The organism is Alteromonas hispanica, from assembly GCF_010500915.1.
Taxonomy (GTDB): domain Bacteria; phylum Pseudomonadota; class Gammaproteobacteria; order Enterobacterales; family Alteromonadaceae; genus Alteromonas; species Alteromonas hispanica.
This window is the reverse complement of record NZ_JAAAWP010000010.1, coordinates 57,672-151,279: the sequence shown is the minus strand read 5'-3', so window position 1 is coordinate 151,279 and position 93,608 is coordinate 57,672. Positions and strand designations below refer to the sequence as shown.

Genomic DNA, 93,608 nt, shown 5'->3' with positions numbered 1-93,608 from the left:
GGGCATTCATGGCGTTTAACCTTCATTTGTTTTTGGCGAAAGATCTGATCACCAAACGTCATGAATGTTCCCTTTATTTTTTATCTTACTGAATTTTAGTCATTATTTGTGGGGATACCTCAGGTTCAAATCCACATTACTGGCTTAGTTTCATCCCATTGATTCTGCCCTTATACCATTCTAAATTAATATAATGGTCGTCATGGCTGCCCCAGTCACCAGAACACACATTTATTATTCGCTTAATGTCATCTAGGAAATTGTTCCAATTATTAGTACAGGTATCCACGATTTCGTCATTCTTTTCAAATTTCTGTTTTGAAAGTTAATATTGACTCAGCCTTTGTCATAGCTGGTCTTCCGGGTGTTAAATGGCGGATTGGTGTTATTCAATCTGCTTTATGATTTTCGAGTTTCATCATATTTGAATTTAAATATAGGCTTGTAAAATTGACAACGTTTTATGTTTACATAATGCTTAGATTTATTAATGAAAGGAAAATCGCAATGACGATAAGAAGAAAAATCACACTATTAGTTACGCTTATTTTATCATTTAGCGTTTATTCAAAAAGCGACAGCGATGAAAAGCAACCCCTGCCAAAAGCATCTAGAGCACAGATCTCTGACTGGATAGCTCAACATGCGGTCGCTTGGGATGAGGATAAAAAATTAGTCATAACAGGAGAGGATTGCCGACTACAAATCAACCGAGACAATACTAGTTCTATAATGAATTTGTCGGGTATATTGTTTCCCGTTGAGATAATAGCCAAACCGAACAGCAAGCACGCTTATGTCCGGGTGCGGTTTAAAGACCGTTATTCTGGTGATTACGGAATGCAAAAAGCGTGTAACGCGCAAAATGATTTTTGTGAGAAAAATATTGGGAAGTGGTCCCCTATATCTTATTTTGACTTTAAGGTAAGTGATGTGGTCAATTACATTGGTATGGATCGTGACCTTAATCACTCAAAGTCTCGGCAACTCGCTAGAGCGATTACGCATTATGCAAAATTATGTAATGCGACGGATTATGAATTTACTTTTTAAATAATAGAGATCTCAACAATGAAATTTTTATATTGTCTGCTCTTATTGGCCACCGTGTCTGGATGCACTACAACAAAGGTTCAAAACGTTCGTTTTGAAAAGGGCCAGTTGCTAAAACATGAATTGAGTGAGCCTGTTTTTGTCTCCAATGAATACAAGCTATCTCTGAGCGATAATTACGTCGATTTAAAAAAGGTTGATATCTACACGGCGAAAGAAATTAAAATTTACGAAAAGGTTCAAAGCACCAACTTAAAAAGAGAGGGTAGTACCGTCACCGACAGTCCCTTCATGGCGATAATTGGTACACCAGGAGCTATTCTTGCTGATATTTTCACTCTCGGAACGGTTGGGTTCACTTCTGATATGTGGGTTAAAGATACCCATGAATGGGAAACGGTAAAGAAAAAGTTAGAAGATGATTATATCGTTGACGAGAGGGCAATCAAGTCATCAAAGGTTTTCCCAGTTAATTCTTCTAGTGTGTCACTCTATATAAATGATAAATACGTTAGATCTATTAACACTGATGCAAGCGGTATAGCACGTTATGACTTCGCGGAGATTTTAAATGCTTCAAATACACACCCCAAACAGTTTATTACTGACAAAGGTGTAAAATTGGAAGCTAGGTTTGAAAACGCAACGGTCTACAGAACGATACCTAATACGAGCATTCCAGAAGCGTATTTTGTTAAGCAATTTAATGTGAGACGGGGAGAGTTAGAGGAACGAAAAGGGCGTTTTGAGAATTGCTCGTTTATTGCAAATAGTAAAAGGGAGTTTTTTGAGTGTTTCTATCAAAAATAATGACAGATACCGTTTTCGACTGGGCCTTTTTTGACCCCATTTATCTCTAAGACTATCTTCGTATAGTTTTTTTCTGAGTTTTCTTCTATTTTGTTTATATTGTCAGGCTAAATAGTGATTGGGTATGTTAATTGTTGTTCCAGCGTTAGTGTCGGCGGTAGCTGTTGTTGCGAGTTTTTTCATTACAAATTCAATCTATATAACTGTCGTTATTGCTTTCTTAGCTACCTTGATGGCAAGTTATTTTCTGTCTAATCTCGACTCAAAATCCGAGTCCTCGAATGAAGCGCATCCAGCTGGCTCTGGGTATCTTGATAGAAACGCATCAAATGGTAACGAAATAAGTGCCGCGTCAAGCAAAATTGCTATAGGCGGCGCGTCAGTCTCTTTCTTTCTCGATAAGTTATCATCAGCGTTTCGCGATCAGGTAAGCAGTATAAGTGAAATGAGCGGAAGACTTCAGAACTTAGAGTCTGGAAGCGCTTCACTTAAAGAGCTTACCAGCCAAGCAGGTGACGCGGTTTCCCTCTCTGACGAGAAGACTCAGCGTGGAAGTAGAAGACTTAAGAAAGCATTAGAACATCAAGAGTTACTTCGTGAACAGATTACTATTTCCTCTCAAACGCTCGTTGAGCTCAAAAGCAGAGCAGAGGGCATCAGCAATATTACTAACACTATTAATCAATTAGCTGACCAAACTAATATGCTTGCACTTAATGCTGCTATAGAGGCGGCTAGGGCTGGTGATCAAGGGCGAGGTTTTGCGGTAGTTGCTGATGAAGTGCGAGAGTTGGCTAAGAAGACGACAGAGGCAACATCTGGTATAGAGCATGTTTTACAAGACGTGAACCAGAGTAGTAAGCAAGCTGTTGAGACTATGAGTAAGGTATCAGAGTCGGGCGAAAGCATGAGCGAACTACTCGTTGAAAGTGAAACATTAATTGCAGAATCAAGCTTGCTTTCTTCTGAGGCAAGAACAGCAATGCTGGCGATGCAAGAAAATGTGTCGAATCTTGCTCAGGATAGTGGCGGTATTGGTGTTTCTATTGAATCATTACAGAACGCTACGAGTAGCCTGGAACATGATTTATCCGAGGTTTCCGAGCAGGCCTTGGCGTTAAGTACTCAGGCCGAAGACATTTTTAGGTTGTTAGAGTCGCTTGATATTGATGATGAGAATAGCCGAGTTCGGGATATCGCTATTAATACTTCAAAGCAAATAGGCAGGCGCTTTGAAAAAGCGATTAGCGATGGAGCAATTAGCGAGAGAGAGCTGTTCGATTTCACCTACACCCCTGTGCCCAATACAAACCCTGAGAAACACACTACAGCGTTTGATAGCTTCACAGACAAAGTACTACCCGAGATTCAAGAGCCAATATTAGATAATAATGACTTTATCATCTATGCCGGGGCTGTAGACGTGAACGGTTACTTCCCAACACATAACATTAAGTTCAGTCAGCCGCTCACTGGTAATTACGATACCGATTTGGCCAATAATAGAACGAAAAGGATCTTTAGCGATAAAACTGGCAGTAGGTGCGGAAGCAATACTGAGTCTTTCCTCCTGCAAACTTATAAAAGGGACACGGGGGAGATAATGCACGACTTATCTGCGCCTATTTATGTAAATGGCAAACATTGGGGCGGCTTTAGAATTGGCTATAAAGCGAAGTAATGCTCTGAATACGATTCAATTCCATGCGTCCTCAGAGTCGTTTGCAGGAAGCCAGCGGTGTTATCGTTGGCTGATTTATATTTAATAAGGCGTATTTCGGCCTTATTACCCTTTTATTTATATGACCATTAACCTACCATAACGCTCATCCTAGAGCGCAATGTAAATACGGTATGCCATCTCTCAAGCCCTACAGTACCTTCGGTCTTTCTACATCCTGCAACACAGTAGTCAGTTTCTCATCAGCAAATGAATTTATAGACGCTTATCGAAAATTCCCTGTTAGCTATATTGTAGGCGGGGGAAGCAACTCTATTTTTCTCGATGATTTTGACGGCGCTCTACTTGTCAATAATATCAAAGGCATTAGTCATTTCGATACCGACTCGCATCACTACATAAGCGCAGGCGCTGGTGAGAACTGGCAAGCGCTGGTTGAGCTGTGCATGCAGAATGGTTGGTATGGCTTCGAAAATTTGGCTTTAATTCCAGGATCTGTGGGTGCTGCGCCTATACAAAATATAGGGGCATATGGGGTAGAAATTAACCGATTTATCGAGTCTGTTATTGTGACTATGATTGACACTGCAGAACAGGTGCGATTAACACCTTCCGACTGCCAGTTTGGCTATAGAGACAGCATATTTAAGCATCAGTTAGCCGGCAAGGCACTTATTACACAGGTGAATTTTGCGCTACCCAAAGATTATCAATTAGTGACTTCTTATGGCGAACTAGCAGTGCTTATATCGCCAACTGCACTTGATATATACAATAAAGTCATCGAGGTAAGAAAAAATAAATTGCCCGACCCAGAAGTACTGGGCAATGCGGGAAGTTTTTTTAAAAATCCAGTTGTGAGTAGCACGCAATTTGCCAAGCTAAAGTCCACTTACACCGACATCCCTGGTTACACAGTAAGCGAAAACGAAACAAAAGTGCCTGCTGCTTGGCTGATAGACTGTATTGGTTTTAAAGGAAAGTCTTACAATGATGTTCGATGTCACCCCACACAGCCTTTGGTACTGACAAATTTAGGTAATGCTTCTGGTGATGACGTGCGTTATATGGCTACTGAAATTATAAATAATGTTAGAAAAACCTTCGATATTGATCTTGAGCCAGAGGTGCGGCTCATTGGAAAACGAGGCTTGGAGGCATTGTAGAACCAACATAGTGTATTGGCTTTTTATAGCAAACGTCGTTTAATGCTAAATGCTGTTACCCACTAGTCATTTATTTTGGAAATAATGCAATAGTGACTGTCAGCGCAGGACCAAAAAAGCGCGGGACCAAAAAAGCACAGTAAAAGTAACGACATTGCAATCATGCGAGAGTTATAAAGGATTGTTCAAATAATGAGACAGGCATCTAAAGTAATAAGAAAACACATTTTAGCCTTATTGTCTGACGGCCACTTTCACTCAGGTGAGACTATTGCTCAACAGGTGGGACTGTCTCGAACTGCCGTGGCGGGCCATATTTCCCAGTTATCCGATTGGGGATTAGATGTATTTAAAGTAAAAGGTAAGGGATACCGTCTTGATCGAGGCTTTGAGATGTTAAGCGCTGACAGCATAAAGAAATACTTAGGCAACACAAAGCGAGCAATGATAGACGTGGAGTCTGTCCTACCCTCTACCAACACCGAGATGAAGAAGCGTATTGCGAATAATCGCGAAGAACTTGCCGATGGCGACGCTATTTTTGCAGAAATTCAAACTGCCGGCAGAGGAAGGCACGGCAGAACCTGGTTGGCGCCGGTAGGAGGGAGCTTAACGTTTTCTATGTATTGGTCGTTTCCCGATGGGTATCAAAGTATGGCTGGCCTGTCTTTATTGGTGGGGTTAGCAGTATGCGATGCCCTTAAAGAGTTCGGTGTTAATGATGCCGAATTAAAGTGGCCAAACGATATCTACCTTCAGGGTAAAAAGTTGGCGGGTGTACTTATTGAAGTAGAGGGGCAGATAGGGGCGACAGCACATTGTGTTATTGGTATCGGTCTTAATGTTTGTGTGCCAGATAATCAGTATGACGTGGGGCAGCCGCACAGCGATTTAGCATCTTTTTTAGGAAAGGTACCAGATAGAAATGAATTAGCGGCGCAGATTATTAAGTCTCTATGGTCGTATTTACCTAAATTTACTCAACAAGGCTTTGGTCCTTTTGTACCTCATTGGGAGGCACTAGATTTGTACGGTGACAGGCGAATTGTGCTGCAAATGGGAGAAAAGCGTTTTTCCGGTATCGACAGAGGCGTAGACGCGAGTGGTGCGCTGTTGGTTGAAACGCAAGACGGAATAACACGCTTTCACGGTGGTGAGGTAAGTCTTCGTGGTAACTGAAACATCGGTGTTATTGGTTGATGTAGGAAACACGCTTATAAAATATGCGTTACTGAGTAATGTGCATGAAGAGCCAAAAGCCAGTGATTCTCTAGAAAATTTATTTTCTTTTGTCGATGTTCAAAAAAATATTACCCATCTTTATATCGCATCAGTAAGAAATCAGGACATGGTTGATGAAATTTCAACCATGTGTGCAGCGAGAAATATTACATTCGTAGAAAAGCAGACAGAAAAAGAGGCCTTTGGAATAAAAAATAGTTACGCCAATGTACAAAAAATGGGCGTAGATAGATGGCTTGCCATGATTTGTGCAGCCGAAAAAACAAAAAAAGCATTTTTTGTTATGGATGTTGGCACAGCAATTACCGTTGATTTTGTTGTTAATGGTCAACATTTAGGCGGTTGGATAGTGCCTGGCTTTAACGTTATGAGAGATGCTTTAGTTGCTTCAACGAAAAAAGTATTCGCAAATGATGAAATTCCGACCAGCTTTGGGGTGGGGACAGACACCGAAGAATGCGTAGCAACGGGGTGTCACGCAGCGGTTTATGGTGTTTATTTGAGCGCCGTTGATTACATATCAAGCAAACAAACCGAATTTGACATTATTTTAGGGGGGGGAGACAAAAAAGTGTTTGCATTCTTAGAATCCGCTGTTAACATTCGTCCCGCTCATTTGGTGGTGCAAGGTCTTGCCCGATACGCCAGAAAAGAACTTGGTGATTTTCTAGCGTAACCTTCTGATAGATTGAGAAATCGGTCAGAAAGAAAAATGAAAATTTTTCAAAAAGACACTTGCACTGAGTAAGTCATTACTCTAGAATGCGCACCCACTTGATGTAGTGCCGACTTAGCTCAGTTGGTAGAGCAACTGACTTGTAATCAGTAGGTCGCCAGTTCGATTCCGGCAGTCGGCACCATCAATTCTGGAGGGGTACCCAAGCGGTCAACGGGAGCAGACTGTAAATCTGCCGGCTCAGCCTTCGCAGGTTCGAATCCTGCCCCCTCCACCACTTTCTTTATGAGGTGGCCAGAGAATTAAGATTTGCGGGCATCGTATAATGGCTATTACCTCAGCCTTCCAAGCTGATGATGTGGGTTCGATTCCCACTGCCCGCTCCAAATCAGTGCTGATATAGCTCAGTTGGTAGAGCGCACCCTTGGTAAGGGTGAGGTCGGCAGTTCAAATCTGCCTATCAGCACCAGTTTTCTCCCCAGCTCATGTTGTAAAAATTCAAAATTTTTTTAATGTAACTTTGCTGGGATAATAGAAATGGCAAAAGAAAAGTTTGAACGTACGAAACCCCATGTAAACGTGGGTACAATCGGCCACGTTGACCACGGTAAAACCACGCTAACTGCAGCTATCACTACTGTTCTTTCAAAGACATACGGTGGTTCAGCTCAAGCATTCGATCAAATCGATAACGCGCCTGAAGAAAAAGCACGTGGTATCACTATCTCTACGTCACACGTAGAATACGATACTCCATCACGTCACTACGCGCACGTTGACTGCCCAGGACACGCTGATTACGTTAAAAACATGATCACTGGTGCTGCTCAGATGGACGGTGCAATCCTAGTAGTTGCTGCGACAGATGGCCCAATGCCTCAAACTCGTGAGCACATCCTACTTGGTCGTCAGGTTGGTATTCCTCACATCATCGTGTTCATGAACAAATGTGACATGGTTGATGACGAAGAGCTTCTTGAGCTAGTAGAAATGGAAGTTCGTGAACTTCTTAGCGAATATGAATTCCCAGGCGATGACCTTCCAGTTATCCAAGGTTCTGCACTTAAAGCGCTTGAAGGCGATGCAGAGTGGGAAAAGAAAATCATCGAACTAGGTGAAGCTCTTGATTCATACATCCCAGAGCCAGAGCGTGCAATCGATAAGCCGTTCATTCTTCCAATCGAAGACGTATTCTCAATCTCAGGTCGTGGTACTGTTGTAACAGGCCGTGTTGAGCAAGGTATCGTTAAAGTAGGTGAAGAAGTAGAAATCGTTGGTATCAAAGATACAACTAAGACGACTTGTACTGGTGTTGAAATGTTCCGTAAGCTTCTAGACGAAGGTCGTGCTGGTGAGAACGTTGGTGTACTACTACGTGGTACTAAGCGTGATGACGTAGAGCGTGGACAAGTACTAGCGAAGCCTGGTTCAATCAACCCACACACTAAGTTCGAAGCAGAAGTATACGTATTGTCTAAAGACGAAGGTGGCCGTCATACTCCATTCTTCAAAGGCTATCGTCCACAGTTCTACTTCCGTACAACTGATGTAACTGGTGCTGTAGAGCTTCCAGAAGGCGTAGAAATGGTAATGCCTGGTGACAACCTTAAATTCAAAGTTGAGCTAATTGCTCCGATTGCGATGGACGAAGGTCTACGTTTCGCAATCCGTGAAGGTGGTCGTACAGTAGGTGCTGGTGTTGTAGCGAAGATCCTAGACTAATCTAGACTTTGCAAACACTGCACAAAAAAGCGCACTTAGGTGCGCTTTTTTTATGCCTGTAAAAAATCTACTATTGAGACAGGCATGTTAATACTACTGATGTACCCCTCAATAGCTCTTAAAGCGGACGCAGCTCTTTGTATCTCTTAAGCTTTTCCTAAAAGCTCCGGTCACTAATAAGACAGTCATATTAGGATCTCGCGGCCGCTAGTAAGACTGTCACATTAGGATTTCAGTAGGAACTCATAGGCACTGACTACATCTACGCTTTGTAAGTTTGTGAACGAAGGTTTTTTGGCGGATCTGAAGCTACATTGAATAAGTGATAGCGTAAAATAGCTGGTAGTGGCACTTGGGGGCTGTGTAGGGGCTATATAGCAGTTCAAAGCTCTCAGTGAGCAAGCACTCTTAAGAAGTAACGATAGGTTTATCCAAGTAAGCGCATAGCGCTTTTTCGTCCATGAACTCGCTGTTGATGTTGGTTGTGGGCGTACTGTTCAAGGTGAACCACTTTCCCCGCAGCATGCTTGAAACAGTGTTCAAACTGGGTAGTTAACGTCAGCCATTTTTCATTCTCGATACCAAGACGCGCTTGAATGTGTGGCGTATTGCTCTCTACTTTGCCGTGTTTAGCTGGATGAATATATCGACTTGTTGTATCCACAAGCTGAAGGTAATCGCTAAGAGTGAAAGGTAAGCCACTTTGCATATCTCGCTGTGGGTTACCAGCAAAAGGCATAAGTCGTTTCGGTGTTTTACCCACCCTCGCAGCACGAATTCGGTATTGAATACTGGTATGGTTTGAGGCTTCAGGCGTTTTCGCCACATTAGCGCGTACCGGGTTTAAATCGACGTAGGCCATACAGGCAGCTAGTGCAGACTCATCCAGTAGCGCCTGGGATTTAAATCTTCCCTCCCAAAAATGTCCTGTACATTCATCCTCTTTATTGGCCGCGCGAGCTATGTACTCATTGAGTGCGCGCATAAACCAACTGATATCATAAAGTCGTGCTCGCCACACGCCTGCCGTATTTTCCACGGTGTCTATCTGTGACTCGCTGAGGCCTTTTCGTGTCATGGGCGAGGCATATTGCTGCGTTAACAAGGTTCCTCTGTACAGCGAATGCCAGCGATCAATAACCTCTTCTGTCGAGAGCGCTATCGCTTTCTCTTTATTCACATGCAGAACGATATGGGTATGGTTACTCATTACCGCGTAAGCACAAACTTCTATCGCAAATACATCACTTAACGCATGAATGCGGTCTTCAACCCACTTGCGGCGGTGTTCGAAGCTTTTTCCGTGCTCTGTTCCACATAAGAATGCGCGGCGAACACAACGAGATACGCAGTGATAATACGGTGTATCTGATAAGCTAATTTGAGACTTTCGGGCTTTAGGCATCGAGCTATTCTGACGTTTAATTGTGCTGATACCAGTTTGGAGTGCTACATCACCTAAAGAAAGTGTATTGAAGTACAGTTTTGTGGGGCTTAGGCTAATAGCGGCTTAGTCGTGACTGTCTTGATAGCGGTCTAGCCATACCTGTCTTGGTAGTGACAGAAATGATCGAGCATTGAAAACATGCCTGTCTCAATAGATAGTCGGAGGACTGTCTACCTAAGTGACTAATTCAATGACAAGTACAAAAAGTACAAGTGTCTGTCTCAACAGGGCAAGTAAAATTGCCTGTCCCAATAAGAAGAAGAGTACGAACTTTTGGCGATAGATGACATTCACCTATCTCCTCAAGGGTATATAAGCGTTTGCTTAGGTATTGTTTATAAAAGCTTTTTCTGGCGTTTTAATGCTCTTTTAGATTGACTATGTTACACACTCTACTATTCTCTTTATTATTGAAAAAAAGCCTTCATTTTTCTACTGTAGGTACAAATGAAAGAATCTTCTGCCTGGTTAAAGATATTATCGAGTCGGCGGCTGGGCGCAAAAGGACGTTATGTTTACCCACAATGCTGTATTTGAGGAAGCCGAGTTTAGCCGGCTAGTTAGGGCCAATAAGCAAGTATTTGTCGATGAATTGCTTGAATATAATGCATCGCTAAAAGCTGACTTTTTGTTGCTTGGTGTCCGAAACGAAAATAGTGTTTCTGTGTTAGTTGGAATTCAACAGCAAACGCTAGTAAGTGATTTATCCGATTATCCATTGCAGGGCTCTCCTTGCGAAGAGGTTTTACAACACGGTGTGTGTGCATTTTCCGACTCTGTACGCAGTCACTTTCCCAGCGATAAGTCACTTCAAAAAATAGCGGCAGAGGCTTATCTCGGCGCAGGACTTTTTAATGAAGAGGGGCGCAACGTAGGTATTTTAGCTGCGATTTTTACGTCCCCAAGGCCTAACATTGAAGAGCACAAACCAGGCTTCAGTGCGAATGCAAAGCTCATTGCCACGCGCTTACAAAAGTACTATCTAGAATTCCGTACTATAAATAACTTATCTTTATTAGATGAAGTAAGTAGTCTCTCGAAAACCGGGGCGTGGGAATATTACCCTGTTGAAGACAAGCTATTTTGGTCCAAGGAAACCTATGCTATTCACGATATTTCATATAAAAAGCCAGTGAGCGTAGATGATGCTTTGTCGTTTTATAGCCAAGAATCAATAGAGTTAGTCGAGCACACCTTTGCTGAGCTGATAAAGCACAACACCTCGTACGATATTGAAGTTCAAATACTTTCGGCCAGCAATGTCAAAAAATGGGTCCGAACATCGGGTAAACACGAACTTGACGAAGAAGGGAATGTGAGGCGCTATTTCGGAGCCTTTGAAGATATCACCGATTATAAGAAAACAATGATCTTGAGCGAGGAGCGGGCTGGAAGAATTCAAAATATTCTCGACAACATTAACGATGCGGTAGTGAGTATTTCTGCAAAAGGCATCATAAAACAATGTAACGACATCACACTTTCCATGTTTGGCTACGCAAAAAACGAGCTTGTCGGGCAGTCTGTAGAAGTACTTATGCCCGAGCCATATGCATCAAACCACTCTCGTTACATGGCAAATTATGAGCGTACAGGGAATGCCAAAATTATAGGTACGGGCAGGCAACTGCCTGCAAAGCGCAAAGATGGCTCAGTATTTCAGATGGAGTTATCGCTTTCTGAAAGTACCGATTTAGGCGAAAAGATTTACATTGGCGTAGTGCGGGATATCAGTGAGCGAATAGCAGCCCAAGATACAATTTATAACCTTGCTTATACCGATAGCGTTACACACTTGCGCAACAGTCAGTGGTTTCAAAAAGAATGCAAAGATTTGATTTTGCGCGCGGCCATTCATCATGAGTATATGCATATTCTTTTGCTTGATATGGACAATATGGCGCAGATAAATACGCGTTTAGGCTATAACAATGCTAATAACGCACTACGTGCTATTGCTGAAAAGTTACTGTTTATTATCGGCCACGACTACCACATTTATAAATTCGCAGGCGACAGCTTTATCGTCCTATCAAAGAAAACCTATAAAAAAGCGGACATTCATCATTTCAATGCCAGCATGATAGAAAATGCGTTAATTAATCCTCGGCACTATGATGTAGACCTTAGCGGCGTGAACGTCTCGATGAGTGCTTCTCTTGGCAGCGCGATATTTGAAGCCAGTAAGCAAAACTATGAACGCATGATCAATGTACTTGAAAATGCGGTGAAGCGGGCTAAAAAATCAGCCCCCTTCGGCCTTTGTCATATTTCAGAAGATGGTATGGAGGAGTTAGATCGCTATTTGGCTATAAAGCTTCATCTGCGGCAAGCTGTGGCTAAGGACGAGCTATTGTTGGCATTGCAACCACAGGTAAATCATAGTGGTGAAACTACGTCGTTCGAAGCCCTGGTACGCTGGCATTCTGCAGAGCTTGGAGTCGTCAGTCCCGCAGACTTTATTTCCATTGCCGAAGAAAGCCATGTTATTTGCGATATCGGTAATTGGGTCATCGATGAAACACTAAACGCCCTCAAACGGTTTATCGCTCGAGGGCTGGATTTGTGCGTTGCTATCAATATCAGCGCAAAACAAATTGTATTGCCCGATTTCGCCTCCTCTTTGATTGCAAGGATCAACTATTACGGCATTCCAAGCCAAATGTTAATTTTAGAGTTAACTGAAACCGCGCTAGTGGTAGATATCGAGACAGTAAAAAACACAATGAACGAATTGGCCAATTATGGTTTTCGCTTTTCTATTGACGACTTTGGCACCGGATATTCTAGCTTAGCTTACTTAAAAGAGTTGCCCATTAGTGAACTTAAGATTGATAAAATATTCATCGACGATATTGATAATAACAGCGCTAAAAAGGGAGCGCCTATTGTTGATGCCATTATTGAAATGGCAAGAGCGCTTAATGTCACATCAATCGCAGAGGGAGTAGAAACGCAAGAGCAGGTTGACTACCTCACGAGTAAGGGCTGTAATCGTTTTCAGGGCTACTATTTCTCAAAACCCCAATTTGTACAACACTGGCATAACAGTGAGCTAGGGTGATAGCGCCTGTGATTGTTATGCCTGTCAGGCTATTTTCGTGCCTGTCACGATAGTGTGATAGTGGTTTCCTGTCTGAATTCGACAGTCTGAATTCGACAGTCTGAATTCGACAATCAAAAATGCCTGTCTGAATTCGACAGTCTAAGTTTGACATTATAGCTCAGTAACTTGAACACCAGTTCATGTATAAGTGATTCTGTTGCGCAATGACCAATTATTGCTAAGGCAGAAAGGTAAAATTTCTTTTAGTTGTTATAATATAACAAATGACAGTTTTACTATTAATTTATGTCAATTGACGCCCACCTCAGCATATTTGTTTAATAGGTCCTTACTATGATTTCACGGCGACAGTTTATTTTGGGTTCTTTAGCGTTTGGAGGGTTGGCGTCAAGTGGCTTTGGCAAAAACCAATTGGGTCAGGCAACAGAAGAGGTAATGTCGATATCAAAAGGCTATGGAAATTTGCTTTCAGACAGCAATGGCTTATTGGATTTACCTAGTGGGTTTTCTTATCGCGTTATCTCTGAATTCGGGAATGCAATGTCTGACGGTTTGAATGTGCCAGACAGAGCAGACGGTATGGGGTGTTTAGCTCTTGACGATAATAGACTAGCGCTCATCCGCAATCACGAGTTACACCCAAAGCATATCGAACAACAGCCTCCATCTATTCAACAGCATTCTCACTCTCTCGCATACGATACTTATAGTAGTGGAGTAGCCTTGCCAGGTGGTACATCAACAATAATTTACAATCTGTCTACTCAACACGTTGAAAGAGAGTTTATGAGTTTGACTGGAACGGTGCGCAACTGTTCCGGCGGAGTTACTCCGTGGGGCACTTGGCTTACTTGTGAAGAGTCGGTTGATAAGCCAAATGGCTTGGTAAATAAAGAGCACGGGTATATTTTCGAGGTTCCAGCGTCGGCAACCTCTATGGTTCAAGCCGTGCCGTTAACAGCAATGGGACGTTTTAATCATGAAGCCGCAAGTGTCGATCCCCGCACCGGCATAGTTTATCTAACAGAAGATAGAGGCGACAGTGTCTTGTATCGCTTTTTACCAAACTCGCCTTCAAATCTCGCTGCTGGCGGTCAATTACAAGCGCTTAAAGTGTCTGGGCGTCCTCAGTTCGACTCTCGAAATTGGAATGCTACCACTATGCCGATAGGAAAGTGGTTAAATATTGAGTGGGTAGATTTAGAACATCCGGAAAGCCCCGAAGATAACCTCCGTATGCAGGCATTTGAAAAGGGCGCCGCGTTATTTGCCAGAGGCGAGGGTATTCATTGGGGAGAAAATGAGCTGTATTTTTGTTGTACTAATGGGGGGAAAATGCAGTTAGGCCAGGTAATGCGTTTAATGCCATCTGTCGATGGGAAAAACGACAGACTACAATTGTTTTTAGAAAGCAAAGATAAAAATTTGTATAACTTTGGCGATAATCTTACCGTGTGCCCCAACGGCCACTTGCTTGTATGTGAAGACCAATATACTGATGTGGTTGATAATCATTTACGCGGCGTAACGCCTAACGGTGAAGTGTATAATTTTGCAAAATTACACGCCCAAACTGAACTGGCTGGTGCCTGTTTCTCTCCCGATGGTCAAACCTTATTTGTTAATCTTTATTCTCCGTCGAAGACATTGGCTATAACGGGGCCTTGGATGATGAGATAAAATCTATTAGCCTAATCGAATGTTTTTGATTTAATCATTATTATTGATTAAGCATAATGTGCCTGTTATTTTAAGAATTAGACATCTTGAGAATTAGCTTTAGGAGAAAACGATGAGCACATTATTTACAAAGTTTACTACTTCAAAGTCACCTACTAACGTTGCGGAAAAAGTCGCGTTCAGTAAAAAAGAATGTAACTACGCTGATAATTATTATGGCGACCAAGTTTGCGTTGAAGTGAAGATTCAAAAGCCTCGCGTAAATCTTCACCTGGGCGTTCAAGCTTAGCAATGAAGTGTAATTCGGGCTGCGACTTGCTGATTTTTGATAGATAAAATCATTTACTCTTTGAGAGAGCATGGTTTAAACACCTCAATGGGTAGGGGGTTTAGACAGCGGTAGTTAAACAGGGAAAATGGGACAGTCGTTTATAGGGGGAACTCCTCATAGCGCGCTGTTGCAGCTCGGACAATACTTATAACCACTGAAGTTAACAGGTTATAGGTACTGTAATGAAATTAGCTATGTTGTTACTGTTAAGTGTTATGTCTTTTAACTCTTTTTCTTCGATTATTTATAACTTTGAAGAAATAGAAATGCGAAATGACAATGATTCATCGCGCTCCGGCTTATTTAGCGGCTTTATTCAATACGAATCAGCTGCCCACGTAAATTCCCTTAGCTTTGAGAAATTCGAGTTTGTCTTTAATTTTGGTGCCGAAACGGTAATGTTAACTGAAAACTATCTCGGTGCGATCTCAATTGTAGATCTCGATGATGGCGTTTTTGGCAATTCAAGCGGCACCAAAGATGAAGGCTTCGAGTTTGTTTTTGAACTGGAAAATTATTGGGTCACGCTTTCTAACGGCTTTTTCGGGCTTGGGAAGAACGACACTTGCTTCGACCTTGAAGACCAAAGTACAAATGACTTTACCGTCTATTGCGCGGGTTCTCTGATTACTGTAACTGGACCTGATAATAACTCCACAAGCGTAAACTCACCAGGCTCGTTTGCTTTATTTGCATTGGCAATCTGTGGCTTAGTCGGTATAAGAGCGCGCAGTTAAAAAACTTTTCCACTAGTCAAACATCGATCGGATTCTTATTCTTATCCTTCTGATAAATAAAATTTTACCTAAGCACTTTCCCCTTGCTTTTCGCCTCTACATTTGTGGGGGCTTTTTTTATCTTTTCTTAGAATGCCTTCCAAAATAGTTATCAAGACAGTCATAAAACGATATTCAGACAGTCATAACAGTTATCAAGACAGTCATAAAATGAAAAAAAGACAGTCACAAAAACTGCTGTTAAAAAAATGTGAAATATATTTTCGTTTGGGGGTAACCCCCCATAGAGACAAAGTGCTTTACGAGAAATACTCATTGTGTACTTGAATAGAGGTGTACTATGAAATTCTTAAGTAAAAAGTCAATAATAGCTGCAGCGGTTTCAGTCGCTCTACCCACTAGCATGGTAAGCGCAAAAACATTCCACGAAACATTAGCCAACAACCTGTCGCAAGCTCCCTTAGAGCTTCATCAAGTGATTGTTACATTCGATAACGAAGGTCCAGCAACAGAAAGCCAGCTTAACGCTATTCATGCGTTGGGAATAACCGGTGGTGTGAGCATGCGTAGTCTGCCTGTTGTGGGCGTATTGGCTACCAAAGCGCAGGTAGAAGCTCTGTATAAGCGTGATGATGTGATCTCGGTTTGGAACAACGACCCGCTGGTATTAGAAAATCACGAGTCTACGCAAATCACTGGCGTCCAAAAACTCCGTGCAGACAGAGATATTCGTTTAAACGGTGTACCAGTATCGGGCAAAGGTATTGGTGTAGTCGTTAACGACTCTGGCGTAGACGGCACACACGGCGACTTGGAGTTTCCAAATCACGTTGTGCAAAACGTACTTGCTCAAGTTAACTTGGCAAGTTTCAGCGGAATTTTACCCATTACTTACCAAGAAGATGTATCGAACACAGACATTCTTGGTGGCCACGGCACTCATGTTGCCGGTACTGTTGGCGGTAATGGCGCGCAAAGTTCAGGTTTACATGCTGGTGTAGCACCGGGAGCCGATATTATTGGTTACGGTTCGGGCGCAGGATTGTTTATCCTCGACACCATTGGTGGTTTCGACTATGCGAAAACGCACCAACACACATACAACATCCGTGTTATTTCAAACTCGTTCGGTAACACTGGTGACGTAGGTACAGATTTCAATCCAGACGATCCAACGAATGTAGTAACCAAAGACCTAGCCGATGCGGGAATTGTCACGGTATTCTCTGCTGGTAACTCTGGGCCAGGCGAATCGACTATTACCGGTAACTTCAAAAAGGCGCCTTGGGTAATTACCGTTGCTGCAGGAAACAAGCAGGGTGAGTTGGCAGACTTTAGCTCACGTGGTGTTGATGGCAAGGGTGACGAGGTTGTTGTAGACGGTGAAGTCTTTACCTGGGAAGACCGCCCGACGGTAACCGCGCCAGGCGTAGACGTTATTTCAGCGCGCGCTTCACTATCTAGTTTAGGAGCACTCAGTGCACAAGCCGATGCCGAATTAATCGAGCCACAACATTTACCTTTCTATACAGTATCAAGCGGCACTTCAATGGCGGCCCCTCATGTTTCGGGTATTGTGGCGCTTATGCTTGAGGCAGACCCTTCTCTTCAGTGGGAAGATGTGAAGTCGATTCTACAAGAAACCGCCACACCTATGGCAGGGCTTGCGCCTTGGGAGGCGGGAGCTGGTTACGTAAATGCGTATGCAGCGGTAAAAGCAGTAATTGATGGGGTGGAAGTATATGGCGACACGGTAAAACAAAACCGTAAATTTAACGCCTTTGCTAACGTATCTGAAGGTGAATCACTTACACTTTCAACCACATATTTACCCGTGGGTGAATCGCCAACAGAAACGTTTGAAGTCGGTCCTGATGTGTCTATGGTTGTGGCCAACGCTTCCATTGAGTCGGCCACGGCGTTTGTACTTGAAGATCCTGAAGGCAATACATACGGCTCTGGTATAGGCTTGCCTGTTTTGGGTTCTTCGGTGGGTACTGCAGCGCCTGGTAAGCCCGGAACATGGAAACTTTACAGCCGTGGTATTGGAAGTATAAGCGGCGTGTCGGTCGACCCTCTTGGTGTAACTAATGGTTTGGGTATTCCTGCGACTAACGACGTTAATATTCGTTTGCTGGTAACGGATGGCTTTACAGGTATTGATGATGCGGTAGGGCACCCCGCGAAACCGTTTATTGAGTATGTTGTATCAAATGAGCTAATGGACGCCAAGAAGCGTGGCTTTAAGCCAAACAAAGTGCTTACTCGCGCCGAATTAGCAGACACGCTAGCGCTTAGTGCCAATGTGCGCCAATCAATTGATGGCAACGCTATCAACTTTGCTGACGTAAGTGCTTCAAATTCCGCAGCGGTCAATTCCGTCACCACTCAAGGCGCAGTGTTGGCAGACCTTGATATGCAGGACCAGCCATTAATGAAGGCAGAGGGTAATTTCTTTGATAGCTCTGCAGCAGTATCACGAGAAGAAATAGCGTACTCGATGGTACAAGCGTTGGGCTTGGAATCTGAAGCACAGAGTTTTTCGGCAGACAAGGTTATTGCCATTGTGCTCGGCGAAGCGGTTGAAGTAGAGGATACCGCTGATATTGCGCCTGAACTGCGAGGCTATGTTCAGCAAGCTCTTGCGGCAGGTTTAATGCAGGTTGAGGTTAAACTTGAGCAAGGCCGCTTTGACTTCCAGCCAACCTTAAAAGCGTTCTTTAACCCTTCAAATAGCGTATCACGCGGTGAAGCAGCGTTTATTGTCACGCAGGTGGCAGAGCGTTAATTCACTCTAATAGGCCGGCTTTGCCGGCCATTCTTATCAGTTCAGCCGAACTACTTAAATTCAGTTTCTTGTAAATGTTGCTTCTGTGGTTTTCGGCTGTTTTTAAGCTCATATCGAGTAACTCTGCAATTTTCTTGCTGGTATTGCCAGCTGCCACTAAGAAGAATACTTCTCGCTCTCGACGAGTTAACACACTCAGTGGCGAAATGTGTTTTTGACACTGGCCGTCATTATTTTTTTCCTCAGTATCGGGGAAACAGATTTTACCGGCTGCCACCTTTTTAATGGCGTCGATAAGACTTTCTCCCGACGACTCTTTTAGAATATAACCTTTAGCGCCTGCATCCCGCATGGCTTCAACGTATTCAACTTCATTGTGCATAGACAAAACAAGTATTTTTGCTGCTGCTCGTTGGGCAAGAATCTTATCAATCGCCACAAGACCACTCATTCGGGGCATAGATATATCCATAAGGATGACATCAGGTGAATGTTTTAGCACTGAAGCAATTAGCTCGACACCATCGTTACACTCATCAATCACACTGATGTGCTCATGTGAATTCAGCATTTGAGATACGCCTTGGCGCATCAGTACGTGATCGTCTGCTATTACAACGTTTATTGTCATATAGGTACCGTTACTGTTGTACGAGTGCCTTTTCCAATGGCCGATATCAGCTCAAGCTGAGCGCTGAATGCTGATGCTCTATCGTTAATACTAGAGAGTCCTATGCCTGGCTCTACTTGTTTTGTGTCGAAACCCTTTCCATTGTCAATAATGTCTAAACGAATGACATTGTGATGATGCCCTAAGGAGAGAGTAACTGTGGATGCGGCGCTGTGTTTTACTGTATTAACAAGGGTTTCCTGTGCAATGCGAAAAAGCAGTATGCTTATGTCTTTGGGTATATCAGCAGGCAAATCAATGTGACTTTCATAAGTAATGGCTTCATCCTCTAAAAGGTTACGGCAAAGCCAATTGAGTGCAGGTTTTAAGCCGAGGTCGTCTAAAATAGTAGGGCTCATTAGGCGTGACAGCTGGCGCACATCGTGCAGGGCCATATCGGCAATGCTGTGCAAAGTAGCTAACTCTGGCGACTGTTGAGACAGCGCCTGTAGTCTTCTGGTTAAGCCTGTCAGCAATTGCCCAATGCCATCGTGAAGCTCGCGAGAAAGCTTTGCTTTCTCTGACTCTTGTTGCGCCCACAAACGCTTAGCAAGCTGTTGCAAAACGGCTTGGTCATCATCAAGCCGCTGTTTCAGCGAGGCCTGTAATGCTTTTATGCTTGCAAGCTCTTGTTCCACATCACTCAATATAAGCCGTCCTGTAATTTTTTGCCTGTGTCTCAGTCAGCTGATTTAACCACTGTGTTGTAAGCTGATACTGGCGCTCTTCACTATTAGGTATAATGGAATAATAAATGTGATTTCGCCAATATGAATCGTGTAATGTAATCTGTTGTTCTAGCGTCTTAAGAGAGCGCTCATCCCCGGCTTGTGCTTTTATATACAGCAAGTCTAGGTAGGGTTGGTAGAGGCTGGGTTTCATTAATGCTGTCGACTTCTTCATTGCTTCGCTGTCTATGTCGAGATTGAAGCGCAGCTGCATATCCAATAAAATTTTAATTTCGGTGATAGTTGGAATGTTAGTAGTGTCGATAAGGGCGTTATACACCTGGCTATTGTCATCTACCGGGCTTTGAGTGTGATGTTGCAGCGACATATCAAGCCATTGATACACCGCATACTGCTCATGACTGTTCTTAGAGATATCGCCGCTTACTTGCTCAAGTACCTGCGCTAAGCAATCCCAGTCGGCTATTTTGAGACAAACCTCGCCTTTCCATAGGTTCACCTCAATATATGCTCGTACGTCGTTATTGTCTTTTGCCAAGCGCTCTGCGTCGTTAATATGTGTGATGGCTTGCAACACGTTGCTGTTGGCAAAGTTCAAAAAGCTATAGAGCAGGTGGTTGTACATGCGCTCCTGATTATTTTCGCCCGTTAAGCTGTTATCTACACTGGTTAGATATTGCTGCGCTCGTCGGTTATCCCCTTTAACTAAGCTGAGCTGTGCCAAATTTTGATAAGTTCGAAGCAAATGTGAGTTGTCGCCATTTCGCTCAAATAATGTCTTCGACTGTTGCCAGTAAATTTCGGCTAACGATAAATCGCCAATAAGAAAGTGCATATATGCCACGTTGCTCATACTCTCAGGTTGGAGTATTTTATCGCCTAGTTGTACGCGCAGATCTAAGCCTCGTTTGTATTGTGCCAACGCCTCTTGATAAAGCCCTTGCTCTTCGTAAAGAAAGCCAAGTGAGTCGTGAACATGCGCCTCTTGTTCAATATCGCCTAAATTTTGTAATAAGCTTAGTGCTTCTTTAAGCGCTTGCTCTGCAACCTCATAGTCGCCCATCATAGATGTGGAAAGTGCTAGGTTGGCAAGTGTTTTTGCCCGTTCAGAAGGCTGACTCTCGGCACTGCGCAGTGCAAGTGCGTCGTTAAAATATTTGGTGGCAGTGTCATTTTCTGCCATACGCATATGTGCAATACCAAACCCATTGAGTACCAAACTTTCGCCGAGTTCGTTATTCACCTTTCTAAATGCAACCAATGCTTGGGTAAGTGTATCGCTGGTGGCCGTTTCTATATCACCGTTTAGAATTTGCAGGCGTGCTAATTCAAACCACAGTTGGCCGTCGTTAGGTCTAAGGGTTAACGCTTCGGTATAGTCAGCCATGGCGTCTGTATCATTACCTGCCCATTGATGAATGTCTGCGCGCATAGCAAGCAACTCTGGTCTGTCAGGGTAGGCGTTTGTTAGTGCGTTTATTGCCTGCTGCGCAAGCGATAAGTCGTCGTAAATTTGCGCGCGAATTAGTTCGCCCTGCAAGCGCCAATACTCATCAAGTTGCGGTAGTTGCATAAGTGTATCAAGCGCCTTTTTCGCCGATGCAAAGTCGCCTCCATCAAGTGCTATATTTGCCAATGCTACCCAACCACCGGGATAGTCTGGTGTTGCTGTAGTAACTGCCTCAGCAGTATTCGCTACACTTAGCATTTCGCCTTTTTGCCACGCGGTATCCAATGCGCTTAAATAACGTAAATCAGGCAGTTCGCGTTTTGTGGCAAGGGCATCGAACAAGTGACTAACTAACGTATTGGCAAATGCTGCTAAATCTTTTGATAGCGTGGCAGCATTTACAGTTGCAGACGTGGTGAATGCAGCTGTGTTTGCCGGCATACGAAGCACACTAGCGTGCAATAGATAAGACTGGCTGCTGGTGGGCGTAGCATCTAGTAGCAGTACTGTGTCGGCACCAAGCAAAGCAGCAAAATCTACCCGCTGCGTATCGTTTTGTGCAGGGTTTAACGCTAAGTTTTTGATTACGTTTGCCGTTTCATCTTTTGGTAACAGCGCAATGTCGGGGTGCGTTGATAATGGGTAGCGCAATAACTCTGAAATGGTATCAAGCAAAGGGAAGTCAGGGTGGGGTAGCACGATCATTTGAAGCGGATGTTCGCTTGCAAGGTCAGCAGGGGGCTTTTTGGACGCTGTCGATACAACATAAAAAGCAATAACAGCCAACATCACAACGCCCGTCGTAGCTAGTACCAAAACGGAATGCGTAAATGCACTACTCTCTTTGAGCAATGTATGCAGGGCGGGTCTGTTTTTCGGGTTTTTAGCGGTTAACTTTTTAAGTACGCTTTTTTGTTGGCCTCGCCATATAAAACCTTGTAAACCTCCGTTTTTATCCACCTGTGCAAATACGTCTTCAAGCACTTTGCCTGCACTGAATAAGTCTGATTGCTCGTTAGCCTTGCCTGTTTGAAGTATTTCGGGGGCAGTATAGTGATGATGGCCGCTGGTTTGCGTGAACATGTCGACGCTTTGCCCTATGCCAAAATCGATAAGCCTTAGGTTATTATCATCGTCGACTAAAATGTTGTCAGGCTTAATATCGCCATGTTTTATGTCTATTGATTGACACGCGGCGATGGCATCGAGTAACTGGTGTTTCCATAAATTGAAATCGTTACGACTTACATTGCTTTGAAGTCGCTGGTAGAGGGGTTCACCCGTTACATACTCCATGGTGAAAAAGGCAGTGTCATCGTCGCAAAAAACGTCATGTACACGAATGATATTGGGGTGTTGAAGCTGTCGCGCAATATTAACTTCGTTTCGCAATACCGTCATTTGGGCCGGGTCGGTGACACTGCCCTCAATGATTTTCAGTGCAACGTCGGTATCAAGTAATTCATCTTTTGCTGAGAATACTAACCCTTGTGCGCCCGAACCAAGCTGCTTCGTTATTCTAAAACGTTGGGCAAGCAGAAACCCTTCCTCATAGTTAGGACCTGTAAAGAGGGCTTCTGTTTTTAGCTGCTCTGTTGTTGACGAGGGAACATCTGGCCTACTCAAAGGCATCTCCACACGGTTCTTATTCATTGCTGTTACAACGACTGGCATGCCATGATTCTGCACGGCATCGTTGTTTATTGTTTTTATTTTAGCCTATAAGTGCCAGTTTATGCTCAATAGTGTGGAATAACAAACGCAGAGATATCAAATTAGCCAACGACCGCGCAAACTCGATGTCGGTTTGAGTGAAGTACCGACGGCTTTCAGTAGAGTCGGCATAAAGCACTCCGACTGTTTTATTTTGTACCAAGATAGGCACGCTTAAAGCGGCTTGAATACCATTTTTTACAACACTGTGCTGAGCGTTAAAGCTATCGTTAGCGACAACGTTGCCGATAGCCAGTACATCGCCTTGTGCAATACTGCTTCGTATTATGGTTCTGCTTCCGGTAAAACCGTCTCCCTCCATCCAAGGCTCGTACCCCACGCCGAGTTCTAATTTATTGGCATTATCAATCAGTATTAGTGAGGCTCGTTCACAACCTAAAGAATGCGTGAGACACTCTCTTGCTATATGAACCAACGCCGAGCTGTCTTTACAATGCTGAAACTGACTTTGATAACGGTGAAGTTGAGACTTTCGCCATTCGCGTTGGCTATCTAGTTTGACTACATTACTGTAATCGATAGGCCGCAACTCGCAGGCCACCGGACCAAGCAACAAACTTTGTTGCTTGTCTAACTTTAGTTTGCGAACGGGTTGGCCTAGTGCGTAGCAACCTGTTGAGCTTGTGTCGTCTAAATATCACGAGTTTTCGCTGTCCGTATTTAAGCGGGCATGAGAGCGAGAAACTTGTGGGTGATTAACTATGATATCAGAGTTCGGTGAGCGACCTACGCTGTAGTCTCGCCCTTCAAACAACACATGTTCTGCAACAGAGCCGTCTTGCTGCTTAATCGCCATTTGCAAAGGCATGATTACACCTACTATAAAACGCGAAGACTAAAGCGTAATGTCTTAAGTTGCGTAAGCAAATCACCTTGAACATTCACCAGGTCACCGCTTGAACGCCACACATTGGGCAATAATGCGCCGTCTGCGCTTTCTACTAGCGTAATCATGTGATCGACAACTACCATAGCAGCAGCGTAATCAACTACTGATAAAGTTTGCGATATGCTATTTAACGTTGAATCAAGCTGTGAAAATAAAGCCGTATCGATGCCTAACTGGTTGTTAGACAGTGTTGACGAAATATCAGCGAGCTTTTCATTGATAACACCCGTTGGCGTACGATTGTCTAACAAAATAATGAAATCTGAAAAGCGACCTGTACTGCCGCGAGCACGGAAGCTACCCGACGACGTTAATGTTGTAATATCTTCAAACTTGCCGTTGTCGTGGGATGTAAAAAGACGAAGCGGTACGTCAGGGTCGTAGTGAATTGCTTTTGTATAAAGCTCAACCATTGCTGGGCCCTCAAAACCGAAACCGGCATCGGCCTTGGGTGATATTGATACCAAAACCGGAAACCCTGACACTGCGCTTGTCAGTGACGATGGCAGCCTGTTTACTACGTTAAGATCTGTTGGGTTGATGAGTTCAGCAGTAATTTCAATACTGTCAGCGTTTAAACCAATGCTATTTTCAAATTCAAGGGTAACGTCAACTTCCATTAAAACACTTAGTGAGAGCTTTGCTTGAACACGATTATCATCAATAGTGAGAGATGCTGGAGTGAATACCTGAGCATTCGCATGTGTTACTAGCAGAAATAAACCCACGAAGGCGGGGGTTATAAGTCTGAATATCATCGCAGTTAACTTCATAGTGATGGCCTCTTTCAGTGCTGTTTAAAAAATAAACTAAAAAAGTGCCATTATCAATTGTGAATAATGGCACCATGTCTATATGACTAATATTACTGGTAATATTGCGTAAATAGACGGCCCGCTAAAACGGCATAATGTGCGCGGGTAATAGTTTCATCTGGATTAAAGCTTGCTTTCACTGTCGGGTTTAAACCAAAAGGGCCTTGCTCAATGTCAAATTGCACATTGATGAATGACAGCGTAAGCGCTAGCTGTACAAAACCTTTCATATTTGCAGGAATGCTGTCTTGGTCTGACAAGACAATCTGCTCACCTTTATAGTCGATAACGATATCAGACTCAGGATTAAAGCTTCTGGCAACGCTCTCAAGCCCTAGCATTTGAACCATTGCGTAAGCCATATCGAGCTTTGTCATAGAACCAAAAGGGTCGGCAGAACCGTTTTTGTCTTGAAGAATAGGGCCTTGTGTGCGTAATTTATCTTTAAGCGCACCGCCATTTACCATAGCTGACTCTATAAATGCTTTGTCGAACCCCGGTAATCTACCAAAATCAGGTTGCTCTTCGTTGGCTAAGTCGCGATATTGTCTCACCGCACCGCCCATTACAGCGTAGCGTGCGAAGTCTTTGCGCTTAAGTCTTGCATCGGGAAAAAAGCCTCGGCTATTTAAACCATCCATAAGGCGTTCGCTTACCGCAAACTCAATTGCATTTTGTTGAGGGTGACCTACTGCATCGTCTAATCCGTCAAAGCCACCACTTTCTTCAAATGAAACCGTTACATTAAAGGTTTCTGGAAGGCCTGGGCCATTGGTTAAACCTAAAGGGTCAGCTTCAATGCCAGAAAGCGAGGTTAAGCCAAAGACATAAACACCCCATGTGCCAGGTTGTGCGGGTGCTGATACGCGCATGGCCGTTGTTAGTACCGGTGTTGATAAATTGCCAAAGTATTCAGTACCGTCTGGCGCTACTAGCACTAGCTTTGTAAGATTGGCAAAGGAGTCTGCCGATGCTTTCACAATCACCTCATCGGTGCCGACTTCGAATGTTGCTACCTCCGGAGTTCCCACAGGCGAATAAAACACGTCGAGATTTTCTGTTCTTTCGCTTGGCGTTACCAAGGCGTTGGCTTTGAACGTTTTGCCCTCTAGGTTATTTACAGTGGCTTTATGCGTATCATCGAAATTTAAAGCCGCGGCTACTGCTGAACGCGCGTTTACATAGCCTGAGCCCACTTCCCAGCGCTCGTAGCCAGGCATGTTTGTTGCTGTTTCTTGCAATATGCGTTTTATAGCAAGATTGTCTAGGTTCGGATTGGCTTCAAGCATGAGTGCAATAATACCGGCAACGTGAGGTGTCGCCATTGATGTACCTGAGATCATGGTATAAAACGGAAGCTGCTCTGTAGGGATAACGCCTACATCGGCATCTCCGCCATTCGCTGCTAAGTTTAATACTGCGCGAGCCGAGATAATATCGACACCGGGTGCTACAACCGTCACATCATTATTGTAAGTCCACTCAGCCCCATCTGGCATGGTGAAATCGCCCGACTCACTCTTAAGGCCGCGAGAAGAAAAGTTTGCTAACCTGCCGAATTTGTCACCGGCACCGACAGAAATGCCCCATGGAATTTGTGCGTAGGGGTTATGCGAGTCTTCACCCGGGCCGCTATTTCCGGCTGCAAATACAGAGATCATGCCGGCCTTATGTGCAGCATAAGTTGCAAGGGATACTGGTCCAAGTGGTTCGTATTTGCCACTTGTACCCCACGAGTTACTAATAACTTTAATTGGGTTGTCGAAGTTATATTGGTTGCTAAGTGCGTAGTCAAAGCCGCCAACGGTATCGAGTAAAAGCACCGCTGCGCCAGATCCATAACCGATGAGGTCAGCGTCAGGAGCTGCACCTACATGTTCGCCATCAGACATGGTTCCCAAGCCTGCGATAGTCGCCGCACAATGTGTACCATGGCCTGAGTTAAGGTCGGTATTGATTTGATTTGAGAGTTTAGGGCCTTGAATTCCGGCAACAGAGAGAACGCCTGCACTAGTGATTGCTTGAACGTTTTCAACAACCTTATTACCAAACGGGAGGTCTTGGTGGGCAGCATCAATACCTGAATCAATAACAAGGACCGTAGAGCCTTTGCCTGTATATTCAACGCCGTTTCGATTTGCGAAATCTTCCCCTTGAACATCTGCAACGCCTGTTATTTGACGAGCGTCTGCGTTGTAAAGTTCCATTTCACGATTTGCAAAAACAGAGCGCACGCCATCAAAGTCGCTTATCGCCTCAATCTGTGACTTAGTTGCCAGCACACCGATAACAGGTAAGTTCTTAAACTGTACACCGTGTGTGATCCCAAGGTTGAGAAGCTGAGTGACTTGAGATTCTGCAAGAGGGGACATTTGGTCGTATGTAACCACTGCCATAACTTGTTCAGTGGGTGAAAGGGCAATAAGTTTATCAGCCATCTGAGAGCCAATATAAGCATCGGCAAAAGTAGACGCAGCAGGACTGGCAAGCATAGCAGCCGTAAGGGTAGATAAAGCGAACTTCTTCATAATCTTCTCCAAGTATTTAGGGGCTGCGGTTATAACTCAGTGCCAATTTCTTAAGGGACGTCAAGATTGTTATGCCATCGCAGCAAGGTACCCCTAGATACTGGCCCTTTATTTTTTAAACGGACATAGGGGTTTCACCCTACTTATGCGTTTTTAGTATCGTTATCTCTAAAAAGTATTGCTCTTGAAAGTATTGTTCTTGAAAGTATGGCTACGAAGTTTGACTTTATTCGTCGTAAAAATGGTCTGAAAAGCTTTTAGGCTGAAGTGGCGTGATGTCTACCGTATTAATTCTATTTTTGGACAGGGGGTTGGCGACATTTAGGATCACATTTGCTAACTTTGCGGTATAACGTTTGTGGTGTTAGCAAAACTGCCGAACACAACACCTAAAAACCGCTCCCGAAAAAAACAGGGGCAAAATACATAAGTATGTTGTGATATCGGATTCTGGGTGTTCATGCCTCAGGCTGAGTTAACAAGAGAGTTTTCCCTACCGCACGGCAATTAATCAAATTTAGCTGTCGTAGCATTGTTCAGATAAGGTAAGTGTAATGAATTTCAATCGCTTGGGTTCTAGTGATTTGCAGGTGTCAGATATTTGCTTAGGTACTATGACTTGGGGCATTCAAAATACGCAAGAAGATGCGGATGCTCAGATGGCTATGGCGCTAGATGCAGGTATTAATTTTATCGATACCGCAGAAATGTATCCGGTACCGCCTAATGAGCAAACATACGGTGATACAGAGCGTATTATTGGTAACTGGATTGCTCGCAATCAAGACAAACGAGACGATATTGTCGTAATGACAAAAATCGCTGGGGCTGGACTCAAATACATTAGAGAAGCTACTCCTATTACAGGTTCTGCGGTAACTACCGCATTAGAGGACTCTTTAACACGCCTGCACACCGATTACATTGATGTTTACCAGCTACACTGGCCGAATAGAGTTACCCCACATTTTGGCAAGCACTGGCCAGACGGCGCAGATCCTACACGCATTGACCGCGAGAAAGAAATTGAGGGAATGCGAGATATTTTACGCGGCATCAAAGCCGCTATAGACGCAGGGAAAATTCGTCATTGGGGACTATCTGATGATACTCCTTGGGGGATTCACACATTTTTACGATTGTGTGAACAAGAAAACGTGCCGTTACCAGTGTCTATTCAAAACGAGTTTAGTTTATTGCACGCAAAAGATTGGCCCTATTTAATCGAAATGTGTGAGTGCGAAAATATTGCCTATTTACCTTGGTCGCCACTGGCTACTGGCATGTTAAGCGGCAAGTATCAAAACGGAGCCCGTCCAGAGGGTTCACGCTGGACATTGGCGCAGCGCATGGGGCTGTTTAGAGATCAAGCGCCAGCTCAGGCAGCTACTGCACAATACATGCAGGTGGCAGAAAAGGCAGGTATTACACCTTCACAACTAGCACTAGCATGGTGCCGACAGGTACCCGGAGTTACCTCCACTATTATTGGTGCTACAACATTAGATCAGCTATCGGAAAATATCGCTGCGTTTGACCTTACTTTAAGTAAAGACACTCTAAGTGATATTCATGGCATTTTAAAATCTTATCCACTGGGCTTTTAATTTTTATCGTCTAGTTTTGAGAATATCGAAATAGGACATAGAGTTAAGGCAAAGAGCCAGGAGATAAAGTTAGCCTACAAGGCCAGAGCCCAGAAGCTCTGGCTTTTACTTTACTTGCCCTGGCGTGAACTTTGCCATAAACCCAGATTCAATTTTTAATCTAACGCCTAATCTAACGTCTCATCCAAACCCTAAAATAGCTGCACTAATTTCAATGTTTGCTAACGATAGGCTTTTGGCTCCTCTCTTTTAAATTCAAATTCTGTAATACCTGAAGCATTGTTGAGCCGATACTTTGCTTTGTCGTTAATGCATTAAATCTCACCCTTACAAAAGCAATGCTTTGCAAAAACTCATAAGCCAATGAACCTATGTGCCGTCATTTATGTGTAACAAGCACGTCATACTATGGAAGTATTCGTATCTTTCTATTTATAGTGAAAAAAGTAATTTTTTATGACCGTACTTGAGTCTGCAATTCACGATGAACGTCCACTAGAAAATAAGCCGCAATGGTTACGTTGGATAGTACTTACTTTGCTTGTATACGTTATGTTGCTTGCAGTAAGTATGATTGGAAGTGGTTTTCAGTATGCAACCGGCGATCAAGCTCGCGAGTTATTTAATTTTGCATCGAACCCTATTATGGGTCTCATTATTGGCATGGTTAGTACTGCGCTTATTCAGTCATCAAGTACAGTTACCTCAATTATTGTGGGCATGGTGGCGGGTGGTTTGCCTATTACCATAGCCATACCCATGATGATGGGAGCTAATATTGGTACCAGCATTACTAACACCCTGGTTAGCCTTGGGCACGTTAGGCAAAAAGAAGAGTTTCAGCGCGCGTTTAATGCAGCAACTATACACGACTTTTTCAATGTTCTATCGGTGCTTATATTCCTGCCTTTAGAAATGGCGTTTGGGGTTTTAGAGTTTCTTAGCGGCCAGCTCGTCGCACTAATTCATACCGGCGAAGCGATGGGTTTAGGCGGCGTTAATCCCATAAAAGCCGTAACAAAGCCAGTAACAGAGCTTGTTTCTGAATCTCTACAGTTTTTGCCCTCTGTGTATCCGGGAGTGGCGAAGATTTTTATCGGAATTCTACTCATAGTGGCGTCTATTACCTATATGGGCAAAATTATGAAGTCGCTTATGGTAGGAAAAGCGAAGGCGTTATTGCATAAAAGCATAGGGCAGGGCCCCTTATCTGGTATTGCGTCGGGAGCTATTGTCACCGTGTTAGTTCAATCGTCATCAACGACTACCTCGCTTATGGTTCCTCTAGTTGGTGCTGGCGTGTTAAAAGCACGAGATATTTATCCATTTACTCTTGGTGCGAACGTGGGAACTTGCATTACCGCACTTATTGCTGCACTAGGTGTAGTAGGGGTAAACAGTGGTTTCGCATTGCAAATTGCGCTGGTGCATCTCATTTATAATGTATTAGGGGTTACTCTCATTTACGGAATTCGTTTTTTACGGGATATTCCCATAAATTTGTCCTATCAATTATCGGTACTTGCATCGGAACAAAAGCTCTATGGCGCAGCTTATGTGGGCGGCCTGTTTTTCATTATTCCGCTTGGCATTATTTTCACCTCTATGTGAATTTAACGCGAATAAGGTCGAGTACTCTGCTTTTTGCCTAACGCAATATGATCTAATAAATAGCAAAGCGAGTCGTCCTACTCGATGCAGAGTGTGTTTATTCTTCATTTAATCCGTCGTTTTACACTTTGAACGAAATCAGATAGTTACTCTTTATTTCTATTCTGTGCTGCATAGAAATAACAAACGATTTTCCAGCTAATTACAGCTGAAAATGTAAATGCTCTCGGTACTTGAGTGATAAGACTTTGGTCGCAACAGCTATGATTTGTCGAGTATTTTGCCTATTTTTAACCCACAATTGCTTTGTTGAATTTATGTTAACCGAAAGTTAACTCGGTGAATGATTCAAACTCAATTTTATAATCTCTGTGCTTTCACCATCGAACACAGGGTAATCAAGATAAAAATGATAGTGAACACTAAGAATAATTTTGGAGAACCACATGCTTAATCGTGTAGCTGCGTCTTGCGCACTTATTTTGATAAATAGTCCTGTTTACGCTTTTGATTTTAGTTTCAAGGGTATGATTAAACCTGAAGTGGTTACGTCTAGCCAAGGCGTAGCAAGTTATGGCGGTGCCTACAGCCAAGTGGCACCCACACATGCGCTGAGAACGGATATCTTCGGTGGTGCGCCAGCTACGGAACAGCAAACAAACTTCTTGGAGTCAGAGTCAACATCTTTCCAAGCTGCTCAATCACGATTCTCATTAAATATGAATCATGAAAAAATAAGATCGGTACTGGAGTTTGATTTTATTGATGGTGAGGATGGGTTTACCAATCAAACTGCAATTCAGGCGCAAGAGCCTCGTCTCCGCCTAGCAACGCTTTACTACGATATGGATGAAAACTGGACTTTCTTCGGTGGGCAGAAATGGAGTACCGCAGCTGGTATTAAGTCGAGTGGTAGCTACAACTGGATTGGTAATGCCTACCGCGCAGGTAACTCAGGGTTCTTAGCAGTAGAAGTAGGGGCAACCTATAAAAACGACGGTTTAATGGTAACCGGCGCATTAACAGGAAAGGGCAGAAACGCCACCGCAGGTGGTATTAATGCTAACGAACTTGGCCGCATGCCTGGTTTGGCTTTGGATGTGAATTACAGCTTTTCTGGTCATAAAATTGGTGCAGCAGGTCATTTTGCAGAGCTTAACTTTGAAGACGAAGCTGGGTTTACTGCCGGTGAAAACCAAGATGCCACGCTAATGAAAGTTTATACCACGCTAAACTTCGGTGCAGTCAGCATAAATGCTGAATATTACACAGGTGATGCGCTGAATAATCAAAACGCTCTTGGTGTTGCTCCTTCATCGGGCTTGAACGGTGCAGGTGAAGTTCGCGAAAGCTTTGGTGAAAGCGGCTTCTTCACATACCTTACTTGGAAAGTGAATACAGATTCTACTATCAAGGTAGGTTACGCCAGTGCTTCTGTAGACTCTAGCGACCGTAACCGCTTGTCACTAACAGACCTAAATGAAAACACTACAGCCTATATAAACTATGGCCACAAGTTAATGGACGGTTTGACTGGGTTTGTGCAATTTACTCATTTCAATACCGAATACGGCGGCGATTTTGAGGACTTCTCAACGGTAGTAGGCCGTGCAGGTGTTGTCTTTAAATTTTAATGCCTGAGCGAGAAAATACGCTAAATTAGCCCGCCATTGTGTAACGCAATGGTGGGTGTACTTTTAGGGAATGCTTAAAAAGACAGGCATTTTTAAACATTATTTTAAACGTTAATGTGACTGTCTTAATAGCGGCCCTTGATGTGACTGTCTTAATAGTAGTCTTGCTGTCTGAAATTATGACTGTCTCGATAGAATTGAATTGGCACTTTTAAAGACAGGCACTCTAAAAGATTATTGTGACTGTCTTAATATGTAATTCGTGACTGTCTTAATATGTAATTCGTATTGAGACAGGCAGATTTAAGTAAGAAACAGCCTTAAGCGTTGAGCTATAAGGTTTTTTGTGGATGATTCTTCGATAACAACTACCAGTAAGACCAATGTCTCATTTTTCTTTACTCATTAATGGCTAGAGTATTTCAACGAAATCGAGAATTTAACATTATAAATAATGGAGGCAATCTATGACTGCCAGCAAGACTTACCCTGTACCTGAAAATATCCTTCAATCTACGCATCTTACTGCCGCTCAGTATGATGACATGTACAAGAAGTCGATAGACGATCCAGAATCATTTTGGGCGGAGCATGCTGCACTACTGGAGTGGTACGAGGCGCCAACCAAAATTAAGAATACCGCTTTCGGTAAAAATGATGTGTCTATCAAATGGTTTGAAGACGGCTCATTGAATGCCAGCTACAACTGTATCGATAGACACCTAGAAAAGAATGCAACAAAAGTGGCTTTTCATTGGGAGGGGGATTCACCCGAAGACAGCCTTGACGTAACTTATCAACAGGTGCATTACGAGGTATGTAAACTGGCTAACGCACTAAAAGGAATGGGCGTTGAGAAAGGCGATCGTGTAGCGATTTACATGCCTATGGTGCCTGAAGCCGCATACGCTATGTTAGCTTGTGCTCGCATTGGCGCAGTCCACTCGGTTATCTTCGGCGGCTTCTCGCCTAACGCTATTGCGGATCGCATTAATGATAGCGCGGCTAAAGTTGTGATTACCGCCGATGAAGGACGCAGAGCAGGGCGCAGTATTCCGCTTAAAGCGAACGTAGATAAAGCGTTGGCAAATGGTGCCTGTCCATCTATTACTAATGTTATCGTTCATAAGCTAACCGGCGGTGATGTTGAGTGGAATAGTGCTCTCGATGTGTGGTGGCATGAGGTCATCGATAGTTGTTCAGCACAATGCGAACCGGAAGTGATGAATGCTGAAGATCCTCTTTTCATACTGTATACATCAGGCTCTACTGGCACGCCAAAAGGGGTAGTGCATACGACAGGTGGCTACTTGCTGTACTCAGCCATGACATTCAAATACGCCTTTGACTACAAAGAAGACGATATTTATTGGTGTACTGCAGATGTGGGCTGGATAACCGGTCATAGCTACATGGTTTATGGGCCTATGATTAACGCGGCGTCGCAAGTATTCTTTGAAGGTGTACCTACCTACCCAGACGTTAAGCGTATAGCCCAAGTGGTAGAAAAATATAAGGTGAACAGCCTGTACACTGCGCCTACGGCAATACGTGCATTAATGGCACATGGCGATACACCAGCCGAAGGCTGTGACCTATCGTCGCTTCGCCTGTTAGGCACGGTTGGTGAGCCGATAAACCCAGAGGCATGGGAGTGGTACCACCGCGTGATAGGACAAAACCGTTGCCCAATTATTGATACTTGGTGGCAAACGGAAACCGGCGGACATATGATCATGCCGCTACCGGGGGCAACAGAACTTAAGCCGGGCTCTGCAACGCGTCCTTTCTTTGGCGTAGCGCCTGCATTGTTTGATGCCGACGGAAACGAGCTTGAGGGTGCCGCAGAAGGTAACCTAGTCATTAAAGACAGCTGGCCAAGCCAGGCCAGAACCGTTTATGGCGATCACCAGCGCTTTATCAATACCTATTTTAGTGCGTATACCGGTGTGTATTTCACAGGTGATGGTGCACGACGCGATGAGGACGGTTGCTACTGGATAACAGGCCGTGTGGACGACGTGCTTAATGTTTCTGGGCACCGTTTAGGCACCGCCGAGATTGAGAGTGCGCTGGTGGCCCATAGTAAAGTTGCCGAAGCGGCGGTGGTTGGCTATCCTCATGACATCAAAGGTCAGGGCATTTATGTTTACGTAAGTCCTAATGAGGGTGTAGAGGTAGATGAGGCACTGACTAAAGAGCTCAAAGCTTGGGTACGTCAAGAGTTAAGCCCCATTGCAACGCCTGATATTATTCAATGGTCTACTGGGCTTCCTAAAACACGTTCAGGCAAAATAATGCGTCGTATATTACGTAAAATAGCGGCTAATGAACACGAGCAACTCGGTGATACATCAACATTGGCGGATCCGTCTGTTGTTGATACACTCATAGAGGAGCGACTTAATAGATAATCAAGGAAAATGACAATGGTAACGCTTTTAATCGCAGATGATCACCCGCTGTATCGCGATGCATTAAGAGGCGCCTTATCGTTGTCGCTGCCCTCTTTAACACTCAAAGAGGCAGGCGACTTAACGTCAACGGTCGATATGCTTAATCAAGAAGATATCGACCTGTTATTACTCGATTTACACATGCCCGGCAGTAACGATCTGTTCGGGCTTCTTCATATACGCAAGCTTTACCCAGATATTCCCGTTGCTGTGGTATCAGGTACAGAAGACACCTCGTTGATTTCAAAAATCATTGGTGTTGGAGCATCTGGCTTTATTCCGAAAACTGCCAGCGCCCAAGACATTGGCAACGCCGTTGAGGCAATACTCGATGGCGATATATGGTTGCCCGAGGGATTAAGCGACAGTGTTGATGATGTTGATGAAGCGTTTTCAGAACTGGCTGATAAAGTGGCTTCTTTAACGCCCTCTCAATACAAAGTGTTGTGCTACATGAGAGATGGGTTACTAAACAAGCAAATAGGCTATAACTTAGATATTGCTGAGGCAACGGTAAAGGCGCATGTTACCGCCATATTCAAAAAGCTGGGTATTAACAACCGCACACAAGCCGTACTTATCGCGTCTCAGCTAGAATTAGAGCCGCCGTCTCGTTAAGTCAGCCAGCATTGGAGCAGCCTCACTAAATCAAAAGCCCGACTTTAAAAGGTTACCGCTTGATTGAGATAGGGAAAGGCAGGCTGTAGCATTGCTTAGGTTATAGCTCTTTTTTAGTCTGTTTCGAGTCTTGCTCATCTGGTGATACTTGCTCTGGCGTATTTTTCATCCTTGTAAGGCGAGGCACAAAAGTTTCTAACGCCATTCTACTTTCTTCATTTAAAAGCGGGTTATCGATATTAATTGTGGTGCGTCCCTCCATTAAGGCAAGGCTTTCCTGGTAACCTTCTTGGCTCAATAATAGCTGCTGAAAACTACCGGTTTCTATTAGCTGCAGTAAACCATCGGTGATGCGTTTGGCCAAGAGTTGATTATCACTACGAACGAAAAAAAACACAGGGCTTGGATAAGCAATAACGAGGTTGTTTTCTAATTGCAAGCCTCGACTGAGTTCAAGGTTGCTCATCTCTTCTTTCACTTCCATCACGCTGCGCGGAAACATGTCGGCGAAGCCATCGGCGACCATTTTAAACGAAGCACGATAGTTAGTTTCAAGTACCGGTATTTGTGCATGACGAAAAATATCTGTATCGGGCCAATCATAGCCCAGTGCAGCTCTAAAATTGCGTAATGTGTCTATGTCGATGTTCTTCGAAAAGCGTGTATCGTCACCGGCAATCAACAGCACTCTCTTGCCGTAAAGACCTGCCATAATGGGAATACGAATAGGCTGAAAGTAGGCCTCTCTGTCCTTAGAGGTAACGCTCCAAGTGACATCGAGCATGTCGTGTTCCAAGCTTCTTAATTGGCGCTGTTGAGGGCTCTCTTGTTCGCTAATAATAAACTCAAAAGTGCCGTATTCTTTTTCAGTCACCGTTAAGGCGTTAAAAAGCAACTGCTTTGCATAGCTGTAAATGGCGTCCCGGCCGGGATGAATGTTGGGCAGCCTTACTTGGGTGTGAACTCGTGGTATGTCGCTCTCATCTGAGTTCTGGCGAGCAGAAACATCTGAAAGTGCAGTGATAAAAGATAAGAGCGAAAAAACAATAAGTGCCTTTCCTGGCAATCGCATACCCATTTACTCATTTCAAAAGTTAGTCTTTACCTGTGAGAAGATAGTCATACTCTGGGTCGACAATGAAATGCCCCGACATGCCCTCACGGCCTAAAAGCATGGAGTAGGTCATCTCTGAGCGGTCTGTTAACGTCAGTTGGATTCTCCATTGAAACCCATCCATGATGATATCTGTTAATATAACATAGCGCTTTTCTCGGGTTGCGGTGGAACTTTTTACCTTTTTTTTGCCAAATACTTCTGCTTCTCTTCTTACTACCGTGTCGACATTGTAAATATCAGGGTGAATGTCAAAGCGGATCCACAGCGTTTCATCACGAGTAAACTCTTCTATATTGTCGACATGAAGAGAGGAAGTGGCTGCTCCTGTATCTACGCGAACATTCAGCTCGGAAATAGCAAGTTGAGGCAAATCGCACACTTCAACTGCACCAATAAGTTTTTTATTTTTCATTTTTTTTACTCAACAAGTGGCTCGTCTGTAGGTAATAAATTGTCTTGGTAAAGTTCAACGTGTTCTGCTACTTCATTAGGCTGTGAAAAATACGCTATGTGATAAATTGCCTCTCCCTCTTGCGTGAGAGGTATGTTTTGCTTGCCTATTACGACACCCTCGGTCGGGCTAATAATGCTGCCGATAATGTTGCCAAAAGGGTCGGCAATAGCCGCAAGTTTATCCCCTTTTACAACATGGTCGCCTAATTGTGCAAGATGGGTTACAAAACCGCTTTCAGCTGCACGCACCCAGCCGCTTTGTTGAGCAATAAACCGATTTATACTGTGGCCTTTACTGCGACTTTTATTCAGCATACCAAGGTGTCTCATGGTATTGATAATACCTTTCACGCCGGCCCTGATAGAAAACTCATCGTAGCGAAGTGCTTGGCCTGCCTCATAAAGCAAAATCTTAACGCCACTTGTGCTTGCGGCCTCTCTTAGCGAGCCTTCGCGAATTTCAGCGTTAAGTAACACGGGAACGCCAAAGGCTTTTGCCATCTCAAGCACGTCTGCGTCGTCTAAATCTGCGCGAATTTGCGGCAGGTTGCTTCGGTGTATTGCACCGGTGTGAAGGTCTATTCCAACGTCACACTTGCTCACTACCTCGTTAAAAAAAAGATTTGCGAGCCTTCCCGCTAATGAGCCTTTTTTGCTTCCGGGAAAGCTGCGGTTTAAGTCTCTTCTATCAGGCAAGTAACGTGACTGATTTAATACGCCATAGACGTTCACCATAGGCACTGCGATAAGGGTTCCGCGCAATTTCTCAATTGCCTTCGAGCGTATCAAACGCCCAACAATCTCTATGCCGTTTAGCTCGTCACCGTGAACGGCAGCGCTAACGAACATAACCGGCCCTGGGCGTTTGCCTCTTTTTACATAGACTGGAATACTCATATTGGTAGCCGTGTATAACGGCGGCATTTCCAAGTCTATTTTCTTGGTTTCTCCTGGGGCGATATCGTGCCCCCCAATCGTCAAAACATTACTTACCACTAAGGTTTTTCCTTCACAAATGGCATTTCAGCCTTCATTAACGATGAACGTTGCTATGTATTAACCTTTACCACGAGTTTTTGTTTTGTGTGGCTCAGCGCTTTTTTCAATAAACTCAATAATCATAGCTGCTACATCTTTATTGGTGGCTTTTTCTATGCCCTCTAATCCAGGAGAAGAGTTAACTTCCATAACAACGGGGCCATTGTTAGAACGCAAAATATCTACGCCGCAACAATTTAACCCCATGGTTTTTGCTGCATCTATTGCTGTTTTACGTTCAGCTGGGCTCAATCTCACTAGGCTAGCTTGTCCGCCACGGTGTAAATTAGAGCGAAACTCGCCCGCTGCAGCCTGACGTTTCATTGCCGCGACAACTTTTCCGCCTACCACCAGGCAGCGAATATCACTTCCTCCGGCTTCTTTTATAAATTCTTGAACCAGAATGCTGGCGTTAAGCCCCATAAAAGCTTCAATTATAGATTCAGCGGCATTGTGAGTTTCTGCCAAAACCACGCCTATACCCTGCGTACCCTCAAGTAACTTAATAACAACAGGCGCTCCTCCCACGGTTTTTATCACATCATCTATTTTATCTGGATGATGGGCAAAACCTGTTCGTGGCATTCCAACCCCTTTACGAGAAAGCAATTGAAGAGAGCGTAGCTTGTCACGAGAGCGGCTGATTGCCACTGATTCATTAACACTGTATGTGCCCATCATTTCAAATTGACGCACTACTGAGGTGCCGTAAAAGCTTACCGACGCACCAATGCGTGGAATAACGGCGTCGTAGTAGGGAAGCTTTTTACCTTTATATCGAACAGAGGGTCTTGCGCTGGTGATATCCATGTAACAGTGCATGGTATCGATAACATCCACTTCATGACCTCTAGCTTTTCCTGCCTCAACAAGACGTGAAGTAGAGTAAAGTCGCGGGTTTCTTGACAGTATTGCAATGCGCATAGGTTTATTAGCCTTGATAAAATAAAGAGTTCAGCTTTCGAATTGACACTACCGTTACATGTGAGCGATAAATGCGCAAGCTGTTTAGGGCGCGCATACTAATTGAGTCTGTAAGGTCTGTCTTACAAATTTTTCTTATGGTGTCGATTGTTTTTATTTTATGAAGACTGTGGTTTTTGGCAGTAGCATATCGACTCTTCTCCTTAGAATACGGGCTATTGGTGGCCTTGCAAAGATGTCATAGCGCTTTCGTGCTAATGTGAGCATATAGCAACAATGAGAGCGCTAAGCGCTACGAAGGAATACATGTGGAGTACACTGGAGTGATGATTCAATGGTGGGACAATTTTCTGCAATGGGCAACGCAATATCAATCTAATATCGTGTTTAGCGTTTTGGTACTGCTCGTTTATTTGGTTATGTCAAAAAAGCTGCTGCCGAAAATTGAAAACGACATTGCGAAATCGAAGCTTAAGTCTCACAGTGCATTGAAAGGACTATTTGCTGCTAAAGTAATAGCGGCAACAGTGTCTCTTTGTTTGCTATTGCTTGCTTGGGGAATAGACTTTTCAGGCCTTCTTGTCTTATCCACATCTATTATAACGGTTACAGGGGTAGCGCTGTTTGCCAGTTGGTCGTTAATCAGCAATATAACAGCCTACTTTATATTGCTTACGAATGTATCTTACAGACGAGGCAATTACTTACGCATTATCGATGGTGATAATTTTGTTGAGGGGTTTATTGCCGACATCGGGCCATTCAGTACTCGCCTGGTTACGCTTGAACGTGAAACCATTATGTATCCTAACAACCTCATTCTCACTCGGCCTGTTATGTTAAACCCCAAAGTAAAATGGGACAGCATAGGTAAAGTGGTTGCCAAAACGAATGCCATGTTAGAGGCTAATTCGACTGAGGCTAATTCGACAGAGACTAATTCGACCGCTAAGGAAAAAACACGCCCAGCTACCCATGCCGCTAGCAATGCCAGTAATCATGCTGCAGGCCAGGCCGCAGAGCAGGCCCAATCAAATGAGGAGCGGTAGTAGACAGCACTTGTATTCGTCTATTTAATCAGTATCTCTATGCAGTTCTAATCGCTACTGCCTTCATTTGCATCTACGTTTTTTGCCTCGCGAATGTAGCGCGTCATGCTTTGCAATAACGCTCTTAATTTTGCCGGCTTCAGCGGCTTCGCTAAAAAGTTTACTCCCTGCTCTTTGCATTGCACCACAAGACTTTCATCAGGCGTTGCGGTAATCAGAGCGGCGGGTACAACAACGTTTAATTTGGTTCTAATAGTATCAATAAGAGCAAGCCCGTTTTTGTCATCTTCATGGCTTAGCTGGTAATCCATTAGTAATATTTGAGGCTTAACTGACTCGGCAAGAGACAACGCATCATCCCAATTATTAGCCAGATAAACCTTAACGCCCCATTTCTCAAGCAAGGTGCTAAGTGCGTCTAAATTTTCACGTTGATCGTCCACACACAGCACCTGCATACCGCTAAAGGTTGTATTTTTTGGTTTATTACTAATAGCTGAGGTGGCTTTAGGGGCAGCTTTATTGAGCGAGAACATAAAGCTACTGCCCTTACCTAAGTGTGAACGCACCTGTATTTTGGTGTCGAGCTGTAAACTCAAGCGTCTTACCACACCAAGGCCCAGGCCTAAACCGTGTTCCTTACTTTCATTGGCGCGGAAAAAGTCGCCAAATATGGTGTCTAGTTTGTCGCTAGAAATACCGATGCCTGTATCTAAAATCTTAAAATATACAGTGTCGTTAACCGATTTGACCACAAATAAAACTCTTCCTTTTTCGGTGTATTTCACCGCATTTGACAACAAGTTTTGCAGTATTCTGTACAAGTATGTTTTGTCAGCCCGCACCCAACAAGGTCTAATAATGGCTTTTAGCTCTAAACCTTTGTCTTTAGCCCGCATCGCCATTTCATCTACCAGGGGAGTAAGCAGGGCGCTCACATCAACAGACTCGATGTCGGGTTTCATTTCGCCCTGATCTAACCGTGCTATGTCTAGCAACGTACCTATCAAAGCCTCGCTAGACGAGACGCTGTGACTTAGCTTTTTGATAATGGCATGAGTTTGCTCAGATAAGTCTTGCTCTTCCAATGCGCTAACGTATAGCTTAGCGGCATTAAGAGGTTGTAAAACATCGTGGCTGGCAAGAGCAAGGAAACGAGTTTTACTGGCGTTGGCATCTTCTGCTGCTTTGCGGGCTCTTATCAGCTCTTTTTCGGCCCCCGAACGTTTTTCGATTTCAAGGCGAAGTTCAGCATTAATTGAATGCACTTCTTCTGTGCGCTTTTTTATTCTCGCTTCAAGGTCAATATTAGACTCTTCTAGCGCCTGCTGAATTTCTACGTGCCCGGTGATATCGTTAAAGCTAGTTACAAAGCCACCGCCAGGCAGAGGGTTGCCCACCATCTCTATTACCCGCCCGTCCTTACGCTGGCGCGTAAAGCGATGAGGCATGCCCGAACGCAAGTGTTCTAGACGCTTTTCCACCTCGGATTCAACGTCAAAAGTGCCAAACTCTCCCTGTGAGGCGTTATAGCGAATAAGCCTTTCAATAGGAACGCCAACGGCAAGTAAATCATCGGGGTAGGGGTACAGATTAGAGTAGCGTTTGTTCCATGCCACTAAGTTTAAATGCTTATCGACAACGCTGATCCCTTGATCCATATTTTCAAGCGAGGTTAAAAGGGCCGTCATGTTAAATTGCATGGCCTGAGTGGTGTCATCAAAGAAGTTGATAATTTCAGTGAAGTCCATCTTTTTGCCGCGCAGCGCACTATCGAGTAAAACCTTTGCACTTGATGCGCCGATAACCCCCCCTAGCGCACGCTCGCAAAACGACAAGAAGTTCTCGTTCGGCGTGTCTTGTTCGTTAAGTTCGCAGTGATTTAACTGCTGATATTGCTCAACGAGCTGTATACATCTGCCCGCTCCCATAAAAGTAGAGAGTAAGGTGGTTAAATCTGCCACTTTTACGTTGGTAGCCTGAGATTTCACCGTATTGTTAGCAGACATAGTAGGCGATACAAAGGCTTCTGCTTGAATGCGATCGATAAGGCGCTGTGGTGCAAACCACGAAAACAGTATGTACATAAGGGAATTGGCAGCAAGGCTTATCATGGCGCCTTGGCTGATAAGTTCGTTTTGTTCTAAACGCGAGACTTGCTCGCTGACAATTGGCAGAACTAGCCATAGTACCCAAATGATAAGCCCTACCATCAGACCAGCATAAACCCCATGAGCGTGAGCGCGCTTCCAGTAAAGCCCGCCTACGATGGCGGGTAGCAATTGAATAACCAATGAAAATGCAATAAGACCAATAGAGTGCAGCGAACGACTGCTCGTCATTTGCTGGTGGTACAAAAAAGCCATCAGCAGAATAGAGGCAATCACAATGCGACGTATTAATTTTATTCGGCGAGAAATATCCCGCTTTCTACCTGAGTCTTCGGTAAATGCGAGTATGCGAGGTAAAATAACGTCATTGGTGAGCATAGTACTTAGTGTAAGCGTGGCCACGATGATCATGGCGGTAGCTGCAGAAAGCCCTCCTACAAATACGATAACTTGCAGTAGCGCAGACTCTGAGAACATGGCTAAAGAGAGTACATAAGAGTCTGGCTCTACACTGGTACCCGCAAAAATAGCTTTCCCTGCAATAGCGATAACAGGAATAACCGCAGAAATGATGATCAGATAAAGCGGAAACAGCCAACGCGCTGTGCGCAAGTGAGACAAGCTAAGATTATCAATAATTGCTACGTGGAATTGTCTGGGCAAACATACAATGGCCGCGGCGGCCATAATGGTTTGTGCAATGAAAGTAAACGAGCTGAATTGCGACATCGCAGCTTCGTTCAAAAAACTTTCAAAAAATGGTCCGCTTTGGGTGTTTTTCCATGCGCTGTACCCTACAAACGCCACCAATACCAGTGCCAGTAGTTTTACTGATGACTCAAAAGCGATGGCAAGCATCAGCCCGCGGCGATATTCGGTGACGTCGGTCTGACGGGTACCAAAATAGATAGCAAACACGGCTATAAAAGCAGTAGCAGCAATAATGATAACATCGTTTTTGGGCTGCTGTGTTAGCAGTTGAAACGTTGATCCAACGGCTTTTAATTGTAGTGCTATGTAGGGAATAGTAGCGAGTAAAGCAATAATGGTAACAAGTAAGGCCACGGTTTGACGTTTGCCGTAGCGCGATGCAATGAAGTCAGAAATGGTAGTTATATGCTGCTTTTTACTCACAAGGGTAAGCTTATAAATAAACTTATACCCAATGACGTACACCAAAATTGGTCCCAACATAATAGGCAGGTAAATCCAGGTGTCTCTACTTGCCTGTCCTACCATGCCAAAAAATGTCCATGCTGTGCAGTAAATAGCAAGAGCAAGAGAGTAAACCGCAGGATGTGAGGTTAGTGCACGTGCTGTAGGCGAGTTTTTTTCACCCCAACTCGCGAGGGAGAAAAGTAAGAAAAGATAAAGTACTGCCAGTGTAACCCAACCAAAAACCATAGTGCTTCCGTTAACCTTATTTTTACAACTCTGTGTCTATTATACCTATTGAGACCATCGTCTACCTACGACCATGGTCTCATTTTTAAATTTAACACGCAGGTCTAAAGTGATATCCAACCTCCTAAAAGCTTGGCTTTGCTGCATGATGGGTTTGCATTTAACAGTGTGAAATTTGAAGCGGCAACCACACAAAAGCTGAGCGTTAGGAAAATGTAAAAAAACAACAACCGATTAACCTGACGTGGGGACGGACAAATGGCATTTAGAAATGATGATGACAAAAAAGCATATTGGAAGGAGAACTTAGCGCTCCTTTTCAAACTTTTAGTCATTTGGTTTGCAGTGTCGTTTGGTGCGGGCATTTTATTTGCCGACGCATTAAACAACATCCAATTCTTTGGTTTCAAACTGGGCTTCTGGTTTGCACAACAAGGTTCCATTTTAGTATTTGTTGCTCTTATTTTTGTCTATATGGCCAAAATGAACGCGATGGATAAACGCTATGGCGTAGACGAGGAGTAAAACAATGGATCTTCAAACACTCACCTTTATTATTGTTGGCGCAACATTTGCGCTTTACATCGCAATTGCCATTTGGGCAAGAGCAGGTTCAACGAACGACTTTTACGTAGCAGGTGGCGGCGTTCCTCCCGTGCTTAACGGTATGGCAACTGCTGCCGACTGGATGTCCGCTGCATCCTTTATATCCATGGCAGGTCTAATATCTTTCATGGGTTACGATGGTGCTGTTTACTTAATGGGCTGGACTGGCGGATACGTACTGCTTGCACTTTGCCTAGCACCTTACCTGCGTAAATTCGGTAAATTTACTGTACCCGATTTCATTGGTGACCGCTACTATTCGCAAACCGCTCGAACCGTGGCAGTTTTCTGCGCCATCTTCGTGTGCTTTACTTATGTTGCCGGCCAAATGCGTGGCGTAGGCGTTGTGTTTAGCCGCTTCCTTGAAGTAGATATTGTTACCGGCGTTGTAATTGGGATGGTTATCGTATTCTTCTATACCGTTCTTGGCGGTATGAAAGGGATTACATACACTCAGGTTGCACAGTTCTGCGTAATGGTATTTGCGTATGTTGTTCCAGCAGTATTTATCTCAATTATGGTAACGGGTCACATCTTACCGCAGACCGGATTCGGTGCCACATTAGCTGATGGATCGGGCATGCATCTTCTGCAAAAACTCGACAACCTCTCCACCGACTTAGGCTTCCACGAGTACACCACAGGTACCAAAAGTACCATAGACGTATTCTTCATTACATTTGCGCTTATGGTGGGTACGGCAGGTCTACCTCACGTTATCGTTCGCTTCTTTACTGTGCCTAAGGTTCATGATGCTCGTAAATCAGCAGGTTATGCGTTAGCGTTTATTGCGATTGTTTATACCACTGCTCCGGCATTGGCTGCTTTCGCTCGCGTTAACATGATTGAAACCATTAATGGGCCTGAGCTTACCGGTACAAGTTACGCAGAAGCACCATCGTGGATTAAAAACTGGGAGCAAACTGGGCTTATCGAGTTTAATGATAAGAACGGCGATGGTGTCATGTTTTATTCTGGTGACGAGCGTAACGAGATGAAAGTAGACCGCGATATCATGGTACTTGCTAACCCTGAAATTGCGAATCTTCCAGCGTGGGTAATTGCCCTAGTAGCTGCCGGTGGTGTTGCCGCTGCGTTGTCTACATCGGCAGGTCTATTGCTGGTAATCTCTACATCGGTGTCGCATGACCTATTGAAACGAAACTTTGCGCCTAATATTACCGATAAAGCGGAGCTGTTCTATGCTCGACTCGCTGCGGGGGTTGCCATAGTGATTGCTGGTTACTTTGGTATTAACCCGCCCGGATTTGTTGCGCAGGTGGTCGCCTTTGCCTTCGGCTTAGCTGCATCAAGCTTCTTCCCTGCGATTATTATGGGTATCTTTAGTAAACGTATGAATGATAAAGGCGCTGTGGCGGGTATGCTTGCGGGTATTGCTTTCACCGCTGCCTACATCATTTACTTCAAGTTTGTTAACCCAGCGGCGAATGTTCCAGCAAACTGGTGGTTTGGTATCTCACCTGAAGGTATTGGTACATTGGGTATGATGGTTAACTTCTTGGTGGCATTCCTAGTCTTTAAAGTGACAGACGATGCGCCAGAAGAAATCCAAGAGTTGGTTGAGAGTATTCGCTATCCTAAGGGAGCGGGTGAAGCCTCTGCACACTAAGTATTAATAGGTAATACAGGTAACACCTTGCGATGCTTGCAGATGGCAAGTATCGCAAGGAAACCAACAATAAAAGAAAGCCAGCCTTCTAGCATTATTTAGTTGGTTGGTTTTTTGTTTTAGTAAGACCCTAACGCCGTTGCTGCTTTTTTTACGAAACAACGTCGTAGCTACTTTTTTCAAAAGAATATGCAGCCTTAAAGGAATAGTGAGGATTTTGTAATGACAGCAATAGCGAAACAGGTTGAAGACTTTCTATCTTCATCGGCCCCATTTGACATGTTGAACGAAGCGCAGCGCAGCGACCTCATTCGCAATGCCGATCTATTGTATGTGACAAAAGACAACGCCGGGCAATTTGGTGCGAAAGAGTCACGTCTGTATCTTATTCAAAGTGGACAATTCTCAGTAGAGGATGGCGAGGGTGCAGCGCGACATTTAAGTGAGGGAGATTATTTCAATTATACCGCTATTTTGGATAACCAGACTTACCCGCTTTCGGTCACCGTAGATAGCCCAGGTTTAATTTACAGTTTCGCAGCAAGAGACGTAACGGGTTTACTAGACCTTGTAGAAGTAAGTAGTTTTTTTAACGGCTTACGCAATAATGCGTTACAAAACCATGCAATCGCAGACTCTAACTCTATGTGGTTATACAAATCGTTAACCGATGTAGTGAGTAAGGCTCCGGTGGCGGCACATTGCGATACCACTATTGTGGAAGCGGCAAAACTCATGACCCAAGAAAAGGTGTCTTCGCTGCTTGTCACTGAAAACGAAAAACTAATAGGTATAGTCACCGACAGAGATTTGCGCTCACGTGTAGTGGCAGAAGCGTTTGATACTCATAGAGCGGTGAAAGATATTATGACCGCCGCGCCTGCGCAAATTGGAAGTAATAGAACGCTGTTCGATGCTATGTCGCTCATGACAGAGAAGAATATTCACCACTTGCCGGTAATCGATCACTTATCGCAATCACCGATGGGTATGATAACGGCAAGTGACATTATTCGACATCAGCGCGGTAACGTCCTCTTTATTATTGGTGAATTAACGAAAGCTAACAGCCTTTACGAACTTATTCGGCTTTCTTGGCAATTACCCCACTATTTTGCCGCTCATGCTAAACGGGCTGGCGATTATGATATTGCGGGTAAGATTTTGTCGCAGGCGACAGATGTCATGACGAGGAAACTGATTGGCTTTTTTCAGCAGGACAACGGCAAAGCACCAATGATGTTCGCATGGCTAGTTTATGGTTCGCAGGCAAGGGAAGATCAAACAACAGGTTCTGATCAAGACAGTGGGTTACTTTTAGCCTCAAAACCTAACGAAAAACAAGCCGCTTACTTTGCTGAAATGACAGATTACGTATGTAAAGGTTTAGCAAAGTGTGGAATTAAACTTTGCGACGGTAACATTATGGCTAGCAACCCCAAGTTGCGACTGGCGTTAGATGATGCAGTAAGCGAGGCACAACAATGGGTTAATTCACCCACGAAAGAAGCCATAATGCACTTTAATATATTTCTAGATGTGCGCTGCGCCGCAGGCGATGCCAGCCTATTTAAAGAGTTACAAAAAAGGCGCGCTCCATTATTACAGCAAAAAATGTTCTTAGCGGCTCTTGCTCGCGCCAGTAACGAAGTATCTGTGCCCTTATCCATGTTTCAAAAGTTTAGCTATGAAAAAGGACGCAAGCAAAAAGACACTATTGATTTAAAAACACGGGCCGTCGCGTTGATAAATAATATTGCTCGAATCTATGCATTGGCTGATGGAATTACCTTACCTAACACAGTTACTCGCCTTGAGAGTTTATCTGAGAAGTCGGAGCTTTCTTCAAAAGACGCAGCAAATTTAAAAGACATATGGATATTTTTGAATCGACTTCGCTGGCGCCACCAGTTGGAAAACAAGGTTACGGATAATCTAGTGTCGGTAAGTACATTGTCTTCAATACAAAAGCATCAGTTAAAAGCCGGTTTTAAAGCCATAGAACGTGCCAATGAGGCTATGGTAATGAAGTTTTCCGGCGGGGTGGGTTAGCATGGTAATGAATTGGCTAAAGACCCGGCTATTTGGCAAAAAGGGATTGTCGTTTAAGAAACAACTATCTAATTTGTATGTCCATAACACAGAATTGTTGGCGATAGACTTAGAGCTTACCTCCCTTGATACGCAAACAACCAGTATTACATCGATCGGCTGGGCAAAGGGTAAAGGATGCCAATTGCCACTCAACGCCTGCGAGTATTATGTTATCGATACGCCAGCGGAACTTGGGCAAAGCCCAGTCATCCACGGATTAACTCAGGATATTTTACAAGAGGGGGTGTCATTACAACATGCGATTTCAAAAGTCTTGCCACTTTTAGAAACGTCAGTATTGGTATTTCACAATGCGAGCTTAGATTTAGCTGCGCTGAATAGGGCGTTTGTAGAACTATCGCTGCCCGCTATCGATGTTGTGTATATCGATACTTTAAAGCTAGCGGTGTACCAATTGAATAAACAGCATCAAGTACTGCCAAATAACAGCGCAACGTTAAGTGTATGTCGACAGCGGTTAGATTTGCCCAGTTGTCCAGAGCACAACGCGCTTGATGATGCGATGGCTACCCTGCAGCTGTTTTTTGCTCAAATTGAACAGTTTGGACTTACCCAACAAAGTGCACTTTTGCAGTTACACCATACCAAAGCGCTAGGGCACTATAGGCTTGGTAATGAGGCTGGAACAAGACTGTAGCCGAACTCTAGCCTGAACTCTAGACTGGAATCTAGATTGGATAATAGGAAGTGTGCTTGCTCGAGGAAGGATCGGCTTAAAACAATGAAGATTTAAAGGAGGGAAGCGTGCAATTATACCAATATTCGACGTTTGGTGGCCTTAACAGGCGATTCGTTTCCTGTGATAGTAAACCCTTCAGCTTTCACACAATTACGGCCCGATGTTTTGGCCATATAAAGGTGTTTATCAGCTTCTAACATCACGTACTCGATGGTTTTATCATCGTCAGCTTGTTTGGTTGAGAGACCGGCACTTAAAGTAACTCGCTCAAATTCAGATGCAGCGTGTTTAATGTTGAGATCATACACTGTTTCTAACAGGCGCTTGGTAACCTCGACGGCACCTTGCGTGTCTGTATTCGGCAAAATAACCAGAAACTCTTCACCACCAATGCGCACTAATTTATCCATAGGCCGCAGAAGTGAGCTACTAATACACTGACTCACCTTCCATAAACAACTGTCGCCATCTAAGTGACCATACATGTCATTAAATAGTTTGAAGTGGTCAATATCAAAAATGACAAGCGAAAGAGGGGTGATGTTTCTCAGACCGTCTCGCACCAAACGCGGAAGATAGTCATCAAGGTAGTGCCTGTTGTATGCGCCCGTTAACTTATCAATGTAGATTAGTTTTTCTAGTAAATCGTTGCGCATTTTATTTTTTAAATGCGATTTAACACGGTTTTGTAGGGTACAGGCGTTAACAGGCTTTACAACAAAATCAACACACCCAGAGTTCCAGCACTTAGACTCCTCCTCTTCTGTAGACGAAGAGGTAACGAAAATGATTGGAATGCCTTCACATTGAGGTTTTTTTCGTAAGAGTGCGGTAGTCTCATGCCCGTCTAGCTCTGGCATAGAAACGTCCATCAGAATAAGGTCTGGTTTTTTGAAACGGCAGTATTCAATTGCATCTCTGCCAGAGGAAACAGACTCACAGGCCACAATGTCTTGCAGCAGTGTTTCTAGCACTAGTCGACTACTTGCATCGTCGTCAACTATAAGCACACTGCAATCAGACAGTGTTCTGTTATCCACCTGTTCTATGTACACGCCAAACCCTCAAAGACTATAACGCCTAGCTGGCGTATTAGTAACACAGTACACCTGCTGAACAGAAAAGTGCATTCAACATAAGTTTAACATTGGCCATTTACACTAAATATTTATGCGTGAAGGCAATTGACGGCATTCGGAAACGTGGGGGAGTATTTTAGAGCAAGAGTTGCGTGAACGGGGCTAGATAACCAAAGCGAAAACTAAAAAACCACCGCATTTATGTCCTAATGTTTGGGAATAAAGCGGTGGTTTTATTTGATGTTCTAACTATCACTTTTATGTGTGAAGCGATATTACTCTTATAACGCAGCTGCTACTTCAGCAGGTAGTAATACAGCGTCGATAACGTGAATTACACCGTTCTCAGCCATTACGTCAGCTTTGATAACGTTTGCGTTATTGATTTTTACTTTACCCATAGCAGCAGTAACCGATACATCGCTACCTTCAACTGTAGTTGCAGATGACAAAGTAACTACATCTTCAGCTTTTACCTTACCCGCTACTACATGGTAAGTAAGAATTTGTACTAGGGTGTCTTTATTCTCTGGCTTCAAAAGCATGTCTAGCGTACCTGCAGGAAGCGCAGCAAATGCCTCATCTGTTGGTGCAAACACAGTAAACGGGCCGTCGCCTTTCAATGTATCTACCAGGCCGCCTGCTTTCACAGCCGCAACTAGCGTTGAGAACATTGGGTTACTCGCAGCAGTGTCTACGATGTCCTTGTGGTCGCCCATTTTATGATGACCTGCAAAAACCGAAGAACTCACTACCATTATCACTAAAGCACTTAAAAACTTACGCATGATTTATTTCCTTAAAGTTTAAAATTATGAACGTTAGATTTACTACTTGTTTACAAATCTGATTTCGCTAGTGATTACGGTACTTTTGTCTAAAGTGATGATTAACTTTATGTAATACGCTCTTCTCTTAGACGAAAAACCTTTAAATGAAAGGGCTGTAGGCGATCGAATATATTTTATCAACCTTCCATAAAAAGCCGCTGGTGTACGCAGCGCTAGAATTAATGAGATGTAAAGCAATAATCGCAGTTCAAGGTCTATACTAAAGTATCGAGTATTTTCTTGGAGTAAGAGATATGTTCACTCGACGTGTATTACTCGCCGCCTGCGCGCTTCTAGCTGCATGCCAGAGCGTTACCTCTACAAGCTCGGTAAAAACTGAAAGCTTGCTAAGAGATGATTTATTCCCAAGCCACCAACTCTTTACTATTGAGACAGAGCAAGACGTTTTCTATCTTGGAAAAGAGGCGAAGCGGTTTGCAGAGCGCGCCATACTGGATGAAACCGCGAATGTTACTACCAAAAAGGCCAAAGATGTTCGAGGCTTTGTCAGTGCCATCCTCGACTATTCTGATAATGGCATTGCATATCGCAATAATGCAAACACGGTAGCAAATACAACATTTAGCAACCGAGCGGCAAATTGTCTTTCACTATCTATAATGACGTTTGCACTCGCCGAGCATGTTGGCCTAAAAGCGACATTATACGAAGTTGATATTCCCGAGTACTGGACTAGGAGGGATGGTTTTAGCTTGCTCAATGGTCACGTGAACTTGCGGGTAAGTGCATCAGATAATCCCTCGTCTATTGTATTAGGTAGTACCTGGGCGGATGTAGACTTTGATCCTCAGGCTATTCGCAGTCGCTTTCCTCGCGTGCCTGTATCTAAACAAAGTGTATTGGCCATGTTTTACAACAATAAAGGTGCCGACGCTCTGGTTGCAAATAGTTATACTCGGGCCTACAAGTATTTTAAAGCCGCTACCGAAGTTGCACCTCAACTTCAGCAAAGCTGGACAAACTTAGGGGTGCTTTACAGAATGAAAGGCGAATTGAAACTTGCCGAGAATGTTTATCAGCACGCGCTTTCGTTAGATTCGGAGAACTTAACTGTTTGGGAAAATCTCGCGATCTTGTATCGGCACCAGAACAGGCATGAGGAGTCGAAGCAGTTGCTTGCAAGTGTGGAAACAAAACGTAAAACCAATCCGTTTTATCACTTTATTCTAGGCGAACAGTCTTTCGAAGACGGAGAGTTTGCAAAGGCCTTAGCTCATTATCAACGGGCAGTGCGATTGGATAGAAAAAATCATGAAATTCTTTTTGGGTTAGCTAAGGCCTATTACGAACTTGGAGATATCAGCAATGCTCAGCGCTATTTGCAAGGCGCGGTTAATTTTTCCCCCGATAAGTACAGCGCACAGCATTATTCTTCAAAGTTAGCTGCATTAGCACACAATGAGCGTTAGCAGCCTTATTCTTAGAAACATAACTAGAAAGACAGGCATAGAAAGCGACTTATTAAGACAGGCAAGTTAACGAGACAGGCATAAAAAGGGACTTATTAAGACAGGGCTTAAGGCTTAACGAGACAGGCATAAAAAGGGACTTATTAAGACAGGGCTTAAGGCTTAACGAGACAGGCATAAAAAGCGACTTATTAGGCTTATCGAGACAGGCATAATAGGGCTAAGTAAGACAGTCACAAAAAGGGACTTATTAAGACAGGCATAAAAAGGGTTTAACGATACATGCATAAAAAGCGACTTATTAAGACAGGCATAAAAAGTAGGGAGCTAAGTAAGACAGGCACTAAAAAACAGGTAAAAAAAAGCCACGGACGAGCCGTGGCATAAAGGTAACACTACAAAAGGAACTTCACTTAAATCACGCCTAGTTCACGAAGGCGCTCTTGCAGGTATGAGCCTGCGGTATGACGTTCTGAAAGAACAACATCTGGGCGAGGGTGTAAGAACAAAGGCAGCGAAATACGCGACTTCGTCATGTCTGCACCATCTGGATTTACAACCCTGTGAGTAGTCGATGGGAAGTAGTGACCGGATGCTTCTTGAAGCATGTCGCCAATATTCACAATCAAACTACCAAAGTCACACGGTACATCTAACCAGCTACCGTCTTTAGCCTGAACCTGAAGACCAGGCTCGTTAGCTGCTGGCAAAATAGTAATTAAGTTAATGTCTTCATGAGCAGCAGCGCGGATAGCATCCACTTCTTCATCGCCACTTAGAGGCGGGTAATGAAGAACACGCAATAAGGTTTGATCTGAATCTTTGATCATATTACCTAAAGGCTGGCTATATTTATCACTGACTTCACTTGGCGAGTGCGCTTCTATCCAACCCAATAATTCTGTGGCAAGCGTATTCGCTTCTTCATAATATTGAGAGATCTGAGGACGTAAAGACTCAGGACATTGTCCCCAAGGGTAATAGTGATAATACTCTTTGATATCTTTTTTCGTGAAGCCCTTAGCTACCTCAGAAACGCTCTGAGGGAAAAATCCGTCTTGCTTACCCTTGTTGTAAAGGTAATCGTTCTTCTCTTCACTGTTGAAGAAATCCTGCCAATTGTCATAAATACCTTGAACTAAAGACTGCTTGATAGGGTGATTTTTCAATACACCAAACCCAGTCTCACGCAACGATTTAACAAATTCTTCTTGCGCGTTTTCAGCTTGGTAGTCAACAGCAACTAATTGCATAATGTTTTCCCGTATATTTAGATTGCGGCATTATAAAGGTAGACGGGCTACAGAAAAAAGTCGCTGATATTGATTTACATCAACGTCAGCGAAGAATGCGCGTAATTTACATAAACCTGACCATTTAGTCTAGTAAAAAACTGACTAAATGGTCTGTTTAAATAAAATTTAACTGAGAGAGAGGAAAAAGCCCGCTAGTGCGGCACTCATTAAGTTTGATAAGGTTGCAGCAATAACCGCTTTTAATCCCAGTCGTGCAATTTCTTTTCTGCGAGTTGGTGCCATAGCGCCAATTCCGCCCATCAAAATCGCGATAGAAGAGAAGTTTGCAAAACCACATAGTGCAAAGGTGATAATGGCCTGAGAAGCTTCGGACAATTGATCTTGGTTTTCTAAGAAATTGAGATAGGCAACAAATTCATTCACTACCATCTTTTGACCAATAAAACTGCCCGCAAGTTGTGCTTCTTCCCATGGAACGCCGATTGCCCATGCAAGTGGTTGAAGAACAAACCCCAGGATCCCTTCAAACGTGACGTTTTCATAACCGAACAAACCTGCGCTCCAGCCAATGAGACCGTTGAACATGGCAATGAGGGCTATGAAAGCGAGTAGCATTGCACCTACGTTAAGCGCAAGTTGCATGCCTGATGCTGCGCCACTAGCGGCAGCATCAAATACATTGGCATAGCCCGCGTCGTCTGCGTCTACGTCATGTAAATCTTCGTTTGGCTTACTTGTTTCAGGCAAGATGATTTTTGCCATCAACAAGCCGCCAGGCGCAGCCATAAAGCTGGCCGCTAAAAGGTATTTAAGCTCTACCCCCATTCCGGCGTAGCCGGCCATAACAGAACCAGCAATTGATGCTAAACCACCCACCATGATGGCGAATAGTTCAGAGCTGGTCATATGGGGTATAAAAGGGCGCACGACTAAAGGCGCTTCAGTTTGGCCTACGAAAATGTTGGCAGCTGAAGACATAGATTCGGGTCGGCTGGTGCCCAAGGCTTTTTGAAGAAAGCCACCGATCACTTTAATAATGATGCCCATTACCTTTAAATGATAAAGCACCGCGATAAGCGCGGAAAAGAAAACGATGACGGGAAGTACGTTGAACGCAAATATGAATCCTAACGATTTATTGCCAATAGGGCCAAATAGAAAGTCAATTCCCTGCTGGCTGTAGCCAATAATATTGGCCACAAACTGCGTCGCTTTATACAGAAATTGCTTACCGGGTTCAGAATACAGGACAAACGCACCAACAGCAGCTTGTATAGCAAATGCTCCACCAACAGTGCGCCAGTTAATACTGCGCCTTGCCGACGACATCGCTAATGCAATACCTATGAGGAGCGCAACGCCCAGTAAACCTACCATAAATTATTTCCCTTAAAGAAGCGCTTGCTGAATGTGTGATTTGATCACATCTAATGCAATTTGATTTTTTCCACCCTGCGTTACCACTACGTCGGCAGTAAAGCGGCTAGGCTCTATAAACTGGTGATACATTGGCTTAACAGTCTCTTCGTACTGTTTTGCTACAGACTCTATCGATCTACCGCGCTCTTTTAAATCGCGCATCATTCTTCGCATTAGGCAAATATCGAGGGGAGTATCGATAAATATTTTCACATCGTATAACGGCAGCAAATCGGTGCGTGCTAACAACATGATGCCTTCAAGTATAATAACCGGCGCAGGGTTTAGGCGCTCTGTTTCAGGCAAACGAGTATGCGTTTTATAACAATAATGCGGATAGTCTATGGGCTGACCTTCTCTTAACGCCTGTAAATGAGCTTTTAGAAGCTCATGTTCAAATGCATTGGGATGGTCGTAGTTGTTTTGCTCTCTCTGCTCCATGGGCAGATGATCTTGCGCGCGATAGTAATGGTCTTCGCGCAAAACCTGTACAGGACGGCCTTGTGCGCTGAATCCGTTAAATAAATTTTTTGTAAAAAGAGACTTTCCAGAGCCTGAAGCTCCAGAAATGGCAATAATTAATGGCGATTGCATAGTACTAAAAAGCTGATTTTGTTGGTGCAAAGATACGCGCTTAGCCCTCGCGAATCAATGATATATTCACGCAGCCTAGTATTTTGGATCGGTCTTTGCTTCCGTTTTAGTGAAAAGTACACCTATTTTTCAAGGTATTGCGGTTCGTTAATGCAAACCTGTCAAAGTTATCCAGTTGGTCAATAAATTAGTTCTTTTAACCTTGCTTGTATGAAATTCAGCCAAGTGATTTCCCAAACAGCGTCACGCCATGCTTTCTTTCCAATACAGTTTTTACGCAGCGACGCAAAACTCAATTTCCAATTATCTCTATATCATCAAGTTGTATTTTGGGTAACGCGTAGGAGTGCTGTTTTGAACGCGACCCTTCTCCCTGGGCTCTAGGGGGATAATACGTCTCTTTCTCTTCATTAAAACCTGTGAATACATCGTCGAGCGCGGCGCGTATTTCACTAAGCGTTTTATCTAAATTAGCGTTGAAGTCGGGTCTTTTTCGCTTTGTATGGCCCAATTCAATGAGACGACCAAAGCTTCGGTTCGCTAATGCAATGAGTTCATTGGGTACGTCTTTGTGCACGGGCAATGGATGCCCCGGGTTCTCTATACAAAATCTGACTAGTGCGGTGTAAAAACACAATGGTTTGTTTTGTAACGTCACCGCTTTATCGGTAACGCCATTTGATATGGTTTTATCCTGAAGGTTAATAATAAGCTTCGGTGTTGGAGGAAGCGCGTCTTGCACTTGCTGCGCTTTTTGCTTGGCTGTTTTTCGCGTATTGAGCGCGAATACGGGTACTAAACACAGAGCGGCTAGTAATGCTATCCAGCTAAATGCAAGTGCATGAGAAACAGGTTTACTCACGATTTCGATTTCTATCTCTTGTTCAGCATTTTTTAACAGAGTTGTATAGCTGCGAGGGTAGCGTGCTTTGTCGAGTTCTTCGCTAGTGTAAGTCACGCTTTGAATTGCGTTGACTAAAACAGGGTAACCTTCTTCCATGAGTTTAGCGTTTAGGGTATTGATATATCGAAAAATAGCGTAGCTATTCACCGGCGTGTTTAATGTTTGATTCCCCACATCTAAAAAAGCACTATCGAGACTTATTCTTCGCTCTACTTTGTCTATTGCCTCGTGTAACGACGCTTGATATGCGAATAATTGACTTACCAAGGAAATGCCTTGCAATACAGTAATCAGTAAAAGCGCGTTAACTACAATCCTTGGCGTTGATTTAAATGAAAATCGTTTAGCAATATCAGTAGAGGTGATGGTTTTCACGGATTTGCTGTTCATGGGCATCCTTCCTCTAACTCTATATTTTTATAATAAGGCCTGGGGTGTGCCATAGCGATGTCATGAATTACGGTTTGCATAGCGCAAAACAGGTCAGTGTTTTGAGACTGCATTTTTAGATACCACTGCATACCGCTTACCTGAAGCATTAGCGGAGTAATGTAATTTTTAGACAACCTGCTTTCGTCGTCTTTAGCCCAATAAGACGAAATGATATCAACCTCGCCAGCAAGCAGTGCGCGTCTGAGCTCTTGGTGTGAGCTATAGTAAGCAATGTCTACATTGTTATCGCTTAAACTTAAACGCTGCAATACGGTCTTCGGCACTATATGACCAGAGCGGCTGCTTGGGTAATCAAGCAGACCAATGGTTTTACCCAGCAAATACTCTTTTTCAAGCTTTGGCTTTTCACGTAAGGATATAAAATAAGCGCCGTAGTCTGGGTGCGACGCTACAGGCGTTAGCCCGTATATTTCGTCAGCTGCAAAAGCGTCTACTACGTTCTTTTTGACCAGCGCTAAGTCGACAACCCCATGATTGATATATCTGAAGGTGTCGTAATCGCTCTGACCAATAATGACTCTTACTTCGCCATATTGCCGTTTTATGACAGTATTGTTACAGATTTTCTCGGTTGCCAGTTGTGCGATGCGGCTATCTGTTAAATAGACTGAGAAACGATCTGCATTTCCCGAAAGTGGTGTGTTGCAGGATAAATATTGACCAGTTTGTGGAGGGATGTCATTGTAGGCAGGGCTATATGAAAAATAGTTAACCGTACCGCAAGCAAACGCTGCAATAATAAATAATAACCACTTTCCTGATGCAATAATTCTGAAATTCGTCAAAAAAACGACCAAATGAATTAACGATTTATAAAGCGATTTCATCAGTTAAGGTTATTTATTGCAATAGGTAAGTTTATTTTATTATGTCATCTGTATGAAAAGCAATGTGTTTTTATAGATAAACCTGATTTTTGATAAACGCTGTTTATTAGTTGGGTGTGTGCCAAAAATATGAGCGGTAAGTGACAAAAACTGAAAACAACAATAATAAGTAAATTAACCTGACCGTTTGGTCAAGTTAAATGTGTTGCCAAGTTACTTATCACAACGACTGCAGCTAAATAAAAATGCAAAGTTGTAATAAAATTGACATGAACCTCGAAGAGAATCTGAATGGTTCTTAGCATTACGTCAGGTGGTAGGCAAAATAATTTAAATAGTCTGCCCCGAAAGAATTGTAAACAATAGGGAAACACACATGAACTTTAAAACCAAACTCAGTCGCGTTGCGATTGCGGTTGCAGTAACTGCGGGATTATCTTCTGCAGCAATGGCTCAGGTAACTACGTCAGCAATGACTGGTCAAATTGTCGGACCTCAAGGTAGCCCAGCAGCAGGTACTCAGATCACAATTATTCACACACCTTCGGGCTCTACAAAAACCGTAACAGTAAATGAGTCTGGCCAATTCAACGCGAAAGGCCTGCGCGTTGGTGGACCTTACACGGTAATGATTGACTCTGATAAGTTCGAAGACAAAACCATTACTGACCTATATGTCGACTTAGGCGAAGAGTTGCCAATTAACGTAGCACTTTCAGCACAAGGTCAAGACATTGAAAGAATCTCAGTGACTGGTTCGCAAATCTCAAGTGTCTATTTCGGTAAAAGTAGCCCAGCAGCAAACTTCGATTTATCTGACCTACAGAAAGTTCCTGCTATCAACCGTAACATCAACGACGTAATTCGTGTTGACCCACGCTTATACGTTGACGAAGGTGGATCTGACGGCATTCAGTGTGCAGGTAAAAACCCTCGTTTCAACAGTTTAACTGTTGATGGTGTTCGTCAAAACGATTTGTTTGGTTTGAACGGCAATGGCTACCCTACAGAAAGGCAACCTTTCCCATTCGATTCAATTCAAGGTGTAACGGTAGAACTAGCTCCATTTGAAGTAATTTATGGCGGTTTCACGGCCTGTAACATCAATGCGGTTACCAAGTCAGGTACCAACGAAATTCACGGTTCAGTGTTTGTTGATTACACAAGCGACTCTATGCGTGGCGACTCTTTACAAGGCGAAGATGTAGAGTTAGGTAGCTTCGATGAAGTTCGTTATGGTTTCGAAATTGGCGCTCCGCTAATTAAAGACAAGCTTTTCATCTACGCTGCTTATGAAACTTTCCAAGGTTCTAACTTATTTAACCGTGGTCCAATTGGTTCTGGTGCGCTTAATACAGTCGACGTAACGCAAGGCGAACTTGACGAAATCGTTCAAATCGCAAATGACTTATACGGCTTCCAAACCGGCACAATTCCAACAAGTCTAGATAACGAAGATGATAAAATACTCATCAAGCTAGACTGGAACATCAACGATAGTCATCGTGCTGAATTTGCTTACAACTACAACGATGGTAACAACTTTACACAATCGGATGGCGATGGTAACGAATTTGAGTTCCAAGAGCATTTGTATGAGCGTGGAACAGAAATGCAGTCATATGCAGCATCGTTCTACTCTGACTGGACTGATAAGTTCTCAACCGAATTGCGTATTAACTACTTAGATGTTGATAACCGTCAAATTTCACTTGCCGGTGATGGAACAGTCGGTGGAAACGACTTTGGTGAAGTACAAGTTGAGCTAACTGGTCGTGAAGGTCTCGACAATGTCACCGTTTACCTAGGTTCAGACGACAGTCGCCAAGCTAATGACTTAAACTACGATCAGCTAAGCCTTATATTCCGTGGTTTCTATTATTTCGACAACGGTCATACTTTAACGTTTGGTTATGAGCGTGACGATTTAGACGTGTTTAACTTGTTCGTTCAACATACTGAGACTGAACTACGTTTCGACGGTATTGATAACTTCCGCGCTGGGTTACCTTCTCGTTATGAATATAACGGAATCATAACAGGTGACGTTAATGACGCAGGTGACCTTTCTGATGCTGCAGCGAATTGGGGTTACCAAATCAACGCTGCCTATGTTCAGGACGAGTTTTACCTAACAGATGATTTGAGAGTGACTGCAGGTTTACGTTATGAGTGGTATACAACTAGCGATGCACCAGACGAAAACCCTGGGTTTGTCCAAGAATATGGGTTTAGCAACTCAACTAACCTTGACGGAGTTGGTCTTATTCAGCCACGTCTTGGTTTGAACTATACGTTATCTGATGCAACCGAAATTCGCGGTGGTGTTGGCTTGTTCTCAGGCGGTAACCCGAATGTTTGGTTGTCTAACAACTTCTCAAATACCAACACTCTTCAAACGGGTATTCGTGGAAGAAGTTTTGGTTATACAGATGGCTCAAGAAGTTTGTTTGACGATGACATCAACTATCTACAAGTTGAAGACGGTGCTCCAGTGGGCCCAGGTTATGGTGTACCTCAGGATATGGCAGAAGCAGCAAGACTAGGTAACGGCTCTAACTTTGAGTTGAACTACTTAGACCCTGACTTTGATATTCCGAGCGAATGGAAATTTGCGTTAGGTATGACACACGTAACTGAAAATGATTATGTTTTCGAAGCAGACATCATCTACAGCATCTTCCAAGATTCAGCCATCGTTCTTCGTGGCGACTTAGAAGAAACGGCTGAGCGCACTGACACTGCAAATGGCGATATCGCGACAGGTTACATTGTATACGATAGCCCAAGATCTGCGACATTTGTGCTTACTAATGCTGACCCAGATCCAACAGCACTTAGTATTTCAGGTAGTATGTCTAAGTCTTGGGACAATGGCATCCAAGTTACAACCGGCTATAACTATAACGATGCTGAAGATGTTCAGCCTATGAATAGCTCTGTTGCGTTCTCCAACTATCAAAACCGTGCATTTACCAACCCAAATGAACAAGTAGTTGCTACTTCAGACTGGAATATCGAACATCGCTTTACTGTTGATTTCCGATACACCCACGAGTTTATCGCTGGGTACGAAACGAGTTTCTCTCTTTTCGGTGTAATTCAGTCTGGTAACGTTTACAGCTTGGTACGTGATGACCGTCGCGAAGTTGGTGGCCGAGTTCGTGATAACCAAACTTTCGGTTTCACTCCATTCTTGGATAATGGCAACATTCTTCCAATCGGTGGTCAGAGAAATGGTGAAACTGCACCATGGTGGTCTAAGATTGACTTAGCGGTTTATCAAGACCTTCCTACGTTCAACGTAGATCACTCTGCGAACGCATTTTTCGTTATTGATAACTTCACTAACCTGTTAAATGACGATTGGGGCGTATTAGAAGAAGCGTCAAATACTGTATTCAATAATGTTGATAACAGAACTTTTGTTAATGGTGATACTTCACTATGGACAATGCGTGTTGGTGTTAACTACCGCTTCTAATAGTGATAGTTTAAAAACCATATAAAATCTTTGTAGTGTGAAATGCCACTCCCCTTTATGGGGTGTGGCATTTTTTTTGATCTAATCGTGAGGTGTGGACGAAAGAACTGATAAGTTTATTCTGAAAACCAACGCAAGGAGGTCAAATGTCAAAGTCTATTCTTATGGTAATGACATCACACGAAATTATGGGTGATACAGGCAATAAAACGGGAATGTGGTTGGAGGAGTTTGCTTCCCCTTATTACGCATTTAAAGACGCTGGTTATTCTATTACATTAGCGTCTCCCATGGGGGGGCAGGTACCTATCGACCCCAATAGCCTCTCCGACGATGCCATGACCGACGATGCCATACGTTATACTAAAGATGACGTGGCACGAAGCGCCGTTGCCTCTACTATCCAACTCGAAGATGTGCGTGCAGAAGAATTTGATGCGGTGTTTTATCCGGGTGGTCACGGTCCCCTTTGGGACCTATCTGACAATGCATATTCTATCAAACTCATCGAAGATACCATTGCAGCGAATAAGCCAGTAGGTGCGGTGTGTCATGCGCCTATTGTGCTAAAAGACGTTAAGAACCCTGACGGCAGTTTTTTAGTTGACGGAAAAGCTGTAACTGGCTTTTCAAATAGCGAAGAGGCGGCCATGCAGTTAACCGATGTGGTGCCTTATCTTGTAGAAGACGAGTTGAAAAGCAAGGGCGGAAAGTTTGAAAGCGCCGACGATTTTGCAGTAAAAGTATGTACTGATGGACTACTTGTAACAGGGCAAAATCCACCGTCATCTCGCCCTGCAGCAGACGCTTTGATAAAGTTAATTTCATAAGCAAGTTTCATGAGCAAGTATAGCGCTGCGAACTTTGGTTCACTCGCGTTGAAAGTTTTTGATTAAAGACTTTCTAAAGCGAAAAACCATTGAACAGCGTCTATGCTAATGAAAACGCTTTAATAGAAAAAGTTAAAATAGAAAAAGCCGCTGTTAAATATGTTTTCTCTTATCGAGAAACTTATTTAGCAAGCGGCTTTTTTGTATTGAGACTCTTTAAACGTTGTCGAACAGGTCTTCAACACGCAAACGAAGCTCTTCTATTTTTTGAACATCCGCAGGCGCGATAAAGATAGTATCGTCACCAGCAATGGTGCCCAGTACGCCATCTTTTTTACTCAACGAGTCAAGTAGCCTGGCAATAAGTTGTGCTGCGCCTGGGCTGGTTCTAATAATGACCATTACATTGTTGTGTACTACATCAAGCACAAGCTGTTTTAACGGGCTTTTGGCAGTGGGCATTCCAAGCTCTGGTGGTAGGCAGTAAACCATGTCTCCACGAGCGTTACGGGTGCGTACAGCGCCAAACTTACTGAGCATTCTTGATATTTTCGACTGACTAATATTGTCGAAGTTTTGCGCCTTTAAGGCATCTACTATTTCACCTTGTGAACCGTAGCTCTCAGCTTTAAGTATTTCTTTGAAAGCTTTAATCAGTTGTTCTTGTTTTGTGTTAGCCATTAAGCGCTCTTTTTTGTCTCATTAGTTGTTTTAACCAGTAGGGTATGGCCAAAACAACTGAATTCAGTTTTTATTCGCATATTGTGCCCCACAGGTGGACTTTAGGCAATTTGTTTGCATAATCATCCATGATAATGAATATTGACAAAAAATCGCTGTTTATGGCGTCAATAAGACGATCCGGTGATTGAGTTTTCCCCCGCGTTGCATTAGTGTGACGTTCCGTTTAAATACGTGAGTAATCCCATAGGAGAAATGGTATGAAAGTAGCCGTGTTAGGTGCTGCAGGTGGTATCGGTCAAGCGCTGTCGTTGTTGTTAAAAACACAATTGCCAGCAGGTTCAGATTTAGCGCTTTATGACGTTGCGCCAGTTGTTCCTGGTGTTGCAGTTGATTTAAGCCACATCCCCACTGCGGTTAAAGTAACCGGTCACGGTAAAGATGACCTAGCTGGTGCACTAACTGGATCAGACGTTGTTCTTATTCCAGCTGGTATGCCGCGTAAGCCGGGTATGGATCGTTCTGATCTATTCAACATCAACGCTGGAATCGTTAAAAACCTTATTGAAGGTGTTGCTGATAACTGTCCAGACGCGTGTGTTGGAATCATCACCAACCCAGTTAATACTACAGTTGCTATCGCAGCTGAAACGCTTAAAGCAAAAGGCGTTTACAACAAAAACAAACTTTTCGGTGTAACTACGCTAGACGTAATCCGCGCTGAAACTTTTGTTGCTGAGCTTAAAGGTGTAGACGTATCTTCTGTGCACGTGCCGGTAATTGGTGGTCACTCTGGTACAACTATTCTACCTCTTCTTTCACAAGTTGAAGGTGTTGAGTTTACAGACGAAGAAGTGGCTAGCCTAACGACTCGTATCCAAAATGCGGGTACTGAAGTTGTTGAAGCGAAAGCGGGCGGCGGTTCTGCAACCCTTTCTATGGGTCAAGCAGCAGCACGTTTCTGCTTATCTCTAGTTGCAGCAATGCAAGGCGAGAACGTTGTTGAGTACACTTATGTACAAACTGACGACAGCGACGACGCAGCATTCTTCGCTCACCCAGTTCGCTTAAGTGCAAACGGTGTTGAAGAAATCTTGCCATACGGCGAGCTAAGCGCATTTGAAGAAAAAGCGAAAAACGACATGCTTGAAGGCCTACGTGGCGACATCAAGCTAGGCGTAGACTTCGTAAACGGCTAATTAGGCTGTTGGTGGATGCGCTGCATCCGCCGAATAAAGGCTGGATACGTAAGGCCTACACAGACACGCCGAGATTCCATCCATGGAGGCTTGGCTGCAGCATCCCTGCTGCAGACAGTCTGTTACGACCTTACGTATCCAGCCTTTTTGTTACATCTTGTAGGCTTCGCCACCGCATCCAGGCGCGGGCTCTTGAAAGAGTAAAAGCCTGCTAATCACAAGCCTCCCAGTTTAAGCATTCCCCGCATAGCATCGATTCACTGCGAATAAAAAATAAGACTTAACGCTTATCAATTTAATAGGAGGTTAGAGACATAGAGCAAGCGGGAAAAATGAGGTATAAAAAAACCCGCGTTAAACGCGGGTTTTGATGTGCTTTCTTAAAATAACTTATTAACCAGTATTACGCATACCAATAGCAATACCTGCAATCGTCACCATCATGGCGCGTTCTAAGCTGGTATTTTGCGACTCGTCACCTGCTTTTCTAATGCGGTCAAGCAATTCAATTTGCAGATAGTGAAGAGGCTGCAAGTACGCTGCACGAATTTCCATCGACTCTTTGCCTTGAGGGTCATTAGCCATAATGTCTTTTTCGCCAGTGATTGAGAGTAAAGAAGAAATGCTTTCTTTTAGCTCAGTACGTAGGGCTTCACCGAAGTGTTTAAGCTCTTTTGGCACTAGGCGCTCGTCATACGCCTCACTAATGCGAGGGTCGGCTTTGTGGAACACCATATCTAACATTGATAGGCGTGAACGGTAAAATGGCCACTCACTGAACATTTCGTTGACGACTTTTTCATTCTCAGGTGTTTTTACGCTATCGATTGCACGCATAACGCCTAACCAACTTGGCAATACCAAGCGAGTTTGCGCCCATGCAAATATCCACGGAATAGCACGTAAGCTCTCAATACCGCCCTGAGGTTTACGCTTCGCAGGGCGGCTACCAAGCGGCAGCTTGCCAAGCTCTTGCTCTGGCGTTGCAACGCGAAAGTAAGGAACAAATTCTTCATCGTGACGTACAGTGGCGCGATAGTTGTCGCGGCCCTGACCTGCCATAGTAGTGATAAGCTCGCGCCATTCTTCTTTTGGTGCTGGAGGCGGGAACAACATGGCTTCTATAATAGCGCTGGCGTAAATACCTAAGCTGCGCTTAGCAAGAGTTGGCATGCCGAACTTATAGCGAATGGTTTCGCCTTGCTCCGTTACGCGGAAACCGCCTTCAAGTGAACCAGGAGGCTGCGAGTAAATAGCGGCGTGAGCCGGCAAGCCACCTCGACCGATAGTGCCGCCACGACCGTGGAATAGCGTAAGCGATACATCAAATTCTTCAGCAATAGCAACAAGCGCTTCTTGAGACTGATACTGTGCCCATCCCGCGGCGAGTGCTCCGGCGTCCTTTGCCGAATCAGAGTAACCAATCATCACAAACTGACGACCCTTCACGTATCCGCGATACCAGTCAATAGACAGTAGTTTGCGCATTACATCAGGTGAATTATTTAAGTCGTCTAATGTTTCAAATAGTGGAGCCACTGGCATTGGCCAGCTTACGCCGCTTTCTTGAAGTAGTAATTGCACGGCAAGCACGTCAGACGGCTCGCTCGCCATTGAGATAATATAAATACCAAAACCATGCTTACTGTGATTAGCAATAACTTTACAGGTTTCAAGTACTTCTTTAACGTCGTCAGATGCATCCCACTGTGCTGGGAATAGCGGGCGTTTCGAGCCAAGTTCTCTCAATAAGAAAGCTTGTTTATCGGCTTCACTCCACTGGGCATAGTCGCCTAATCCAAGATAGCGAGTTAGCTCACTAAATACGTCTGAATGACGTTCGGAGTCTTGGCGAACGTCAAGGCGCAGCAAATGGATACCAAATACACGAGCACGGCGAATGGTATCTAGTAATAAGCCGTTAGCCACTACTTGCATGCCACAGTCAATCAATGACTGGTGACAAAGCATCAGTACGTCAATTAACTCGTCATCGCTTTCTACCCACTCTGAAATATCTGGGTTTTTACCAGCTAAATAGTCATCAATACCATCGCGTGTTTTAATAAAGCGAGATACCAATGGACGAAGCAGCGCACGATATGGCTCGTTAGCATCGCCCACTTTTGCGCGAAGCTCATCGTTACAGTCGTACATTGACAGCTCAACCTGTAAGCGGTCTAAATCGATAGCAAATAATTTTGCTGCTCGCTTTCTCGCTAACAACAATACCTGCTCAGTGACTTTTGAAGTAACGAATGGGTTACCATCGCGGTCTCCACCCATCCAAGAACTGAACTGAACTGGAGAAGCGTCAAGTGGTAACGCAACATTGTAATCTTTAGTAAGACGATCGCTTAACTCGCGAAGGAAGTCTGGCACCGCTTCCCATAGTGAATTTTCGATAACCGAGAAGCCCCAGCGAGCTTCGTCTACAGGTGTTGGGCGTACCGAGCGAATTTCTTCGGTATGCCAGGCTTGTGCAATCAAATCGGCGATACGAGTTTCTACTTTAGCGCGATCGACATCGTTGAGTGATTCTTGGTGAACGGCCTGTAGGCAATCAGCTAATTCTTTATGCTTATGTATCAGGGTTCTTCGAGTGACTTCAGTAGGGTGAGCAGTTAAAACAAGATCGATATTGAGTTTGCCTACAGCTTCTTGCACTTTTTCAGTGGTGAGCTCAGCTTTATCAAGGTGCTCAAAAAGAGCGTCCATCGACGCATCAACATTCATTGCTGCGTTGTATTCTTGCTCAGCAATGTTGCCTAAATTCAAAAATTGCGCGAAGGCACGGCCGACGGTAAGTAAATCGTCATCGGTCATGGTTTTGAAAGTTTCTTTCAGTTCTTCGCTACATTTTCCGTCGCCTTGATACGAGGCTCTGCCGTCGATTCGTATTTTTTCAATACGATCAAGCCATTCTTGACCCAACTGATTTTTAATAGTTTCGCCAAGTGTCTTTCCAAGATATCGAACGGTATCTTTTAGTTCAGCATCGTGATGAGTTTGCATGCTATCCTCCTAAATATATGGTTCTAACCATACTGCGTCCTTTGCAACTTGTCTAACCTCTTTCGGTTATAATTTACAACATTTTGATACTTTTACAGCCTTATTAACAATGCTGAAGGCAAGATAAATTATGGTGTGGTACACTCTCGCACCGGAAAATGCAGAAAAATTCTCGCGGTATGCGAGTTGTTTAAAATTCGTACTGCATTTGTAATTTAATTTCAGGAGTTATTGTGACTGATACTTTCAATACAGTAGAAACCCAAGCGAGTTACGGCATTGGTTACCAAATGGGCCAACAACTACAATCTAACCCTTTTGACGGTTTAGCAATTGATGCAGTTGTTGCTGGCTTAAAAGATGCGTTTGCGGCTTCTGCACCTCAAGTTGACAACGATACACTTCGCGATGCGTTCGGTGAAATACACAACCGTATGCAAGCGGCTAAAGAAGAAGCTAGCAAAGCTGTAATAGAAGCAGGCACTAAGTTTCTTGAAGACAACGCCAAGCGCGATGAAGTTAACGTTACCGAGTCTGGTCTTCAATACGAAGTTGTTGCTGAGGGCGAAGGTGAGTCACCAGTTGCAGCAAGTACAGTGCGTGTTCATTACCACGGTACACTCATTGACGGTGCAACATTTGACAGCTCTTATGAGCGTGGTCAACCTGCGGAATTCCCAGTAGGTGGCGTAATTAAAGGTTGGACTGAAGCACTTCAAATGATGAAAGTTGGTTCAAAGTGGCGTTTATACGTTCCTCACGACCTTGCCTATGGTGAGCAAGGTGCGGGCGCAGCCATCGCTCCTTACAGCACACTTATTTTTGATGTTGAACTTCTTGATATCCTTGGCTAATTAAACGCCATCAATTGCAAAAGTAAGCGCAGCATCTTGTTGCGCTTTTTCATTCCTAGAGTTTATAACCAGTAATTCCACTCTCATTTTCCTTTACTAAAAACCCCGTATTCAACCAACCCCAATATGCGTTATGCTTGAAAACATGCAAGATACATCTGCTCCGAGTTGTTAAACGCAGTCACAGCATTACAATAGCGCCACGCTTAAATAAGGAAAATTATTATGGTTATCAAGCCTAAAGTGAGAGGCTTCATTTGTACAAATGCACATCCAGAGGGGTGTTTGGCATCGGTGGAAGAGCAAATTGCCTACGTGGAAGGCCAAGGCGATTTGGGAGAAGGGCCTAAAAACGTACTCGTTATTGGTAGCTCAACCGGTTATGGCCTCGCGTCTAGAATAACATCCGCTTTTGGCTATGGCGCTAAAACCTTAGGTGTGTGCTTTGAAAAAGCGCCTACTGAACGTAAAACGGGAACCGCGGGCTGGTATAACACTGCCGCATTTCATCGTAAGGCTGAAGCAAAAGGGTTATTTGCAGATACGATTAATGGTGACGCTTTTTCAGACGAGATAAAGCAACAAACTATTGAAAAGATTAAAGCAGGGATGGGCAAGGTTGATTTGGTAATTTACAGCCTGGCATCGCCACGTAGAACCGACCCAGATACTGGCGTAACGTACAAGTCTACACTGAAGCCTGTCGGTCAGGCATACACAACAAAAACTTACGATACTGACAAAGACAAGGTACATGAAGTTGCGTTAGAGCCGGCTAACGATGAAGAAATCTTGCACACTATTAAAGTAATGGGCGGTGAAGATTGGGAACGTTGGATGGATTTTCTGCGCGATGCAGATGTGTTATCAGAAGGCTGTAAAACCACTGCTTACACCTACATTGGCAAAGAATTGACTTGGCCTATTTATGGGCAAGCCACTATCGGAAAAGCCAAAGAAGACTTAGACAGAGCTGCTGCAGCCATTATTGGCAAAAACAGCGACTTGTTTGTTCAAGCGAATGTAAGCTCGTTAAAAGCGCTGGTAACACAAGCGAGTTCGGCAATACCTGTCATGCCTCTTTATATCTCACTCATATACAAGGTAATGAAAGAAGAGGGCACGCACGAAGGATGTATTGAGCAAATTCATGGATTATTTACACAGTGTTTGTTTGGCGATAGTCCAACGCTGGATGAGGCCAATCGCTACCGCATGGATGGCAAAGAAACCAATGATGCCACTCAAGCGAAAATAAAGGCGCTTTGGGACCAAGTTACACAAGAAAATTTTCATGCGGTAAGTGATTATGAAGGTTACCACCATGAGTTTTTGAAGTTATTCGGGTTTGATATTGAATCGGTCGATTATGACAAAGACGTCGATCCAAAGGTAGAATGGTAGTCTACTTTTAATGCGTTATACTATGCGATAAGCCGCTGCTGAAAGCGGCTTTTTTATAGTGTTTTTTACTGCCATTTACATCGCATAAATCAGGAAATAGGTGATACAGACCATTGGTTTACATTAAATTGTCGAAAATTTTGCCTTTATCTGTGATTTGCGTGGCACAAACGTGTTGGTTAATGCTAAAATCCCGAAATTAAGTGGGGGGCCGTTTTAATCCTCGCTAAAACAACAGTCTCATATTCGGCATCAGTATAGTAAAAACAACGGTTTCCGATGAGATTGTCCAAGAAAGACAGGGTGAAAAGCCCGCATTAGGAATGAATCACCACGGTTTCGTTTTCGCAAGTCGTGAAAAGTTCGGCAAGTTCCGTCAATCAAGAATAAAAGGTGTTTAACACCTGTTACTAGTACGCTTTTGCATGCTGACAGGCAGGATTACTGCGGTTATGCAAAAGGGTATTTCTATTAGAGTAGTGCAATTACATATGATTAAAATCAAGAAAGGTCTCGACCTCCCAATTGAGGGAGCGCCAAAGCAGGAGATTGCTGATGCATCTGCTGCAACGCGCGTTGCCATTCTGGGAGAAGAATATGTGGGTATGCGCCCTACCATGCACGTCCAAGTTGGCGATGTAGTGAAGAAAGGTCAGGTTCTTTTTGAAGATAAAAAGAACCCAGGCGTTAAATTCACTGCACCGTTAGCGGGTGAAGTGGTAGAGGTTAATCGTGGTGCAAAACGGGTACTTCAGTCTGTAGTGATTAAAGCTAACGGTAGCGATGCTGTTAAATTTGATACGCTAACAGCTGACCAAATCTCAAGTGCTTCACGAGAGCAGCTCCAATCAATCCTCGTAGAATCTGGCATGTGGACAGCGCTTCGTACGCGTCCATTTAGCAAATCTCCTGCGCTAGATTCTGTACCAAGCTCAATTTTCGTTACAGCAATGGATACTAATCCGTTAGCAGCCGATCCGGCTGTTATCATTGCTGAGCGTCAAGAAGACTTCGTAAATGGTCTTAAAGCGCTAACGCAACTGAGCGGTGGCAAAACGTACGTTTGTAAGGCGCCTGGTACGTCGGTTGCAACAGGTGATGCTGCAGTTGACGTTGAAGAGTTTGGTGGGCCTCACCCTGCGGGTCTTCCTGGCACGCACATCCACTACTTAGATGCAGTTGGTCTTAACAAAACAGTTTGGCACGTCAATTACCAAGACGTTATAGCAATGGGTGCGCTGCTTACTACAGGTGAACTTGATAGCAAACGCGTTATCTCGTTGGCAGGTCCTGCAGTTAAGAATCCCCGTTTGCTTCGCACCACAGTAGGTGCAGATTTAGAAGAATTGACGGCGAATGAAGTGACTGATGGCGACATTCGTGTTGTGTCTGGTTCTGTACTTAACGGCACCACGGCGCAAGGTGTTCACGGCTTCTTAGGTCGTTTCCACACCCAAGTATCAGTATTAAAAGAAGGTCACGAGAAAAAATTATTTGGCTGGATTACTCCAGGGTCAGATAAACACTCAGTGACACGCGCATACCTAGGTCACCTAGGTGGTAGCAAGAAATTTGATATGACAACAACTACCAATGGTTCTGAACGTTCTATGGTTCCAATTGGTAATTATGAACGCGTTATGCCCCTAGATATCATTCCTACGCTTTTGCTTAGGGACCTGATTTCTGGAGATACTGACAGTGCTCAGACATTGGGTTGCTTAGAGTTGGACGAAGAAGATTTGGCATTGTGTACTTATGTATGCCCTGGCAAATATAATTATGCTCCTATTTTACGCGACTGTTTGGCCACGATAGAGAAAGAGGGTTAAGTCATGGGTTTAAAAGCGTATTTAGAAAAAATCGAACCGAACTTCGAGCCAGGTGGTAAGCATGAAAAGTGGTATGCGCTTTACGAAGCTGCGGCTACCATCTTTTACACGCCGGGCAAAGTAAACAAAGCAAATACTCACGTGCGCGATAGTATCGATCTTAAGCGCATCATGATCATGGTATGGATGGCAACATTCCCAGCTATGTTCTTTGGTATGTACAACATTGGTTTCCAAGCACAAGATGCAATTGCAGCGGGTGCTGGTACATTACCTGATACATGGCAAGCGGGCCTATTCACTGCGCTTGGCGGTGATTTGTCGAACGCTGGCGTACTAGGCATGTTCTTCTACGGCGCATGTTTCTGGTTACCCATTTATGCCACTACCTTTATCGTAGGCGGTTTTTGGGAAGTGCTATTCGCATCTGTGCGTAAGCATGAAGTTAACGAAGGTTTCTTTGTAACCTCTGTGCTCTTTGCTCTTACACTTCCAGCCACTATTCCATTATGGCAGGTAGCTTTAGGTATTACTTTTGGTGTTGTTATTGCCAAAGAAGTATTCGGTGGAACAGGCCGTAACTTCCTTAACCCAGCACTATCAGGTCGTGCTTTCTTGTACTTTGCTTATCCTGCACAAATCTCAGGTGACCAAGTATGGGTAGCGGCAGACGGATATTCTGGTGCTACTTCTTTAAGCCAAGCAGCATCTGGCAAACTTGATTACTCAAACATGGACCAATGGATGAATAGTTTCATCGGTACCATTTCAGGTTCTGCGGGTGAGGTATCTACCTTGGCCATTATTCTTGGTGGTTTATTCATCATGTATATGGGTATCGCAAGCTGGCGTATCGTTGCAGGTGTAGGCTTAGGTGTGGCGTTCTTCGCAACACTACTTAATGTTATTGGCAGCGACACAAATATGATGTTTGCTATGCCAGCATACTGGCACTTCGTTGTGGGTGGTCTTGCATTCGGCATGTTCTTTATGGCGACAGATCCAGTATCTGCAGCGTTTACAAATCAAGGTAAGTGGGCTTACGGCTTCTTTATCGGATTCATGACCGTGTTAATACGCGTATTGAACCCAGCCTTCCCTGAAGGTGTGATGCTAGCGATTCTATTTGCTAACTTGTGGGCACCACTGTTCGACTATTTTGTCGCACAAAGCAATATCAAGCGGAGGGTAGCACGTGTCGGCTAAGAAAGAATCTTTAGGCAAAACGTTTGGTATTGTTGTTGCCGTATGTTTAGTGTGTTCAATTGTTGTATCTGGCGCGGCCGTAGGCCTGCGCTCGTTACAGCAAACAAACGCCGCTCTAGATAAAAAGAGCAACATTCTAAATGCTGCAGGCCTTTACGATATGGGCATGAGCAACAGCGAAATTGAAAGTACGTATTCTGAGCGTGTTGAGTCGCGCTATGTGAACTTAGACAGTGGACAGTTTGTTGAAGCACCAAAGCCAGATTACGATATGTATAAGGCTGCAAAAGAAACTGAGTACAGCACAAAAGTGACGAATAGTAACGTTGGATTCCAACGTCGTCCTGACGTTGCCAGTGTTTACTTGGTGCGTGATGCACAAGGTGATGTATCTCGCATCATCTTGCCTGTTCACGGCAGCGGTCTATGGGATCTTATGTATGGTTTCTTAGCATTAGACGCAGACGGAAAAACCGTTCGCGAGCTAATCTATTACCAGCAAAAAGAAACACCAGGGCTTGGCGGTGAGGTTCAAAATCCATCGTGGCAGGAGAAATGGGACGGCAAAGAAATATACGAAAATGGCGAAGTTGCTATTCGTGTAGTTAAAAATGCTAACCCAAGCAATCCTCACACAATTGATGCGCTTTCAGGTGCAACCCTTACTAGTAACGGTGTTGAAAATACAATTCGTTACTGGGTAGGCGAGCAAGGCTTCGGCCAGTTCCTGAAGAACCAAGCATGGCGTTCATAAGGGAAGTCTCATGGCAGATACTAAAGAAATGAAAAAGGCCCTCTTTGGGCCGATATTGGACAACAACCCGATCGCCCTTCAGGTATTAGGGGTATGTTCAGCACTGGCAATTACCACCAAGCTAGAAACGGCGTTGGTAATGTCATTGGCGCTTACAAGCGTTGTAGCGTTCTCTAACTTGTTTATCTCACTAATACGTAATCAGATACCGTCGAGCGTGCGAATTATCATTCAGATGACAATTATTGCGTCTTTGGTAATCGTTGTTGACCAAATATTGAAAGCGTATTCGTATGAAATATCGAAGCAACTGTCGGTATTCGTTGGCCTCATTATTACAAACTGTATTGTAATGGGCCGTGCGGAAGCTTACGCAATGAAGAGCCCACCTCTTATGAGTTTCCTTGACGGTATTGGTAACGGTTTAGGATATTCTTTCGTCCTTGTTGTTATCGGTACAATTAAAGAACTGTTCGGGTTCGGTACTATTCTTGGTTTTGAGATCCTTCCACTTGTACAAAATGGTGGTTGGTATCAGGGTAACGGGCTATTAATACTGCCATTCAGTTCATTCTTCTTAATCGGCGGTATGATTTGGTTTATCCGTACCATCCGTCCAGAGCAAGTAGAGCCTAAGGAGTAAGTCGTGGAACATTATTTGTCGTTATTTGTTCGCTCAATTTTTGTTGAGAACATGGCGTTATCACTTTTCTTAGGTATGTGTACCTTCTTGGCGGTATCTAAGAAAGTAAAAACTGCAATGGGTCTTGGTGTTGCGGTAATTGTTGTTCTTGGTATTTCAGTACCTGTGAACCAAATAATTTACGTAAACATACTTGCTCCTGGTGCGCTAGCTTGGGCAGGTTTCCCAGAAGCAGACTTAAGTTTTCTTAACTTTCTTACGTTCATCGGTGTAATCGCTGCATTGGTTCAAATTCTAGAAATGAGTTTGGACAAGTTCTTCCCAGCGCTATACAACGCACTTGGTATATTTTTGCCGTTGATCACCGTTAACTGCGCAATCTTTGGTGGTGTTGCATTTGCGGTTCAACGCGAATATAACTTGAGCGAAAGTGTGGTTTACGGCGTAGGAAGTGGTATCGGTTGGGCAATTGCCATTGTGCTGTTGGCCGCTGTACGCGAAAAGCTGAAATATGCCGATATGCCTGATGGAATTCGTGGTCTTGGATCTGTATTCATGATTGCGGGTCTAATGGCGCTTGGCTTCCAGTCATTCACTGGTATTCAGCTTTAATCGAGCTCGGGAGCATATAAATGAATAACGTAGAAATTTATCTAGGCGTCGGCATGTTCATTGCCATTGTATTGGCACTAGTATTCATCATCATGTTTGCCAAGTCGAAGTTGGTACCTAGTGGTGAAGTGACTATTACGATTAATGGCGACCCAGACAAAGCAATTAAAACTGAGCCAGGCGGTAAGTTACTTGGCGCACTGGCAAATGCAGGCTACTTCGTATCTTCAGCATGTGGTGGCGGTGGCTCGTGTGGTCAGTGCCGTGTAGATGTGCATTCAGGCGGTGGTGAGATTTTGCCTACTGAGCTAGATCACATTACTAAAGGTGAAGCACGCGAAGGTTGTCGTCTTTCATGTCAGGTTGCTATCAAGCAAGACATGGAGATCGAGCTAGAAGAGTCTGTATTTGGTGTTAAAAAATGGGATTGTGAAGTTATCTCTAACGATAACAAAGCAACCTTCATTAAAGAACTTAAGCTTAAAATTCCTAACGGCGAAAGTGTACCTTTCCGTGCGGGTGGTTATATTCAAATTGAAGCACCAGCTCACCATGTTAAGTACAAGGATTTTGATATTCCTGAAGAGTATCGCGGTGACTGGGAGCGATTTGGCTTCTTTGACATCGAGTCTAAAGTTGACGAAGAGACAATTCGTGCATACTCCATGGCCAATTACCCAGAGGAAGAAGGCATTATTATGTTGAACGTGCGTATTGCTACGCCGCCGCCTAATAATCTAAGCCTGCCTGCTGGTAAAATGTCATCGTACATTTGGAGTCTTAAAGAAGGTGACAAAGCAACGATTTCTGGTCCATTTGGTGAATTCTTTGCGAAAGACACTGATAACGAAATGGTATTCGTTGGTGGTGGTGCCGGTATGGCTCCAATGCGTTCGCACATCTTCGACCAATTACGTCGTTTAAAATCTTCACGTAAGATGAGCTTCTGGTACGGTGCACGTTCACTTCGTGAAATGTTCTACACAGAGGATTTCGACGAGTTAGCGGCTGAGAATGAGAATTTTGAGTGGCACGTGGCACTTTCAGATCCACAGCCTGAAGACAACTGGGAAGGTGAGACTGGATTCATTCACCAAGTGTTACTTGAGAGATATCTCAAAGACCACCCAGCGCCAGAAGACTGTGAGTTCTACATGTGTGGACCACCTATGATGAACGCTGCCGTTATCAACATGCTTAAAGATTTAGGTGTTGAAGACGAGAACATCATGCTAGATGACTTCGGTGGTTAATCTACGCAATTAAGTTGTAAAAAAGGGGCGTAAGCCCCTTTTTTGTTTGTGCTAAAGATAAAGTAAGGAACATAGTGTGATTCGATTTTTTGTTCGAATTCTTTTAGCGGTTATAGCTATCAGCATGGTCATGCTTGCAAGCTGCAGTGATGACAGTCGTCCTGTTGTGCATTTGCAAGGGCAAACCATGGGCACAACTTATAACGTTAAATATATAGCGGCGGACGGAAAAGCAGTAGAGGGCCTTCAGTCACAGATTGATGCACGCTTGGTGGATGTAAACAAAATGATGTCTACATACGATCCTACTTCTGAATTGTCTCGCTTTAATCAATACCGCTACACTGACAATTTTCCTGTGTCTGGTGATACTTTATTGGTTGTAAATGAAGCGTTGCGTTTGGCGAAACTTAGCGGCGGCGTATTAGACGTGACTGTCGGACCGCTCGTAAACTTATGGGGGTTTGGACCCACAAAACGCCCAGAAAAGGCACCTAGCGAAGACGATATCAATGATATTCGCGATTATGTAGGCTATGAAAAGCTAGTAAGTACCCCTAGCGGACTTAAAAAGCGTCATCCTATGCTGTATGTCGACCTATCTACCATTGCTAAAGGCTTTGGTGTTGACGAAGTAGCAGAAATACTTGAGCAGTATAGTATTGAAAACTATCTCGTGGAGATAGGCGGCGAAATGCGGGTTAAAGGCTTGCGAGGTGACGAAAGTGAATGGTTAATTGCTATTGAAAAGCCTGTCACCACCGAGCGAGCGATACAGAAAGTTGTATCTATTGGCACAAATGCTGTCGCTACTTCAGGTGATTATAGAAACTACTATGAAGAAGACGGGAAAAGATACTCTCATCTTATTGACCCCACTTCAGGTTACCCAATTTCCCATAACTTAGTGTCTGTCACTGTTGTGCATCCCTCGTCAATGACGGCTGATGGCCTTGCCACGGCATTTAATGTAATGGGGTGGGAACAGGCTATTGAAATTGCCGAAAGAGAAAACCTTGCGGTATTTCTCATTCGTCGCACAGAAGATAGTTTTGAGGAGTATGCGTCGCCAGAATTTGATAAACTAGTGACAGTTCACAATTAAGAGGTAGTTATGTCTACATTTATTCTCGCATTTGGTTTCTTTTTAACAATGGTTGCTGCTATGGCCATAGGTTACCTTGTGCAGCGAAAAACTATTTCAGGAAGCTGTGGTGGACTAGGCGCGATTGGAATTGAAAAAGCGTGCGACTGCCCAGAGCCTTGTGATCGCAAAAAATCACGTATGGAAAAAGAAGAAGCGCGTCAGAAAAAATTGAACGAATGGAAGCAAAACCAAATTTTATAGGCAAAGACGCCCTCAAACATCTTTTGCTTTATACACAAAGCCGTTAGTTATCTACTAGCGGCTTTTTTCTGCAAGCTGCAGGGCATGTCTTACTGGATTAAGTCATCGCTAGTCGCTACTATACTGTCTAAATGTACAGTTTGGTATTAGCATACACTTATAAGCATCCTAGTACCGCAATGCGAGTTTGAATGCGAAAAATCATCCACGTTGATATGGATTGTTTTTATGCCGCAGTGGAAATGCGGGATAATCCTGCGCTTAAGAATATCCCCATTGCTATCGGCGGGAGTTCCGACCGAAGAGGCGTTATTTCTACCTGCAACTATCCGGCGAGAAAATATGGCGTACGTAGCGCAATGGCTACCGCTTATGCCATGAAACTGTGCCCAAATCTTACCTTAGTGAAAGGACGCATGGATGCTTATGCTAGTGAATCTCAAAAAATCCGAAAAATTTTCGCCGACTATACCGACCTTATTGAACCCTTGTCATTAGACGAGGCATATCTTGATGTTACTAACAGCCAGTTTTGTGGCGGCAGCGCTACCTTAATAGCTGAGGAAATACGAGCAAGAATTCAAAGCGAACTTGGCCTTACGGCATCTGCGGGTGTCGCACCCTGTAAATTTGTGGCAAAGGTAGCAAGCGATGAAAACAAACCAGACGGTATTTGTGTCATCACGCCGGATGAGTTAGATGAGTTCGTTCGCAACATGCCGCTTAAAAAAGTACCAGGAGTGGGCAAAGTCACCATGCAAAAGCTCGCTCGTATGGGGCTTAATACCTGTAATGATGTGCGCCAATACCCATTCGAGCGTATTCAAAAAGAGCTCGGTAAGTTTGGCAGCGTGTTGTGGGAACGTGCTCATGGCATAGACGAGCGAGAGCTTTCTGTATCGCGAGAAAGAAAGTCGATAGGGGTAGAGCGCACGTTAAGTGATGATATTCAAACCCTTGAGCAATGCAATGCGTTCCTACCATCGTTACTGGAAAAACTACGTGACAGAATGGAAAATCATAAAAAACGCACAGGCAAACCTGTTCGATTGAGAACCCAAGGTGTAAAGCTTAAGTTTAATGACTTCCAACTGACCACGGTAGAGCACCGTCATGGAACTCTCGATGAGGATTACTTTTCTACTTTGATGAAGGAAGCTTTCGAGCGTGCTAAAGGCCGAGGTATACGTTTAGTAGGTATTCACATTGGCTTAGCGGCGGAACAGTCAACTCAACAACTAGCGTTTGCCTTTGAAGACGAGACGCAAATAAAAACTTAAAAGGAGTATCTGGTGGATACACAACTATTTATTGCGCCAGGGCGCTACAAACACTACAAGGGCCATTTGTACGACGTATATGAGGTGGCCACACATTCAGAAGATGAATCTAAGTTGGTCGTGTATAGGCCTTGCTATGGCGATCGTGAACTGTGGGTTCGTCCACTAGAGATGTTTACAGAGTCCGTAGAGTTAAATAATGCAATAGTACCTAGGTTTGCTTATATAGGAGATATTCCTGACGGTGAAAGCACGCTCTAATGCCAAGGGAAGGTTAAAGTGAACAGGTTTAACTATTTGAGGGTATAAGTTACATCTAAAAGTAGCGACTGGGGTAAATACGGCTCTTAACACGAAGCGCTTTACCCTACTCGTCACTAGAACTCGTACAGAAAGCTTAAGTGAAGAACTTAAGTACTAATAATGCCCAGAGGAACGCGTAATGAAAACAGCAAAGAAAAAACCGTTGATAGCGAAAGCTTTAATCACTGTTACAGCGGTAGCGGCTATATCGTCAATTATCTCTCCGATCTCTTCGGCGTATGCCCAAGATCGCTTTGCCAATGTAGAGGTAAAAGCGACACCCATCAAAGGAGCCGTTCATATGCTAACGGGTATGGGTGGAAATATCGGCGTATCAGCCGGTGATGATGGTGTGCTTATTATTGACGATCAGTTTGCGCCATTGGCTGAGAAAATCGCTGCGCAACTGGGTGAATTAGGCAGTGATAAACCTAAGTATGTTATCAATACCCACTATCACGGCGACCATACAGGCTCTAACGCGTTTTTTCACAGTCATAAGGGGGCTACTATATTTGCACACGAAAATGTTCGTGTGCGTTTAGCTGGCGATGAAAATGTTAAGCCTGAAGCTCTGCCAGCAGTGACTTATGAAGACGGCATAAAGATATATTTTAATAACGAAACGCTGCATGTCATGCACCTTCCTGTAGGGCACACCGATGGAGACAGTGTTGTTTGGTTCGAGCAGCCTAATGTTATGCATACAGGGGATCTGTTCTTCAACGGCATGTTCCCGTACATCGACCAAGGCGCTGGAGGAAATGTAGAGGGTTACATGGAGTCGGTTCAACATCTTTTGAATAAAATAGACGATGACACCATTATCATTCCGGGCCACGGAAAAGTGGGCTCAAAAGCCGAGTACGCCACCTTTTTTAATATGATCAGCGAAACCTTTGACTATGTTAAGGCCCTTAAGCAAGACGGAAAAACCTTAGATGATATCAAAAGCATGGGGCTTGACGATAAGTGGGCACAGTGGAGTTGGAATTTCATCAATGAAGAAAAATGGATAAGCACGTTATATAACGATGCGTAATCTTTGAGGCTGTGCCGATACTATCTGTTGATGCCAGAATCATGCGTTGATGCCAGAATCATGTGTTTATGCTATGCATTTAACAACACGTAGCAACATGAACTGTAGCAATAAAAGAGTGCGTAACAGCCTCTTTTATTGCTGATAAAACTTATAAATAAAGCATTTCATCGCGAGTTGGTGCTAATGCCCTTAGTACCTTATTTTGCAACCGATGCGGCACGTCGGCTTTGTTCATGGCATTTATGAGTAAGTCTACAGTGCGGTTAAAATCGGCTTCGGTAATGTTCATACCACCATGAACTTGTGCCATAGTGTCGCCAGTGTAAGAGCACGGTCCGCCAGTACGAGAGCATATCTGTTCACTTAATTTTTCAACAAAGCGGTTGATATCCGCACCCTCAAAGTAAGCTAAAATGACAGGGTCGCGCTCAATCTCAACAACGAAGTTTTCGACGATTTGCTCTACCTTCTCATTACCTCCTAGCTGATGGTAAACGGAATTTGATTGGCTGGCGCAGCCGGCTAATAACGCTCCCATGCAGCACATACCCAATAAGCCGCTTAGCGAAATAATTCTTAATTTAAGCATAATGTCACCACAGTTGACCGTTTATAGAGAGGTAAAGACCATTTTGATCCTCAGCGCCAGCAATACTGCCTAATTCTGCCCAGGCAAGCGTAAGCGCGATGTGTTTGTTGGGAATGTAACTTACAAAGTAGTCTATCCAGTCTTCTTCGCCTAACCCAAGGTTGTCGGGCTTTTGCCGATACTCCATGCCTACCGCGACATTTCGAGAAAGCAAAACGCCAGCGGAGGCTTCAAGCATAATCTCATGGTCACTATTCTGCGCTCCGCCAAAACCTAGTAACCCAAGTTGATTGGCTTTTGTGGCTCGTGCCGTAACATTCCATACCGCGTTAAAGCCTGCAACAGCGCCTAAATGTATTTTCGTCGCAGCAATATAATAGTCGGTGCCGCTAGATGAAGAGTCAGCGCCGAGTAAGTCGGCTATTGCGCCATCTTCTAATTTCTTATGCTGAAGGCCAATGCTTATTTGCGGGAAGTTGCTATATACTGCATCGCCATAAAGTCGGTATTTCACACCTATTACATTTTGTCTGATGTCACCGCCAAGCTGTTTCAAATCGAAACGTTGATGCGCAGCGCTTATTTCAACACGGTCGTAAAAAGAGGCAGAAACTCCCATCACGTTTAGGCGATAATCATCAAGGTCAACTTGGGTCATTACCGCGCTTACCGAAATTTCATCTTGTGTGTCGTAGCCGGATAATGTTGCCCATGGAACAATACCGCCGCCTCCTGAGCCCTCAATCTGCACAAGCCCTGAAGTAGCGAGTAGCTTACCATCGCCGGCTAATGCATAGTTGCTGGCTATTAAGCAAACTAATGCGCTCAGTACAAAAAAGTAGTGTTTCATAATGAAAACCAATCAGTGTTTATATTATCTTTATACCATTGAATAAAGCTCTCTACGGGGACAGGACGACTTAAAAGGTAGCCTTGCGCATAGTTGCAGCCCCACTTTTGTAATAGCGCCAAACTACCCTGAGTCTCTACACCCTCGGCGATAACTTTCAGATCGAAATTATGGGCTAAATCAATGATCGTTTTTACTATTTGCTGGTCACTTTGGTTTTTGTCTAAATTGAGGACAAAACTCTTATCTATTTTCAGCTCGTTTACTGGCAGGCTTTTTAAATACGACAGCGACGAGTAGCCAGTTCCAAAGTCATCGATAGCAAGCGCGAAGCCCGCGTCGCGATATAAAGCTAGCTCGCTATACACCCCTTCTGCATCGCTCACCAAATCACTCTCAGTGATCTCAAAGGCCAATTGAGACGCCGTTAAACCAGCCTGAACAATTTGCGATTTAATATCTGATAACAGAGTTTTGTTTAAAATGTCTTTGGCAGAGAGGTTAATAGCGACGCATACATCAACATCACTTTGGAGTAGGTTTTTCGTATCGTTGATGGCGCGTTTTATTACCCACTCGGTAACCGCCCCAATTAGACCAGCTTGTTCAGCGATAAGAATAAATTCATCTGGGCCGACAAAGCCAAGTTTTTCACTGTTCCAGCGCATAAGCGCCTCTGCGTGGCTTACCGTGTTAGTAGTGAGATCCAGCTTGGGTTGATACACTAGCGACAATTCGGGGCTGTCTTTGCTCAGTGCCAGTTTTAATTCAGTGATGATACTAATTCGGCGAGTATATTCGGCGTCAAAATTGGCGCTGTAGTGAACCCGATGTGTCGGAAGGTGACGAGCGTGATCCAACGTTATCGCAAGGCGTTTAAGTAGAGTTAATGCGTCATTAGCGTCTTCAGGGCACTTTAAAACTCCTAAAGACAACCTTAGCGTTATAACAACATTCTCAGCTTGGATAGGCGCTGCTAGCTCAGCTTGCACTGAGGCTATTTCTTCGTTGATGAGAGGGTTTGTTGGTATCCATAAAAACTCACCGCCGTTTAGTCTAGCTGTTACTCCCCCAAGTGCACTTAATCGGCCAGCGAGGGTATGCAAGCATAAATCGCCGTTTTGATACCCAAATACATCATTAACGTTGCGAAAGCCGAGTATATTAATGCCAATAACTTGCAATGTTTCATTGTGCTTAAATTTGTTATTCAGTATCTCTGTAATGTGATAGCGGTTAGAGAGACCCGTAAGGAGATCGTGTGTGGCTTGATATTGAATTTGCTCTTCTCGCATTTGAATATTGCTCTGCATAGACTGAAAAGAATCTGAAAGCGCTGCAATTTCCGTTGTGTGGGAGGTAACAAAGGTTTTGTGATTGTAGAAGCCTGCGGCTATTTCTTGGGAGATTTTCGATAAACGTCCCAATGGCCTTGATATACGTTTGGCAAATAACGCTGCAATAATCAGAGAGGCGGCTAACAGCAGAGCAGCAATGATACTGATTTGTTTCTGCAGGGTAGCAAACTCGGTAAACAAGGTTTCCGCGCTTTCAGATAATTCCAGTGTTATTTTCGTGTCGTTTCCACTAAAAAGTGGAATATCCTGTGTGATATACTGTGATTGGTCAGAGGGAATAAAAGATAGCCATGAAATACCCTCTACGCCATTCACCCGCTTAACGTTGTCCTGTTCTTCCGATAGCGTAGACTGCTTAAAAATAATACTGTCGTTTTTTTTCGCGATAATCGCCACTTCAGAGAGCGTAATCGATTTTAAACGCTCCAGAACGGGCGCATCAATTTTAAACCCAATAGCCGCTATCGCAATGGGGTTTGGTGCTTCCACCAATAACAACAACACTTGGTACAGTTCATTGTTGAGCACGATAAATGCGTTGTCTCCGCCCTGTTTAAGGGCGTTGTCTACAAGCTGAGGGTGAGGGAATTGCTGGCCAGGCAATAAGCCATCTGAAGTACTGCTGGTAATGTCGCCAGATAATGTTAGCAGGGCCATAACGTCAGCACCTACGCGATTGCCATGATTTTCCAACGTGCTTGCTATGGTGGCGTTATCTTGCGATGCCACCGCGCTTTTAAAACCAAAATCGTCGGTAAGTACACTGGCATTCGTAAAAAGCTGCTCTTCTCGATTACTGAATACTTCAGCGACTACATAACGAGCTACTTCCAGGCTTTCGGCAAGCTCTCTTTTGGCATGCTCTGTAGTAGACGACCAAACGCTGAATAAAATAGCCACCGTTGACAGCAGCACAAGTCCTGCAGAGAGTCTAAATACGTGCTGATTAAGAGAATAGGATTTCAAAGGCTGCCTCAACCCCCAAAACGGCTTGAACCAAAGGTTCGTTTGCTAGGTGGCGGTGCCTGACTGACGAGTTCAACGTTTGCTGTTGCTGTACCACCTTTCTCAGTCAGCATGACATTGACTTTTAAGCTACCATCGATAGATAGGTCTTTATGCCATATTGCAACGCGTTCAGGCACGGCTTCGTCAAACGTGGCTTCCCCTTCGGCATTGGTTACGCGAGTTACCTCACCGTCTGAAACATAGATATGACCCACCATGTTATCGTGGATATTACATCCTAATATTCCAATGCCGGGCTTATCGAAGAGAATAGGGGCAACGTTTGAACCTTTATAGAGCTTTATCTCGAAAGGTTTTGTAGGGGAAAAGCTGTAAACATGATGACGAATGTCATCACTGTTTGGAAATTTAACCTTCTGACCTTTTTGTATGGCAATAACGCTGGGTAGAAACTGTTTGTTTACTTGGTCCATAACAGCAATGTCGTCGGTGTCGGCAGTTGGTGAGGAGCTTTTGGAGTAGAAGGCCACGACAGCATTGTTTACTGGGTTGTTCTCTTGATCTACAACTTTAACGGTATGAACAGCCGCCTCGCAATACATAACAAAGATTGCAAATATCATAAAACAAAAAACTTGTTTAACCATGGCTTATTTCCCTGTTATGGAATCCGTTTTTCGAACATACAGTTTTAAGCGTATATTAAAAATAAGACGTTGGCACCAAAAGCATGGATATAAATACTTTTAGCAAAAGAAAAAGGCTCAATATCGAAAGTGAATTTGCTTAAATAATTTTGGTAGCTAAGCACTAATAAGCCTAAGAAAATGTCTGTATATAAAGCTGCTCTACTTTGTCTCTCGCCCATTGAGTTTTGCGTAAGAATTTTAACGACGACTTAATCGATGGGTCGTTTTGAAAGCAATTTATTCGAATTCTGTAATACAACCCTTCCCATCCGTAACGCTCGTACAGTTGCGTAACAATTTTCTCAAGTGTAAGCCCATGGAGTGGGTTATTCGGTTGTTCTGTCATATTGAAACCAAGGTTTAAGCTTTTAAAAGATTAATTCATTAGAATAATAGCATAGCCGTTAACAAGACTAAAAAGGGACACGCTTTGAATATTCATTGCATTATTGATTCATACTGCGTGCTTGCGTATTCTCGCTTGATGATAACCAAGGAATAGAAGGGCAGAAAGCAGTGTGTGAACTTTTGGGCATGAGTGCAAATACACCAACCGACCTATGTTTTAGCTTTACAGGGCTTACCCGCCGCGGCGGTGAAACCGGGCCGCACAAAGACGGGTGGGGCGTAGCTTTTTACGAAGGAAAAGGCGTGCGCATGTTTCACGATCCTGAGCCCAGCGCAACATCGCCCATAGCAGACTTTGTGGCGACATTACCCATAAAAAGTAAAACCGCGATTTGCCATATTCGTCAAGCGAATGTGGGCAATATTACCCTTGCCAACACACATCCCTTCGCTCGAGAACTCTGGGGCGAGTATTGGGTGTTTGCTCATAATGGTCAGCTACCTAATTTCTCCGCACAAAAGGGAATGTATGAGCCAGTAGGTGATACCGATAGTGAAGACATGTTTTGTGACATGATGAACCATGTGCGTCAGCATTTATCACGAGACACATCACCAATTCAACTTACCGATACACTGGTTTCTCTTGCTAAGGGCTATGCGCAACAAGGCGTATTTAATTGCTTATTGGGTAACGGAGACTGGTTATTTACTTTTTGCAGCACCAAACTTGCAAGCATTACCCGCAGAGCGCCCTTTGGTCCTGCCTGCCTGAAAGATGTAGAAGTAGAGATAGATTTTGCAGCCGAAACCACCCCTAAAGACGTTGTGAGTATTATTGCTACAGAGCCTTTAACAAATGATGAGCAATGGGACATATATGAAAGAGGCGAGTGGAAGTTGTGGCAAGACGGTGAAGTTATTGCGAAAGGTAAAGTAGATGTCCCCGAGCATAAAAAAGAAACCGAAATGCTGTCACCAGACCCTGAGATTGAAAGAGCAAATACAAAGAAATCGGACGACACGGCAAGCACACAATAAAGGCGACTCGCAACTTTGCTATGGCGGAGGCTTGTAGGCCTAATAAAAGTGTTACTTAAAAGCAGTGAAAACGCTATTTAAGAACCTCGCTAATAGTATCTTTAACCACATTGTACCTAGCGGGCAGCATACTGTGGGGCGTTTGAATGCAATACAGAGGTTCGGTTACCTTGTTTTTGGGTTTGTAAACAGTCAGCCTATCTGCAACATCAACAAAGTCTAGCGTGCTGCTAGGTAATACAGTAAACCCAAGCCCTTGGCTAACGGGGATAAGAATTTGAGAAAGTTGATTGATATAACCAGACTGTTTTAATGTAGTCGGGTTGATGGTTGCTAAGTCATCTTCACCGCTATCTTTTATATATCGCTGTAAATAGTGCACAGCATCTGGATGATTAATCAGGCCCAGCGCGTTCAGCGTATCAACAATGTTGGTATTCTTTTGTGAGTAGGCAAACAAGCTACTGTGTTTCACAAACTCTCTTGGCAATATAAGCCCAAGGGACTCCTCGCCTAAATAGGTACTCGATACCTCATCAACGTTCGGTGTATTTGTAATAATACCAAGCTCGAAGATGCCATTAATAATTCCCGATAAAATGGTTCGTCTGGGGGCAACTTCTACATGTATCTCTAGTTTTGGGTGCTTTAGCTGTTGGGCTAAAAGTGCGGGGTAGATGCGTTGGGCGATAGCACCAGAACAGGCCACAACGCACTTCCCTTCATAAGGTTCGTCAAATTTTAAGCTGGCTATAAAGTTTTGCTCTTGGTGCTGTTGTGATTTCGCATATTCAAATACTCTTCTTCCTTGTTCTGTTAATTGAATACCTTTACCAAGGCGAACTACTAATTGACATTCACATGCTTCCTCGAGCTTTTTTATATGCTGGCTCACTCCCGGCTGTGTCATAAACCGCTGCTCTGCTGTACGAGTAAAGTGACCTGTCTCAGCCAGCGTAATAAACGTATCGAGCCAGATTGGGTTTAGCATTTTCATAAATTCATATTATAAGATTGAGAAAGAATGATAATTTCAAATTCTAGCGTTGTCTAGTTACGATGTGTTCACGCTGACTTGAGCCAGATAGAAGAGGTTCCAAGTTTTCCTTTAAGACTTACACTACGCAGCAATGCGTTAAGGAAGTACTCGTGAACGACATGACTAAAACACCGTATCCACGCACGTTCTCTCATATTGGGCTATCAGTACCCGACTTAGATGCCGCAGTTAAGTTTTATACAGAGGTACTTGGCTGGTATTTGATCATGAAGCCAACAGAAATCCTCGAGGACGATTCGGCTATTGGTGAAATGTGTACTGATGTGTTTGGTGCTGGTTGGGAGAAATTTCGCATAGCTCATTTATCGACAGGCGACCGAGTAGGCGTTGAGATATTTGAGTTTAAAGACCAACAAAATCCTGAAGATAACTTTGAATACTGGAAAACGGGTATTTTCCATTTTTGTGTTCAAGATCCAGATGTTGAAGGCCTTGCAGATAAAATTGTAGCGGCAGGGGGCAAAAAACGCATGAAAGCTCCGCGTTATTACTATCCTGGCGAAAAGCCTTATCGCATGATTTATATGGAAGACCCGTTTGGCAATATCCTAGAAATTTACAGTCATAGCTATGAGTTGCATTATGCCAGCGGGGCATACGAGTAAAAAAATGTGCCAGTGGGGCATACGAGTAAAAATATGTGCCAGCGGGGCATACGAGTAAAAATATATGGGCGGGCCATGTTTGCGCATGGCCTGGCTATATAAAATGCTTATCCCCACTGTCCTGATACGTAGGGATTGGTCGCTTTTTCTGTTCCTACTGTGGTAGTAGGTCCGTGGCCCGGATAAATCATCATATCCTCTGGAAGCGAGAGAATTTTTCGCTTAATCGAGTCGATAAGCTGCTGCTGATTTCCTTGCGGAAAATCGGTACGACCAATAGAGCCTGCAAAGATAATATCGCCCACTATTATTCTATTGCTACTGCGCTCTACTAGCGCCACATGACCCGGTGTATGCCCTGGACAATGCAATACCTCTAGCGTAAGCGTGCCAACAGATATAGTGTCGTTATCGTTTAACCACTGGGTAGGCTCGAAAGGCGAGGCTGGTGGAAATCCAAACATCTGACTCTGTTGCATTAACCCATCTAGCCAAAACTTATCGCCTTTATGTGGACCAATAATTGAAACATTAAAATGCGAAGCAATAGCAGTTGTGCCACCAACGTGATCAAGATGGCCGTGAGTTAGTATTATTTTTTCTATCTCAACGTGATTATCTTTGGCAGCTTTAATCAGTTGCTCCACATTACCACCAGGGTCGACAAAGGCGCCCTTCATTGAGCTTGGATCCCAAATAAGTGAACAATTTTGGGAAAATGGGGTGACGGGTATAACGACAATCTTCACTCTATTTCTCTTCTTTATTTACATTGTTTTTCATGCGGTTTGTGCCGGTGGTTTATCCACTCAGCATTTGTCTGGCTCTTTATTTAGTTTTTTGTTCAGCTTATTATTCAGTCATTCGCGGTCTTGCTGCAAATCCAATACAAAATGGCACCAACGGCTAATTCGCCCATTAAAAACAGCCACGCATTCATCGATGACTGACTGATAGACCAGATGCATACAATCAGTGCAATAAAGGGGATAAACCGCTTAATAATATTAGGGGAGTAGGTGCGCTGATGCTGCGCCTTTATGAGAACAATTACACACACCGCGTACACCACAAGCCTTGCTAATACGCTTGAAATAGCCAGCCATACAAAACTTCCACTCAGTGCCATTAGACCAGCGAATACACCCAGCACTAATACCGAAATATAGGGAGTGGCAAATTCACCGTGTACCTTGCCTAGCCAGTTTTTACCCAAGTTCTTCGGAATGAGAGATTGACGGGCCATCGAGTACGTTAGGCGAGATGTTGATATCATATTCGCCAGTAAGTTACCGGCTACAGACACAACAGCTGTCAATGTCATAACAAGGGCGCCTGTTTTGCCAAAAATAATGTTGGCTAACGCAATAAGGGGCGCACTGTCTGGTGTTTCTGCGCCAACAGTGTGCCAATAAAGCCACTGCACACAAAAGTAAAACAGAGCGATGCCTGACACTGTGAGCATAAGTGCTCTGGGAATTGTTTTCTTTGGCGAGTTAGTTTCACCACTGGTTACCACGACAGTTTCAAAGCCGATAAAGGCATACAGCGTAATTAGAGCACCTGCTGAAATAGTATCTAATGCAGGAGCTGTTACCGCTGTAGCTGTAGAGAAATCAAGCTGCCAATAGCCCACACCAATAAGGGCGATAAAAGGTAACAGTTTTAAAACAGAAATTGTGTCGAGAGAGCGCATAGCCGCTTTCAAGCCCACAATATTGACAAATATCAATAAACTTGTGAGTGCAATAATTGCCAGCGACTTACCCATACCGGTATTAATTTCTGGCCATAAATATCCAGCATATAGCAGCAACACATGCATATTGGCTGCTATCGCGGTAGCTCTGGCAAGATAGTAAACAAAGCCGGTTTGAAAGGCCGCAGCATCACCAAACCCTTTTCTTGCGTAAATAACAGGACCGCCCGTTTCCTGATAAAAAATGGCAAGTTGACCAAAACACCACACGATAGTGAGCATTAAGGCACCAAAAATCAGGAAAATATAGGGGCTGAACGCCCCTAGCTCCGCTGCCATTTTGGCCGGTAGGGCAAAAATGCCTGCGCCGATCAAGCCATTGAGCACAAGCAAAGCGGCACCTATGCCGCCTATTCCTTTTGTAAGCAGGCTGTTTTTAGTCATTGGTTAGCGAAAACACTTGCTCGCCGGCTACATAGGTTGAAAGTACTTTAGTCTTCCAAATATGTTTCGGATCAATGGTAAAAATATCTTGGTCTACCAAGATAAAGTCTGCCCATTTACCCTCAGTGAGTGTGCCTAATGTATCTTCCATATGGCCGGCATAAGCGGCATCAAGGGTAAAGCCTTTAAATGCCTGCTCTATAGAAAGTGCCTCATGGGCATACCAGCCTTTAACCGGCTGATTGTCTCTGTCTTGACGCGTCACTGCTGCATGCAGTCCGTAAAACGGATTAGCGAGCTCTACTGGGAAATCTGACCCAAGTGGCAGCGCGATGCCAGAATTTAGTAACGTTTTCCATGCATATGCCCCTTTCATTCGATCTTTACCAATACGATCTTCTGCCATGTTTTTATCACTTGTGGCGTGGGTTGGCTGCATGGAAGGCAATACTTTTAAATCAGAAAAGCGAGCTAAATCATCAGGTGCAATAACTTGCGCGTGCTCAATGCGATTGCGCAACTCGCTGCCACCAATACGCTTAAATGTGCTTTCAAATTCATTCAGTGCGACATGGTTAGCTTTGTCACCAATCGCGTGATAGTTCAGCTGGAAGCCAGCTCCAATGACTGTGGTAAAAAGGTTTGTCATATCTTCTGGTTGAGTAAGCAATAACCCATGTTGATGCGGCGCATCTGAATAGGGGGCTAGAAGCGCAGCACCACGACTACCAAGAGCGCCATCGCCATAAGCCTTTACCGAGCGGATGTACAAATAGTCGTCTTTATCTCTGATAGTACCGTTACCTAAGATAGTACTTAATTCAGGGTCGGTAGCACTTACCATGGCATAAATGCGAATGGCGAGTTCGCTTTCTACAGATTCTTTTAAATAAAAATCGTATACGTCGCGGCTTATACCAGCGTCGTGCATGGAGGTAATGCCGTTAGCTAATAAATGCTCTGAGGCTGCATCAAGCTGCTGCTGATACACAGCATTACTGGCCGAAGGAAGATGTTTTTCTATTAGCATAGAGGCGTTATCAATAAATACCCCAGTAGGATTACCCTCAGCATCTTTTATAATTTCGCCACCCACTGGAGATTGGGTGTCTTTCGTAATACCTGCAATTTCCATGGCTTTACTGTTTACCCAAGCAGCGTGCCCGTCGACGCGAGTTAACACGACGGGGCGGTCTGATACAACGCTGTCTAAATCCTTTGCCGTAGGAAATGCACGGTCGCTCCACAACTCCTGATTCCAGCCGCGGCCGGTTATCCACTGCTGAGTAGTATTGGCAAACGCATAATCAGCAACCATTTTAGCAGCGTTAGCCGCACTGGTGCTTTCTCTCAAGTTCACCTCTAACAGGTTTGCCCCGAGGCCAAGAAGGTGACCATGGGCGTCGATAAGCCCTGGAAGCATCACTTTGCCGCCACCATCTATGGTGCTTTCAATGTCGTAATTTTTCGGCTGCACATCCAGTGCCACGACTTTTCCTTCGTCCATCACTAAATTGCTGAACTGAATAAGGTTGCCCTTATCATTCAGGGTGTAGCCTTTGACATTACTTACCAAAGTGGCCGCATTGGCATAATTCAGCGCAATACACGATGCGGCGAGTGTAAGGCCGCTCAGGAGCTTTTTCATTGCAATTGTCTTCATCATTATTCTTCTATACTGTCGTCAAAATTTATTATTGGAGGTTGTAGTAAAAAATCTCGTTCCCAAATAGCCGCCATGGACGCCTGACTAATATTGCCCCCTGAAAGCATCACTAATGCCGTTTTTCCAGGAGGGGTATTGGCTGCCCATGATGCTACGGCTGCCATTGTCATGGCGCAGGTGGGCTCAATATGTAACTTCAATAAATGGTGTAGCCATTGAGTCCAATAGGCTATTTGAAGCTCATCAACTTCGTAAAAATCGTCGAGTTGCTGCAATAACTCAAAAGTAATATCGCCAACCGACGGTGTTGCTGCACCATCGGCTAATGTATTCGGCGTATGCTCAAGGGCAACAACTTCTCCTGCTTGAAGGGACAAAGATGCATCGTTAGCCGCTGCCGGCTCAGCGCCAATGACCAGCGCATTTGGTTGAAGTGCTCGTGTGGCTAATAATGTGCCGGCTAAAAGGCCACCACCACCACAGGGCGCAAAAACCGCGTCTACGTCGCCAGCATCTTCTAGTGCCTCTAACGCTGCTGTGCCTTGCCCGGCAACAATATCTCCATGGTTAAAAGGTGGGACCCATACAGTATCTGCAGCATTCGCAGCTTCTTTTACCGCAGCATCAGCTTCAGGTCGTGTAGCGAAAAGTTTTAGCTCGGCACCGTAACTTTTGGTGGCAGCTGCTTTAATAGGGGATATGTTTTCACTGGCGAAAATAGTGGCGGTAATACCAAAGTGTGCCGCGGCATAGGCAACCGCTTGTGCATGATTGCCAGAACTATTTGCTACAACGTGAGCCGGAAGCCGGTTTTGCTCTTTTAAAGTCGCCAAAAAATTCATCGCGCCACGAATTTTAAAGGCGCCGATAGTTTGTAAGCATTCGGCTTTAAATAAAATTCGATGGCCCATCCATGAATTCAACAGTGATGATTCAACAATAGGTGTGCGTTTTATATTATTTTTTATGCGTTCGTGAGCGTGTTTTACACTTTCAAAGTTGACCCGTGATGTCATACAGAGTGTCTCTTGCATCTTTTTACTTTAACTTATCACTTACCGCTAACAATACCAATCTGCATACACCTATCCATAAGATAAGCTGCCTGTTTTGCGGGAGCGAATGAGGGTAGTTCATATTAATTTAATATTTGAACGCTACTATTTAGCGCTAATTATTTTGAGATGACGCTATGTTTAAACAAATGAATCATCGGGTATATGCATTGCCATTGATGTTATTCATTTTTCTTGCGGTGTTATTCGTATCTGCCGGTGTTTATATAAAAAAGGAAGAAAAAAGCGCAAGGATATCAAAAGCGCAGTCGGTGGCTGAGCAAGTCATGATCAGCCTAGAAGTCTTTTCTACAGAGCGTATTCAAGCCGTAACTAATTTGATGCGCACGTGGCCCTCTTTTGAACCAAACAAAAAAGACTGGTTCAATGCCCAATCTATGTCATTAATGGGGATGCAGCGAGGATTCAGTTCTCTCGTGTATATTAATGCTGACCGGCGAATTGAATGGGTAGCTACGCCACCATATGCCGCTAAAACACGTATTTCAAATGCCCTCATTGGTAAGCCCATGGCAGCGGTAGGCATGACTATCGATGCTGTAACAGAGACATTCACCAGTACGCTAACGTTTTCAGAATTAACTCAACACCATTATATTTTGATTGGGCGTAGCATTAGCCCGCAAGAGCCAGAGCACGGCCACATAGTGGCAGGGTTTGATGTACAAACTATCTTAGGCGTGATGCTAGGTGAGCTGGTAGGCCCTCAATTTAACTTCGAGCTTACTGCACAAGAAGAAGTTCTTTTTCAGAGCGGAGAGTTTGTTAGCGACGGTACGCAGATAACGCTTCCCGAATTTCAGTTTCTAGAGCGGCCGATTTCTTTATCGATGCAGTCGCAGCTTAGCCCATATAACCCTGGCATGCTCGTTATTGCAGTGGGCTTACTTATGTCTGTCTTGGTAAGTTACATTTTTCATAAGCAGCTTAAAGGCGCCGTGCGACTGTCAGATAGTCAGCAGCGTTACGTGACAGCAAGTGAAGCTTCTTTAGATGCGCTATTAATCTATCAGCCTAATGAGGACGATTATGTTTTAGTTGAGTCGAACTCGCACAGTGCGTTTATTTTCAGGGGGGTTATCGAAAAGCTTAAAGCAATGACGTTAGCACAACAGGCGCAGTTTTTAGCGCTTGGCGATATTTTAACGAAAGTAGCCCATGTCGCAAAAACCGGCACTCCCTATGAAGCTTACGTAGCCGTTGAAAATAAAGAAGTAACACCAGACTGGCTGAAAGTGCAGGTGGTAAAGGCAGGGGATAATATCGCTATTACAGTGAGAGATGTTTCTGAACGCTTTAAAGCACAGCAGGATTTAGCTCACAGCGAAGAACGATACAGACGACTGGTTGATGGTATGCGTCGACACTTTGTATACACCAAAAAGACCAACCATAGGTTTGCCTATGTTAGCGCTGGAGTTGAGCAGCTGCTTGGGTATGAGCCTGATGACTTTTGCAACAACGAACCAAAGTTCGTGCGTCAAATTCCTGATGAAACTTTAGAAATACGTCGCTTGATTGCACATGGGCAAAAGCCTTCACCTTATTTGGTAAGGTACGCCAATCATCAGGGGCGAGAGTGTATTATCGAGTTTTCAGACACCCCCATACTCGATGAGAACAAGCGCATTATCGCCATAGAAGGGATAGCACGAGATGTTACCGAAGAGCTCGCGCTGCAGGAAAAGGTAACGTTTCAAGCCAATCATGACCAGTTAACTGGCTTGCTCAATCGTTATGCCTTTGATGCAACGCTTCGAAACATTTTAAAAGAAATACGCGTTGTCGATAATCTCGATACTGGACCTTTGAAAAATGAAATTAGCTTAGTCAAAGAAAGCACTGGGCAAATACAACCAACAATACAACCTCAAACAAGCCCCCAAACAGGCAACACAAGCAAAGAAAGCGTGATGTGCTTTATCGACATGGACCGCTTTAAGCTTGTTAATGACAGCTGCGGGCACCCTGCCGGCGACAAACTGCTGAGAGAAGTTGCGGGGATTTTTGAAAACCACGTTCGATCCTACGATCTATTAGCGAGAATAGGTGGCGATGAGTTTTGTATTATTTTCAAGAATCAGTGTATAGACGACGTTAAAAAGCGACTAGATAACTTACTTGAGAGCATATCGAACTACCGTTTCTTCTACGACGATAAAATGTTTTTTATCGGCGCAAGTATTGGTGTAATCGAAATTAATGCCAACACAAAAAACGCAGAGTCGCTGATAAAAGCAGCAGATAACGCCTGTTACAAAGCAAAACAGCTAGGTCGAAATCGGTATGTTATTCATAGTGATAGCGACAACCAAAATGCTATTGACGACAACGAGAACAGTCTTCTCCAAACTCTACACAGGGCCCTACAGCACGATGGTTTTGAGTTGTTTAGTCAGGCAATTATGCCGCTTTGTCATAAAAATGCCTCGAAAACCACGCACCTACAGCA

The 93,608-nt window shown here is 44.0% G+C and carries 74 protein-coding genes and 4 tRNA genes (1 of these 78 only partly in view); 46 read left to right on the top strand and 32 right to left on the bottom strand.

The annotated features are described in order from the left end of the window. The first annotated feature begins 507 nt into the window (after positions 1-507). The 11 genes from GTW09_RS14895 to tuf all read left to right on the top strand — a co-directional run bounded on the left by GTW09_RS14895 (position 508) and on the right by tuf (position 8,350). Positions 508-1,053, top strand: coding sequence for a hypothetical protein (locus GTW09_RS14895; protein WP_163112527.1), 546 nt, complete (start codon positions 508-510; stop codon positions 1,051-1,053). A gap of 18 nt (positions 1,054-1,071) precedes the next feature. Further along, a complete protein-coding gene (locus GTW09_RS14890) occupies positions 1,072-1,863 on the top strand; it encodes a hypothetical protein (protein WP_163112526.1) in 792 nt (263 codons plus the stop codon). 124 nt (positions 1,864-1,987) lie between these two features. Beyond that, positions 1,988-3,544, top strand: a complete 1,557-nt coding sequence (locus GTW09_RS14885) for a methyl-accepting chemotaxis protein (RefSeq protein ID WP_163112525.1) — start codon at positions 1,988-1,990, stop codon at positions 3,542-3,544. Positions 3,545-3,717: 173 nt separating this feature from the next. Next, on the top strand, positions 3,718-4,710 hold the full coding sequence (gene murB / locus GTW09_RS14880) for a UDP-N-acetylmuramate dehydrogenase (RefSeq protein ID WP_163112524.1): 993 nt from the start codon (positions 3,718-3,720) through the stop codon (positions 4,708-4,710). A 192-nt stretch (positions 4,711-4,902) separates the two neighbouring features. Beyond that, positions 4,903-5,889 carry a bifunctional biotin--[acetyl-CoA-carboxylase] ligase/biotin operon repressor BirA gene (gene birA / locus GTW09_RS14875; protein ID WP_163112523.1) on the top strand — a complete coding sequence of 329 codons (987 nt, stop codon included), beginning with the start codon at positions 4,903-4,905 and terminating at the stop codon, positions 5,887-5,889. Beyond that, positions 5,879-6,628 carry a type III pantothenate kinase gene (locus GTW09_RS14870; RefSeq protein WP_163112522.1) on the top strand — a complete coding sequence of 250 codons (750 nt, stop codon included), beginning with the start codon at positions 5,879-5,881 and terminating at the stop codon, positions 6,626-6,628. The genes birA and GTW09_RS14870 overlap by 11 nt, the downstream gene beginning before the upstream one ends. A 108-nt stretch (positions 6,629-6,736) precedes the next feature. Beyond that, positions 6,737-6,812, top strand: a tRNA-Thr gene (locus GTW09_RS14865). An 8-nt stretch (positions 6,813-6,820) separates the two neighbouring features. Further along, positions 6,821-6,905, top strand: a tRNA-Tyr gene (locus tag GTW09_RS14860). A gap of 34 nt (positions 6,906-6,939) precedes the next feature. Further along, positions 6,940-7,014, top strand: a tRNA-Gly gene (locus GTW09_RS14855). A 7-nt stretch (positions 7,015-7,021) separates the two neighbouring features. Further along, a tRNA-Thr gene (locus GTW09_RS14850) sits at positions 7,022-7,097 on the top strand. A gap of 68 nt (positions 7,098-7,165) precedes the next feature. After that, on the top strand, positions 7,166-8,350 hold the full coding sequence (gene tuf / locus GTW09_RS14845; protein ID WP_083595409.1) for an elongation factor Tu: 1,185 nt from the start codon (positions 7,166-7,168) through the stop codon (positions 8,348-8,350). Positions 8,351-8,777: 427 nt separating this feature from the next. Here tuf and GTW09_RS14840 read toward each other — a convergent pair whose 3' ends face one another. Further along, entirely contained in the window at positions 8,778-9,755 is a 978-nt protein-coding gene (locus GTW09_RS14840; protein ID WP_163112521.1) for a transposase, read from the bottom strand. Between the two features lie 553 nt (positions 9,756-10,308). Here GTW09_RS14840 and GTW09_RS14835 point away from each other — a divergent pair. The 5 genes from GTW09_RS14835 (at position 10,309) to GTW09_RS14815 (ending at position 18,400) form a co-directional block, all read left to right on the top strand. Continuing rightward, positions 10,309-12,861, top strand: a complete 2,553-nt coding sequence (locus GTW09_RS14835) for a sensor domain-containing protein (protein WP_163112520.1) — start codon at positions 10,309-10,311, stop codon at positions 12,859-12,861. 336 nt (positions 12,862-13,197) lie between these two features. Beyond that, positions 13,198-14,544 (top strand): alkaline phosphatase PhoX, encoded by a 1,347-nt coding sequence (locus GTW09_RS14830; protein ID WP_163112519.1) that lies wholly within the window; start codon positions 13,198-13,200, stop codon positions 14,542-14,544. A gap of 112 nt (positions 14,545-14,656) precedes the next feature. Next, positions 14,657-14,833: a hypothetical protein gene (locus tag GTW09_RS14825; RefSeq protein WP_163112518.1), complete on the top strand. Its 177-nt coding sequence runs from the start codon at positions 14,657-14,659 to the stop codon at positions 14,831-14,833. 224 nt (positions 14,834-15,057) lie between these two features. Beyond that, entirely contained in the window at positions 15,058-15,612 is a 555-nt protein-coding gene (locus tag GTW09_RS14820) for a hypothetical protein (RefSeq protein WP_163112517.1), read from the top strand. A gap of 340 nt (positions 15,613-15,952) precedes the next feature. Next, positions 15,953-18,400 (top strand): S8 family serine peptidase, encoded by a 2,448-nt coding sequence (locus tag GTW09_RS14815; RefSeq protein WP_163112516.1) that lies wholly within the window; start codon positions 15,953-15,955, stop codon positions 18,398-18,400. Position 18,401: 1 nt separating this feature from the next. Here the strand turns inward: GTW09_RS14815 and GTW09_RS14810 are convergent, their stop codons facing one another. From GTW09_RS14810 to GTW09_RS14785, 7 genes are all read right to left on the bottom strand, one after another. After that, positions 18,402-19,031 carry a response regulator transcription factor gene (locus GTW09_RS14810; RefSeq protein ID WP_163112515.1) on the bottom strand — a complete coding sequence of 210 codons (630 nt, stop codon included), beginning with the start codon at positions 19,029-19,031 and terminating at the stop codon, positions 18,402-18,404. Then, entirely contained in the window at positions 19,028-19,708 is a 681-nt protein-coding gene (locus GTW09_RS14805; protein ID WP_338024969.1) for a sensor histidine kinase, read from the bottom strand. Before GTW09_RS14805 ends, GTW09_RS14810 begins: the two co-directional genes overlap by 4 nt. A 1-nt stretch (position 19,709) precedes the next feature. Beyond that, positions 19,710-22,883, bottom strand: coding sequence for a serine/threonine-protein kinase (locus tag GTW09_RS14800; protein WP_239059416.1), 3,174 nt, complete (start codon positions 22,881-22,883; stop codon positions 19,710-19,712). A gap of 40 nt (positions 22,884-22,923) precedes the next feature. Then, positions 22,924-23,499: a GAF domain-containing protein gene (locus GTW09_RS14795; protein ID WP_239059415.1), complete on the bottom strand. Its 576-nt coding sequence runs from the start codon at positions 23,497-23,499 to the stop codon at positions 22,924-22,926. Between the two features lie 81 nt (positions 23,500-23,580). Then, positions 23,581-23,751, bottom strand: a complete 171-nt coding sequence (locus GTW09_RS17635; protein WP_239059414.1) for an FHA domain-containing protein — start codon at positions 23,749-23,751, stop codon at positions 23,581-23,583. An 11-nt stretch (positions 23,752-23,762) separates the two neighbouring features. Further along, entirely contained in the window at positions 23,763-24,605 is an 843-nt protein-coding gene (locus GTW09_RS14790; protein WP_163112513.1) for a DUF6689 family protein, read from the bottom strand. Between the two features lie 92 nt (positions 24,606-24,697). Next, the gene (locus tag GTW09_RS14785) at positions 24,698-27,175 is read right to left on the bottom strand and encodes a S8 family peptidase (protein ID WP_163112512.1); all 2,478 of its coding nucleotides are present in this window, start codon (positions 27,173-27,175) and stop codon (positions 24,698-24,700) included. A gap of 554 nt (positions 27,176-27,729) precedes the next feature. Between GTW09_RS14785 and GTW09_RS14780 the strand changes: the two genes are divergently transcribed. The 5 genes from GTW09_RS14780 (at position 27,730) to GTW09_RS14760 (ending at position 35,101) form a co-directional block, all read left to right on the top strand. Then, positions 27,730-28,782, top strand: a complete 1,053-nt coding sequence (locus GTW09_RS14780) for an aldo/keto reductase (protein ID WP_163112511.1) — start codon at positions 27,730-27,732, stop codon at positions 28,780-28,782. 456 nt (positions 28,783-29,238) lie between these two features. Beyond that, entirely contained in the window at positions 29,239-30,393 is a 1,155-nt protein-coding gene (locus GTW09_RS14775) for a Na/Pi symporter (protein ID WP_163112510.1), read from the top strand. Between the two features lie 446 nt (positions 30,394-30,839). Further along, entirely contained in the window at positions 30,840-32,027 is a 1,188-nt protein-coding gene (locus GTW09_RS14770) for a hypothetical protein (protein WP_163112509.1), read from the top strand. Between the two features lie 467 nt (positions 32,028-32,494). Next, positions 32,495-34,441 (top strand): acetate--CoA ligase, encoded by a 1,947-nt coding sequence (gene acs / locus GTW09_RS14765; protein ID WP_163112508.1) that lies wholly within the window; start codon positions 32,495-32,497, stop codon positions 34,439-34,441. A gap of 15 nt (positions 34,442-34,456) precedes the next feature. Then, a complete protein-coding gene (locus GTW09_RS14760; RefSeq protein ID WP_071980668.1) occupies positions 34,457-35,101 on the top strand; it encodes a response regulator transcription factor in 645 nt (214 codons plus the stop codon). Positions 35,102-35,201: 100 nt separating this feature from the next. Here the strand turns inward: GTW09_RS14760 and GTW09_RS14755 are convergent, their stop codons facing one another. Genes GTW09_RS14755 through rimK form a run of 4 tightly spaced genes read right to left on the bottom strand, consistent with a single transcriptional unit; the run spans position 35,202 to position 38,633 of the window. Next, positions 35,202-36,173 carry a type 2 periplasmic-binding domain-containing protein gene (locus GTW09_RS14755; protein WP_163112507.1) on the bottom strand — a complete coding sequence of 324 codons (972 nt, stop codon included), beginning with the start codon at positions 36,171-36,173 and terminating at the stop codon, positions 35,202-35,204. A gap of 22 nt (positions 36,174-36,195) precedes the next feature. Continuing rightward, on the bottom strand, positions 36,196-36,630 hold the full coding sequence (locus GTW09_RS14750) for an ATP-dependent zinc protease family protein (RefSeq protein WP_163112506.1): 435 nt from the start codon (positions 36,628-36,630) through the stop codon (positions 36,196-36,198). Between the two features lie 5 nt (positions 36,631-36,635). Further along, positions 36,636-37,667 carry a succinylglutamate desuccinylase/aspartoacylase domain-containing protein gene (locus GTW09_RS14745; RefSeq protein WP_163112505.1) on the bottom strand — a complete coding sequence of 344 codons (1,032 nt, stop codon included), beginning with the start codon at positions 37,665-37,667 and terminating at the stop codon, positions 36,636-36,638. A 60-nt stretch (positions 37,668-37,727) separates the two neighbouring features. Continuing rightward, entirely contained in the window at positions 37,728-38,633 is a 906-nt protein-coding gene (rimK, locus tag GTW09_RS14740) for a 30S ribosomal protein S6--L-glutamate ligase (RefSeq protein WP_071980665.1), read from the bottom strand. A gap of 308 nt (positions 38,634-38,941) precedes the next feature. Between rimK and GTW09_RS14735 the strand changes: the two genes are divergently transcribed. Beyond that, a complete protein-coding gene (locus tag GTW09_RS14735; protein ID WP_338024968.1) occupies positions 38,942-39,682 on the top strand; it encodes a mechanosensitive ion channel domain-containing protein in 741 nt (246 codons plus the stop codon). 47 nt (positions 39,683-39,729) lie between these two features. Here GTW09_RS14735 and GTW09_RS14730 read toward each other — a convergent pair whose 3' ends face one another. Then, positions 39,730-43,197, bottom strand: coding sequence for a PAS domain-containing hybrid sensor histidine kinase/response regulator (locus tag GTW09_RS14730; protein ID WP_163112504.1), 3,468 nt, complete (start codon positions 43,195-43,197; stop codon positions 39,730-39,732). A 258-nt stretch (positions 43,198-43,455) separates the two neighbouring features. Between GTW09_RS14730 and GTW09_RS14725 the strand changes: the two genes are divergently transcribed. The 4 genes from GTW09_RS14725 (at position 43,456) to GTW09_RS14710 (ending at position 48,185) form a co-directional block, all read left to right on the top strand. Continuing rightward, positions 43,456-43,722 (top strand): DUF4212 domain-containing protein, encoded by a 267-nt coding sequence (locus GTW09_RS14725; protein WP_071980663.1) that lies wholly within the window; start codon positions 43,456-43,458, stop codon positions 43,720-43,722. A 4-nt stretch (positions 43,723-43,726) separates the two neighbouring features. Beyond that, the gene (locus GTW09_RS14720) at positions 43,727-45,433 is read left to right on the top strand and encodes a sodium:solute symporter family protein (protein WP_163112503.1); all 1,707 of its coding nucleotides are present in this window, start codon (positions 43,727-43,729) and stop codon (positions 45,431-45,433) included. A 222-nt stretch (positions 45,434-45,655) separates the two neighbouring features. Beyond that, positions 45,656-47,485, top strand: coding sequence for a putative nucleotidyltransferase substrate binding domain-containing protein (locus GTW09_RS14715; RefSeq protein ID WP_163112502.1), 1,830 nt, complete (start codon positions 45,656-45,658; stop codon positions 47,483-47,485). 1 nt (position 47,486) lies between these two features. After that, positions 47,487-48,185, top strand: a complete 699-nt coding sequence (locus tag GTW09_RS14710) for a 3'-5' exonuclease (RefSeq protein WP_163112501.1) — start codon at positions 47,487-47,489, stop codon at positions 48,183-48,185. A 113-nt stretch (positions 48,186-48,298) separates the two neighbouring features. On the opposite strand, the gene GTW09_RS14705 is transcribed toward GTW09_RS14710, so the two are convergent. Further along, positions 48,299-49,282: a diguanylate cyclase gene (locus tag GTW09_RS14705; protein ID WP_163112500.1), complete on the bottom strand. Its 984-nt coding sequence runs from the start codon at positions 49,280-49,282 to the stop codon at positions 48,299-48,301. Positions 49,283-49,587: 305 nt separating this feature from the next. Further along, entirely contained in the window at positions 49,588-50,094 is a 507-nt protein-coding gene (locus GTW09_RS14700; protein WP_163112499.1) for a fasciclin domain-containing protein, read from the bottom strand. A gap of 296 nt (positions 50,095-50,390) precedes the next feature. Here GTW09_RS14700 and GTW09_RS14695 point away from each other — a divergent pair, with 296 nt between their 5' ends. After that, a complete protein-coding gene (locus tag GTW09_RS14695) occupies positions 50,391-51,566 on the top strand; it encodes a tetratricopeptide repeat protein (protein ID WP_163112498.1) in 1,176 nt (391 codons plus the stop codon). A 413-nt stretch (positions 51,567-51,979) separates the two neighbouring features. Here the strand turns inward: GTW09_RS14695 and GTW09_RS14690 are convergent, their stop codons facing one another. From GTW09_RS14690 to GTW09_RS14670, 5 genes are all read right to left on the bottom strand, one after another. Next, positions 51,980-52,819: an isopenicillin N synthase family dioxygenase gene (locus GTW09_RS14690; protein WP_100972968.1), complete on the bottom strand. Its 840-nt coding sequence runs from the start codon at positions 52,817-52,819 to the stop codon at positions 51,980-51,982. A gap of 168 nt (positions 52,820-52,987) precedes the next feature. Next, positions 52,988-54,199, bottom strand: coding sequence for a NupC/NupG family nucleoside CNT transporter (locus tag GTW09_RS14685; RefSeq protein WP_071980655.1), 1,212 nt, complete (start codon positions 54,197-54,199; stop codon positions 52,988-52,990). 12 nt (positions 54,200-54,211) lie between these two features. Then, positions 54,212-54,835, bottom strand: coding sequence for a uridine kinase (udk, locus tag GTW09_RS14680; RefSeq protein ID WP_032095511.1), 624 nt, complete (start codon positions 54,833-54,835; stop codon positions 54,212-54,214). Between the two features lie 292 nt (positions 54,836-55,127). Then, entirely contained in the window at positions 55,128-56,129 is a 1,002-nt protein-coding gene (locus tag GTW09_RS14675; protein WP_239059413.1) for a hypothetical protein, read from the bottom strand. Further along, positions 56,126-56,977 carry a type 2 periplasmic-binding domain-containing protein gene (locus GTW09_RS14670; protein WP_239059412.1) on the bottom strand — a complete coding sequence of 284 codons (852 nt, stop codon included), beginning with the start codon at positions 56,975-56,977 and terminating at the stop codon, positions 56,126-56,128. The genes GTW09_RS14675 and GTW09_RS14670 overlap by 4 nt, the downstream gene beginning before the upstream one ends. Before the next feature lie 418 nt (positions 56,978-57,395). Here GTW09_RS14670 and GTW09_RS14665 point away from each other — a divergent pair, with 418 nt between their 5' ends. Beyond that, positions 57,396-60,503, top strand: coding sequence for a TonB-dependent receptor (locus tag GTW09_RS14665; RefSeq protein WP_163112496.1), 3,108 nt, complete (start codon positions 57,396-57,398; stop codon positions 60,501-60,503). Positions 60,504-60,649: 146 nt separating this feature from the next. Continuing rightward, positions 60,650-61,333 carry a type 1 glutamine amidotransferase domain-containing protein gene (locus GTW09_RS14660; protein ID WP_163112495.1) on the top strand — a complete coding sequence of 228 codons (684 nt, stop codon included), beginning with the start codon at positions 60,650-60,652 and terminating at the stop codon, positions 61,331-61,333. A gap of 216 nt (positions 61,334-61,549) precedes the next feature. Here the strand turns inward: GTW09_RS14660 and argR are convergent, their stop codons facing one another. Then, positions 61,550-62,014: a transcriptional regulator ArgR gene (gene argR, locus GTW09_RS14655; RefSeq protein ID WP_100972965.1), complete on the bottom strand. Its 465-nt coding sequence runs from the start codon at positions 62,012-62,014 to the stop codon at positions 61,550-61,552. Between the two features lie 260 nt (positions 62,015-62,274). Here argR and mdh point away from each other — a divergent pair, with 260 nt between their 5' ends. After that, a complete protein-coding gene (gene mdh / locus GTW09_RS14650; protein WP_071980649.1) occupies positions 62,275-63,213 on the top strand; it encodes a malate dehydrogenase in 939 nt (312 codons plus the stop codon). Positions 63,214-63,606: 393 nt separating this feature from the next. Here the strand turns inward: mdh and ppc are convergent, their stop codons facing one another. Continuing rightward, the gene (gene ppc / locus GTW09_RS14645) at positions 63,607-66,228 is read right to left on the bottom strand and encodes a phosphoenolpyruvate carboxylase (protein ID WP_163112494.1); all 2,622 of its coding nucleotides are present in this window, start codon (positions 66,226-66,228) and stop codon (positions 63,607-63,609) included. A gap of 233 nt (positions 66,229-66,461) precedes the next feature. Here ppc and GTW09_RS14640 point away from each other — a divergent pair, with 233 nt between their 5' ends. From GTW09_RS14640 to GTW09_RS14580, 13 genes are all read left to right on the top strand, one after another. Next, on the top strand, positions 66,462-67,082 hold the full coding sequence (locus tag GTW09_RS14640) for a BamJ family beta-barrel-assembly machinery protein (RefSeq protein ID WP_071980646.1): 621 nt from the start codon (positions 66,462-66,464) through the stop codon (positions 67,080-67,082). A 225-nt stretch (positions 67,083-67,307) separates the two neighbouring features. Beyond that, positions 67,308-68,486 carry an enoyl-ACP reductase FabV gene (fabV, locus tag GTW09_RS14635; RefSeq protein WP_163112493.1) on the top strand — a complete coding sequence of 393 codons (1,179 nt, stop codon included), beginning with the start codon at positions 67,308-67,310 and terminating at the stop codon, positions 68,484-68,486. Positions 68,487-68,977: 491 nt separating this feature from the next. Next, a complete protein-coding gene (locus GTW09_RS14630) occupies positions 68,978-70,318 on the top strand; it encodes a Na(+)-translocating NADH-quinone reductase subunit A (RefSeq protein ID WP_163112529.1) in 1,341 nt (446 codons plus the stop codon). Between the two features lie 3 nt (positions 70,319-70,321). After that, positions 70,322-71,524, top strand: coding sequence for an NADH:ubiquinone reductase (Na(+)-transporting) subunit B (locus GTW09_RS14625; RefSeq protein WP_163112492.1), 1,203 nt, complete (start codon positions 70,322-70,324; stop codon positions 71,522-71,524). After that, entirely contained in the window at positions 71,514-72,278 is a 765-nt protein-coding gene (locus GTW09_RS14620) for a Na(+)-translocating NADH-quinone reductase subunit C (RefSeq protein WP_163112491.1), read from the top strand. Before GTW09_RS14625 ends, GTW09_RS14620 begins: the two co-directional genes overlap by 11 nt. A 10-nt stretch (positions 72,279-72,288) precedes the next feature. Next, complete coding sequence (locus GTW09_RS14615; RefSeq protein ID WP_071980642.1) at positions 72,289-72,921, top strand: NADH:ubiquinone reductase (Na(+)-transporting) subunit D; 633 nt, start codon at positions 72,289-72,291, stop codon at positions 72,919-72,921. Between the two features lie 3 nt (positions 72,922-72,924). After that, the gene (gene nqrE / locus GTW09_RS14610; protein WP_071980641.1) at positions 72,925-73,533 is read left to right on the top strand and encodes an NADH:ubiquinone reductase (Na(+)-transporting) subunit E; all 609 of its coding nucleotides are present in this window, start codon (positions 72,925-72,927) and stop codon (positions 73,531-73,533) included. A 20-nt stretch (positions 73,534-73,553) separates the two neighbouring features. After that, the gene (gene nqrF, locus GTW09_RS14605) at positions 73,554-74,786 is read left to right on the top strand and encodes an NADH:ubiquinone reductase (Na(+)-transporting) subunit F (protein ID WP_163112490.1); all 1,233 of its coding nucleotides are present in this window, start codon (positions 73,554-73,556) and stop codon (positions 74,784-74,786) included. Positions 74,787-74,862: 76 nt separating this feature from the next. Then, a complete protein-coding gene (locus GTW09_RS14600; RefSeq protein WP_163112489.1) occupies positions 74,863-75,891 on the top strand; it encodes an FAD:protein FMN transferase in 1,029 nt (342 codons plus the stop codon). A gap of 9 nt (positions 75,892-75,900) precedes the next feature. After that, entirely contained in the window at positions 75,901-76,134 is a 234-nt protein-coding gene (nqrM, locus tag GTW09_RS14595; protein WP_032095528.1) for a (Na+)-NQR maturation NqrM, read from the top strand. A 191-nt stretch (positions 76,135-76,325) separates the two neighbouring features. Further along, on the top strand, positions 76,326-77,414 hold the full coding sequence (gene dinB, locus GTW09_RS14590) for a DNA polymerase IV (RefSeq protein WP_163112488.1): 1,089 nt from the start codon (positions 76,326-76,328) through the stop codon (positions 77,412-77,414). A gap of 12 nt (positions 77,415-77,426) precedes the next feature. Beyond that, the gene (locus tag GTW09_RS14585; RefSeq protein WP_163112487.1) at positions 77,427-77,675 is read left to right on the top strand and encodes a DUF1653 domain-containing protein; all 249 of its coding nucleotides are present in this window, start codon (positions 77,427-77,429) and stop codon (positions 77,673-77,675) included. Between the two features lie 181 nt (positions 77,676-77,856). Beyond that, positions 77,857-78,759: an MBL fold metallo-hydrolase gene (locus tag GTW09_RS14580; protein ID WP_163112486.1), complete on the top strand. Its 903-nt coding sequence runs from the start codon at positions 77,857-77,859 to the stop codon at positions 78,757-78,759. A gap of 151 nt (positions 78,760-78,910) precedes the next feature. Here GTW09_RS14580 and GTW09_RS14575 read toward each other — a convergent pair whose 3' ends face one another. The 5 genes from GTW09_RS14575 to GTW09_RS14555 form a co-directional block, all read right to left on the bottom strand. Then, positions 78,911-79,351 (bottom strand): group I truncated hemoglobin, encoded by a 441-nt coding sequence (locus GTW09_RS14575; RefSeq protein ID WP_338024967.1) that lies wholly within the window; start codon positions 79,349-79,351, stop codon positions 78,911-78,913. Between the two features lie 4 nt (positions 79,352-79,355). Beyond that, positions 79,356-80,201: a DUF3034 family protein gene (locus tag GTW09_RS14570; protein ID WP_100972961.1), complete on the bottom strand. Its 846-nt coding sequence runs from the start codon at positions 80,199-80,201 to the stop codon at positions 79,356-79,358. Next, entirely contained in the window at positions 80,198-82,525 is a 2,328-nt protein-coding gene (locus tag GTW09_RS14565) for a bifunctional diguanylate cyclase/phosphodiesterase (RefSeq protein ID WP_163112485.1), read from the bottom strand. The genes GTW09_RS14570 and GTW09_RS14565 overlap by 4 nt, the downstream gene beginning before the upstream one ends. Positions 82,526-82,533: 8 nt before the next feature. Beyond that, positions 82,534-83,175 (bottom strand): methylamine utilization protein, encoded by a 642-nt coding sequence (locus GTW09_RS14560; protein WP_163112484.1) that lies wholly within the window; start codon positions 83,173-83,175, stop codon positions 82,534-82,536. Positions 83,176-83,347: 172 nt separating this feature from the next. Then, a complete protein-coding gene (locus tag GTW09_RS14555; RefSeq protein ID WP_071980633.1) occupies positions 83,348-83,563 on the bottom strand; it encodes a VF530 family protein in 216 nt (71 codons plus the stop codon). 170 nt (positions 83,564-83,733) lie between these two features. Between GTW09_RS14555 and GTW09_RS14550 the strand changes: the two genes are divergently transcribed. Further along, the gene (locus GTW09_RS14550) at positions 83,734-84,606 is read left to right on the top strand and encodes a class II glutamine amidotransferase (protein ID WP_163112483.1); all 873 of its coding nucleotides are present in this window, start codon (positions 83,734-83,736) and stop codon (positions 84,604-84,606) included. A gap of 73 nt (positions 84,607-84,679) precedes the next feature. Here GTW09_RS14550 and GTW09_RS14545 read toward each other — a convergent pair whose 3' ends face one another. Next, positions 84,680-85,597, bottom strand: a complete 918-nt coding sequence (locus GTW09_RS14545; protein WP_163112482.1) for a LysR family transcriptional regulator — start codon at positions 85,595-85,597, stop codon at positions 84,680-84,682. Between the two features lie 167 nt (positions 85,598-85,764). Here GTW09_RS14545 and GTW09_RS14540 point away from each other — a divergent pair, with 167 nt between their 5' ends. After that, entirely contained in the window at positions 85,765-86,271 is a 507-nt protein-coding gene (locus GTW09_RS14540) for a lactoylglutathione lyase family protein (RefSeq protein WP_071981356.1), read from the top strand. Between the two features lie 107 nt (positions 86,272-86,378). Here the strand turns inward: GTW09_RS14540 and GTW09_RS14535 are convergent, their stop codons facing one another. The 4 genes from GTW09_RS14535 to GTW09_RS14520 all read right to left on the bottom strand — a co-directional run bounded on the left by GTW09_RS14535 (position 86,379) and on the right by GTW09_RS14520 (position 91,096). Then, positions 86,379-87,020 (bottom strand): MBL fold metallo-hydrolase, encoded by a 642-nt coding sequence (locus tag GTW09_RS14535; protein ID WP_163112481.1) that lies wholly within the window; start codon positions 87,018-87,020, stop codon positions 86,379-86,381. A 107-nt stretch (positions 87,021-87,127) separates the two neighbouring features. Next, positions 87,128-88,414 carry an APC family permease gene (locus GTW09_RS14530; protein ID WP_163112480.1) on the bottom strand — a complete coding sequence of 429 codons (1,287 nt, stop codon included), beginning with the start codon at positions 88,412-88,414 and terminating at the stop codon, positions 87,128-87,130. Next, positions 88,407-90,062: an amidohydrolase gene (locus GTW09_RS14525; RefSeq protein ID WP_203565777.1), complete on the bottom strand. Its 1,656-nt coding sequence runs from the start codon at positions 90,060-90,062 to the stop codon at positions 88,407-88,409. Before GTW09_RS14525 ends, GTW09_RS14530 begins: the two co-directional genes overlap by 8 nt. 17 nt (positions 90,063-90,079) lie before the next feature. Beyond that, the gene (locus GTW09_RS14520; protein ID WP_163112478.1) at positions 90,080-91,096 is read right to left on the bottom strand and encodes a serine/threonine dehydratase; all 1,017 of its coding nucleotides are present in this window, start codon (positions 91,094-91,096) and stop codon (positions 90,080-90,082) included. A gap of 176 nt (positions 91,097-91,272) precedes the next feature. Between GTW09_RS14520 and GTW09_RS14515 the strand changes: the two genes are divergently transcribed. After that, on the top strand, positions 91,273-93,608 hold the 5' portion of the coding sequence (locus tag GTW09_RS14515; RefSeq protein ID WP_163112477.1) for a putative bifunctional diguanylate cyclase/phosphodiesterase. Its footprint extends 673 nt past the window's final position; only the first 2,336 of its 3,009 coding nucleotides appear in the window; it begins with the start codon at positions 91,273-91,275; the stop codon falls past the right edge of the window.

Coding starts and splice junctions, on each gene's coding strand:
- GTW09_RS14725 (WP_071980663.1), top strand. CDS start 43,456: ATGGCATTTAGAAATGATGATGACAAAAAAGCATATTGGAAGGAGAAC.
- birA (WP_163112523.1), top strand. CDS start 4,903: ATGAGACAGGCATCTAAAGTAATAAGAAAACACATTTTAGCCTTATTG.
- GTW09_RS14760 (WP_071980668.1), top strand. CDS start 34,457: ATGGTAACGCTTTTAATCGCAGATGATCACCCGCTGTATCGCGATGCA.
- acs (WP_163112508.1), top strand. CDS start 32,495: ATGACTGCCAGCAAGACTTACCCTGTACCTGAAAATATCCTTCAATCT.
- GTW09_RS14560 (WP_163112484.1), bottom strand. CDS start 83,175: ATGGTTAAACAAGTTTTTTGTTTTATGATATTTGCAATCTTTGTTATG.
- GTW09_RS14580 (WP_163112486.1), top strand. CDS start 77,857: ATGAAAACAGCAAAGAAAAAACCGTTGATAGCGAAAGCTTTAATCACT.
- nqrF (WP_163112490.1), top strand. CDS start 73,554: ATGAATAACGTAGAAATTTATCTAGGCGTCGGCATGTTCATTGCCATT.
- GTW09_RS14525 (WP_203565777.1), bottom strand. CDS start 90,062: ATGAAAAAGCTCCTGAGCGGCCTTACACTCGCCGCATCGTGTATTGCG.
- GTW09_RS14710 (WP_163112501.1), top strand. CDS start 47,487: ATGGTAATGAATTGGCTAAAGACCCGGCTATTTGGCAAAAAGGGATTG.
- GTW09_RS14775 (WP_163112510.1), top strand. CDS start 29,239: ATGACCGTACTTGAGTCTGCAATTCACGATGAACGTCCACTAGAAAAT.
- GTW09_RS14615 (WP_071980642.1), top strand. CDS start 72,289: ATGGCAGATACTAAAGAAATGAAAAAGGCCCTCTTTGGGCCGATATTG.
- argR (WP_100972965.1), bottom strand. CDS start 62,014: ATGGCTAACACAAAACAAGAACAACTGATTAAAGCTTTCAAAGAAATA.
- GTW09_RS14800 (WP_239059416.1), bottom strand. CDS start 22,883: ATGCCAGTCGTTGTAACAGCAATGAATAAGAACCGTGTGGAGATGCCT.
- GTW09_RS14630 (WP_163112529.1), top strand. CDS start 68,978: ATGATTAAAATCAAGAAAGGTCTCGACCTCCCAATTGAGGGAGCGCCA.
- GTW09_RS14780 (WP_163112511.1), top strand. CDS start 27,730: ATGAATTTCAATCGCTTGGGTTCTAGTGATTTGCAGGTGTCAGATATT.
- GTW09_RS14540 (WP_071981356.1), top strand. CDS start 85,765: ATGACTAAAACACCGTATCCACGCACGTTCTCTCATATTGGGCTATCA.
- GTW09_RS14770 (WP_163112509.1), top strand. CDS start 30,840: ATGCTTAATCGTGTAGCTGCGTCTTGCGCACTTATTTTGATAAATAGT.
- GTW09_RS14570 (WP_100972961.1), bottom strand. CDS start 80,201: ATGAAACACTACTTTTTTGTACTGAGCGCATTAGTTTGCTTAATAGCC.
- GTW09_RS14675 (WP_239059413.1), bottom strand. CDS start 56,129: ATGAACAGCAAATCCGTGAAAACCATCACCTCTACTGATATTGCTAAA.
- ppc (WP_163112494.1), bottom strand. CDS start 66,228: ATGCAAACTCATCACGATGCTGAACTAAAAGATACCGTTCGATATCTT.
- GTW09_RS14665 (WP_163112496.1), top strand. CDS start 57,396: ATGAACTTTAAAACCAAACTCAGTCGCGTTGCGATTGCGGTTGCAGTA.
- GTW09_RS14885 (WP_163112525.1), top strand. CDS start 1,988: ATGTTAATTGTTGTTCCAGCGTTAGTGTCGGCGGTAGCTGTTGTTGCG.
- GTW09_RS14575 (WP_338024967.1), bottom strand. CDS start 79,351: ATGCTTAAATTAAGAATTATTTCGCTAAGCGGCTTATTGGGTATGTGC.
- fabV (WP_163112493.1), top strand. CDS start 67,308: ATGGTTATCAAGCCTAAAGTGAGAGGCTTCATTTGTACAAATGCACAT.
- GTW09_RS14820 (WP_163112517.1), top strand. CDS start 15,058: ATGAAATTAGCTATGTTGTTACTGTTAAGTGTTATGTCTTTTAACTCT.
- mdh (WP_071980649.1), top strand. CDS start 62,275: ATGAAAGTAGCCGTGTTAGGTGCTGCAGGTGGTATCGGTCAAGCGCTG.
- GTW09_RS14785 (WP_163112512.1), bottom strand. CDS start 27,175: ATGAAGAAGTTCGCTTTATCTACCCTTACGGCTGCTATGCTTGCCAGT.
- udk (WP_032095511.1), bottom strand. CDS start 54,835: ATGCAATCGCCATTAATTATTGCCATTTCTGGAGCTTCAGGCTCTGGA.
- GTW09_RS14810 (WP_163112515.1), bottom strand. CDS start 19,031: ATGACAATAAACGTTGTAATAGCAGACGATCACGTACTGATGCGCCAA.
- GTW09_RS14685 (WP_071980655.1), bottom strand. CDS start 54,199: ATGGTAGGTTTACTGGGCGTTGCGCTCCTCATAGGTATTGCATTAGCG.
- GTW09_RS14750 (WP_163112506.1), bottom strand. CDS start 36,630: ATGAAAAATAAAAAACTTATTGGTGCAGTTGAAGTGTGCGATTTGCCT.
- dinB (WP_163112488.1), top strand. CDS start 76,326: ATGCGAAAAATCATCCACGTTGATATGGATTGTTTTTATGCCGCAGTG.
- GTW09_RS14530 (WP_163112480.1), bottom strand. CDS start 88,414: ATGACTAAAAACAGCCTGCTTACAAAAGGAATAGGCGGCATAGGTGCC.
- GTW09_RS14545 (WP_163112482.1), bottom strand. CDS start 85,597: ATGCTAAACCCAATCTGGCTCGATACGTTTATTACGCTGGCTGAGACA.
- GTW09_RS14625 (WP_163112492.1), top strand. CDS start 70,322: ATGGGTTTAAAAGCGTATTTAGAAAAAATCGAACCGAACTTCGAGCCA.
- tuf (WP_083595409.1), top strand. CDS start 7,166: ATGGCAAAAGAAAAGTTTGAACGTACGAAACCCCATGTAAACGTGGGT.
- murB (WP_163112524.1), top strand. CDS start 3,718: ATGCCATCTCTCAAGCCCTACAGTACCTTCGGTCTTTCTACATCCTGC.
- GTW09_RS14835 (WP_163112520.1), top strand. CDS start 10,309: ATGTTTACCCACAATGCTGTATTTGAGGAAGCCGAGTTTAGCCGGCTA.
- GTW09_RS14755 (WP_163112507.1), bottom strand. CDS start 36,173: ATGCGATTGCCAGGAAAGGCACTTATTGTTTTTTCGCTCTTATCTTTT.
- GTW09_RS14720 (WP_163112503.1), top strand. CDS start 43,727: ATGGATCTTCAAACACTCACCTTTATTATTGTTGGCGCAACATTTGCG.
- GTW09_RS14840 (WP_163112521.1), bottom strand. CDS start 9,755: ATGCCTAAAGCCCGAAAGTCTCAAATTAGCTTATCAGATACACCGTAT.
- GTW09_RS14815 (WP_163112516.1), top strand. CDS start 15,953: ATGAAATTCTTAAGTAAAAAGTCAATAATAGCTGCAGCGGTTTCAGTC.
- GTW09_RS14700 (WP_163112499.1), bottom strand. CDS start 50,094: ATGCGTAAGTTTTTAAGTGCTTTAGTGATAATGGTAGTGAGTTCTTCG.
- GTW09_RS14695 (WP_163112498.1), top strand. CDS start 50,391: ATGTTCACTCGACGTGTATTACTCGCCGCCTGCGCGCTTCTAGCTGCA.
- GTW09_RS14790 (WP_163112513.1), bottom strand. CDS start 24,605: ATGAAGTTAACTGCGATGATATTCAGACTTATAACCCCCGCCTTCGTG.
- GTW09_RS14730 (WP_163112504.1), bottom strand. CDS start 43,197: ATGGTTTTTGGTTGGGTTACACTGGCAGTACTTTATCTTTTCTTACTT.
- GTW09_RS14555 (WP_071980633.1), bottom strand. CDS start 83,563: ATGACAGAACAACCGAATAACCCACTCCATGGGCTTACACTTGAGAAA.
- GTW09_RS14895 (WP_163112527.1), top strand. CDS start 508: ATGACGATAAGAAGAAAAATCACACTATTAGTTACGCTTATTTTATCA.
- GTW09_RS14520 (WP_163112478.1), bottom strand. CDS start 91,096: ATGACATCACGGGTCAACTTTGAAAGTGTAAAACACGCTCACGAACGC.
- GTW09_RS14890 (WP_163112526.1), top strand. CDS start 1,072: ATGAAATTTTTATATTGTCTGCTCTTATTGGCCACCGTGTCTGGATGC.
- GTW09_RS14715 (WP_163112502.1), top strand. CDS start 45,656: ATGACAGCAATAGCGAAACAGGTTGAAGACTTTCTATCTTCATCGGCC.
- GTW09_RS14660 (WP_163112495.1), top strand. CDS start 60,650: ATGTCAAAGTCTATTCTTATGGTAATGACATCACACGAAATTATGGGT.
- GTW09_RS17635 (WP_239059414.1), bottom strand. CDS start 23,751: ATGCCTTTGCAAATGGCGATTAAGCAGCAAGACGGCTCTGTTGCAGAA.
- GTW09_RS14825 (WP_163112518.1), top strand. CDS start 14,657: ATGAGCACATTATTTACAAAGTTTACTACTTCAAAGTCACCTACTAAC.
- GTW09_RS14830 (WP_163112519.1), top strand. CDS start 13,198: ATGATTTCACGGCGACAGTTTATTTTGGGTTCTTTAGCGTTTGGAGGG.
- rimK (WP_071980665.1), bottom strand. CDS start 38,633: ATGCGCATTGCAATACTGTCAAGAAACCCGCGACTTTACTCTACTTCA.
- GTW09_RS14690 (WP_100972968.1), bottom strand. CDS start 52,819: ATGCAATTAGTTGCTGTTGACTACCAAGCTGAAAACGCGCAAGAAGAA.
- nqrM (WP_032095528.1), top strand. CDS start 75,901: ATGTCTACATTTATTCTCGCATTTGGTTTCTTTTTAACAATGGTTGCT.